This is a genomic window from Lysinibacillus sp. FW12, assembly GCF_050817245.1.
Classification (GTDB): Bacteria; Bacillota; Bacilli; order Bacillales_A; family Planococcaceae; genus Lysinibacillus; species Lysinibacillus irui.
The window spans coordinates 516,200-631,542 of record NZ_CP139094.1 but is presented as its reverse complement, the minus strand read 5'-3'; the positions used below and the strand labels follow the sequence as shown (position 1 = coordinate 631,542).

General features: G+C 37.2%; 100 protein-coding genes, 9 tRNA genes, 3 rRNA genes and 1 pseudogene (2 of these 113 running past the window's edge). 25 read left to right on the top strand and 88 right to left on the bottom strand.

Annotated features, from left to right (window positions below; translation table 11 throughout):
• Together SJW71_RS03290 and SJW71_RS03285 are read right to left on the bottom strand one after the other, a co-directional pair.
• Nucleotides 1-703, bottom strand: the beginning of a protein-coding gene (locus SJW71_RS03290; protein ID WP_431811745.1) for a YcdB/YcdC domain-containing protein. The gene continues 1,508 nt to the left of window position 1, outside the view; the window shows 703 of its 2,211 coding nt (coding positions 1-703); its start codon is at nucleotides 701-703; its stop codon lies beyond the left edge, outside the window.
• 117 nt (nucleotides 704-820) lie between these two features.
• Nucleotides 821-1,993, bottom strand: a complete 1,173-nt coding sequence (locus SJW71_RS03285) for a glycosyl hydrolase family 18 protein (protein WP_407136172.1) — start codon at nucleotides 1,991-1,993, stop codon at nucleotides 821-823.
• Nucleotides 1,994-2,643: 650 nt separating this feature from the next.
• On the opposite strand from SJW71_RS03285, the gene SJW71_RS03280 reads away from it, so the two are divergent.
• Nucleotides 2,644-3,063 carry a hypothetical protein gene (locus SJW71_RS03280; RefSeq protein ID WP_407136174.1) on the top strand — a complete coding sequence of 140 codons (420 nt, stop codon included), beginning with the start codon at nucleotides 2,644-2,646 and terminating at the stop codon, nucleotides 3,061-3,063.
• 13 nt (nucleotides 3,064-3,076) lie between these two features.
• Nucleotides 3,077-8,167 (top strand): DUF4132 domain-containing protein, encoded by a 5,091-nt coding sequence (locus SJW71_RS03275; RefSeq protein WP_431811744.1) that lies wholly within the window; start codon nucleotides 3,077-3,079, stop codon nucleotides 8,165-8,167.
• Between the two features lie 46 nt (nucleotides 8,168-8,213).
• Here the strand turns inward: SJW71_RS03275 and SJW71_RS03270 are convergent, their stop codons facing one another.
• Nucleotides 8,214-8,945 carry a hypothetical protein gene (locus SJW71_RS03270; protein WP_431811743.1) on the bottom strand — a complete coding sequence of 244 codons (732 nt, stop codon included), beginning with the start codon at nucleotides 8,943-8,945 and terminating at the stop codon, nucleotides 8,214-8,216.
• On the bottom strand, nucleotides 8,938-10,275 hold the full coding sequence (locus SJW71_RS03265; protein WP_274794654.1) for an AAA family ATPase: 1,338 nt from the start codon (nucleotides 10,273-10,275) through the stop codon (nucleotides 8,938-8,940). The genes SJW71_RS03270 and SJW71_RS03265 overlap by 8 nt, the downstream gene beginning before the upstream one ends.
• Before the next feature lie 149 nt (nucleotides 10,276-10,424).
• Here SJW71_RS03265 and SJW71_RS03260 point away from each other — a divergent pair, with 149 nt between their 5' ends.
• The 5 genes and pseudogenes from SJW71_RS03260 to SJW71_RS03240 all read left to right on the top strand — a co-directional run bounded on the left by SJW71_RS03260 (nucleotide 10,425) and on the right by SJW71_RS03240 (nucleotide 17,106).
• A complete protein-coding gene (locus tag SJW71_RS03260) occupies nucleotides 10,425-10,871 on the top strand; it encodes a hypothetical protein (RefSeq protein WP_274794655.1) in 447 nt (148 codons plus the stop codon).
• A 535-nt stretch (nucleotides 10,872-11,406) separates the two neighbouring features.
• Nucleotides 11,407-13,155, top strand: coding sequence for a methyl-accepting chemotaxis protein (locus tag SJW71_RS03255; protein WP_274794656.1), 1,749 nt, complete (start codon nucleotides 11,407-11,409; stop codon nucleotides 13,153-13,155).
• Between the two features lie 131 nt (nucleotides 13,156-13,286).
• Nucleotides 13,287-16,454 (top strand): amino acid adenylation domain-containing protein, encoded by a 3,168-nt coding sequence (locus tag SJW71_RS03250; RefSeq protein ID WP_431811742.1) that lies wholly within the window; start codon nucleotides 13,287-13,289, stop codon nucleotides 16,452-16,454.
• Nucleotides 16,455-16,608: 154 nt separating this feature from the next.
• Nucleotides 16,609-16,707: pseudogene (locus SJW71_RS03245) on the top strand (4'-phosphopantetheinyl transferase family protein); the annotation flags it as partial.
• A gap of 42 nt (nucleotides 16,708-16,749) precedes the next feature.
• Entirely contained in the window at nucleotides 16,750-17,106 is a 357-nt protein-coding gene (locus SJW71_RS03240; protein ID WP_431811741.1) for a 4'-phosphopantetheinyl transferase family protein, read from the top strand.
• Between the two features lie 57 nt (nucleotides 17,107-17,163).
• Here SJW71_RS03240 and SJW71_RS03235 read toward each other — a convergent pair whose 3' ends face one another.
• Genes SJW71_RS03235 through SJW71_RS03225 form a run of 3 tightly spaced genes read right to left on the bottom strand, consistent with a single transcriptional unit; the run spans nucleotide 17,164 to nucleotide 20,000 of the window.
• The gene (locus SJW71_RS03235; RefSeq protein WP_431811740.1) at nucleotides 17,164-18,174 is read right to left on the bottom strand and encodes an ABC transporter substrate-binding protein; all 1,011 of its coding nucleotides are present in this window, start codon (nucleotides 18,172-18,174) and stop codon (nucleotides 17,164-17,166) included.
• A gap of 10 nt (nucleotides 18,175-18,184) precedes the next feature.
• Nucleotides 18,185-18,946: an ABC transporter ATP-binding protein gene (locus SJW71_RS03230; RefSeq protein ID WP_312507132.1), complete on the bottom strand. Its 762-nt coding sequence runs from the start codon at nucleotides 18,944-18,946 to the stop codon at nucleotides 18,185-18,187.
• 4 nt (nucleotides 18,947-18,950) lie between these two features.
• The gene (locus SJW71_RS03225) at nucleotides 18,951-20,000 is read right to left on the bottom strand and encodes a FecCD family ABC transporter permease (RefSeq protein WP_396631771.1); all 1,050 of its coding nucleotides are present in this window, start codon (nucleotides 19,998-20,000) and stop codon (nucleotides 18,951-18,953) included.
• 541 nt (nucleotides 20,001-20,541) lie between these two features.
• On the opposite strand from SJW71_RS03225, the gene SJW71_RS03220 reads away from it, so the two are divergent.
• Nucleotides 20,542-22,401, top strand: coding sequence for a flagellin (locus SJW71_RS03220; protein ID WP_431811739.1), 1,860 nt, complete (start codon nucleotides 20,542-20,544; stop codon nucleotides 22,399-22,401).
• 360 nt (nucleotides 22,402-22,761) lie between these two features.
• Here the strand turns inward: SJW71_RS03220 and groL are convergent, their stop codons facing one another.
• A complete protein-coding gene (gene groL / locus SJW71_RS03215; RefSeq protein WP_322606721.1) occupies nucleotides 22,762-24,393 on the bottom strand; it encodes a chaperonin GroEL in 1,632 nt (543 codons plus the stop codon).
• Between the two features lie 128 nt (nucleotides 24,394-24,521).
• Complete coding sequence (gene groES, locus SJW71_RS03210; protein WP_054612084.1) at nucleotides 24,522-24,806, bottom strand: co-chaperone GroES; 285 nt, start codon at nucleotides 24,804-24,806, stop codon at nucleotides 24,522-24,524.
• A gap of 170 nt (nucleotides 24,807-24,976) precedes the next feature.
• Here groES and SJW71_RS03205 point away from each other — a divergent pair, with 170 nt between their 5' ends.
• The gene (locus SJW71_RS03205) at nucleotides 24,977-25,741 is read left to right on the top strand and encodes a CPBP family intramembrane glutamic endopeptidase (protein ID WP_312507129.1); all 765 of its coding nucleotides are present in this window, start codon (nucleotides 24,977-24,979) and stop codon (nucleotides 25,739-25,741) included.
• Between the two features lie 89 nt (nucleotides 25,742-25,830).
• On the opposite strand, the gene tatC is transcribed toward SJW71_RS03205, so the two are convergent.
• The 3 genes from tatC to SJW71_RS03190 form a co-directional block, all read right to left on the bottom strand.
• Entirely contained in the window at nucleotides 25,831-26,655 is an 825-nt protein-coding gene (tatC, locus tag SJW71_RS03200) for a twin-arginine translocase subunit TatC (protein ID WP_274794665.1), read from the bottom strand.
• Nucleotides 26,656-26,672: 17 nt separating this feature from the next.
• On the bottom strand, nucleotides 26,673-26,858 hold the full coding sequence (locus SJW71_RS03195; RefSeq protein WP_008176991.1) for a twin-arginine translocase TatA/TatE family subunit: 186 nt from the start codon (nucleotides 26,856-26,858) through the stop codon (nucleotides 26,673-26,675).
• 166 nt (nucleotides 26,859-27,024) lie between these two features.
• A complete protein-coding gene (locus SJW71_RS03190) occupies nucleotides 27,025-27,660 on the bottom strand; it encodes a redox-sensing transcriptional repressor Rex (protein WP_274794666.1) in 636 nt (211 codons plus the stop codon).
• A 251-nt stretch (nucleotides 27,661-27,911) separates the two neighbouring features.
• On the opposite strand from SJW71_RS03190, the gene SJW71_RS03185 reads away from it, so the two are divergent.
• Nucleotides 27,912-29,852 (top strand): ATP-binding cassette domain-containing protein, encoded by a 1,941-nt coding sequence (locus tag SJW71_RS03185; RefSeq protein ID WP_431811738.1) that lies wholly within the window; start codon nucleotides 27,912-27,914, stop codon nucleotides 29,850-29,852.
• A 432-nt stretch (nucleotides 29,853-30,284) separates the two neighbouring features.
• Here the strand turns inward: SJW71_RS03185 and tsaD are convergent, their stop codons facing one another.
• The 6 genes from tsaD to SJW71_RS03155 form a co-directional block, all read right to left on the bottom strand.
• Complete coding sequence (tsaD, locus tag SJW71_RS03180) at nucleotides 30,285-31,301, bottom strand: tRNA (adenosine(37)-N6)-threonylcarbamoyltransferase complex transferase subunit TsaD (RefSeq protein WP_274794668.1); 1,017 nt, start codon at nucleotides 31,299-31,301, stop codon at nucleotides 30,285-30,287.
• Entirely contained in the window at nucleotides 31,301-31,753 is a 453-nt protein-coding gene (gene rimI / locus SJW71_RS03175; RefSeq protein WP_274794669.1) for a ribosomal protein S18-alanine N-acetyltransferase, read from the bottom strand. Before rimI ends, tsaD begins: the two co-directional genes overlap by 1 nt.
• Nucleotides 31,746-32,453, bottom strand: a complete 708-nt coding sequence (gene tsaB, locus SJW71_RS03170) for a tRNA (adenosine(37)-N6)-threonylcarbamoyltransferase complex dimerization subunit type 1 TsaB (protein ID WP_274794670.1) — start codon at nucleotides 32,451-32,453, stop codon at nucleotides 31,746-31,748. The genes rimI and tsaB overlap by 8 nt, the downstream gene beginning before the upstream one ends.
• Entirely contained in the window at nucleotides 32,450-32,899 is a 450-nt protein-coding gene (tsaE, locus tag SJW71_RS03165; protein ID WP_274794671.1) for a tRNA (adenosine(37)-N6)-threonylcarbamoyltransferase complex ATPase subunit type 1 TsaE, read from the bottom strand. The genes tsaB and tsaE overlap by 4 nt, the downstream gene beginning before the upstream one ends.
• A gap of 201 nt (nucleotides 32,900-33,100) precedes the next feature.
• Nucleotides 33,101-33,439, bottom strand: coding sequence for a hypothetical protein (locus SJW71_RS03160; protein WP_274794672.1), 339 nt, complete (start codon nucleotides 33,437-33,439; stop codon nucleotides 33,101-33,103).
• 465 nt (nucleotides 33,440-33,904) lie between these two features.
• Nucleotides 33,905-33,980: transfer RNA gene (locus tag SJW71_RS03155), tRNA-Asp, on the bottom strand.
• A gap of 155 nt (nucleotides 33,981-34,135) precedes the next feature.
• On the opposite strand from SJW71_RS03155, the gene SJW71_RS03150 reads away from it, so the two are divergent.
• A complete protein-coding gene (locus tag SJW71_RS03150) occupies nucleotides 34,136-35,200 on the top strand; it encodes a M24 family metallopeptidase (RefSeq protein WP_341386986.1) in 1,065 nt (354 codons plus the stop codon).
• Between the two features lie 92 nt (nucleotides 35,201-35,292).
• Here the strand turns inward: SJW71_RS03150 and rrf are convergent.
• The 23 genes from rrf to acpS all read right to left on the bottom strand — a co-directional run bounded on the left by rrf (nucleotide 35,293) and on the right by acpS (nucleotide 51,580).
• Nucleotides 35,293-35,408, bottom strand: a 5S ribosomal RNA gene (rrf, locus tag SJW71_RS03145).
• A gap of 194 nt (nucleotides 35,409-35,602) precedes the next feature.
• Nucleotides 35,603-38,530, bottom strand: a 23S ribosomal RNA gene (locus SJW71_RS03140).
• 306 nt (nucleotides 38,531-38,836) lie between these two features.
• Nucleotides 38,837-40,387: ribosomal RNA gene (locus tag SJW71_RS03135) — 16S ribosomal RNA — on the bottom strand.
• The 16S, 23S and 5S rRNA genes sit together here with 8 tRNA genes alongside, the layout of an rRNA operon.
• Before the next feature lie 196 nt (nucleotides 40,388-40,583).
• Nucleotides 40,584-40,657 (bottom strand) — tRNA-Gly (locus SJW71_RS03130).
• Nucleotides 40,658-40,675: 18 nt separating this feature from the next.
• Nucleotides 40,676-40,752, bottom strand: a tRNA-Arg gene (locus SJW71_RS03125).
• A gap of 18 nt (nucleotides 40,753-40,770) precedes the next feature.
• Nucleotides 40,771-40,856 (bottom strand) — tRNA-Leu (locus SJW71_RS03120).
• Nucleotides 40,857-40,924: 68 nt separating this feature from the next.
• Nucleotides 40,925-40,997 (bottom strand) — tRNA-Lys (locus SJW71_RS03115).
• A 15-nt stretch (nucleotides 40,998-41,012) separates the two neighbouring features.
• A tRNA-Gln gene (locus SJW71_RS03110) sits at nucleotides 41,013-41,087 on the bottom strand.
• Nucleotides 41,088-41,092: 5 nt separating this feature from the next.
• A tRNA-Asp gene (locus SJW71_RS03105) sits at nucleotides 41,093-41,168 on the bottom strand.
• Between the two features lie 35 nt (nucleotides 41,169-41,203).
• Nucleotides 41,204-41,275: transfer RNA gene (locus SJW71_RS03100), tRNA-Glu, on the bottom strand.
• Nucleotide 41,276: 1 nt separating this feature from the next.
• Nucleotides 41,277-41,353: transfer RNA gene (locus SJW71_RS03095), tRNA-Asn, on the bottom strand.
• Between the two features lie 88 nt (nucleotides 41,354-41,441).
• Entirely contained in the window at nucleotides 41,442-41,903 is a 462-nt protein-coding gene (locus SJW71_RS03090) for a SprT family protein (RefSeq protein WP_274794674.1), read from the bottom strand.
• Nucleotides 41,904-41,970: 67 nt separating this feature from the next.
• Nucleotides 41,971-44,142, bottom strand: coding sequence for a Tex family protein (locus tag SJW71_RS03085; protein ID WP_274794675.1), 2,172 nt, complete (start codon nucleotides 44,140-44,142; stop codon nucleotides 41,971-41,973).
• A gap of 122 nt (nucleotides 44,143-44,264) precedes the next feature.
• The gene (gene sigB, locus SJW71_RS03080) at nucleotides 44,265-45,050 is read right to left on the bottom strand and encodes an RNA polymerase sigma factor SigB (protein ID WP_274794676.1); all 786 of its coding nucleotides are present in this window, start codon (nucleotides 45,048-45,050) and stop codon (nucleotides 44,265-44,267) included.
• Nucleotides 45,028-45,498: an anti-sigma B factor RsbW gene (rsbW, locus tag SJW71_RS03075; RefSeq protein WP_274794677.1), complete on the bottom strand. Its 471-nt coding sequence runs from the start codon at nucleotides 45,496-45,498 to the stop codon at nucleotides 45,028-45,030. The genes sigB and rsbW overlap by 23 nt, the downstream gene beginning before the upstream one ends.
• Entirely contained in the window at nucleotides 45,498-45,830 is a 333-nt protein-coding gene (locus SJW71_RS03070) for an STAS domain-containing protein (RefSeq protein ID WP_004232057.1), read from the bottom strand. Before SJW71_RS03070 ends, rsbW begins: the two co-directional genes overlap by 1 nt.
• Nucleotides 45,831-45,893: 63 nt before the next feature.
• A complete protein-coding gene (locus tag SJW71_RS03065; RefSeq protein ID WP_274797385.1) occupies nucleotides 45,894-46,844 on the bottom strand; it encodes a PP2C family protein-serine/threonine phosphatase in 951 nt (316 codons plus the stop codon).
• Nucleotides 46,845-46,901: 57 nt separating this feature from the next.
• The gene (locus SJW71_RS03060; protein WP_274794678.1) at nucleotides 46,902-47,303 is read right to left on the bottom strand and encodes an anti-sigma regulatory factor; all 402 of its coding nucleotides are present in this window, start codon (nucleotides 47,301-47,303) and stop codon (nucleotides 46,902-46,904) included.
• A 468-nt stretch (nucleotides 47,304-47,771) separates the two neighbouring features.
• A complete protein-coding gene (locus SJW71_RS03055; protein WP_004232054.1) occupies nucleotides 47,772-48,122 on the bottom strand; it encodes a type II toxin-antitoxin system PemK/MazF family toxin in 351 nt (116 codons plus the stop codon).
• A 4-nt stretch (nucleotides 48,123-48,126) separates the two neighbouring features.
• Nucleotides 48,127-48,390, bottom strand: coding sequence for a hypothetical protein (locus SJW71_RS03050; RefSeq protein ID WP_004232053.1), 264 nt, complete (start codon nucleotides 48,388-48,390; stop codon nucleotides 48,127-48,129).
• 333 nt (nucleotides 48,391-48,723) lie between these two features.
• The gene (gene alr / locus SJW71_RS03045; protein WP_431811737.1) at nucleotides 48,724-49,845 is read right to left on the bottom strand and encodes an alanine racemase; all 1,122 of its coding nucleotides are present in this window, start codon (nucleotides 49,843-49,845) and stop codon (nucleotides 48,724-48,726) included.
• Between the two features lie 198 nt (nucleotides 49,846-50,043).
• Nucleotides 50,044-51,102, bottom strand: coding sequence for a LolA family protein (locus SJW71_RS03040; protein ID WP_431811736.1), 1,059 nt, complete (start codon nucleotides 51,100-51,102; stop codon nucleotides 50,044-50,046).
• Nucleotides 51,103-51,226: 124 nt separating this feature from the next.
• Complete coding sequence (gene acpS / locus SJW71_RS03035; protein ID WP_274794682.1) at nucleotides 51,227-51,580, bottom strand: holo-ACP synthase; 354 nt, start codon at nucleotides 51,578-51,580, stop codon at nucleotides 51,227-51,229.
• Between the two features lie 64 nt (nucleotides 51,581-51,644).
• Here acpS and SJW71_RS03030 point away from each other — a divergent pair, with 64 nt between their 5' ends.
• The gene (locus tag SJW71_RS03030; protein WP_274794683.1) at nucleotides 51,645-52,268 is read left to right on the top strand and encodes a rhomboid family intramembrane serine protease; all 624 of its coding nucleotides are present in this window, start codon (nucleotides 51,645-51,647) and stop codon (nucleotides 52,266-52,268) included.
• Nucleotides 52,269-52,324: 56 nt separating this feature from the next.
• Here SJW71_RS03030 and SJW71_RS03025 read toward each other — a convergent pair whose 3' ends face one another.
• The 8 genes from SJW71_RS03025 to SJW71_RS02990 form a co-directional block, all read right to left on the bottom strand.
• Nucleotides 52,325-52,900, bottom strand: coding sequence for a GNAT family N-acetyltransferase (locus SJW71_RS03025; RefSeq protein ID WP_431811735.1), 576 nt, complete (start codon nucleotides 52,898-52,900; stop codon nucleotides 52,325-52,327).
• A 108-nt stretch (nucleotides 52,901-53,008) separates the two neighbouring features.
• Nucleotides 53,009-54,484, bottom strand: coding sequence for a PH domain-containing protein (locus SJW71_RS03020; RefSeq protein WP_322610599.1), 1,476 nt, complete (start codon nucleotides 54,482-54,484; stop codon nucleotides 53,009-53,011).
• Nucleotides 54,477-54,956, bottom strand: coding sequence for a PH domain-containing protein (locus SJW71_RS03015; protein ID WP_274794685.1), 480 nt, complete (start codon nucleotides 54,954-54,956; stop codon nucleotides 54,477-54,479). Before SJW71_RS03015 ends, SJW71_RS03020 begins: the two co-directional genes overlap by 8 nt.
• 132 nt (nucleotides 54,957-55,088) lie before the next feature.
• Nucleotides 55,089-56,603: a DEAD/DEAH box helicase gene (locus tag SJW71_RS03010; protein WP_274794686.1), complete on the bottom strand. Its 1,515-nt coding sequence runs from the start codon at nucleotides 56,601-56,603 to the stop codon at nucleotides 55,089-55,091.
• A gap of 353 nt (nucleotides 56,604-56,956) precedes the next feature.
• Nucleotides 56,957-57,649, bottom strand: a complete 693-nt coding sequence (locus tag SJW71_RS03005; RefSeq protein WP_274797387.1) for an alpha/beta hydrolase — start codon at nucleotides 57,647-57,649, stop codon at nucleotides 56,957-56,959.
• A gap of 73 nt (nucleotides 57,650-57,722) precedes the next feature.
• Nucleotides 57,723-59,090, bottom strand: a complete 1,368-nt coding sequence (locus SJW71_RS03000) for a UDP-N-acetylmuramoyl-tripeptide--D-alanyl-D-alanine ligase (protein WP_431811734.1) — start codon at nucleotides 59,088-59,090, stop codon at nucleotides 57,723-57,725.
• 11 nt (nucleotides 59,091-59,101) lie between these two features.
• Entirely contained in the window at nucleotides 59,102-60,181 is a 1,080-nt protein-coding gene (locus tag SJW71_RS02995) for a D-alanine--D-alanine ligase (RefSeq protein WP_274794688.1), read from the bottom strand.
• A 244-nt stretch (nucleotides 60,182-60,425) separates the two neighbouring features.
• Nucleotides 60,426-61,178, bottom strand: coding sequence for a hypothetical protein (locus SJW71_RS02990; protein ID WP_274794689.1), 753 nt, complete (start codon nucleotides 61,176-61,178; stop codon nucleotides 60,426-60,428).
• A 354-nt stretch (nucleotides 61,179-61,532) separates the two neighbouring features.
• On the opposite strand from SJW71_RS02990, the gene SJW71_RS02985 reads away from it, so the two are divergent.
• The gene (locus SJW71_RS02985; RefSeq protein WP_274794690.1) at nucleotides 61,533-62,720 is read left to right on the top strand and encodes an FtsW/RodA/SpoVE family cell cycle protein; all 1,188 of its coding nucleotides are present in this window, start codon (nucleotides 61,533-61,535) and stop codon (nucleotides 62,718-62,720) included.
• Between the two features lie 59 nt (nucleotides 62,721-62,779).
• Here the strand turns inward: SJW71_RS02985 and SJW71_RS02980 are convergent, their stop codons facing one another.
• Nucleotides 62,780-62,917 carry an Lmo0850 family protein gene (locus SJW71_RS02980; RefSeq protein WP_004232019.1) on the bottom strand — a complete coding sequence of 46 codons (138 nt, stop codon included), beginning with the start codon at nucleotides 62,915-62,917 and terminating at the stop codon, nucleotides 62,780-62,782.
• 356 nt (nucleotides 62,918-63,273) lie between these two features.
• Between SJW71_RS02980 and SJW71_RS02975 the strand changes: the two genes are divergently transcribed.
• Together SJW71_RS02975 and cls are read left to right on the top strand one after the other, a co-directional pair.
• Entirely contained in the window at nucleotides 63,274-64,434 is a 1,161-nt protein-coding gene (locus tag SJW71_RS02975) for an MFS transporter (RefSeq protein WP_274794691.1), read from the top strand.
• 361 nt (nucleotides 64,435-64,795) lie between these two features.
• Entirely contained in the window at nucleotides 64,796-66,253 is a 1,458-nt protein-coding gene (gene cls, locus SJW71_RS02970; protein ID WP_274797388.1) for a cardiolipin synthase, read from the top strand.
• Nucleotides 66,254-66,305: 52 nt separating this feature from the next.
• Here the strand turns inward: cls and SJW71_RS02965 are convergent, their stop codons facing one another.
• The 4 genes from SJW71_RS02965 to SJW71_RS02950 form a co-directional block, all read right to left on the bottom strand.
• Nucleotides 66,306-67,088, bottom strand: a complete 783-nt coding sequence (locus tag SJW71_RS02965) for a M15 family metallopeptidase (protein WP_431811733.1) — start codon at nucleotides 67,086-67,088, stop codon at nucleotides 66,306-66,308.
• Nucleotides 67,089-67,246: 158 nt separating this feature from the next.
• A complete protein-coding gene (locus SJW71_RS02960) occupies nucleotides 67,247-67,495 on the bottom strand; it encodes a hypothetical protein (RefSeq protein WP_274794693.1) in 249 nt (82 codons plus the stop codon).
• Nucleotides 67,496-67,550: 55 nt separating this feature from the next.
• Complete coding sequence (gene yidC, locus SJW71_RS02955) at nucleotides 67,551-68,312, bottom strand: membrane protein insertase YidC (RefSeq protein ID WP_274794694.1); 762 nt, start codon at nucleotides 68,310-68,312, stop codon at nucleotides 67,551-67,553.
• Nucleotides 68,313-68,488: 176 nt separating this feature from the next.
• Entirely contained in the window at nucleotides 68,489-69,283 is a 795-nt protein-coding gene (locus SJW71_RS02950) for a helix-turn-helix transcriptional regulator (protein WP_274794695.1), read from the bottom strand.
• 505 nt (nucleotides 69,284-69,788) lie between these two features.
• On the opposite strand from SJW71_RS02950, the gene SJW71_RS02945 reads away from it, so the two are divergent.
• The 3 genes from SJW71_RS02945 to SJW71_RS02935 all read left to right on the top strand — a co-directional run bounded on the left by SJW71_RS02945 (nucleotide 69,789) and on the right by SJW71_RS02935 (nucleotide 73,574).
• Nucleotides 69,789-70,439 (top strand): LytTR family DNA-binding domain-containing protein, encoded by a 651-nt coding sequence (locus SJW71_RS02945; RefSeq protein WP_274794696.1) that lies wholly within the window; start codon nucleotides 69,789-69,791, stop codon nucleotides 70,437-70,439.
• 350 nt (nucleotides 70,440-70,789) lie between these two features.
• Nucleotides 70,790-72,310, top strand: coding sequence for a succinate CoA transferase (locus SJW71_RS02940; protein ID WP_274794697.1), 1,521 nt, complete (start codon nucleotides 70,790-70,792; stop codon nucleotides 72,308-72,310).
• A 121-nt stretch (nucleotides 72,311-72,431) separates the two neighbouring features.
• A complete protein-coding gene (locus SJW71_RS02935) occupies nucleotides 72,432-73,574 on the top strand; it encodes an MFS transporter (RefSeq protein WP_274794698.1) in 1,143 nt (380 codons plus the stop codon).
• Between the two features lie 17 nt (nucleotides 73,575-73,591).
• On the opposite strand, the gene SJW71_RS02930 is transcribed toward SJW71_RS02935, so the two are convergent.
• The 12 genes from SJW71_RS02930 to SJW71_RS02875 form a co-directional block, all read right to left on the bottom strand.
• Nucleotides 73,592-73,900: a hypothetical protein gene (locus SJW71_RS02930; RefSeq protein WP_274794699.1), complete on the bottom strand. Its 309-nt coding sequence runs from the start codon at nucleotides 73,898-73,900 to the stop codon at nucleotides 73,592-73,594.
• A 497-nt stretch (nucleotides 73,901-74,397) separates the two neighbouring features.
• Nucleotides 74,398-74,679 carry a GNAT family N-acetyltransferase gene (locus tag SJW71_RS02925; protein ID WP_274794700.1) on the bottom strand — a complete coding sequence of 94 codons (282 nt, stop codon included), beginning with the start codon at nucleotides 74,677-74,679 and terminating at the stop codon, nucleotides 74,398-74,400.
• Nucleotides 74,680-74,814: 135 nt separating this feature from the next.
• Entirely contained in the window at nucleotides 74,815-75,729 is a 915-nt protein-coding gene (locus SJW71_RS02920) for a DUF1002 domain-containing protein (protein WP_274794701.1), read from the bottom strand.
• 129 nt (nucleotides 75,730-75,858) lie between these two features.
• On the bottom strand, nucleotides 75,859-76,716 hold the full coding sequence (locus SJW71_RS02915; protein ID WP_274794702.1) for a CvfB family protein: 858 nt from the start codon (nucleotides 76,714-76,716) through the stop codon (nucleotides 75,859-75,861).
• 29 nt (nucleotides 76,717-76,745) lie between these two features.
• Nucleotides 76,746-77,165: a transcriptional regulator MntR gene (gene mntR / locus SJW71_RS02910; protein ID WP_274794703.1), complete on the bottom strand. Its 420-nt coding sequence runs from the start codon at nucleotides 77,163-77,165 to the stop codon at nucleotides 76,746-76,748.
• A 121-nt stretch (nucleotides 77,166-77,286) separates the two neighbouring features.
• Nucleotides 77,287-77,583, bottom strand: coding sequence for a late competence development ComFB family protein (locus tag SJW71_RS02905; protein ID WP_396631763.1), 297 nt, complete (start codon nucleotides 77,581-77,583; stop codon nucleotides 77,287-77,289).
• Between the two features lie 170 nt (nucleotides 77,584-77,753).
• On the bottom strand, nucleotides 77,754-79,877 hold the full coding sequence (locus tag SJW71_RS02900) for a heavy metal translocating P-type ATPase (protein WP_322610595.1): 2,124 nt from the start codon (nucleotides 79,875-79,877) through the stop codon (nucleotides 77,754-77,756).
• Entirely contained in the window at nucleotides 79,858-80,229 is a 372-nt protein-coding gene (locus SJW71_RS02895) for an ArsR/SmtB family transcription factor (protein ID WP_274794706.1), read from the bottom strand. Before SJW71_RS02895 ends, SJW71_RS02900 begins: the two co-directional genes overlap by 20 nt.
• Before the next feature lie 177 nt (nucleotides 80,230-80,406).
• The gene (locus tag SJW71_RS02890; protein ID WP_431811732.1) at nucleotides 80,407-82,776 is read right to left on the bottom strand and encodes a penicillin acylase family protein; all 2,370 of its coding nucleotides are present in this window, start codon (nucleotides 82,774-82,776) and stop codon (nucleotides 80,407-80,409) included.
• Between the two features lie 888 nt (nucleotides 82,777-83,664).
• Nucleotides 83,665-84,420 carry an exodeoxyribonuclease III gene (locus SJW71_RS02885; RefSeq protein ID WP_322610593.1) on the bottom strand — a complete coding sequence of 252 codons (756 nt, stop codon included), beginning with the start codon at nucleotides 84,418-84,420 and terminating at the stop codon, nucleotides 83,665-83,667.
• Nucleotides 84,421-84,473: 53 nt separating this feature from the next.
• Complete coding sequence (gene murB, locus SJW71_RS02880) at nucleotides 84,474-85,388, bottom strand: UDP-N-acetylmuramate dehydrogenase (RefSeq protein WP_312506969.1); 915 nt, start codon at nucleotides 85,386-85,388, stop codon at nucleotides 84,474-84,476.
• A 196-nt stretch (nucleotides 85,389-85,584) separates the two neighbouring features.
• Nucleotides 85,585-85,890 (bottom strand): winged helix-turn-helix transcriptional regulator, encoded by a 306-nt coding sequence (locus SJW71_RS02875; RefSeq protein WP_036119224.1) that lies wholly within the window; start codon nucleotides 85,888-85,890, stop codon nucleotides 85,585-85,587.
• A 343-nt stretch (nucleotides 85,891-86,233) separates the two neighbouring features.
• On the opposite strand from SJW71_RS02875, the gene SJW71_RS02870 reads away from it, so the two are divergent.
• Nucleotides 86,234-86,761, top strand: a complete 528-nt coding sequence (locus SJW71_RS02870) for a YceI family protein (protein ID WP_312506970.1) — start codon at nucleotides 86,234-86,236, stop codon at nucleotides 86,759-86,761.
• Between the two features lie 384 nt (nucleotides 86,762-87,145).
• Here the strand turns inward: SJW71_RS02870 and SJW71_RS02865 are convergent, their stop codons facing one another.
• From SJW71_RS02865 to SJW71_RS02855, 3 genes are all read right to left on the bottom strand, one after another.
• Nucleotides 87,146-89,506, bottom strand: a complete 2,361-nt coding sequence (locus tag SJW71_RS02865; protein ID WP_322610592.1) for a bifunctional 2',3'-cyclic-nucleotide 2'-phosphodiesterase/3'-nucleotidase — start codon at nucleotides 89,504-89,506, stop codon at nucleotides 87,146-87,148.
• Between the two features lie 303 nt (nucleotides 89,507-89,809).
• Nucleotides 89,810-90,436: an FMN-dependent NADH-azoreductase gene (locus tag SJW71_RS02860; protein ID WP_274794713.1), complete on the bottom strand. Its 627-nt coding sequence runs from the start codon at nucleotides 90,434-90,436 to the stop codon at nucleotides 89,810-89,812.
• Nucleotides 90,437-90,599: 163 nt separating this feature from the next.
• On the bottom strand, nucleotides 90,600-91,307 hold the full coding sequence (locus tag SJW71_RS02855; protein WP_274794714.1) for a DsbA family oxidoreductase: 708 nt from the start codon (nucleotides 91,305-91,307) through the stop codon (nucleotides 90,600-90,602).
• A gap of 123 nt (nucleotides 91,308-91,430) precedes the next feature.
• Here SJW71_RS02855 and SJW71_RS02850 point away from each other — a divergent pair, with 123 nt between their 5' ends.
• Nucleotides 91,431-92,810, top strand: coding sequence for an FAD-dependent oxidoreductase (locus SJW71_RS02850; protein WP_431811731.1), 1,380 nt, complete (start codon nucleotides 91,431-91,433; stop codon nucleotides 92,808-92,810).
• 40 nt (nucleotides 92,811-92,850) lie between these two features.
• On the opposite strand, the gene SJW71_RS02845 is transcribed toward SJW71_RS02850, so the two are convergent.
• On the bottom strand, nucleotides 92,851-93,777 hold the full coding sequence (locus SJW71_RS02845) for a manganese-dependent inorganic pyrophosphatase (protein ID WP_274794716.1): 927 nt from the start codon (nucleotides 93,775-93,777) through the stop codon (nucleotides 92,851-92,853).
• A gap of 521 nt (nucleotides 93,778-94,298) precedes the next feature.
• Here SJW71_RS02845 and SJW71_RS02840 point away from each other — a divergent pair.
• Nucleotides 94,299-95,102, top strand: coding sequence for an N-acetyltransferase family protein (locus tag SJW71_RS02840; protein ID WP_431811730.1), 804 nt, complete (start codon nucleotides 94,299-94,301; stop codon nucleotides 95,100-95,102).
• 108 nt (nucleotides 95,103-95,210) lie between these two features.
• Here the strand turns inward: SJW71_RS02840 and SJW71_RS02835 are convergent, their stop codons facing one another.
• Nucleotides 95,211-96,077 carry a MurR/RpiR family transcriptional regulator gene (locus SJW71_RS02835; RefSeq protein WP_431811729.1) on the bottom strand — a complete coding sequence of 289 codons (867 nt, stop codon included), beginning with the start codon at nucleotides 96,075-96,077 and terminating at the stop codon, nucleotides 95,211-95,213.
• Nucleotides 96,078-96,393: 316 nt separating this feature from the next.
• Nucleotides 96,394-97,623: an MFS transporter gene (locus SJW71_RS02830; protein ID WP_274794719.1), complete on the bottom strand. Its 1,230-nt coding sequence runs from the start codon at nucleotides 97,621-97,623 to the stop codon at nucleotides 96,394-96,396.
• 204 nt (nucleotides 97,624-97,827) lie between these two features.
• Here SJW71_RS02830 and thrC point away from each other — a divergent pair, with 204 nt between their 5' ends.
• The 3 genes from thrC (at nucleotide 97,828) to SJW71_RS02815 (ending at nucleotide 100,592) form a co-directional block, all read left to right on the top strand.
• Nucleotides 97,828-98,880, top strand: a complete 1,053-nt coding sequence (gene thrC, locus SJW71_RS02825) for a threonine synthase (RefSeq protein WP_274794720.1) — start codon at nucleotides 97,828-97,830, stop codon at nucleotides 98,878-98,880.
• A complete protein-coding gene (thrB, locus tag SJW71_RS02820; protein WP_274794721.1) occupies nucleotides 98,877-99,773 on the top strand; it encodes a homoserine kinase in 897 nt (298 codons plus the stop codon). Before thrC ends, thrB begins: the two co-directional genes overlap by 4 nt.
• Nucleotides 99,774-99,905: 132 nt before the next feature.
• Nucleotides 99,906-100,592 carry a 2-hydroxy-3-keto-5-methylthiopentenyl-1-phosphate phosphatase gene (locus SJW71_RS02815; protein ID WP_274794722.1) on the top strand — a complete coding sequence of 229 codons (687 nt, stop codon included), beginning with the start codon at nucleotides 99,906-99,908 and terminating at the stop codon, nucleotides 100,590-100,592.
• A 57-nt stretch (nucleotides 100,593-100,649) separates the two neighbouring features.
• Here the strand turns inward: SJW71_RS02815 and zupT are convergent, their stop codons facing one another.
• From zupT to SJW71_RS02775, 8 genes are all read right to left on the bottom strand, one after another.
• Entirely contained in the window at nucleotides 100,650-101,459 is an 810-nt protein-coding gene (gene zupT / locus SJW71_RS02810; RefSeq protein WP_274794723.1) for a zinc transporter ZupT, read from the bottom strand.
• 164 nt (nucleotides 101,460-101,623) lie between these two features.
• Complete coding sequence (locus tag SJW71_RS02805) at nucleotides 101,624-102,232, bottom strand: phosphatase PAP2 family protein (RefSeq protein ID WP_431811728.1); 609 nt, start codon at nucleotides 102,230-102,232, stop codon at nucleotides 101,624-101,626.
• Between the two features lie 85 nt (nucleotides 102,233-102,317).
• Nucleotides 102,318-102,449, bottom strand: a complete 132-nt coding sequence (locus SJW71_RS02800) for a hypothetical protein (RefSeq protein WP_312506977.1) — start codon at nucleotides 102,447-102,449, stop codon at nucleotides 102,318-102,320.
• Between the two features lie 39 nt (nucleotides 102,450-102,488).
• Nucleotides 102,489-103,388, bottom strand: coding sequence for a hypothetical protein (locus SJW71_RS02795; protein ID WP_312506978.1), 900 nt, complete (start codon nucleotides 103,386-103,388; stop codon nucleotides 102,489-102,491).
• A 420-nt stretch (nucleotides 103,389-103,808) separates the two neighbouring features.
• Nucleotides 103,809-104,429, bottom strand: a complete 621-nt coding sequence (locus tag SJW71_RS02790) for a response regulator transcription factor (RefSeq protein ID WP_274794728.1) — start codon at nucleotides 104,427-104,429, stop codon at nucleotides 103,809-103,811.
• The gene (locus SJW71_RS02785) at nucleotides 104,404-106,707 is read right to left on the bottom strand and encodes a sensor histidine kinase (RefSeq protein ID WP_274794729.1); all 2,304 of its coding nucleotides are present in this window, start codon (nucleotides 106,705-106,707) and stop codon (nucleotides 104,404-104,406) included. Before SJW71_RS02785 ends, SJW71_RS02790 begins: the two co-directional genes overlap by 26 nt.
• Nucleotides 106,698-106,856 (bottom strand): competence pheromone ComX, encoded by a 159-nt coding sequence (gene comX, locus SJW71_RS02780; RefSeq protein WP_274794730.1) that lies wholly within the window; start codon nucleotides 106,854-106,856, stop codon nucleotides 106,698-106,700. The genes SJW71_RS02785 and comX overlap by 10 nt, the downstream gene beginning before the upstream one ends.
• A gap of 12 nt (nucleotides 106,857-106,868) precedes the next feature.
• Complete coding sequence (locus SJW71_RS02775; RefSeq protein WP_312506980.1) at nucleotides 106,869-107,771, bottom strand: polyprenyl synthetase family protein; 903 nt, start codon at nucleotides 107,769-107,771, stop codon at nucleotides 106,869-106,871.
• Between the two features lie 350 nt (nucleotides 107,772-108,121).
• Here SJW71_RS02775 and SJW71_RS02770 point away from each other — a divergent pair, with 350 nt between their 5' ends.
• On the top strand, nucleotides 108,122-108,658 hold the full coding sequence (locus SJW71_RS02770) for a hypothetical protein (RefSeq protein WP_274794733.1): 537 nt from the start codon (nucleotides 108,122-108,124) through the stop codon (nucleotides 108,656-108,658).
• A 93-nt stretch (nucleotides 108,659-108,751) separates the two neighbouring features.
• Here the strand turns inward: SJW71_RS02770 and SJW71_RS02765 are convergent, their stop codons facing one another.
• The 8 genes from SJW71_RS02765 to SJW71_RS02730 form a co-directional block, all read right to left on the bottom strand.
• Nucleotides 108,752-109,066 (bottom strand): antibiotic biosynthesis monooxygenase family protein, encoded by a 315-nt coding sequence (locus SJW71_RS02765; RefSeq protein ID WP_274794734.1) that lies wholly within the window; start codon nucleotides 109,064-109,066, stop codon nucleotides 108,752-108,754.
• Between the two features lies 1 nt (nucleotide 109,067).
• On the bottom strand, nucleotides 109,068-110,087 hold the full coding sequence (locus SJW71_RS02760) for a siderophore ABC transporter substrate-binding protein (RefSeq protein ID WP_312506981.1): 1,020 nt from the start codon (nucleotides 110,085-110,087) through the stop codon (nucleotides 109,068-109,070).
• 67 nt (nucleotides 110,088-110,154) lie between these two features.
• Complete coding sequence (locus tag SJW71_RS02755) at nucleotides 110,155-110,916, bottom strand: iron ABC transporter ATP-binding protein (protein ID WP_312506982.1); 762 nt, start codon at nucleotides 110,914-110,916, stop codon at nucleotides 110,155-110,157.
• Nucleotides 110,913-111,866, bottom strand: coding sequence for an iron chelate uptake ABC transporter family permease subunit (locus SJW71_RS02750; RefSeq protein ID WP_274794738.1), 954 nt, complete (start codon nucleotides 111,864-111,866; stop codon nucleotides 110,913-110,915). The genes SJW71_RS02755 and SJW71_RS02750 overlap by 4 nt, the downstream gene beginning before the upstream one ends.
• A complete protein-coding gene (locus SJW71_RS02745) occupies nucleotides 111,859-112,809 on the bottom strand; it encodes an ABC transporter permease (RefSeq protein WP_274794739.1) in 951 nt (316 codons plus the stop codon). The genes SJW71_RS02750 and SJW71_RS02745 overlap by 8 nt, the downstream gene beginning before the upstream one ends.
• A 268-nt stretch (nucleotides 112,810-113,077) precedes the next feature.
• The gene (locus tag SJW71_RS02740; protein ID WP_431812188.1) at nucleotides 113,078-114,151 is read right to left on the bottom strand and encodes a YkvI family membrane protein; all 1,074 of its coding nucleotides are present in this window, start codon (nucleotides 114,149-114,151) and stop codon (nucleotides 113,078-113,080) included.
• A gap of 48 nt (nucleotides 114,152-114,199) precedes the next feature.
• Complete coding sequence (menC, locus tag SJW71_RS02735) at nucleotides 114,200-115,306, bottom strand: o-succinylbenzoate synthase (protein ID WP_429978458.1); 1,107 nt, start codon at nucleotides 115,304-115,306, stop codon at nucleotides 114,200-114,202.
• Between the two features lie 21 nt (nucleotides 115,307-115,327).
• Nucleotides 115,328-115,343: the 3' end of a GNAT family N-acetyltransferase gene (locus tag SJW71_RS02730; RefSeq protein ID WP_431811727.1), read on the bottom strand. 809 nt of this gene lie beyond the right edge of the window; 16 of the gene's 825 nt are visible here — the last part of the coding sequence; the start codon falls outside the window, past its right edge — the gene reads right to left on this strand; the stop codon is at nucleotides 115,328-115,330.

Genomic DNA, 115,343 nt, shown 5'->3' with positions numbered 1-115,343 from the left:
CTTCCTCATTCTTTTTCTCACTTACATTATCAAAGGATGCTTTATTTATAGATTCTGTATTACGATACATTCCTGTTATTTCTCCATTAGCAAGAACATCAATAGTAATACTTTGATCACCAATCAGCACATCATTATAAGTTGGTGAATAAGAGAATGAATACGTAATTGGTTGGGATAATGGTCGATTGAATCCCATGTTAATATAGTTTAATCCATCATTACGGAGTTTATAGTTCTCTGTATTTGCAAATTTTTTCAGGAAATCTTCTGCAATTTTTTTTGCTTCATTCTCTGAATATTTTGCGGGATACATTGCTTCTGTAATATTAGCTGGCTGGTAATAGAAATGCTCTAACTCTAAATCTTCTCCTTTAAATGTAAAGCCACCATAAATATCTTTACCATTCACTGTTTTATGGAAGTTTAAATCATAACGGACAGTTGTATCATCTCTATAGAAATGACCTCCCCCAGAATTAAAGTCGTTATCCGTTACAAAACTGAACTCATTAGGGAATAGTGCACGTAATTTTTTAATCAGCATGCTTTTTGTAACCTTTGTCTCTGATGCTGCAAGCTGAATTTCAATGCGCTCTGATGGTTCCTTCACATTTGCAGATGCTTGGGAAATTGGTGTAAGAACACCAACTGAAAATGCTGTAGCCGTTAAAATAATACCTAACTTTTTAAATTTACCCAAAATATCCCTCCTAAAATACTATTTACCATAATTATAATATACTTTACTATAATTAGAAATGCATTTGACAGTAAATTTCCACAAAGGAAACATATATTGGGTAATCCTTTGACTGTATCATTTCTTCACCACGTCAAAATTAGCACCTATTAATACCCAATTTTGTGGGAATGGTAATCCCAATTTCCAATAGCCAATACCACGAAGATTATACTGTTTGACAAGATTAAATTTAGCTTGAATAGATCTAGCATCCTCAAACCACACCACATGAGCTCTGCCTTGTTCATCATAGTATTCAAAAAATGGTGCTTGGGCACGCCAATCATACTGAATCGCAGCATTGTAACGTTTGGCAATTTCAATAGCTCTTTGCGGACTAAGCGCCTCTGCATTTGGTCCTCCCTGGACAAATGGTAATGTCCAGTCATAGCCATATAAATTTTGCCCTAGCATAATTTTATTTGCAGGCATTTCACTAATTGCATATTTTACAACTTCTTCTACTTCTGGGAGAGGTGAAACAGCCATTGGTGGGCCTGCCGAATATCCCCATTCATAGGTCATTAGTAAAACAAAGTCCACGATTTCTCCATGTGCCTTATAATCATGCGCCTCCGTCCATGGATTGCGCTCACCTGCACTTATTTTTGGTGCTAAGGCTGTAGATACTGTATATCCTTGTGCATGGAATTTTTCTACTGCCCTTCTTAAAAAATCGTTATAGGCTTGTCGTTGGTCACCTGGTAAATTTTCGAAATCAAAGTGAATGTCTTTAACGTCTCCAAGTTGTCTAGCTTCCGCAAGAATATTCTCAAAGAGTAAATCCTGAACAGCAGTACTTTGAAAAATATCTCTTGCTAATTCTCCGCTAAAACTAAAATTTTCCAGATTCGAAACGACCATAGCAAGAGATGCCCCAGTATCATTTGCAATTTGTGTCACACCTTGACTTGGTGGACTTTGTAGAGTACCGTCCCGTCTTGCCTCATAACTAAATAAAGCTAAATATGTTAAATAGGGACCCGCTTCTCTAGCTTGATTCAAGAGTGTTTCACTAACAGACGTTCCTCTTGGCTCTAAGTACGCTAATGTTTCTGCCCTTGTTTTTGGAGGTTGTGGAATATACAATCTCATTCCAACAGTTAATGGCTGATTCGGATTAATACCATTTACTTGAGCTAGTGTTACATAATTAATACCGAAGCGTTGTCCGATTGACCACAAACTATCCCCGGGCTGTACATAATAAAAGCTCCCGATAATCGGTATTACAAGAGCTTGCCCCACAACTAAACGATTTGGCTCTGGAATTTGATTGGCATCTACAATACTCTGTACCGTTGTCCCATATGCTTGCGCTATACCCCATATAGACTCACCAGCTCGTACAACATGTATTTGAATGGTTTTGCCTCCTTCTAGCTTGATAAAATCATACCTATAAAGCTTATGAATTCCGAAAAGAAAAGATGCCTTTCAACGATTTCACAAAAAACCATTGCTTCTTATACAAATGATTTTTAGGAAAATACATTTTGAATGTATATAACTTTAATGACTTTGCTTTATGTATTTCTGATAGTGTATTGGTAAGCTATCGGTTAGTTCGTATTTTATTTCATCATTCATTTTTTAAATTAGCCCATTGTTTCATATATTGAAAATTTCTTTTATGTCATATCTTCTACTTTTTCTTTGTTATTTTTAGAATAAAGCGCAAAATGCTACATTCCACCATGTCATTAATCGTACAAATGTTCTATTTTCGATACTTCTTTGACAAAACTTCACCCCACTTTCTACCTTATCAGTACGTCTCTCCCTACTACTTTTCGTTACACTTTTCCCAAAATAATTTATACAACTAGCATCATATGCCTTATTCTTTTCAAGGTTATCACTCTTGTATAATGAAATTATTGTAAGGAGGTGTTAGATTGCGCTTATTTTACCAACAAAAAGTAATCGGTAAGAAATCTCGTAAGCTTCAAAAAATCCCATTCTCCATTGAGGAACCTGTTACAACTTTACAAGAATTACTCGTCCAGCTTGTGACACAGCAGGTACAACAGTATAACGATAAAAAGATAGATACCCCGCTTCATCTTTATTTAACAGATCAACAAATAGAAGACGCAGCCCAGCATGGAAAAGTACATTTTGGAGAGAAAAAAAATGACACCTTACAGTCAGTTGACCAAGCTATCTCTACAATGCTACTAGCCTTTCAAGATGAGCTTTTCTTAGTCCTTCATAATGAGGAGTCACTCGATTCACTTACAACACCATTAACCTTACAGGAAGATGATGTTTTTACATTTATTAAACTAACAATGCTTGCAGGACGCATTTGGTAAGGAGAGGTTTTTCATGACACTTTCACATGAACAAAAAATGCATTTTCAAAATTTAATCGATTTCGCACCTGCCAGTTTACAGCCACTAGCAGCAGCATTACTAAAGTATATGGATAATAGAGATTATGACATTGAACAGCTTATCGCTACTCAGCAAAATCATACACTTGAAGAGCTATTTAGTGGACCTTTTTTTGAGGTACTTTCGCTATTATCTTCACCGGAACGTGCACTGAAAATGAAGCAATTAGCTTTACGTTTTGATACTACGATGTTCCAAACTGGTATTTTACGTCGATCTTTCCGTTCTGCTCAACCAGTCCAAGATCATCTTTTTCAATGTTTACAATTAATAGAAGAAATGCTGACATTCGAGGAAATAAGTCTACAGGAGTTATTGGCAAACCATAGTCAATATGAGCATGGTTCCTATCCGAACTATAGCTCCTATGTCTTGAAAAATGACAATGTAAAAGTAATGGGCTTTCTTGTATTTGAGCAATTGCTTGCTGAAGAACTGTCATTAAATAATCCTTTGATTGAAGAGGCAGTCGAGAGTATTTTATTCGATGAGCATCATAGTACCTTTTTTGGCCATCCATTAATCCGTGGCATTTTCAAATCAAGCAATTGTCGTATGCATGAAGCAGTCGGTAAATTATTAGTAGCAGCTGCGCGTCAGGAAGGGCTACGACAAGTGATTGTGGAAAACATAGATCACGGAAACTTGGAAGCACAAGTAGCGATGATGAAACTTATTCAGGAACATCAATTAACTCGTTTCTCCTCAGTAATACGAGCAATCGATACATGGATGGGTCTTGGCTATAATAGCTTTGAAAATCAAAAAATAACAGAGGAAGTTTTGGCCTTAGCCATCCAAGCAATGGAAGAGGACAATTTCGTCGAGCAACTACTAAAAAGTGAACGAACAATCGATATTTATGTCGGGCTATGGGCCATCTCCACAAAGGATTATACAAAGCTAGATAGTATACTAACAGAACTTTTAAAACGCGATAAACATATCCAACTGACAACACTTGCATTCTTGAAAAACTTATCTAAAATCTCCTTTACTGCACCGTATGTTAAGGATTTAATGTTAACAACAAAGGATATTGAGTTATTTGCCTTTGCATGGGGTAATTTCCTTTATGCCAACCATTATATTAATAGCGAGTATGCAAGCGATAATGAATGGGATCAAATCCTTCAAGACTTTATGAATGAAAATACTCAACTACAAGGCATTGAATATCCCTTATTTGAGCAACTCGAATGGGCTAAAAATGAGATCACGAGAGATGGACTAACTATTACAGGTAAACCTTTATCCTTTGTGCAAGTCCATCTGTCCTTAGAGGATTTAATTTCAACACAAATTATTTTAGCCTATCATATCCAAGACGAGGCATTATTCCAGCGAATTATTGCACACGCAGATTCGTACTCGCCATCAAGTAGAATTGGCTTACTGAATATTTATTGCCTTGACCCTATCACACTAGGTCAACGTGAATTTTTATTTAACTCTTTACGAGATCGAAGCTCCATCAATCGTTCCCTTGCGTTAAAGAAAATACATGCTTTAACACCAACTGAAGATGAAATTATCAGAATCGAAGATCTTTTAGCTAATAAATCAGGGGCTCTTCGCAAAGAGGCTATCTCTCTCTTGAAAGTTCAGCCACAGGACCATTTACTGCAAAGTGCTGAAAGACTAATAAAAGACAGCAAACAATTGAAAAGACTTGGAGGACTTGAATTATTATTAGAAGCCTCTAAGGAATATGACTTAGCAAGCGAACAAATTAGCGCTTTATGCACCTTATTACCAAAAGTAACCAAAAACGAACAAGTGCTATTAGAACAATTAATTACAAAGAATGTACCGGAGTATAACGAGAGCAATGGTTTTGGCTTATATACACCCCATCATCCTATTCAATACGATCGTATTACCGATGGTGCTATTCAGATGAGTGATGAAGAACCTTGGCAGCAGCTAGTTCCTTTCTATGTACAGACACCTAAACCATTTGAAAAGTTCTTACAATATGATATTGAAAACTTATTAACAAAGCTTGAAGAACTTATTGAAATACTTGATGATTACGCTGAATTGGAGTATGAAACATACCAATGGAATGACACGCCAATTGCTACTACATTAGGTCAAAGATATAGTGTCCTAGCATCTAAAACAGATAATAAACGACATGCTAGTCTTGATGTTTACCCTATTCCTGAGAACATTGTTCAATGGATAAAGACATCTATGTTTAGTAAAGAAGACTTAGCCTATTTTAATTTTTACAATGGTCTATCAGTGTATCCTGCTGCTCGTGATCTTTCCAATGCAGCTCAAACTCTTATCAAACCTTTCTTCGATTATAAAGAAATCAAAAAACGTGTTGCACAATTTAATTCCTTGAAATATAACTATACACTGCAACAAATTTTTTCAGTTTTGTCACAGGACATTGACACTATTTCAGGAGAGATGGCGCTGCATAAGGAAGCACTCGCATTGCTAGAAAAGCATGCACCTGAATTTAACAGCTTTGAGCAGGCAATAGGTATCATGCTACAGCTATTCAACGAAATTCCTGCAGATCAGTGGCAACTTGATGTTAGAGATAAAGGTTATTATTACTATCGTTCTACATCAACCATTATTGATTTAGATGTTATAGAAGTATTTGTTGATCGATGCTGGTCTGATTACTCAACGTATGGCGAATTTGTCAAAATGTTAGCTATCAATGAAGAGCTAACAAAACGCATGAACAAAGAGAGCTATAGCCCAAATTTATACAATTTATCTATATTCCAATATTTAGAAGCTATGAAGACTGGCTTGTTAACTCGCGACCATTTATTCGAAGCAATCTTTACCAACACGCTCGCATCAGAAATTTTTAATGAACCAACTAAATTACTTGAACGTTATCAACCGTTATTTGAAGACTTAAACGATTTCCTTGCCATTCGTGAACAAGCAATCGATCGTATTTTAGCCATTGAGCTCAAACGTGGTGATACACCTACTGCTGTTACAAAGCTAGCGAGTAGTATTTCGTATTTTGAAGGAATCGATTATTTCTTCAAAATTCTCCAGGCCTTAGATGGAGAAAAACTTGCACGAGGCTATATTTGGCAAGCTGAAACAAAAAAGGATGTATTCTCGCGATTGTTAACTAGCTGCTACCCTAAAAAAGAAGAAACAGCACAGCAATTAAAAGAAGCATGGGAAAAAACAGAAATTTCTATAGAACGTTTAATTGAAGCCATGATGTATAACCAGCATTGGATTGACCTGGTTAGTGAAGTAATTGGTTGGAAAGGACTAAAGGAATCAGCTTGGTATTTTATCGCGCATACAACCGATTCTTTATCGGACTTTGCTAAAGATCAGATTGCCCTCTTCTCCAGCATAACAGCTGAAGATTTTCGTGATGGTGCATTCGATTTAGCCTGGTTCCAAAGTGCCTACCAAACACTCGGTGCAAAAAATTTCAAACTTGTCTATGATGCAGCAAAATATGCTTCAGAAGGAGCTAATCATCGTAGGGCACAGCTTTATGCAGATACTGCCATTGGTAAGCTTAGTTCAAAACCATTAATGCAAGAAATCCAAGACAAGCGTAATAAAGATAAACTACGTGCATTAGGCCTTATCCCACTAAAAAAATCAGATGATAAAGATGCCTTAACACGCTACCAATTTATTCAACAGTTTTTAAAGGAAAGTAAGCAATTTGGCGCTCAACGTCGCGCAAGTGAGGCACGGGCTGCAAGTATAGCAATGGAAAATTTAGCACGTAATGCAGGTGATGGAGAAGCTACTCGCTTCACATGGCGTATGGAGTTATCAGCCTTTGACGATATCAAGCATTTATTTAAAGCACAACAGATTGAGCAAATAACAGCTCATTTGCAAATTGAAGAAGATGCATCTGTTAGCATTATCGTTGAAAAAGATGGCAAACGTCTAAAAAGCATTCCTGCTGCATTAAAGAAGCATGCCGACATTGTAACCTTGCAAGAAGCTCGAAAAAGTTTACAAGAGCAGTATAAACGGGCAAGGCCAGCACTTGAGCAAGCAATGGAATTAGAAACAGTATTTTCAGCTAAGGAGCTCATCAATTTATTAGCCCATCCAATACTGGCTCCATTATTACAAAAGCTAATCTTTATCAGTGATGAGCATGTTGGAATGCTTACAGCTGACGGTTTACGTTTAGTATCGAATGATACGATGTCGCTTGCCCCAACATCTACTATCAAGATTGCTCACCCACATCATCTTCTTGAAAGTGGTCAATGGAGACAGTGGCAAGCTCATATGTTCGAACACAAAATACAGCAACCATTTAAGCAAGTGTTCCGTGAGTTGTACCTTATCAATGCAGATGAAAAAGCACAAAAACAATCATTGCGTTATGCTGGACATCAAGTAAATCCATCCCAAACTGTAGCCTTGTTGAAAACAAGAGGCTGGCAAATTAGTTATGAAACAGGGCCAAGAAAAGTTTATTACAAGGAAAATATTGTAGCATCCTTGTATGCTCAAGCAGATTGGTTTACCCCAGCAGAAATTGAAGCACCTGCAATTGAAGGGATATATTTCTATGATCGTTTAACTGGTAAAGATATCGTCTTAGATGACATTCCTGCAACGATATTCTCGGAAATCATGCGGGATCTTGACCTCGTTGTTAGCGTCGCTCATGTTGGTAGTGTGGACCCAGAAGCTAGCCATTCTACCGTTGAAATGCGCAGTATCATCGTAGAAGAATTGGCCAAATTATTAAAGCTAAACAACGTGGATGTGAAAAAACAGCATGCCCTAATCGAAGGTAAACTAGCAAGCTATTCCTTGCATTTAGGTAGTGGCGTGGTACATCAAATAGGTGGATCAATGATACCGATAATTGCAGTACCATCGCAACATCGTGGTCGAATCTTCTTACCAATGGTGGATGACGATCCACGCACAGCTGAAATTATGTCAAAACTATTACTGTTAAGTGAAGATACAAAAATTAAAGATCCTTCCATATTAGCCCATATTCGGAGTTATGAACAAATGCTTTAACAAACATTAATTAAAACAGGTGACGATCTATATCAGTCACCTGTTTTTATTGTCCATTCGTTTTAATCATTTCAAATAGTAACGGTACATTCGTCCCTCGTTGTAATGAATGGCAGCCTTCCATCAAAAATGACCAACTTTTTTTTATTTTTTCCCTATAAGGAAGCTCTGCACTAACCGGGAGGTGAGCACTTAAATAGTCCTCAATTGTGCCAGATAGATTGTCGATAAACTCGTCTGCTTTTTGTATTTTTTCTGTTGGAATTTCATTGCGTTCATCCCATAGGACATGCTCTAAATTCGTAGAAAAATAAAATAATTGATAAGGTACTTTCATTCGATTAATGCTAAAGTGGTCATTGGCTATTAAAATTTTAGCATTCTTTGCTTTCATATCATTGCGTTGTTCAATTTGCTCTTTACGCTTTGCCGTTTTTACTAAAATAGCGTCCTCCGTATAAAACAGACTGTGCTCAATATTCTCATCCACTTTGACACATTCTGGTGCAATAAAGCAGCCATCTGCATCTGTAATATGAACGACAGCAGTTAAGTCATTTGCTAAAAACTTATATTTTTCAAGATAGCTCTGAATCACCCTTACAACACTGTTTTTAATATTCGGTATACGTTTATGAGCATCCCACTTTGTCAAAATATCTTCGCGTTGCACATCAAAACGTATGGTTGAATTAGCAAAATGAGCATCTAAATAATCCTCTAAAATGATTTGCTCTGTCTGTCCTTCCACAATGATCAACAATACCTTTTTAGTCATGCTGAACCCCCGCTTTACGAAAGGCACGTTTTATTTTAAATGTTTTAGTTTCTTTATAAACCTCTTCATCCTGTCCGCCAAGTTGGATAGCACGCAGATAGACGTCTCTAGCATTATTCACTTCTTTAATACCTTTAAGCTGGATATAGCGGTGATGTTCATTTGTCGTTGTGAACCATAAATTTTTAATAGCTAACACCTCTAACACACGTAGATTATGGGATGTAAAAATAAGTTGTCCTTTTCCACCCTCATCTATCACTGTTAACAACTCACCCAACAAATATTCAAAAACACCTGAATCTAACTCATCAATAACGACACAAGCATTCGGATTATTGTATACGGCAATCAAGACACTAAGAACAGAAATGATCTTTAATATCCCCTCTGATTCTGTTCGTAGTGGTAATTCCCGTTCCCCGCGCTGTGATAAAAACTCAAACCGTATTCCCGGCTCTCCATTATCCATCATTTGTTTTGTAATCACATTAATTTTAATGGTCAGTCCAGGAATAATAGCTGTTAAAACACGATTACTTTGCTCAATTACTTCACACAAGGCATAGAATGCATCCTCTGGCAATATAGCTGGTCCATTTAAATCATAAGGAATTAGACCCCTCGTTTTCTCTAAATGTATACTAAATGGCATGATACGTTCTTCAAATAATGGTGCAATATTATGATTATTAACAACATGTAAATCTCTACTAAAATCAACAGCAATATTTTGCATGAGCTCCATTTCTTGCTCTGAAAGTCGTTCCTGTAATAAAGGCTTTAAATCTTTATGGAATAAAAAAGACGTATAACGCTTTCTTGCTATCTGTTGAATAACGAGTAACTGAATACGTGCCTGTTCACTCAAATCTGTTAGTCTTAATTTACGGATTTGTACATCCTTCTCTTTCGCAGCAAATAAAACTTTTGAACGCTTCCCTTTAGCATTTTCTCGATAAGAGAGTCGTTCCAGCGTCGTATATAGTCGATGCTGATCCTCCTGTAGCTCTACATAATAATCCACAAAAAAAGTACCGTATTGGTTTTCAACTAAAAACTCAACATGAATGCTGGCTGTATGCTCCCCTGCCAAAATGAGTCGCTTCTCTTGTGAAGGTAACTTCCCTTCAGTAAACCAACCTGATAACAGTGTTTTCAATATACCGAATGCATCCACAATGGTTGTCTTTCCTGAGCCATTTTGTCCATAAAGCCCTACAACAGTTGCTTGAAAAAATGTCTCAAAATTTACTGCGAGTTTAATTTCACCCTGTCGTACATTACGAAGATTTTGTATGTTCATTTTTTTTATTTTAATGATTGCCATTTGCTAAACATCCTTTTAGCTTTTTTCCCTATTATAATGAAAATTGTTATATTTTATAACAAATTTGATTTAAACAACTTCTGGCCAAAAGCCTATAATAAAAATCGCACTAGGCATATGTTAGAAAAAATGAAGAAAGGTGTGTTTAATTGGTTTATCCTAGATTAGCTCCAGAAGATTTCAACAGTCAATTTCGCCCTGGTATGAAAATATGGGTGACTCTCCCTACAGGCACTTACTCTGGTACATTAATTCGAACATTTGGAACTGGAGGAAGAACTGCAGAAATCCAACTTGATAATGGTCAAATAGTGACTGTTGATGTTAGTCAAATAACTGCAGCAGGTACAGGAACACCACCTGGAGGCTCCTACCCTCCACCATACCCTTATCCATACCCATCACCTTATCCACCACAACCTTACCCACCACGTCCGTATCCACAGCCATACCCATCACAACCTTATCCACCAATGCCATATCCACCGCAACCATATCCGCCACGTCCAGGGGGCCAATATCCTGGTTTTCCACCACCATTAATACCAGGACTTCCGAATATACTACCAGGTAACTTTGGTAATCCACGACCATAATAACAACTAGAAAGGCTATTTCTTTGTTCGCTGAATAAAGAAATAGCCTATTTTCATTTTATCCCGATAATAAAAAAATATGGAAAACTATAATATTTCCAAGCACAAGCAATAATCAAATAAGTACAAAAGACCTATAACAAAATTAAAAAAAGGGATTACAGCCAATGTTTTTTATTCAAGTGAAATTGGCTCAGTTTTGAGCATACTTCTTTTTTGTACTAGAAATCACCCTACTTTTCGTAAAAATACATCCTACGATATGAAATAAATAGACAATTGAACTAAAAATTTATATTTATCTTTATTAAACCAACCTTTAAATAGGAAGTTTTCTGGGTTGTGAATCAATTTTTTTGGCAGTATAGTAGTTTAATGTTGGGGGATAAATAGATTATTTTGCATTTATACATATTTTGAGCGTACTTTAGCTTCTACGAATAACATCAGGCTCTAAGTATACAACACATTTACTGAATTATCCATTTATAGTTTTTGCATGAAATATTTGTTATACCATACTAGGAGGAAAAACATGAAAAAACGCAAGAAGCAACATATGTCCATAAGTAAAAAATTAACTGCGATAATGGTAAGTATTTTATTATTATTTGGATTAGTTACTTTAGGTCTTTCTTATTATATAGTACGAAACAGTAATTTAACAGACATGGATCAATCACTATCTGACAAAGGTATGATATTAGCAAAAACCATTGATATCGATACATTACGATCCATACTAGATAATCCATCAAAAAATAACTCTGATGCCCTTCGTTTAACAAGTGAAATGGATGCGATCAATGAAAACTCTGATAGTATTACCAATCTATATTTAATTACAGTTAATGGGGAAAATATTAATGCTCCTGTTCTTTCATCTAGTATATTGGAATTAGGAGCTGAGTATAATCAAGATATGATTGCCATGGGGCTATCTCCAGATTTCCTAGCAAGAATCAAAGAAATTTTTAATACAAAAAAAGCAACGGCTACTGACATTTATAGCGATGAATTTGGTAGTTACAAAACTGGTCTTACACCTATATTAGATGAGGATGGTAACATTTTAGCTGCTTATGCCATTGACTATGATGTATCCAGGGTAACTGCAAAAGCAATGTCTGAAGCACTCTGGACATTATTAGTAACTGTTATTTTCTTAATTGGTTCATCCATTGCTGTATACAGTCTTTTAAGAAAAAAATTAACACCTATTCAACAACTGTCCCTACAGTCTAAAAAAGTAGCAGAAGGTAATTTAGAGCTTGACCCACTACCAGTTACATCAGCGGATGAAATCGGAACACTTACACAAAACTTTAACTCTATGATTGAAACTTTAAAGAATGTTATTAAAAGCACAACAAATGTTTCTGCACGTGTTTCAAACACTGCTAATGTATTATCTGCCAATATGCAGGAAGCAACTGATTCTTACAATAATGTAGCTTCTTCTATGCAAGAAATTGCAAGTGGTGCTGACCTCCAAGTTCAAAAGGCAAAAGAAAGTACGATTACAATTGAAGAAATGAGTATAGGAATTCAACGTATTGCAATGACTTCCAACGAAATTTCGGAGTCCTCGATCTTAGCATCAGAGGAAGCTGAAAGAGGCAATGAATCGACAAATAAATCCGTCTCACAAATGAATGCTATTAGTAAAGCGGTTAATCAGTCTGCTGCTTCTGTCAAATTGCTTGGTGAGCATTCTAATAAGATCGAAGAAATTGTTGGGATTATTACAGGTATTGCTTCTCAGACCAATTTACTTGCATTGAATGCAGCTATTGAAGCAGCACGTGCTGGAGAAGCTGGTAGCGGCTTTGCAGTGGTAGCAGACGAAGTCCGTAAGCTTGCCGAACAATCTGAGGCATCTGCAAGAGAGATTTCTACCCTTATTTCTCATATCCAGCACGATACAAATGAATCGGTCAACATCATGATTCATGCTGTGGAAGAAGTAGATCATGGAATTGTCATGATCAATGATTCAGAAAAATCATTTAGTCAAATATTAACTTCCATTCATCATGTGACAGGTCAAATTCAAGAACTCTCTGCCACAATTGAGGAAATGGCAGCTGGTATGGAAGAAGTGACGTCTGCTGTAAAAGATATGGAAGAGTTCTCAATCAATTCTAAAGATAATACAAGAGCTGTAGCAGCAACGTCTGCTTCTCAGCTGAACACGGTACAGCGAGTTTCTGAAGAAGCTCAAGTCTTATCCGAGTTATCTGACGAATTATTAAATGTTGTTCATACTTTTGTAGTGAAATAAAAAACGAAAGGGCTGCTCTTATAAGGAGGTTGATGTCCATTAGCTCCCGCAGAGAATTCATTCTGTGGAACTAATACATCAAACACTCCTTCATAAGTGTCTGCCCTTTTCTAAAATAGGAGTTGTCATAATTGAATACTAAACATAATTTTGATGTACACCCATCGCATAATCATACGTACTCTTTTGAGCCACAAAGTTTTCCATCCGATCGTATTCAACTTTTAAATGAAGAAGATTTACGGGCATACAAAAAATTGAATCAAACAATAGCTGACTACGATAAAGATGCAACAATACCTGACGTATTTTATCAGGCTGCACAACAGTTTGCTGAACGAATTGCATTATCATATGAGGGTGGCAAATTGACATACCGTCAGCTAAATGAACAATCCAACCAAGTCGCTCATATGTTAGTTGCAAACGGTCTTCAAAAAGGAAATCATGTGGCAATTTTTATGGAGCGTAGTAAAGAAACTGTCATTAGCTTACTCGGTGTCCTAAAAGCAGGTGGAGTGTATGTTCCTATAGATCCAAGCTATCCAAAAGAACGTTGTCAATATCTATTAAACGATACAGGTGCTCCATATATCTTAACGAAAAGCGAATATAGAGCTTTATTGAACGATTTCATACATAGTGATTCTCAAAAACATACCGTGTTAACTGTAAGCCAATCAGAGAACGGCTATTCACAGGAAAATATTCATTGTGAATTACATCCATCTGATTTAGCTTATATCATTTATACATCTGGCTCAACAGGCAAACCAAAAGGTGTTTTGCTTAAGCATGGAGCTGTTATTAATTTAATTACAGATAATCAAAGAATCTACCATTCAACGGAAGATGATGTTTTTTCTCAATTTATCTCTTATAGTTTTGACCCTTCTGTCACAGAAACTTTTACTGCTTTCTTTTCAGGAGCAAGACTTCATATGCTAACAAGTGTAGAGCGTCTATCGATTGAAGCTTTTGCTGAAATGATTAGTCGTGAGCAAGTAACAACTGCCACTATACCAAATGCTTTCTTTACACAACTAGCGACACATTTACCTAAAGAATACCGAACAAAGCTAACTACTCTAAATTATTTATCTGTTGGTGGGGAAGCCCTACTGCCTGCTATTGTTCAAAAATGGCAGGAAAAATTCGGGCTATCTACAGAGATTATTAATGTGTATGGGCCAACTGAATGTACAGTACTGTCTTCCTATTTTAAAGTAAAGAGTCAGATAACAGACATGCAATCTAGCATCCCTATTGGTAGACCTGTCGCTAATTATGAGATGTATGTTGTAAATGCAGAGGAACAGCTTTGCCCTGTTCATGTAACAGGAGAGTTATGTATTGCAGGTGTTGGTTTAGCAGCAGGTTATTTACATCAGCCTGAGAAAACGGCTGAGGTCTTTGTTCCACATCTATTGAAACCAAACAAAAAAATGTATCGAACAGGTGATTTAGTTCGCCTATTGCCTAGCGGTAATATCGAATTTGTCGGACGTAAGGATTCACAAATCAAAGTAAGGGGCTTCCGTATTGAGCTTGGAGAAATTGAAACCGTATTAAGTAACCATCCAAGCATTCAAGAAGTCGTCATTATTGCAAAGAAAATGTCTGATGGTAATAATCATTTATTTGCCTACTATACGGTAGCAAGTGGTATGCAGCTTGACGAAGATATGTTAAGAGATTACTTAGCGAATCTTTTACCTGATTACATGGTGCCTGAGCGTTTTATGGAATTACCTGAAATGCCTCTATCTCCTACAGGAAAAATTGATCGAAAACAATTAGCCTCACTGGAAGTAACCTTATCAAGAAGCACTACATATATTGCACCAGAAAATGATACACAGCGTATGCTAGCTGCCGCATGGGAGTATGTGCTAGGTATCGAACCAATAGGTATTCACGATAATTTCTTCCACATTGGGGGACATTCTTTAAAAGTATTGGAAATTCTTGTACAAGTGAAAAAGCATATACCATTCTTAAAAATCCAGGACTTTTTCCAGTATCAAACAATTGCGGAGCTCGATCAATATATTCTTAGCTATCAGCCTGAAGCTGTTGATGTTCAGGAAAATGCAGCTCCAATTATTTTCAAGGATCTTATGGAACCAAGCCCGTTAGAAGTCTCACAAACTGCGAAACCATTGCCAATGACTTCCGTATTATTAACAGGGGCCACAGGTTATTTAGGTAGCCATGTATTATACGAGCTGTTAACTACAACTGCTGCACATATTTATTGTCTTATTCGACCAAGTGCTCATGTAACAATTGAAGAAAAGCTAATAGACAGTATGCAATTTTATTTTGGCAGTGCTTTTGCTGATCAGATAAAAGGCCGTATTACTGTTATCCAAGGCGACTTAGGAAAGCAACGCCTTCAATTATCTGATGCCGATGAACAAAAGATAATGGAAGAAATCACTACCATCATTCACTGTGGTGCAGATGTACGTCATTTCGGTGCGACTGACCACTTTAATAATGTGAATGTTAACGGTACTCGCTATTTGCTGGAAATAGCCAAAAAGAAACCAGGTGTACATTTCCATTACGTATCAACAATTGGTATTCCAGAGGAGTTAGCTGCCATTCAATGGGGACCAAATGAAGAAAAAGGGAATTTTAATTACGACGTGAAATTGGATAATGTTTATACACAAAGTAAGCTAGAGGCAGAAAATCTTGTTCGAAATGCGGTTCAAGATGCAATTCCTGTTTCCATCTATCGTGTAGGTAATTTAAGCTGTCATTCTGAAACGGGAAAATTCCAACGTAATATCGATGATAACGCCTTTTACCGTATGATTAAATCAATGCTTTATTTAGGTAAGACACCTACGGCACAATGGCATGTTGACTTTACCCCAATTAATTATGCAAGTCAGGCCCTCGTTTCTCTGGCAGCACAATCAGCGGTGAATGGTCATGTCTTCCACTTATGTAACCCTGTGTCGATTACTTATTTAGAATTAATCGACACTATTAAGGAACTCGGTTATGACTTAACAATTGTGTCTACTCAGGAATATACAAATTGGTTATTAAATGGTGAGCATTCGAAAGATGTACAGGAATTTTTATCATTAGCTATTGCACAGCTTGAAGGTGATGGAGCAAGTGACTCACCGTTTATCTTCAATTGCAAAAAAACTCTAGAATTTTTAGCTAATACGAAAATTGAATGTGCAGTACCAAATACAGCTTTTATTCAAAGAATGCTTCAATACGGCATTGATACAGGCTACTTCCCTGAACCACAACAAGTCAACATAAGATGATTCAACAGGATATACAACTATTTGCCACGCCTCTAGGGCCTCAGTTAACACCATCAGAATGGGATACTTTCAGCAAAGTACTCCCTTCTGATGTAAAAAAAAGCTTAATCAATACAAGCATTGGCAGGACCGTCAAAGAGCATTACTAGGTAAGACTCTCATCAGATGGGCTCTTCTTCCATATTTAGATGATGCCTTATTACACACGGCACAGGATGAACATGGTCGCCCTTATATTGCAGGCCATCCCCATTGGCAAGGTGATTTTAATCTTTCTCATTCTGGTGATTGGATTGTGTTAGCCGTAACACCTAGTGGGCGAGTAGGCATCGACGTTGAAGAAATAAAGCCTGTGAGTAAAGAGCTCATGCACTATGCACTTTCCAAGGCAGAGCAACAATTAGTCTCTCATCAGTCTCACCATGTTTTTTATGAGCTTTGGACTTTAAAAGAAGCATTCTTTAAAACAGGCCTATTGCCGAGTCGTTCACCCCATTTGCTGGATACGGTTGATATTAAAAGAACAAGAAAAGACCTTTCAACACAGTTATTTTATCTCGATCCACTACACCCTGTATCTATATGCTGGAACAACGTATCCTCCACTATAAAAACCACAAAGTTAAATAGAGAGCAGCTTCTACAGAGATAACAAAAAAGCTATCCCATCATGTCCTTTATTCGACTCTCAGGGATAGCTCTTTCAATATTATTTAAATAAGTCAGGATACATTTCCTTAGCTAAGGCTTCCATTCCATCAATTGTGTTATAGCCATAACCGAACATATAATTATAATCTACAATGTACATTTGTTTATTTTTAATAGCCTTCATGCTTGAAAGTTTAGGATTAGCATAAATTTCTTCACATACTTTTGTTAAATCAGAGCCATCCCAGTTAGGAAGAATTAATACATCTGGATCTGCTGCTATTAGTGTTTCGACACTTACATCACCTGTTTCATCTTTAAAAATATTCTCTAGCTTAACCATTTTGAATGCATCATTAAAGAATGTTTCATCGTGTGCTGGAAAGACAAAAAGCTCTTTTGGATCATTTGTATGCAAATAAGCAAATGTTTTCTCTTCTTTAATGCTTTCTAATTTTGAAGAAATATTTTGTTGTCTCCCTTTTAGTTCTTTAATAAAGCTATCCGCCTTATCTTGCACATTAAAAATTTCACCAATATTTTTGATATCATTGTAAATAGAATCATATGTACCACCTGTTACCGACGACTCTAAAACAAATGTTTTAATGCCCATTTCATTAAGTGAATCTACTGTACCTACTCCCCATTCAGCATTATCAAATAAGCCTCCGCGGCCAAATACTAAATCAGGGTCTGTTCCTAATGTAACCTCTTTGCCAACATATTCATCGCTTAAAATAGTCAGTTTAGCGTATTCCCCTTCCACAGATTTATCTACTGCACCAAAGTTTGCTCCAACACCAACAATTTTATCGCCCAATCCTAAATGTAATAATAATTCTGCAGCTGGACGTGTATTTGCCATAATTCTTTCAGGTGCTTTATCGAATACTTGATCTTTCTTTTCCCATGTTGATCCACCCTCTGTTTTTGAAAAGTTTTCAACTGTCAGCGGATAATGATCTCTAGCCTGTGTTTCCTCAGCTATATTTTTGGATGTGTTACCGCAAGCTGTTAATGTTAATAGCGCCGCTAGTCCGATTCCTATTAGTAGTTTTTTCTTCATCTTGCTCCTCCTATAGTCCATAAGCAAAACCTAATCCATTCGTCACTGGATTCGTAAACGTTTTACACTTTATATGATATAAAGCTTCTATTGTTTCTGGTGTTAAAACATCCTCTGGTACGCCATGTGCATAAACTTCGCCATCTTTAACTGCATAAAGATAATCACAGTAATGTGCTGCCATCTCTAAATCATGGAGCGCCGCTAATACACCAATGTTTAAACTTTTCACGCAGGATAGTATTTCAATTTGATAGCGAATATCTAAATGGTTTGTCGGTTCATCTAAAATCATAAATTGAGGCTGCTGAGCAATTGTTCTGGCTAAAATAACACGTTGTTTTTCACCTCCAGATAATGAAAGAAAACTACGTCCCTTATATGCTTGTAAATTCGTGCGTGTTAATGCCTCTTCCACAATGTCAAAATCCTTTTGATTATCTGACTCTAGCATTTTTTTATGAGGTGTTCTGCCTAACATCACCATTTGCTGTACCGTTAAATCAAAGTGCATTTCATTGAATTGCCCAACAACACCCAAGTGCTGTGATATCTTTTTTTCGGGACTTTTCAAAACATCTAAATCATCTAAAAAGACCATTCCTTTTTGTGGCACAAGGCTTTTATAAATACTTTTTAATAAAGTTGACTTTCCACATCCATTTGGTCCGATTAAACCCACAAATTGCTGCTTATTCACGTGAATCGATATGTTTTTTACAATTTCCTTTTTGCCAATCTTTACTTCTATTTCTTTTGCTACTAATTCCATTGCTCTACCCTCCGAAGTTGTAACCTTTTTTTACAATCATATAGATAAATAATGGTGACCCAATGACAGAAGTAATGATGCCAATCGGTAATTCAACATTTTGGATTAATGTACGAGACAGAATATCTGCCCAAATCATGAAAAGGCCTCCTAAGAGTAATGTCCCTAACATTAATCGTTTATGATCTGCTCCGAAAATACCTCTCGTAATATGGGGAATAATTAAGCCGACGAAGCCAATCATACCTGCATAAGCGACCATTGTTCCTGTAATTAAAGAAGTTAGAATCATATATAATTTACGATAAACACTTAAATTGATACCTAATGTAATAGCTGATTCATCCCCAAGTAGCATCGTATTAAGCACTCGATGCTGGAACAAAAATAAGGTAGCCCCGAGTACAATCACAATGGTTAAAATCGGTGTTTTGTCCCAACTGGCAGAAGCTAAACTCCCCATCGACCAAAATGTAACTGTTTTAATGCCCTCAGCATTATTCGCAAAAAAGATGATAAGACTCGAAAATGAACTACATAAGGCACCGATGACAACACCTGATAAAACGAGTTTTACAGATGTGGCTTTACCCCCTATGCTAGATAAGATAAGCACAGCCATAGAAGTTATCATCGCCCCAGCAAACGCACCAAAGGCCACACCAAACTGCGCTAACAATGCACTACTACCAAATCCAACCAAAATGGCAAAAGTTGCTCCCAGCGAAGCGCCTGAAGAAATACCAAGTATGTATGGATCAGCCAGAGGATTTTGCACAACTGCCTGCATAACAGTCCCACATAATGCAAGTCCAATCCCAATCAATAAGGCAAAAATTACTCGTGGCATTCTGACTTGTAAAATAATATTCAAGTAGGATTCACTATCCACATTGTCAAGCGAGCCTAGCCTTCCATTGGTTATAGCATGAAGCAAAATATCCATTGATTGCTTAAAAGGAATACTAACCTGTCCTATTGATACAGAATAAACTGCAGAGACTATAATGGAGCCGATTAAAAGTAAAATAATAACATAATAAATAGTACCCATCCCTATTCTGTTAGCTTCCTGTTTATCCAAAATTTCACCTCTACCTATAAAATTAATCATCACTGATAACGATTATCATTATCAATATGTATTGTAAGTGATAATCTATTGAAAAACAACAGGAAAATTATTTTATTAGATTTTGCTTTAAAAGTACAAAAACCAGCTCTCAATTTTTATACTGAGAACTGGTTTTTTATATTTTAGTTAATCAAGTCGCTCTATGAGATAGATTACATCAATACTTTCATTTCTGGTGCTATTTCCGTTGTTAAGAATAGCGCATATACAGATATTACGCTTTGTAGAGCTAGGCAAATAGCTTTTGCAAATCTATCAAGCTTTTAAGCCTATTATTCTTTCCATAATTATTTACTACTTACAAATTCAATTTCATTGTCAAACAATTGAATATAATGGTCTGTAGGTAAACCTATATTAATAATGTTCCTTATAGTCAAAAAGTTAAATAAAATGTAAAATATATCTATAATTATTAACAATTATAATATAATCACAATTTAAAGGATGGGTTATATTTATGAGAATTAAACATAATAGTCCGGCACTGATTACTAACAACAAACTTAAAATTAATAAAGACAAAGCTACCAAAAGTTTAGAAAAATTATCATCAGGCTACAAAATTAACCGTGCTGGTGATGATGCTGCTGGTTTAGCAATTTCGGAAAAAATGAGAGGTCAAATCCGTGGGCTCGATATGGCAGCAAAGAATATACAAGATGGTATTTCGGTAGTTCAAACAGCGGATGGTGGACTTCAAGAAATAACAGAAATTATACAAAGACAAAGGGAACTAATAGTTCAAGGTACTAACGAGACAAATACAGATAAGGATAAACAAATAATTGAAAATGAAATAAACCAACTTACTGAAGAACTTAATAGAATCGCCAATCAAACCGAATTTAATACAATTAATTTATTGGCACGAACTGATTATCAAGTATTAGCAGACCGTTCTGGACAAACAGTCAATGTAACTACAACAGGTCCATTTCCTTACAAAGTTATCAATAACGAGACTTATACTTACTTTCTGCCAAAAGGTACTACTGAAATACCTATATCAGTTCAATCTAATACGATTACTACAATTGATGATCACACTAATAATGATACTAGCATGTCGATTATTACACTTCCAGATGGAAGTCAAGGATTTAATGATTATGAAAAAAATGAACATATTCATACAAAAACAACTACGATATATGATAAAACTACTGGTAGGACACTTTTTCATGACCCTAGATTTACAGAGCTTGATATCACCAAGAATAGCAAGATAGACAGTGTATCTTTCGGAACAAATCTAACTCCTACTGGAATACTAAATGGAGAGTATCCAGATTTCGGGATGATTGATGACCGTACTATTTACATCGAAATTAATGGCGTTCAGCAAACACTAAAGGATTTTACCTTAATAAGTTCTAGTATTAATGGAAACTCAATTTCTGCAGTTTATAGTAAGGATGGTATTGAAGTTGAAAAGCTTATATCAACAGATGGCGTATCTTTTAAAGCAGAATTTAAAGTTAAAAATAATTCGGGGAATAATGATTCACAAATAAATGTTAGTACAAATTACTCCTCTAAATTCCAGTCATTTTATTCCATTTATTCAAATTCAGGAGTTCCAATTGGACAAACAGCTTCAAATACTGAAATACCTGACTCAGGAACGGTTTTTGAATTATCAAATGGTTTAGTTGATTATAATTTTTCATTTCTAAGCGGCGGAAGTTATGTAAAACCTAATTCATTAACAACAGGAGATACATTGTTAACATCGTTAAATCCCATAATACCTTCTTGGGGAAGTAATGATTTTGATAACGGGGATACTCTAGAATTTGGCATCGAGTTAAATAGCTTTAATTTTAAAAAGGACGTATATTTACTTACAGATAAAGAAACGAGTACAATTGATTCTGTCGTTAAAACAGTTACAACTACTATTAAGGATATTGACTATATACCTCGAAAACTAGTCATACAAATGGGAGCTAATGAAAATCAGCATAGCTCTATTCCATTATTTAATGTAAGGCCTGACGAATTGGGGATAAATAACATAGGACTTCTTCCACCAAATACTCCTGATGACTCCCTATCTAAATTAGACAAAGGTTTAGAAAAAGTCACGAATTACAGATCTACATATGGTGCGATACAAAATCGACTAGAGAATGCCTATAATTTTGTAGTTAATACATCTGAGAATTTTCAAGCTGCTGAATCCCGTGTCCGTGACACTGATATGGCGAAAGAAATGATGAATTTTACAAAAGATAATATACTAATACAAGCTGCTCAAATAATGTTAGCACAATCAAATAAACAACCTGAAGTCGTTTTACAATTACTTCAATAAAGAGAAGGCTAGTACTTAGCAGCTTTTTTTATTTATAAAGTTCCAATAAAAGATGAATTTTCTTGTTAATAGCTTCTTTTAATGAGGAAGAAGCTATTGCTTGTAGTTTTAAATGTTCACTTCCTTTATATTCTTAAACCATCTGTCTACAATAAAGTCATCGTTCACAAACTTTAAAAACGTAAAAAAAAACCACCTCTCATCAAATGTCCAGAAATGATGAGAAGTGGTATTTATTTTGCATATTAATTGTGAGTAATACTATTCATAAAAAGAAGTGTTGAAATGTGTATTTTAAGACTATCTATTGCTCGTAATTGTCTACTTTCAAAAGTCGTATAAACCCTTATCACTAAAGGATTACATCATTCCAGGCATACCGCCCATACCGCTCATATCTGGCATCGCTGGTGCTGCTTCAGGGATATCAGCAACAACTGCTTCTGTTGTTAAGAATAATGCTGCAACAGATGCTGCGTTTTGTAGCGCTGAGCGAGTTACTTTCGCTGGGTCTACTACGCCTGCCTCTACCATGTTTACCCATTCGCCAGTAGCTGCATTGAAACCAATGCCCACTTCTTCACGTTTTAGGCGATCCACGATGATAGAGCCCTCTAGACCAGCGTTATTAGCAATTTGGCGAACTGGTTCTTCTAAAGCACGTAGAACAATTTTCACACCTGTAGCTACATCGCCTTCTACAGCTTCAGCTGCTTTTTCCACAGCACCATAGACGTTAAGAAGAGCTGTACCACCACCTGATACGATACCTTCTTCAACAGCAGCACGAGTAGAGTTAAGCGCATCTTCAATACGAAGTTTACGTTCTTTTAGCTCTGTTTCAGTTGCAGCACCAACTTTAATGACTGCTACACCACCTGCTAATTTTGCAAGACGTTCTTGTAATTTTTCTTTATCGAATTCTGAAGTTGTTTCAGCAAGTTGTGAACGGATTTGAGTAATACGTGCTTCAATTGCGTCTGCACCGCCTACACCTTCAACAATTGTTGTGTTATCTTTTGTCACAACAACTTTTGCTGCACGACCAAGTGAAGAAATATCAGCTGATTTTAGGTCTAAGCCTAATTCTTCTGTAATCACTTGCCCACCAGTTAAGATAGCGATATCTTCTAGCATTGCTTTACGACGATCACCGAAGCCAGGTGCTTTTACTGCTACAGCATTAAATGTACCACGAAGCTTGTTCACTACAAGTGTTGCAAGAGCTTCACCTTCAACATCTTCAGCAATAATTAACAGTGGACGACCTTGTTGTACCACTTGTTCTAATAATGGTAATACTTCTTGGATGTTTGTGATTTTTTTATCAGTAATTAAAATGTATGGGTTATCAAGAACCGCTTCCATTTTATCTGTGTCTGTTACCATATAGTGTGAAGCATAGCCACGGTCAAATTGCATACCTTCTACTACATCTAATTCTGTTGTGAAGCCTTTAGACTCCTCGATTGTAATAACACCATCGTTACCAACTCGCTCCATTGCTTCAGCAATAAGTTGTCCAACTTCATCATCAGCAGCCGAAATAGCAGCGACTTGTGCAATTTCTTCTTTATTGCTTACAGGACGAGAAATCGCGTGTAATTCTGTAAGTGCAGCAGCAACTGCTTTATCAATACCTTTACGGATACCTACAGGATTTGCACCAGCTGTTACATTTTTCAAGCCTTCACGAATAATTGCTTGTGCTAATACTGTTGCTGTAGTTGTACCATCACCCGCAATTTCGTTTGTTTTAGAAGCAACTTCTGCTACTAATTTTGCTCCCATGTTTTCATATGGGTTTTCTAGCTCGATTTCTTTTGCAATTGTAACACCATCATTTGTAATTAGTGGTGAACCGAATTTTTTTTCTAATACAACATTACGTCCTTTTGGTCCTAATGTTACTTTCACTGCATTCGCTAATTTATCTACACCTTGTAACATTAATGAACGAGCGTCTTCTGAGAATTTAATATCTTTTGCCATGTGAATTTACCCTCCTGAAATGGAATATTCGTTAAGCTTCTTCAATATATTTATATCAATTTCACCTTATTGTCACTTATGTTAAGAAACAATAGGCAATCACCTTACTTAAGGTGCTTTACATGTTCTTATTCAATAATTGCAAGGATATCGCTTTCGCGTAAAATTAGGTATTCATTACCTTCAAATTTAACTTCTGTACCAGAGTACTTAGAGAAAATAATGTGGTCGTCAACTTTAACGTCAAGCTCTACACGTTGTCCGTTCTCTAATACACGACCTGTCCCAACTGCTACTACTTTACCCTCTTGTGGTTTTTCTTTTGCAGAGTCAGGTAGTACAATACCGAATGCAGATTTTTCTTCTACCTCGATTAGTTCAATTACAATACGATCTCCTAGTGGTCTTAACAAGTGAAACAACCTCCTAATAATAAATAATTGTTTAAATTTATTAGCACTCTATCTCAATGAGTGCTAACACAATTATTATGATAATCAATCGCTCTTTTTTTTGCAAGTCAGAACTTCGAAAAATTTTGTTTTCTTTCCATATTCCTCTACAATAGAAAGGAAGCATATAAATGGAAAGGATTTTGATTGTGACTAATTCTCAAAAAATAACGAAACATAAAAAAACAGCGCTGTATGTTTTGCTGATTTATATTCTTATGCAGATTTCAAGCAGATGGCTGCTCTTACCGTTCCATAAGCTCGTTATGAAGATAACTGGTCTAGCTTCTGAACAAGCGGCCCCCATTACGCAAGGCTGGTATATTGCCCTTAGTTTTGCTGTTGCACTCATTTTGAGCTTAATCCTTACATCTCGTGATAAAGCCTTTTGGAACATTTATCAAGGAAAAAAGGAAACGATACCTCTCACGATTGTTTGGGGGATCATCGGCTTCTTCCTGGTGTTCTTTGGTCAAATGATTGGTGCCGCCATTGAAATGGCTGTTTTTGGTATCGAAGGAGGCTCCCAAAATACCGCAGATATCGTTGCTATAGCAAAAGGAGCTCCTATTGCTATATTAGCAATTGTAGTATTTGGGCCCATATTAGAAGAGTTTGTTTTCCGAAGAGTTATATTCGGTTCGCTTGTCCAAACAACAAATTTCTGGGTGGCCGCAATCGTAAGTGCTATATTCTTTGCGATTATCCATTTCGACTTCTCTCATATCTTGCTTTATACTATTTGTGGTTTAATCTTTGCCTTTTTGTATCACAAAACAAAACGTATTTGGACTTCTATTATTGCACACGTCATGCTCAATGGTTTTGTAACACTTGTACAATTCTATGCAGAACCATTGCAAAAGTTTCTTCAAGAACTAGAAAAAATGCAATAATTTTTTGTAAAGCTATGTAAATTTATTGAAAAAAGGAATTGTAACAAAAAAAAGCTCGATGCCTTTATTTTGGCATCGAGCTTTATTTATTACTGTTGATTGAATTCTTCTATTTGTCTTCTTTGCTGTTCAAGTGCCTCTTCAATCTGACGCTTTTGCTCAGCTTCCTGCTCTTCTTTTAATCGGATCTCCTCAGATTTAAGGTATTTTTTATAACCAATCCGAGAAATCATAATACTAATTTCATACAAAATAAACAAAGGTACCGAAACCATTAAATGTGACGCCAGCTCAGGCGGTGCAATGATAGCAGCACAGACGAATAAAGCAAAGTATGAATATTTACGGATACGTATTAACAAGTCAGGATTTAAAAGCCCAATTCGAGAAAAGAATAATACAACAATTGGTAACTGGAAAAGGAAACCAAACGGTATTGTGAGCTTAAACAAAAATGTAAAATACTCATGTATACCAATGGTTTGCTGTATGTCTAAATCATTTGATAAATTCATCATGAATTTTATGACATACGGGAATAGCAAAAAGTATGAAAAGGATAACCCTGCGATAAACAATAAAAATGAATACGGTATATAGCTTAAGGTTGCTCTTCGTTCTACCTCCCTTAGTCCAGGGCTAATAAACGACCATAATTGATACATTAACACAGGCGATGAAAGAATAAATGCTATTAAAAATACAATTTGGATATAAATTGCAAGCGGTGTTACTACGTCAAATGCATGGAGCTCTATATTATATTTTGCTCCAGTAGCTTGAAGGTATTTTACAAGCGGCTTTGCGACGAAAAAACCGCCAGCCATAGCTAGAACAAAGAAAACGGCAACAATGAACAGCCGTTTTCTTAATTCTTCTATATGCTCAATAACAGTTAGATCTTTTGGATTCATTCCTCAAACATCCTAACTTACTTATCTAGTTCTTTCTTTTTCTTATCATCATCATCTTCGTCTGCTAAACCTTTAGTAGCATTTTTGAATTCACGTAGTGTTGAACCAAATGCCTTACCAAGCTCTGGTAACTTTTTAGGACCAAAAATTAGTAACGCGACAACTCCGATAATAATGAGGCTCATAGGACCAATACCACCCATTACAGCCACCTCCTCTTTATATCCATCATTTTAACGCATAATTCGCCATTTTGCTAACTAATTATATGTGAAAGTTTTTCGTCACTCTCACAGTTTTTACCGCCTTTTATTTACAATTTCTATTTGACAGAAACGGTGAACTACACTTAAAAAATATGTATAATTTTCACTCTTCCTGATTACGAATTAAATAAATAAGCGCTTGCAATTCTACCGATAAATCAATAGTTAAGAGTTGCATTCTATCAGGTACTGTTAACCGCTCTGGTGTAAAGTTCAAAATGCCCTTTGCATCCATTGCCGCTAAGCGATCTGCCATTTTTTGTGCAGAGCGTGGCGAAACGGTTAAAATGGCAAGCTCTGCGCCATACTCCGCATATTTCTCCTCCAATAAATCTGGATGAAAAACAGGAATATTGCTAATCATTTTGCCATCCTTAGGCGCTTTTGAATCAAAAGCTACGACAATATGGGTATTATGGTTTTTTTGAAAATTATATTTTAATAATGCACTGCCCAAATTCCCCACGCCAATTAACGCTACTTTTGTTGTTTCATGCTGATCAAGCGTCTGGCTAAAAAATTGTAATAGATGCTGCACATCGTAGCCATAGCCTTTCTTCCCTAGAGCACCAAAGTAAGAAAAATCACGGCGAATGGTTGCAGAATCTATTTTCATCGCTTCACTCAGTTCCTTTGACGATATACGTTCCATACCTTCTTGTGCAAAGTTTTGAATAAATCGATAGTACAGAGGAAGTCTTTTTGTAGTGGCTTGTGGAATTTTTAATTCTTGTTTCAAACTTTTTCCTCCTTACAATGTACCTCAGTCCATTTTACTTTATATAACTAATAATTTTAATACATTCATCCTGAACTATATACTAAATTTTTGCTTACCCTCTAGTATTTCTCTTTAGTTAACGGCGCTTTTACGCAGCTAACTAAAAAGAAATCGTTTCAATCTTACATGACTGCTAGGAATAAGTAAAGCACCGACATTGCACGTAGATCGTTCATCCATTAAACTAAGGTAGAATTGAGGTGTCAAGAATGATTGTTTTACAGGTCAATCAACTAACAAAATCCTTTCTTGCAGATGAAATTTTAAGTGGCGTTAAATTAGAAGTTCAACACCGTGATCGCGTTGCCTTAGTAGGGCGAAATGGTGCAGGTAAATCGACATTATTAAAAATAATCGCTGGTCAAATGTCCTATGATTCAGGCGATATCATTATTCCAAAGGATATTCAGATTGGTTATTTAGAGCAGCATGCTGGATTAAATTCTACACTAACTATTTGGGATGAAATGATGACAATTTTCGAATCACTTTTAGCCCAAGAGCAAACACTACGCTCGCTCGAACAGCGAATGGCTGATCCTGCAGTATACGAAAATCCAACTGTCTATGCGAAAGTTATGTCTGAATACGATCAATTACAACATAATTTTAAGGATGCTGGTGGTTATCAATATGAGTCAGACATTCGCTCAGTACTTCATGGAATGCAGTTCTATCCAGAAGACTATGATAAACCAATTAGCTCACTATCCGGCGGACAGCGCACACGTTTAGCACTTGCTAAGCTCTTGCTTAGTAAACCTGATCTGTTAATTCTCGATGAGCCTACAAACCATTTAGATATCGAAACATTATCATGGTTGGAATCCTACTTAAAGAGCTATGAAGGCGCTATTTTAATTGTTTCCCATGACCGCTATTTCTTAGACCAAGTTGTTTCTATTGTCTATGAAGTATCCCGCCATCGTGTCACTAAATACACAGGTAATTATAGTGCTTATTTAGATGAAAAGGCTAAAAACTACGAACGAGATGTTAAGCTCTATGAACGTCAGCAAGACGAAAAGGCCAAGCTAGAGGATTTTATTCAAAAGAATATTGCTCGTGCCTCCACAACAAAAATGGCACAGAGTCGACGTAAAATGCTTGAACGAACTGAGTGGATGGATTCACCAGACGGTGATGAAAAATCTGCTAGTTTCGGTTTTACTATTGAAAGACAAAGTGGTAATGATGTTTTATCAGTTGATGATTTAATAATCGGCTATAATCTTCCTATTTCTAATGGCATCAACCTCCGAACTTTTCGCGAAGACCGGATAGCGCTTGTAGGTCCTAACGGGGTTGGTAAATCGACATTATTAAAAACAATTGTGAAAGACTTACCACCTATTTCAGGCGATATTCGCTATGGTACAAATGTACAAATTGGTTATTATGATCAAGAGCAAGCCAAGCTCTCAAGCAATAAAAGTGTCTTGAAAGAGCTATGGGATGAATGGCCGCTCATGAATGAAAAAGATGTTCGCACCGTATTGGGGCGTTTCCTTTTTAGTGGAGAAGATGTAGACAAAGTCGTATCCTCTTTATCTGGTGGAGAAAAAGCACGACTTGCTCTCGCTAAATTAATGTTGCAAAAGGCAAATTTTTTAATCTTGGATGAGCCTACAAACCACCTAGACTTAGATAGTAAAGAAGTGCTGGAAAATGCGTTAATCGATTATCCTGGCACGCTTCTATTTGTCTCACATGACCGCTACTTCATTAATCGGATTGCGACAAAAGTTGTTGAATTATCTGGAACTGGGTCATTTGAATATTTAGGTGACTATGATTATTATGTGGAGAAAAAACAGGAACTATTGGAGCTAGCTCAAATGAAGGCAGCTTCTCAACCACAAGTACAGCAAGACCTTCCTGATAAAACTTCCACCTCTAAAATTGATAAAGAAGCAAAAAAACGTGAACGTCAAATTAAACGTTCTATCGAAGATTTAGAAGGTAAAATGCAAGAAACAACAGCTATTGTTGAAAATCTAGAGGAAGCCCTTTGCAACCCTGCTATATTCACTGACCATGAAAAAATTTCACAGCTACAAAATGAATTAGCCACTGCTAAAGAACAGCATGAGCTATTGGAATTAGAATGGCTTGAGTTGAATGAGGAATTAGAAAATATTAATATGTAATTTGATTTAAGCCATATGACTTCACATATGGCTTTTTTCTTTACTCCTCTTTATTTTTCATATATATTGGTCAAGTGCTATTTTTCGACAAAAAATGCCCACAGTTTTATACACACTAAAAATCTAGTAATACCAACATATCAACAGAGTTTTCCACATTGTCCACAACCAAAATTTATTTTATCCACATATATTCACGTAAAAAGAGCTACTATATATTGAATAATCACAAGTTATACACAAGTTATCAACATTTTGTGCATAAGTACGCGTGTTCGCTATTTAGTTCAGTACTTTACCTGTGGATAATTTTCTGAAAAATTTGTCAATTAAACTTAAATAGTACCTATTCTCTTAGCATCATTCTTATATTATCTACATATTTTCGACAATCAAAAAGAGATATCTAAAAAATAGATACCTCTTTCATCTCTACACCCAGGATTTTAATTCCATTCCTGGACGTCCATTCATCGTTAAATTTCCTCTAACGCCCGCTTCCAACATTGGCATAGCTGCAGCACCGATCATCGCCGCATTATCAGTACACAATTTAAGTGGTGGTACAAAAAACGGAATACCTTCCTTTGAAAATACAGCCTCTAATGAAGCACGCAAGCCTTTATTCGCGGCTACACCGCCTGCTGCAATGACCTGTTTCACTCGATATTGTCGAGCAGCTCGCAACGTTTTAGCAGTTAATACTTCTACAACACTTTCCTGGAAGCCTTTTGCAACAGCTGCAGGTGAAATGTCTTCACCTCTTTGATCCATATTATGTTTATAATTAATGACGGCTGATTTTAAGCCACTAAAACTAAAATCGTAAGAATCCTCTTCTAGCCATACCCTTGGAAATGGAACAGCCTCTTCGCCCTCATGAGCAAGCTGATCAATACGTGGGCCACCTGGGTAAGGTAAATTTAATACACGTGCCACTTTATCATAGGCTTCTCCAGCTGCATCATCTCGCGTTTCACCAATGACCTCGAAAGAACCATGTTCCTTCATATAGACAAGCTCTGTATGACCACCTGATACGACAAGTGCTAATAAGGGAAATTCCATTGGCTGAACGAGTGCATTTGCATAAATATGACCCGCAATATGATGTACACCAACAATCGGCAAGTTGTTTGCAAAAGCAAAAGCCTTAGCCGCATTAATGCCAATCAACAAGGCCCCTACTAGACCAGGACCCTCTGTAACAGCAACCGCATCTAAATCTTCTGGCTTTAACTTAGCTTGTGCTAATGCCTCTTCTATCACCATTGTAATTTGTTCGACATGATGACGTGAGGCAATTTCAGGTACAACGCCACCAAATCGCTTATGACTTTCTATTTGAGAAGCAACCACATTCGATACGATTTCATGTCCATTTCGAATGATTGCTGCTGCTGTTTCATCACAGCTCGATTCTATTGCTAATATCAATCCATTTTTCATTATAAATTCACCCACATGACAAGGGCATCCTCCCCGTTATCAGTATAATAGCCTTTACGTATGCCACCATCTTGGAACTGTAGCTTGCGATAAAGGTTTTGCGCAATGCTATTTGTCACACGTACCTCTAAAGTCATAACTTCCATTCCGTGTAAACGAGCTATTTGCATCGCCTCACGCATTAGCCCCTCGCCTATCCCTCGGCCACGTGCTGCTTCTATAACAGCTACATTTGTAATTTGGGCTGCATCTATAACCATCCACATGCCACAAAAACCAATAATAGTGTCATCTGCATCGATGGCTAATACATAGTGTGCATACTGATTTTCATGTACCTCATAGTAAAATGAATCTAGTGTCCATGGCACAGGAAAAGAAGCCACTTCAATTTCATAGACTGCAGGTACATCATCAGAGACCATTTTACGATAAGTTACAGTACTACTCATGTTCCTTCTCCTTCTGTTCTTTCAGCCAATTTGCCTCTGCTTCCGCAATACGTTTATATTGTGGGACAAAGTGATGGGTAGCTTCAACACTTGGAAGTTCCATTTTAGTCGCAACACGAATTACTTCCGCCGCTCGTGGCAAGTCAAGACTAAATGGTGCACGTACTGCTGTATCACCAAGAACTTCTACAATATTGTCCCAAAAAATATCTACATCTGTTCCCACAAACAAAATAGGTGCCTCTAATGCCTTCAAACGCTCTAATAAATCAGTGATATGTGTATGATAATCCTCGACAATAGCCTCTAATGCTTGGCCTTGATAAACGGCCGTATAGACATTGCCTCTTCTTGCGTCAAAAATTGGGCAAACCAACCCATTATATAAGGCGGCATTTGCAGCTAATGCCTTTAAACTAGATATCCCCACTAAAGGCTTCTGCAATGTCCATGCAAGGGTTTTGGCTAGCGTCACTCCTATACGGACACCTGTATAAGAACCTGGCCCTTCAGATACGGCAATTGCATCCAATTCGTTTGGTTTAATACCTACTCGAGCTAGTATCTCCTCAATAGCTGGCATCGCACCTGCTGAATGGGTTAATTTTATATTTTGTATCATTTCGGCCACCACTTTGCCATCCTTCACAACTGCAACAGAAAGCGGTGTATTCGCTGTTTCTATTCCTAACCAAATCATTTCATTAGCTCCTCACATAGTGCCTCATAGCGTTCCCCACGAGGTAATAACACAAAGCGTCGTTCATTTTCTCCGATTCGGTAAATCTCTATCGCCAAGCGATCCTGTGGCAAATCTTGTTCAATTAAATGTGCCCATTCGATCACTGATACCGCATCTCCATAAAACAATTCATCCCAACCAAGATCCTCATCACTTTCTGCTAACCGATAGACATCTAAATGATTAAAGGGTAACCTTCCCTCATACTGCTTAACAATCGTAAAAGTTGGGCTGTTGACTGTTCTTTTGACTCCAAGTCCCTTCGCTAAAGCTTTTGTAAATGTTGTCTTACCAGCGCCTAGATCCCCCTCTAATGTTATGGTGTCTTGCGCTTCTAGTAAATTTGCTAGCTTCACGGCAAAGCGTTCTGTATCATCAACTGAATTCATGATTATTTCATACATACTCTTTTTCCTCTCATCACTACATTACCTCTAGTTTACCTAAACTAGCGGAAATGTTCAAAGCATCCAATATGAATTATATCTTGCTGAAATGGTTCTAACTAAAGAAGCAATGTGTCTTGGCTTTGATATTGTGCTTGTAAGAAGGGTAACCATTGAATTAAAAAAACACGCCTTCTATTGTGAAGACGTGTCAACTATCTATCTATTGGAATGGCCTTTAACAGCAATAATCTCTTTATCAATTAGTTTATCATTCTTAAATTTCAATAAATAAGCCTGTGTCATCAGGATTTCATCATTCCACCGATATTCATTATTTTTGATCTTTTTACCTGCGCCGCCTACTGTTTCTACTACTTCAATATATGACATATCATTTTTTAATTTCTCAAATTCTGCTTCATTCATATTTTTTTGCCAGTGATACGCATTTGATTCTTCTATCTCTATAATAGGATCTCCACAGCCTACCATCAATATCATGGAACCAATAAGCAAAGGTAAATAAAGACGTTTAAAAGAATAGTCTTTGCTCATATTAACACCTCCGTAGCCAATCCGATTACTTCTAATGTTTACCCCTAATTTTTATTTTAGAAACATATCTAATTTTACCTTATAGAAACGCCATCATTTATCGGTAATTTTTACTATCTTTAGATAATATTAAATATATGCAATAAGTTTTATTTATTACGCTTATAAAAAGCTTTTACAGCGATTAGACGTCTTTCTAAGAGAATTTGATGAGCTATTTAGGACGTTAGATGTTATTTTTTATAAAATAACGGTAGGTTCGTCATGAGTCCTTCGCCGACTATAAAGCTTTAAGCCCCAATGTTGATACGCTATGAACTAGGTCCTCATGAAGTTTAACATTGACGCTTCCAGCATATTTGAAAAAGTTCACTTTGGAGGTGTATAACTGAATGAATATCCGATTGAACACAAAAAAGCCCTTATGACTTTAACAATCATAAGGGCTATATATTTAATTATAAATGGCGGTCCCGACCGGGATCGAACCGGCGATCTCCTGCGTGACAGGCAGGCATGTTAACCGCTACACCACGGGACCTCTTTAAGACATTTATAAATATATCATAAAAAAATTAGATATGCAACAAATATTTTCATATTTTTTATTCAAAAATTATCTACGTATCTATTTTTTGTAGACTCTAAACATGATGCAAAATTTGCAGTATAGTTAACGTAAAGGGGGAAAATTATATGTCAAAATTAAACGAATTACGACAATCTTTACAAGGACAAGATACGGACGCAATTATTATTACAAACGCTCAGAATCGCCGTTATTTAACAGGGTTTACAGGCAGTGCAGGAACAGTTATCGTAACAAACACTCGCGCTCTCTTATTAGTAGACTTCCGCTATACACAACAGGCAAAGGATCAATGTAAAGCTTTTGAGGTTCTAGAAATTGATCGCAACCGTTTATATGAAACCATTCAGGAAATTTTTGAACAGGATTCAATTAAAACAGCAGGTTTTGAGCAACATCATGTTACATATCATAGTTATCAATTAATGAATAATAAATTGACAGCCACATTGAAGCCATTGTCTACTATTGTAGAAGATTTACGAAAGATTAAAACACCCGAAGAAATTGAAATAATAAAAAAAGCAGCATGGATTTCGGATGAGGCATTTAAATATATTTTAACTATCATTGAACCAGGCATTTCTGAACTTGATATTGCCCATGCATTAGAATCTCATATGCGAAAAAATGGTGCCACTGGGGCAGCCTTTGACATGATTATCGCTTCAGGTTATCGTTCAGCATTACCGCATGGTGTAGCGTCCTCTAAAGTAGTTGAGCAAGGTGATATGCTGATAATGGATTTTGGCGCTTATTTTCAAGGCTATCGTTCGGATATGACTAGAACGATTGCAATTGGGGAGCCATCAGACCACTTAAAGGAAGTATACCAAATCGTTTATGACTCTCTCCAACATGCCCTTTCCAAAATGAGAGCAGGTATTACAGGACGAGAGGCAGATAGCTATACTCGTGACTATATTACAGCAAAAGGTTATGGTCATAATTATGGACATGGTGCAGGACATGGTATAGGATTAGATATCCATGAAAATATATTTATGTCTACGGTCTGTGAAGATATTCTAGAAGAGAATATGGTATTAACAGTTGAACCAGGTATTTATATACCAAATATAGGCGGCGTACGTATCGAGGATGACGTTATCATTAAGAAAGACGGTGTGGAAGTACTTACCCACTCTCCAAAGGAACTCATTATTTTATAAATAAACAATAACATCAAAGAATAATTACAAATGTAATTATTCTTTGATTTTTTAAATAAAAAAACAGCCAGCTCACAGCTGACTGCTTTCTTGCCTAGCGACGTCCTACTCTCACAGGGGGAAGCCCCCAACTACCATCGGCGCTAAAGAGCTTAACTTCCGTGTTCGGTATGGGAACGGGTGTGACCTCTTTGCCATCATCACTAGACTATATTCGACCTTCAATACACGGCGTATTACTGCGTCAGCTGCTCTCGCTCAATCAGTCACGTACAGAAGTACGCTCCCTCAATCACTCGGTTGCTTCCTTGTTCTACTTGTGTCTTGAAGCTCTCATTTTTATTGTTGAAAGTATTGTTCTTTCAAAACTGGATAAACGGTGCATTGAATGCTTCAAACAATTTGGTTAAGTCCTCGATCGATTAGTATTCGTCAGCTCCATGTGTCACCACACTTCCACCTCGAACCTATCTACCTCATCGTCTTTGAGGGATCTTACTTACTTGCGTAATGGGAAATCTCATCTTGAGGGGGGCTTCATGCTTAGATGCTTTCAGCACTTATCCCGTCCACACATAGCTACCCAGCGATGCCTTTGGCAAGACAACTGGTACACCAGCGGTGTGTCCATCCCGGTCCTCTCGTACTAAGGACAGCTCCTCTCAAATTTCCTACGCCCACGACGGATAGGGACCGAACTGTCTCACGACGTTCTGAACCCAGCTCGCGTACCGCTTTAATGGGCGAACAGCCCAACCCTTGGGACCGACTACAGCCCCAGGATGCGATGAGCCGACATCGAGGTGCCAAACCTCCCCGTCGATGTGGACTCTTGGGGGAGATAAGCCTGTTATCCCCGGGGTAGCTTTTATCCGTTGAGCGATGGCCCTTCCATGCGGAACCACCGGATCACTAAGCCCGTCTTTCGACCCTGCTCGACTTGTAGGTCTCGCAGTCAAGCTCCCTTGTGCCTTTACACTCTACGAATGATTTCCAACCATTCTGAGGGAACCTTTGGGCGCCTCCGTTACCTTTTAGGAGGCGACCGCCCCAGTCAAACTGTCCGCCTGACACTGTCTCCTGTCCCGCTAAGGGGCATGGGTTAGAATTTCAATACAACCAGGGTAGTATCCCACCGACGCCTCCTTCGAAGCTGGCGCTCCGAGATCTCTGGCTCCTACCTATCCTGTACAAGTTGTACCAAAATTCAATATCAGGCTACAGTAAAGCTCCACGGGGTCTTTCCGTCCTGTCGCGGGTAACCTGCATCTTCACAGGTACTATAATTTCACCGAGTCTCTCGTTGAGACAGTGCCCAGATCGTTACGCCTTTCGTGCGGGTCGGAACTTACCCGACAAGGAATTTCGCTACCTTAGGACCGTTATAGTTACGGCCGCCGTTTACTGGGGCTTCAATTCGCAGCTTCGCTTGCGCTAACCACTCCTCTTAACCTTCCAGCACCGGGCAGGCGTCAGCCCCTATACGTCACCTTACGGTTTTGCAGAGACCTGTGTTTTTGCTAAACAGTCGCCTGGGCCTATTCACTGCGGCTCTCATGCGCTTGCACGCTCAAGAGCACCCCTTCTCCCGAAGTTACGGGGTCATTTTGCCGAGTTCCTTAACGAGAGTTCTCTCGCACACCTTAGGATTCTCTCCTCGACTACCTGTGTCGGTTTGCGGTACGGGCACCTCTCACCTCGATAGAGGCTTTTCTTGGCAGTGTGAAATCAGGAACTTCGTCCATACGGACTCGCCATCACAGCTCAACGTTACAGTGTGCGGATTTGCCTACACACACGCCTTACTGCTTGGACGCGCATAACCAACAGCGCGCTTACCCTATCCTACTGCGTCCCCCCATTTCTCAAACGGTGAGGAGGTGGTACAGGAATATCAACCTGTTGTCCATCGCCTACGCCTGTCGGCCTCGGCTTAGGTCCCGACTAACCCTGAGCGGACGAGCCTTCCTCAGGAAACCTTAGTCATACGGTGGACGGGATTCTCACCCGTCTTTCGCTACTCATACCGGCATTCTCACTTCTAAGCGCTCCACCAGTCCTTCCGGTCTGACTTCAACGCACTTAGAACGCTCTCCTACCACTGACATCGTAGATGTCAATCCACAGCTTCGGTGAATCGTTTAGCCCCGATACATTTTCGGCGCAGCGTCACTCGACCAGTGAGCTATTACGCACTCTTTAAATGATGGCTGCTTCTAAGCCAACATCCTGGTTGTCTGTGCAACGCCACATCCTTTTCCACTTAACGATTACTTTGGGACCTTAGCTGGTGGTCTGGGCTGTTTCCCTTTTGACTACGGATCTTATCACTCGCAGTCTGACTCCCGTGTATAAATATCTGGCATTCGGAGTTTGTCTGAATTCGGTAAACCGGGATGGCCCCCTAGTCCAAACAGTGCTCTACCTCCAGTATTCTCATCACGAGGCTAGCCCTAAAGCTATTTCGGAGAGAACCAGCTATCTCCAAGTTCGATTGGAATTTCTCCGCTACCCACACCTCATCCCCGCACTTTTCAACGTGCGTGGGTTCGGGCCTCCAGTAAGTGTTACCTTACCTTCACCCTGGACATGGGTAGATCACCTGGTTTCGGGTCTACGACCACGTACTATTTCGCCCTATTCAGACTCGCTTTCGCTGCGGCTCCGCCTTCTAAAGCTTAACCTTGCACGTAATCGTAACTCGCCGGTTCATTCTACAAAAGGCACGCTATCACCCATTAACGGGCTCTAACTACTTGTAGGCACACGGTTTCAGGATCTCTTTCACTCCCCTTCCGGGGTGCTTTTCACCTTTCCCTCACGGTACTGGTTCACTATCGGTCACTAGGTAGTATTTAGCCTTGGGAGATGGTCCTCCCGGATTCCGACGGAATTTCACGTGTTCCGCCGTACTCAGGATCCACTCAGGAGAGAACGAACTTTCGACTACAGGGCTTTTACCTGCTCTGGCGGACCTTTCCAAGTCGCTTCATCTAACTCGCTCTTTTGTAACTCCGTATAGAGTGTCCTACAACCCCAAGAGGCAAGCCTCTTGGTTTGGGCTCTTCCCGTTTCGCTCGCCGCTACTCAGGGAATCGATTTTTCTTTCTCTTCCTCCAGGTACTTAGATGTTTCAGTTCCCTGGGTCTGCCTTCAAGACGCTATGTATTCACGTCAAGATACTACGCGATTAAACGTAGTGGGTTCCCCCATTCGGAAATCTCCGGATCAAAGCTCACTTACAGCTCCCCGAAGCATATCGGTGTTAGTGCCGTCCTTCTTCGGCTCCTAGTGCCAAGGCATTCGCCGTGCGCCCTTAATAACTTAACCTACAGCTTTCAATACACATCGCATTTCGTTGTCAGCTTCACTCGTTCAATCAGTCCCGTACTGAAGTACGCTCCTTCATTTACTCGATTGCTTCCTAGAACTGCTTGTGTCTTGAAACCTTACTAATGTTATTAAGCCTATAAAAAAACTTAAAAAATAAATGTGTTTGTTACAATTTCAATGTCGTTTTATCCAGTTTTCAAAGAACAAGTTTTGAAGTATTTCATTCGGAAGAATGAACCTTCAAAACTGAACGCAAAACGTAATCTTACAAACCCTAGGTTTGTATTCCGAAATAATCCTTAGAAAGGAGGTGATCCAGCCGCACCTTCCGATACGGCTACCTTGTTACGACTTCACCCCAATCATCTATCCCACCTTCGGCGGCTGGCTCCAAAAGGTTACCTCACCGACTTCGGGTGTTACAAACTCTCGTGGTGTGACGGGCGGTGTGTACAAGGCCCGGGAACGTATTCACCGCGGCATGCTGATCCGCGATTACTAGCGATTCCGGCTTCATGTAGGCGAGTTGCAGCCTACAATCCGAACTGAGAACGACTTTATCGGATTAGCTCCCTCTCGCGAGTTGGCAACCGTTTGTATCGTCCATTGTAGCACGTGTGTAGCCCAGGTCATAAGGGGCATGATGATTTGACGTCATCCCCACCTTCCTCCGGTTTGTCACCGGCAGTCACCTTAGAGTGCCCAACTAAATGATGGCAACTAAGATCAAGGGTTGCGCTCGTTGCGGGACTTAACCCAACATCTCACGACACGAGCTGACGACAACCATGCACCACCTGTCACCGTTGCCCCGAAGGGGAAACTATATCTCTACAGTGGTCAACGGGATGTCAAGACCTGGTAAGGTTCTTCGCGTTGCTTCGAATTAAACCACATGCTCCACCGCTTGTGCGGGCCCCCGTCAATTCCTTTGAGTTTCAGTCTTGCGACCGTACTCCCCAGGCGGAGTGCTTAATGCGTTAGCTGCAGCACTAAGGGGCGGAAACCCCCTAACACTTAGCACTCATCGTTTACGGCGTGGACTACCAGGGTATCTAATCCTGTTTGCTCCCCACGCTTTCGCGCCTCAGCGTCAGTTACAGACCAGAAAGTCGCCTTCGCCACTGGTGTTCCTCCAAATCTCTACGCATTTCACCGCTACACTTGGAATTCCACTTTCCTCTTCTGCACTCAAGTCCCCCAGTTTCCAATGACCCTCCACGGTTGAGCCGTGGGCTTTCACATCAGACTTAAAGGACCGCCTGCGCGCGCTTTACGCCCAATAATTCCGGACAACGCTTGCCACCTACGTATTACCGCGGCTGCTGGCACGTAGTTAGCCGTGGCTTTCTAATAAGGTACCGTCAAGGTACAGCCAGTTACTACTGTACTTGTTCTTCCCTTACAACAGAGTTTTACGATCCGAAAACCTTCTTCACTCACGCGGCGTTGCTCCATCAGGCTTTCGCCCATTGTGGAAGATTCCCTACTGCTGCCTCCCGTAGGAGTCTGGGCCGTGTCTCAGTCCCAGTGTGGCCGATCACCCTCTCAGGTCGGCTACGCATCGTCGCCTTGGTGAGCCGTTACCTCACCAACTAGCTAATGCGCCGCGGGCCCATCTTATAGCGACAGCCGAAACCGTCTTTCAGTGTTCCACCATGAGGTGGAACAGATTATTCGGTATTAGCCCCGGTTTCCCGGAGTTATCCCAAACTATAAGGTAGGTTGCCCACGTGTTACTCACCCGTCCGCCGCTAACGTCAAAGGAGCAAGCTCCTTCTCTGTTCGCTCGACTTGCATGTATTAGGCACGCCGCCAGCGTTCGTCCTGAGCCAGGATCAAACTCTCCATAAAAGAAATTTGATTAGCTCAAATTGTTTTGCTGGCATCAATTTTGATGTCCAAAATTTTGTTTTGTTCACTAGCCGAAACTAGTTACTTAAAACTTTATTGATTACGTTTTGCTTGTTCAGTTTTCAAGGTTCATAACGTCGTCTTTCAGACAACTTCTTTATGTTATCACACAACCATTTGGTTGTCAACACTTTTTTGGAGCGGGTGATGAGAATCGAACTCACGACATCAGCTTGGAAGGCTGAGGTTTTACCATTAAACTACACCCGCGTATTTATTGTTTAAAATTGGCGCGCCCGGCAGGAGTCGAACCCACAACCTTCTGATCCGTAGTCAGACGCTCTATCCAATTGAGCTACGGGCGCATATAAAATTAAATGACTTGGTGCGGCCGAGAGGACTTGAACCTCCACGGGGTTGCCCCCACTAGGCCCTCAACCTAGCGCGTCTGCCGTTCCGCCACGACCGCATTCGATTAGTAACTTTCTCATTATACTACGATAACCAAAAAAGTCAACCTTTTTTCTTAAAATAAGATGAGCCATGAAGGACTCGAACCTTCGACCCTCTGATTAAAAGTCAGATGCTCTACCAACTGAGCTAATGGCTCATATTAAGAAATGAATGGCTGGGGTACTAGGATTCGAACCTAGGCATGACGGAATCAAAATCCGTTGCCTTACCGCTTGGCTATACCCCAATAAGTGGCGGTCCCGACCGGGATCGAACCGGCGATCTCCTGCGTGACAGGCAGGCATGTTAACCGCTACACCACGGGACCAAATTATTGTAATTTAAAATATAATATAAAGAAAATGACCCCTACGGGATTCGAACCCGTGTTACCGCCGTGAAAGGGCGGTGTCTTAACCACTTGACCAAGGGGCCATGGCTCCGAAGGCAGGACTCGAACCTGCGACAACCTGATTAACAGTCAGGTGCTACTACCAACTGAGCTACTTCGGAATAATCATGTAATGTTGTCGTCGTTATCTTGTCGACTTTTACTATTATAGGGACAACTTAATAAAACGTCAACTGTTTTTTTATTTTTTTACTCTAATAGTTTTAATCTCCCCAAACACTTGCTACAACAATACTTTTCAACATTCATTTTTATTTTTCGAACATATAATTGTTGGCAATTGACACAAGTATAAGTATAACGACGACTATATTTGGTAGTTGATGCTTTAGGAGGTTGTAAAACTGAGCAAAATCGAGGTGCATTTACTTTTTTTAATAATGCCCGAAAGTCTTGATCTCGATGTTGATACCCTTTACCTTCTATATGTAAATGATAATGACATAGTTCATGCAGGACTATACCTTCAATTTCCTTAACGCCATATAGCTCAAAGGCTTTAGGATTAATTTCTATATTATGGGATTGTAAAAGATACCGCCCTCCTGTTGAACGTAATCTAGCGTTAAAGTAGGCTTGATGTTGAAATGGCTTTTGAAAACTTTCCAAGGATAAGCGACGAACAAGCTGTTGTAATTCCTCATTGTTCATAATGATCACCTCTAACAACAAGAATACCACACTGCGTAGTATAGACAGTGTGGTAAAAATTTATTACTTATTCTAATGTTTGATTTTTAGGCGGAAGCATTGTTAAAGAAATACGCCCTTTATTTACGTCTATTTGTTCAACCCAAACAGTGACAATATCACCTAAAGCTACAACTTCTAATGGATGTTTAATGCGCTTAGTTTGTAGTTTAGAAATATGCACAAGTCCGTCTTGTTTCACTCCAATATCAACAAATGCACCGAAATCTACTACATTTCGAACTGTCCCCTGGAGCTCCATCCCTATTTTTAAATCTTCCATTTTCAACACATCGGTTTTCAGCAATGGTTGTGGGAAGGCGTCACGGGGGTCTCGGCTTGGTTTCATTAAAGTATCCACGATATCTTGAATGGTCACAACGCCTATGCCAAGAACTTCACTTAACTTGTCAATATCTAAAGCTGCAATTGCTGCTTCTGCCTTGGATGTTCCGAGCTCTTTTTTATCTATTTGTGCCTCAGCTAAAATTTGCTCAGCAAGTTTGTAGCTCTCAGGGTGAATTCCCGTCGCATCAAATGGATTTTTTGCTTCAGGAACACGCAAGAATCCAATAGCTTGTTCATAAGTTTTAGCACCAAGCCTTGGAATCTTCTTTAATTGTGCTCGTGTAGTAAATTGACCATTTTCCTCTCGCATCTTCACGATATTCTCAGCAACTGTTTTCGATAAACCAGAAACATATTGTAAGAGTGATGAGGAAGCTGTGTTAACATCAACCCCCACTTGGTTAACAGCTGTTTCTACTATAAATGTTAGCGATTCATTTAATTTTTTTTGAGAAACATCGTGTTGATATTGACCTACCCCTACTGCTTTTGGTTCAATTTTCACCAACTCTGATAAAGGATCCTGCAAACGGCGTGCAATGGAAACAGCACTGCGTTGCTCAACCTGTAAATCAGGAAATTCTGCACGTGCAATATCAGACGCCGAGTAGACAGACGCTCCCGCTTCATTGACAATAACATAAGCCACATCGGTCGTAATTTCACTTAATACGTCCGCAATAAATTGTTCCGTTTCTCTGGATGCTGTTCCGTTACCGATTGCAATTATACTTATTGGATACTTAGCTAAAATACCTTTCACCGTAGCTTTAGATTTTGCCACATCGGGCTTAGGGGGATGTGGATAAATAGCTGTTACCTCTAGCATTTTCCCAGTTTCATCTACAACCGCTAGCTTACAGCCTGTGCGGTAAGCCGGGTCAACTCCCAATACATATTTCCCTTTCATTGGTGGTTGCAGTAATAAATTTCGTAAATTTTCAGAGAAGATGTGAATAGCTTGAGCCTCCGCTTTTTCTGTAAGCTCATTTCGTAATTCCCTTTCAATAGAAGGCTGAATTAAACGCTTGTATGAATCTTCTATAGCTAGTTTAACTTCTGCAATAGCAGGAGATGAACCAGTGGCAGGTATCCATTCCTTCCACATAATCATTAACACTCGATCCACTGGTACATGGATTGAAACCTTTAAAACTTCTTCTTTCTCTCCTCTGTTGATGGCTAAAATACGGTGTGGAACGATACGACTAACAGGCTCTTCGTACTCGTAATACATTTCAAAAACATTTTTTTCATCGATTTCAGCATTTTTTACAGTTGTTACAAGGACTCCATCTTTCCATGAGTACGCACGGATTTTCTCACGAATTGCAGCATCATCAGCAAAACGTTCTGCTAAAATATCTCGAGCTCCCATTAGAGCTTCCTCTGTATTGGCAACTTGTTCATTATCTACAAAATCAACAGCTAATTGCTCTAATGTATCATTACTAAATGCTAATAGAAGGTCTGCCAGTGGTTCTAAGCCTTTTTCTTTCGCAACAGTTGCCTTTGTACGTCGTTTTTGCTTATACGGTCTGTATAAATCCTCCACGCGCTGTAAGACTGTTGCTGAAAGAATCGCCTTTTCTAATTCGGGCGTAAGTTTATCCTGTTCCTGAATTAAACGGATAACCTCCTCTTTCCGTTGTTCAAGTTGCTGTATGTAGTGATAACGATCCTCTACAGCTTTAATCTGCACTTCATCGAGAGATCCTGTTACTTCTTTACGATAACGCGCAATAAATGGTACCGTGTTTCCCTCTTCTAATAATTTTATAACAGCATCTACTTGCCCTGGTTTGACCGCTACATCTTTTGCAATGAGCTGTAACATTTGTTTTTGTTCCACATCATCACTACCCTTTTTCTTTTCATTTTACCATTACACTTTACTAAAAATGCAAAAAAATAGTCTACTCATATCTGTTTGAGTAGACTATTTTTTTGCATATTAACAAACCGATAGATAGATTAGAGCGAAACACTGCCACTCGCTAGAATAGCCTCTTGTAATTTCTTTATTGCTTTTCTTTGTATTCTTGATACATGCATTTGAGAAATTCCTAATCGTTCTCCAGCTTCTTTTTGACTAAGTTGCTCTAAATATGTAAGCTGAATAATCTGTTTTTCTCTCTCATTCAACACAACTAGCGCATCAGCAACGATCATTCGTTTATCAGTTATTTCGTAGCCGTCATCTTCTCTACCCAAAATATCGAATAACGTGACTGTACTACCATCTGAATCTGACTCTATCGAATGATCCATAGAAAGAGCTTGATAACTACGGCTCATTTCCATAGCTTCTAAAACTTCTTCTTCAGCAACCTCTAAGCGTTCTGCAATATCTTTAATAGAAGGAGAGCGCTGTAGTTCAATTGTCAGCGCCTCCACCGTTGATTTGATTCTCGGTCCTAGTTCTTTTATTCGTCTAGGCACGTGAACATCCCATGTTTTATCACGTAAAAATCGCTTAATTTCTCCAACTATCGTTGGCACCGCAAATGCCTCAAAACTACGACCAACATTCGGATCAAAACGTCTGATTGCACCTAATAAACCCAGCATCCCTACTTGAACAATATCATCATAGTAAGATTTACCATTCGAATATTTACGTGCTATTGATTCAACTAGATATCGATAATGAATCACTAAGTTTGTTTGTGCTTCATCATCCTCCGTTGACTGGTACAATTCAATCCACTTTAGTACATCTTCCTTGGATGAAGATTTATGTAGTGATTCTTTCGACATTTTTTTCCACCTGCTCCCTAGTGACATACTTTGTCATAAAGACAGTTACGCCACCATCGTTATTGATCATCACCTCATCCATCAAAGTTTCCATTAAATAAAGTCCTAAACCACCTTCTCTAAGCCCCGCAATACTTTCTTCAGGATGATATGGTCCAATCTTAGACTTGATCTCTTCGAAATTAAAGCTATTGCCATAATCCGCAATCATCATTTCCATTTTATTGTCGTATAGCGCACATCCAATGACAATTTCGCCTTCTTCATCTTCTTTATAAGCATGGTGAACAACATTCGTTACAGCTTCACTTGCTGCAATTTTTAAGTCTTCGATATCATCATAATTAAAACCGATCCTACTAGCTAAGCCCGAGACAGTTAATCGAATGACACTGACAAATTGCGGTTTAGCAGGAACTCTAATTTCAATATAGTCAAATTCCTTCATTATCTTAATTCCACCTTTTTATCAGTTTCGATATCCATCAAATCACTTAGTCCTGTAATTTCAAACAATCTTTGTAATCTATTTGATAAACCAACCAGCTTTACTTTGCCATTTTCACGTAACGCTCTTTTATAAAAGGCAACAAAAATCCCAAGACCTGTACTATCCATGTAATTTACCTTTGATAAATCAAGTTCAATCTCTAACCCTTCAGTTATCTTTACAGCTTCTAATTCCTCTCGTAATCCAGAAGCAGTAAATGTATCAATTTCACCTTCAACAAAACCAAATAATTTATGATCAATTTCTTTAAAATGTATTGTCACGTCCATATAGCACACCTCCACCATATTTGTTAGACTATTTTCTCTTCCCTGTTCAATTAAAACGTAAACCTATTTTTTTAAAATAACTACAGTAAAATCATCAGTTAGTTTAAAATTCTGCACTTTCTCTATTTCCTTATAAAGAATTTGGCACAATTGCTGAGCTGTTAAATGCTTATTCTCCTTAATTAAAGCAGTAATAACCTCTCGTGAATTTAAGCTTTCCTGTGCTCTAAATTCTGTTACTCCATCCGTCATCATAATTACTAAATCATTTTCTTCTAAAACGATTTCATGAAACGAATATGTTGTTTCTGGCAATACACCAAGTAATAAACCTTTAGCATCTAAGGAAATAAATTGATCTTCCTTAGCACTGTAATGCAACGCTGGCTCGTGACCTGCTGAGGCGTAGGCAAAGATATTTTGTTGTACATCTAAGCACCCATAAAACATGGAAACAAACATACTATCATCTACACCTTTTTCTATTACCCTATTAATAACTTCTAAAACATAGGAGGGATCTTTATATGCATATACCAATGTTTCAAGACCATACTTCACCATCGACATACATAAAGCCGCCGGCACTCCCTTTCCAACAACATCTGTTACAGCTACACTTAAATATTCGTCACCGTCATGAAAAAAATGGACATAGTCTCCATTCATTTTACGTATCGGAACCGAAATCATTCCTATATCAAAACTTTGTAGCTGTGGTACATGTGTTTTCAATTGAGTATTTTGAATGTTTGTTGCTATTTTCATTTCCATCTCATATTCTGCTTGTTTTTGCAGTAAGCTTTGGTGCTCTCTATGGGCCATGCCATAATGCACCATTACTTCAATAAGAAAATCATAGGCTGGTTGTGTTTCATTCATTTGATTAGGGAATATTTGTTCAACAGCATTTTTGTGAATACTAACAACATCCTCTGGAGATATATTTTTTTGAATTAACTGACGTGTGAAATTTTGAGCGATATATAAATTTCTTTCAGTTTGATTAACAATAAAATCTGATAATATTTTTCTATACTGTGCTTCTAATTGTTTCAATTTCTTCACGTCCTAACGCAACCATTTTTCCGCCCTTATTGTTGTACCTACCCCAACTACAGATTGAATATCTAAACTGTCCATCAATCGCTTAACGCCTGGTAAACCAGCACCTAGCCCTCCAGAAGTAGAATAGCCTTCTCCCATTACTTTTCGAACATCTTCAATACCTGGTCCTTGATCAGTTGCAATAACCACTATTTTCTTTTCAGTTTCCGTCTCAATTCTTTCAATCTCAATTCTACCAATACTCGCATATAAATATATATTTCTTGCTAATTCACTTACTGCTGTGGTGATGCGAGCCTGATCAACAGTGCCAAATCCAAGTGCTTTTGCTTCCTTGCGCCCCAGTTGTCTTGCTGCAACAATATCCCATTCTGTAATAATTTCAACCGAAGACTTACATGTCACTGCTGTCCCTCCATTTCCTTACGGAGTAATACTCTTACACTTTAGTTCGACCTGACTTCATATAAATTTAATAACCTCTATAGAATGGAATATTCTATGTAAAATTTCATATACCTTTTAAGAATTTTTTCAAAAATCTATTTTTATTACAAATCTTGAATATATCTTAAAACTTTTTGTATTATTTATCAATTACACCTTAGCGCTATTACTTCCGGATTTTTTCGAGCTTGATTGAAAAGTCCTACTACAAAATTCGTACCTTTAGCTGGAGTATTTTTTAACCTTAGCAGTTCTATTGTTCTGAAAATGAACCATCAGGCACAATTAACTTTCATGTCTGTAGAGAGATAAAAGCAAATTTAAGTAAATTAGTAAGTTGAAATTATGGTAAAAAGGTACTGAGGATGTCGAACAAAAAAAGCATCGAGATTTAATTATCTCGATGCTTCTATACACATATGTATATCAAAATTTAACCAGACCTAAACTAATCATCAACGCCCCATCTACTTTTTCCATCACAGCATGATCAAGTTGCGTAATACGATCCGTCAATCTTGACTTATCAATTGTCCGCACTTGTTCTAGCAAAATAACCGAATCACGTTCAAAACCATACTTTTCAGCATTGATTTCAACGTGTGTCGGTAACTTTGCCTTTTGAATCTGTGCAGTGATAGCTGCGATGATGACAGTCGGACTAAATCGATTGCCAATATCATTTTGAATAATCAGCACCGGTCTAGTGCCTCCTTGCTCAGAACCTATTACCGGTGATAAGTCTGCAAAAAAAACGTCACCACGTTTTACATTCAAAGTGTCATCCCCCGCTAACGAGACGCTCCACCATATGCTGTGCTTCATATTCTGCATGCAAGCATTCACTCGCAATCATTAAATTAATATGAGACATTTCAACATATCCTTTTATCATAGCTTCCCGTATTTGATTTGGTTGCTCCTGCATTAAATTTTTGCGCGCCAAAATACGCACAAAAGATTCACCTTCAATTACTTCCTTTGTTTGTAGAAATAGTCTGTCTTGAACAGCAATTGTAGCTTCTCTTAACTTTTTCTCGTACACAGCAAGCACCTCCAACGGAACCATACACTTTTCATTACTTCCCATTCTATCATTGAAAGATATTGTTGAAAAGACATGAAATGACAAAATATCTGACAATTTGAAGTACAAATTGTAAAAATATGTTGGTTGTCGAAGGTATATGCTGAATAATTATCATTGCAATACGTTTCCAAATATGAGTCACTTAAAGTTTGAAATGAAACAAAGTTCTCCAGTTTGTTTGCTTGCTAAATTCAACTTTTTATGTCGGAACGTTACTCTTTACACTACATTGAAACTATTCAAGAGAATGATTACTATCTATAAGAGACTATTTCTTATGAAGATTAATTAAAAGTATATTCTAGGAACTCTTGCAGTTATAATGCATGGTACTTCATAATTAATTGTATCAAGTTTAGTTGCCCATTCATCAACAGAAATTTCATTCTGCCCTTGTTGGCCAATGAGTGTTACCTTCTCACCTATAGCATATGCTTTTGGTAGTGCAACCATACATTGGTCCATACAAATTCGTCCGATAATCGGCATTCTTTGGCCATCAATTAATACCTCTTGTCCGCCCAACTTGCGAATAACACCATCCGCGTAGCCAATCGGAATCGTTCCTATCCACATATCTGTTGGAGCAACATATGTAGCTCCATATCCAACCGAATCACCTGATTTGATTTGCTTCACATGAACAAGTTCACTTTCAAGCGCAAATGCAGGATGTAATGGAAATGGTAAATTGCTTTCCACGTAAGATGAAGGTGCTAATCCATACATAGAAATTCCATATCTAACAGCGTCATATTGTAAGTTTGAATCCTTTATAAAGGAGGCTGCTGTATTGGCTGCATGAACAAGTCTAGGCTTAAAAGGCATTTCGGATAAACATCTCTCAAATAACTGTACTTGCTGATTAAAGTAAGTTGTTTCTTCTTCATCTGCTGTTGCAAAGTGTGTAAAAATTCCATCAATTTCCACGTTATCTATAGACTGTATTGTTTGATATAGGGCTAATAATTCTTGCTCTGAGCGAATGCCTATTCTCCCCATCCCGCTATCTACTTTTATATGTAGTCGTAAAGGAAGTGATTCGTTTGCTAACAGAGGAGCAGCTTGCTGAATCCAATCTTCTGCAAAGACTGTAAGAATTATACGCTGCTGTGCAGCATATGGCGCAAATGAAACTGGAGATGCTCCTAATACTAGTATGTCTGGTTCTTCAAAATGTGCTCGAATATGTAATGCCTCATCGGGCGTAGCAACCGCAAGAATTGTGGCACCAGCCTCAAGAGCTGCCCTTGCAACAGCTACATCTCCGTGACCGTATGCATTTGCCTTTACTACAGCAATTATTTGAACATTAGGTTGTAAAAACTCTTTTAAATTTTTAACGTTTTGTTGGATTGCTTTCAAATTTATCATTGCTTTGGTTGGTCGAAAATATTGCTGTGTCTTCATAAGAATACCCTCTTTATTTTTAATTAAAACATTATGTATTACATACATTTCATTTTTAGCTTGTCCAATAGTAAGAGAAATTATTTTATTATTTTCACTTTAAACAATGTGACTTAACAATTTCTAAACGGTGAAAACTACTTTCATATTGGCAATAAGCTACAGCCTTCATTTTTGAAAGCTGTAGCTAGAAAGTTACTACTTCATACTACTTATCGTCATGGATGTAGCAACTTCAATCATTTCTTCTCGTGTTAATTTGCTTGAAGCTACAAAGAATTCAACACCATCTTTTTCCCAACTAATCGATGTATCTGTAATAGCACCAATTGTAAAGCCTAGGTCAACAGGATCACCAGGTGATGCAACTGGCAACATTGCGCTTTCCTTCGTAACTGGTTGTTGCATAACTGTAAATGCCTTTTCACCATCGAATGTTAAGATAACTCTTTCCATTCCACCTTCCTGCACAACTTTCTCATTAGCCAACTGTGCCCAACTTAAGACAGGATAATGTGTTTGGAATTCTTGATATTCAACCTCTGCACCAACAGCTTCTTTGTCGTCTTGTTCTTCTTGCCCCTCTTTGTCAGTAGGTGTAGCTTGTTCACCTTTCGAGTTATCTTTATCTGTAAATTGCTCAACTGCATACTCTTTTGCAGCATGTTGTACACCTAGCTTAATTTTCTTAAAGTTAATGCGAATTTGTTCTTCTTTTACATCATTCATAATGACAACAGAAGTTGGCAATAGCGTTTTCTTATCTACTGTAATCACTTGATGAGGCATACTATTCTTATAGCTGTTTCTAGTAGCCGCTTCAAATATATATGCTTTTTCTTCCTCTTTCATGACAAGATTTTTATCTTCCGCTAAATCTTCTGCTAGAGCTCCAATTAAATAGGCTTGACTATTTTTCTTCGGCCAATCGCTTTGGAACTTATACATTTTGTTTAATGTCGGTGTTACAACAAAAACGCCATCAGCATTACGCACAATCATTTGTGAAACATCTTTCCCACTTTCCATTACCTCTACTCGATAGAAATCTGGTTTTGTATGCCATACTGTAACATCATAATTTCTTGGCTCTCCTCCAGATTTAATCTCCATCGTTGCATTTAACTCATAGCCATTAGTCTCTGCCCATTTACCATTCACTTTCTTCAACACTTTTTCCTGTGAGGCTGCACCACATGCCGACAGAAGTAATATCGTACAAAGTAAGACGAGCCATTTAACTATACGGTTGCCCACGCTTTCACCCTTTCTTCTTTCAAATCCACTACGACAATATATGAACCGTATTTGTCAGTTATGTCATTTGAAGAAAGAGCAATATATTTAAATTTCTAAGCCAACCTTTTAGACAAGTTAAACATTATTCTAATAAGATTACTTGAGCGGCTGCATATTGCTTGGAATGTGTAATACTAACAAATCCATTGACAAGCTCCCCCTTAAAATATAAAATCGGATTCCCTGCCTCCCCCTTTAATATCTCCATATCATGGAGCTTACATTGTTCCCCAAGGCCAGTTCCCACCGCTTTCGAAAATGCTTCTTTAGCAGCAAATCGTCCTGCCAAAAATTCTATTTTACGAGTTTCTGAATAGGCTTCAAATAAACTTTTTTCCTTATCGGTTAGAATACGGTCTTTAAATTTATTTGTACGTTTCATCGCTTTTGCAATACGGTCTATTTCTACAATGTCGAGACCAATTCCCTTAATCATATGACCTTCTCCTTTACCAATTTCCAACAAGGCATGTATAATAAATGTAAATTGAGGTGGAGCCATGTTTAGTAGAACAGAAAATTTTAAGCAATACACAAAGTATTACCCTATTGTTTCAACGTTAATAGCAATTAATCTAATTCTCTATGTATTGTCTCTTTTACCCGGCATAGGAACACTTTTGTGGAATTTCGGAATCCAAGCAAATTTCCTGATTCAAAGTGGTGAATGGTGGCGTGTATTTTCTGCAATGTTTTTACATGCAGGATTTATGCATACGTTTTTTAATATGTTTTCATTATATCTCTTTGGACCAGAGCTAGAAAAAATCGCAGGCAAAGCACGCTTCATTACAATTTATTTAGTTTCAGGCATTGTAGGCAACATGGCAACCTATGTATTCTATGATAGTAGTTATACGAGTCTTGGTGCAAGTGGGGCTATTTTTGGTATTTTTGGTGCTTTTGGGGCATTGGTTTACTATACGCGTCGTACAATGCCAATGCTTCGTAAGCTCATTTTACCAATCATCGTCATCAGTGTCATTATGACTTTTCTTCAACCAAATGTGAATGTCTATGCACATTTAGGCGGTTTAGTAACAGGGTTCATTCTAGGACTTGTCTATTTACATCCGAAAAGAATCTTAAGCTGGCGTAAACAGAAAATGGCGGGTAGACCATAACATCTAAAAAGGAGCAGCTCATAACAGGCAGCTCCTTTTTTGTTACATAACTTCAGCTACAAAACTACTGTAGCTTCATTTGCCATCTTTATTTTTTTCCATTCCGCTGCTGTTATACCATAAACTACTTGATCCACATGATGATCATAAAGCCATTCCGCATCCCTTAGGCGCCCTTCCTCATGGAAGCCTAGCACCTTTGGAATTGTACGACTACGAATATTTCCTACAGCTACACGTACCTCAATACGATTTAACTTTAAATAGTAAAAAGCATAATCAATCAATGCTTTCATGGAATTCGTTACAAGTCCCTTACCCACAAATTCATTCCCTAACCAGTAGCCAATGCTTGTCCATTTATGCTGCCAGTTGATTTGATGATACCCTATCACACCCGCTAACTTTCCATCATAGTATATCCCCGCCTGTATACCATTGTGATCAGCATATTGTTGCATAGCCCTTTTTACAAATCGCTCGGTATCTGTTACTGTTTTGACATCATCTACAAAAGGTAACCATTCACGTAATGTATCCCTTGAACGGTCAGTTAAGGCAAATAATTCTTCTACATCACTTAAATCCAATAGCTTCAGATAAGCACTTTCATTAATAACATATTTAAACAAAGTCCCACCCCTTTTGTTTTATTTATTTTATTATAAACGCAGAAATAGTTTTTTGTATCTAAAAAAGCCAATCCTACCATAAAATTGTAAGAATTGGCTTTTTGTTAATTAATGTTCATACCACGTTAAGATCTTTTCCGCATCTTGTTGCTCAAGGCTTGATACACTTCCTTTTGTACCTGTTGCCCCTGACATTACTGTTGCTTTAATAGACATAACATTCTTTCGTTTTTGAAAGAACGATTGTGTACTTTCAATAGACTGTATTCGTTTTTTCTCCATGATCAATGTAATTCGACTAAATACTCGATACTGCATAGCTAGTTGTTTTCCATTAATTTGGAAACCCGCTGTTTTATGTTGCCATATACCAAGTAGTATCGTTAATGGGATTAATAGCAACGACAATAGTCCATATGGATAAAAGAAATAACTACATGCACCTATAACAGGGACTAACCAAATAAAATCAATACGATAAAAGAATGGTCTCGCATTTTTTGGTGATCGAATAAATGTTGGATTCCAATCCATATCTGGGAAAAGCTGATCTAATGTTTGCAAACAATCATGCTTCTTAATAAGTGGAAACAACGTAATTTTTTTATCATTTCCATCTTCACCGTTACCTCCAGCACTTTCTACAACCACCGTAGCAAATCCTGTTAATTGACGTAATGGATTTTCAACAATACGAATGGCTTGAATTCGATTCAATGGCAGCGTTATACGCTTTTTCTCTAAAAGACCTTTTGTGATAATCAGTTTATTATCTTCAATACGAACCGTGTAATCATAATAGTTAATCAATGTTATGACCACCGATACAACCCAAGCTACAATTAAAACCAACATTACCGTTAACGCTATTAAAAATGCACCGACTTTCACAAAGTCAGCTAACTCATGAAAAACTGTTTCATACGGTATAATATCGGAAAACTGTGAGGCAACAGCTGCAAGACCTGACAGTACCACGCCAATTCCACCAGATGTTGTTGCTAATACGAGTAAATCACGCATGGACATATGGTAAATCGTTGGAGTTGATCTAGCTTCCTCCATGATCTGTACTTGCTCTTGATCATCCCGTTGTAGAACTGTTTCATTTTTAGCGCGACGCATTTCTAATTCAATAACATCTGCTGCGGCTTTGCGAATGGCTGTTAGCTCGACCTCAGGTTTACCTCCCTTACTACCAGCCGTTTCTACTTGAACTTTCACTAAACCAAAAAGACGATGAAAAATACCCTCGTTGTAATTTAAGCTTTGAATGCGTTCAAATGGAATATAACGCTTCTTTTTAACAAATAACCCATATGTTACACGTAACTCCCCGTCTTCAAACCAGTAAACAAATGTCCGCCATTTTATAATTCCCCCAATGAGCGCAAGAAGGGCCGCGACTCCCCACACTCCGAAAAGTAAAATCGTATCAAAAAAATGGTCACTACGGAAGTTTAAAGAAAAATTAAAGCCGTTACTTACGATAATAATCACAATTGGTAATATCATACTTTTTAATGCTTTGACGCTCGTAATCACAGCAGATATTGGATGTAAACGATTAATCTCCTTAGACATCATCTTCAGCCACCCTTGCTAAATCAGAGATACGAGCACGAAGTAAATCTGCTTCACCCATTACAAGTGCTGGAATCGTATGTACAGTTGCTGCTGTTGAGATAGAAATATTACCTAAGTCGTATTTTTTTAAAATCGGCCCTTGTGTCGTATCAACATGTTGAACCCGAACCATTGGGATTAAAGTCCGTTTCACTACAAATAAACCATGTTGTACTTCAATTTCATGTTCTCGGACCTCATAACGCCATCGTTCCCATCTTATTTTTGGGAATAAAAATATGGATAATATGGCGCTTAGTATTACTACTGCACCAGCAACGAAATAAATAAATGATGGCCAATCAAAATAATAAGTACCGTAGCTTACTAGCCCCGCTATAATGAATAGCACCAATGTTTGTATGACTCCATATAAACGCCACACAGTTAGCCCTTTTCTGGATATTTGATGAATCGGTTGTGATCTCATAATCGTTCCCCTCGCTTTCTTCATTAGGTATACGGATTTAGTTGCCTTTTTGTTTCAACTATAGCCGAAAAAAACCTTACAGCCAATAAGACTGTAAGGTTTAACATAAAGATTACGTATATTTGATTAAGATTAGTCTTCGTGACGGCGTGGAGAACGAGAACGACCTTGTCCACCTTCACGACGTCCGCCTTCACGGCGACCACCTTCGCGACGGCTATTGCGGCGATCTCCACTGCGAGCATTGTCACGACGTCCGCCATAGCTACGGTTACTGCGGCCACGGTCACCACCACCACGATTATTGCTAGAACGTTCACGTCGCATTGGTAATGGACGTTCTTCTGTGATTGTTACCGGTGTATCATCTGGCTCTTTCGTTAACGAGCGAAGAGCAGCTGCCACAACATCAATTGCTTCATGATTTTCAAGTAATTCCGCTGCAAATGTGCGGTAATCACCTAAATTATTATTAGCAATAAGACCTTCAAGTGTTTCTACAGCTAAACGTTGTTGACCTTCTAATGCTTCATCAGATGTTGGTGGACGAAGTGGTGTCATACGTTTTTTCGTTGTTTCTTCTACAATACGTAAGTAACCCATTTCACGTGGAGTAACAAATGTTACAGCAAGACCTGATTTACCCGCACGGCCAGTACGTCCGATTCGGTGAACATAAGATTCTGGATCTTGAGGGATATCAAAGTTGTAAACATGTGTTACACCAGAAATATCAAGTCCACGAGCTGCTACATCTGTCGCAACAAGAATATCAATTTTATTTTCTTTAAATTGACGTAATACAGAGATACGCTTCGCCTGACTTAAATCACCATGAATACCTTCAGCTAAATATCCACGAATTGATAGGGCCTGTGCAAGCTCATCTACACGACGTTTTGTACGACCAAAAATAATCGCAAGCTCTGGCTGGTGAACATTTAAAAGACGAGATAAAATATCGAACTTTTCACGTTCAGCTGACTTAACAAAATATTGATCAATATTGTCTACAGTCAATTCTTTCGCTTTAATTTTCACAATTTCTGGATCGCGCATAAATGTTTCTGCAATTTTACGGATTGCTGGTGGCATTGTTGCTGAGAACAATAATGTTTGACGCTCAGCAGGCACGTTTTCTAAGATCGAATTAATATCATCGATAAAGCCCATGTTTAACATTTCATCTGCTTCATCTAATACTAATGTTTGAACATCTTCTAATTTTAACGTACGACGATTAATATGATCAATAATACGTCCTGGCGTACCAACAATGATTTGAGGTCTATTTTTCAGTGCACGAATTTGACGGCCAATTTCTTGACCTCCGTAAACTGATAATAATTTTACGCGTTTGTCATAACCAATTTTATATAGCTCTTCAGAAACTTGAATAGCTAACTCACGAGTTGGTGCGATGACTAACGCTTGAATATTAGGGTTTTTTGGATCGATTTTTTCAATTAGTGGAATCCCGAAAGCGGCAGTTTTACCAGTACCAGTTTGTGCTTGACCTAATACGTCACGGCCTTCAATCGCAAAACGAATAGTACCTTCTTGGATTGGTGTTGCTTCTTCAAATCCCATACGCTTTACTGAGCGTAATGTAGATTCGCTAATATTTAATTCTGAAAAATTTGTCAAACTTCTCAATCTCCTTTTTTTCCTTTTAAGTTGACAAATGGTTACATTTTCAGATGAAGTTGTCGGCAAATTCGAGCCTGTGTAGTGGAACGTTTCCGTTACTTAAAAATTTTCTCTACATGATAGTTCATATAGAGCTCTCTTATATGAAAAGGAAAGCCCGGTCTTTACCGAGCGGTTCGATTCTGTCGTAATTATTCACTTTAGAATAAAACCGTTATGTTTCAAAAAAAAGTACTCTTCAACCAAATATGAAGAGTCTTCGCACAAAATGTATCCATTGCTTACACTAGTCTAACATGGCTTTAAATCGTATGCAACGATAACGCATGAGTCGTAATAATCTGACTACTTTACTCACCCTTTAAAAACATTAAAACTTGAGGAAACCATTCAGAACAATCTTCCTCAAAACATATATGATGCTTACCTTTATCAGAAAAATACAAGTTTTTTTCTTTAGAGGATAATTCATCAAAGAGAAATTGTGCCGTCTGGTAGGGTACTATTCCATCCATTTTCCCTTGCACGATATAAACTGGAATTTGAATATGCTGATAATAAGGTTCCACCATTTTAACCAATTTCATAAATTCTATTGTTGACGCTAATGGTACATTGTTAAACTTATGTTGATAGCGTAAAAAAAGTTCATTATTCGTTAAATTATGATGATAGGCTTCAGAAGCTAACATTTTGAAATCCTTTACCAATTGTTTAGGGCTTACATATTTAGCAGCGGCACTCAGCAATACGAGCTTTTTTACTCTATAGCGCTTGGCCAAATATAACGCGATAATCCCTCCCATCGAAAAACCAACAATTATGACCTCATCAACTTTTTTTGCTAATGACCGGAAGGCGAGTTCAGCATCCATTAACCAATGCCTTGCAGTAAACCCACTCATATGTAATTCTTCTCCATGGCCTGATAATGTAGGCTCTTCAACTAACCAATCTGTATGTGCCCGTAAGTATGCTGTGAATGGCTCCACCTCATAAGGACCACCTGAAAAACCATGTATACTTAGTACACCTACTGACAACATCCTCACCTCGTTTAACAAAGATAAACTATATGAATAAATCGGTGGGTTTGATCCCACCGATTCATTAATACTATAATGCAAATGCTTTTAAAACTGTCTCCAATTTCATACCACGTGAGCCTTTCAGTAAAACGATAGAGGATTCATTTGCTTGCTTTAGCTTTTCAATAATAGCCGAATAATCATCTTCTACATACAGTAACCGTTGTGCATCAAAGCGCTCTTTTAATACTTTATAAAGATGTGCCATACGAGGACCAAATAAACAGATATAATCTATTTCCTGCTCATTTATATGCTCCGCTAGTTCTTCATGAAAACTTTGTTCATTTGGCCCTAGCTCTAACATGTCTCCTAATACAAGCCATTTTTCAGGACGAATAGTTGAAGTAGCCATAAATTGAATAGCGGCTTTCACCGAGGTTGGAGCTGCATTATAGGCATCGTTTATAAAGAGAGCACCATTCGATCCCTGTACTTGTTGCATTCTCATGTCTGTTAACACTACATGCTCTAAGGATGTACGAATTTGTTCATTGCTTAAACCAAGCTTATGAGAAATTAGCATCGCCACTAGTGTATTTTTCACTTGATGCTTGCCAAGAACTGAAATAAAGAAATCACCCTCAATTATACCGTGCGTTGTGAAGTTACTTCCATCTGCATTGGCATGAATATTCTCAGCATATAAAAGATTACTTTGGTCTAATCCAAATGGCACTGACTGTAAGTGTGACTCCTTAGCTACTAACTCCTGTAACAGTGGTTCGTCTCCATCATAGAATAAAAGGCCATCTTGCTGCATTCCTTGAATAATTTCAAACTTCGCTTTCGCAATACCTGCTCGTGATCCTAAATCTTGCATATGGGCTTCACCGATATTTGTTATAACTGTCATATGAGGACGAGCAAGCTTAGATAAAAATTCAATTTCCCCAAAACCACTCATACCCATTTCAAGGACAGCTACATCAGTATCTTCATCGAGCTGTAAAACTGTAATTGGTAAACCTAATTGATTATTAAAGTTCCCAATAGTCTTTTGTACTTTAAAAAATGGAGCAAGTGTCCCTGCTAAAATATCCTTTGTTGATGTTTTACCATTTGACCCTGTTATGCCTATAAATGTTGCTTTATGTTCGTTACGATACGCACGTGCCATTTCCTGCAAAGCTAACTCTGGGTCATCCACAAATAATAAAGGGACCCCTTCTGGTGGATTTGGCTCGTCTTTTTGCCATAGAGAAGCTCCAGCACCTTTCTCAAATGCTTGATTCACAAACTGATGCCCATTTGAATGCTCTCCACGGAATGGTACAAATAAATCGCCCTGTTGAATTGTTCTTGTATCAATGGATATACCTGATACAACTGTGTCACCAAAAACTGACACATCCTCATTTAACCATGCAGCTAATTGTTTTAATGTTTTTTTCACAATAATCCCACTCAGTCTTTTTTATAGTGAAGCTGTTGTTTTTCTTCAAAACGTTCAATCGCTAAGGTAATTAGACGATCAATCAGCTCTGGATAACTCACATTTGTATGTTGCCATAATAAAGGATACATACTGACAGGTGTAAAACCTGGCATTGTATTTACTTCATTGATAAAAATGCTATTATCTGCTGTTACAAAAAAGTCAGCACGAACTAATCCACTACCATCTATTGCTTTAAATGCACGTTTCGCCAGTTCCTTTAAGCTAGATACTGTTTCCATCGGAAGCTCAGCAGGAATAATTAATGCTGTGGAGCCGTCCTTATATTTCGAATCATAATCATAAAATTCAGTAACTGGTTTAATCTCACCTGGAACAGAAACTTCAGGATAATCATTTCCTAACACGGCTAATTCAACCTCTCGAGCAGTGATTCCTTGCTCAACTACAATTTTACGATCATATTGTAAGGCAACGTCAATTGCTTTTACTAATTCTTCACGGTTTATTGCTTTGCTAATTCCAACACTTGATCCTAAGTTTGCTGGCTTTACAAACATCGGCCAATTTAATTTTTCTTCACAGCGTTCAATAATTACCTGTTGCTCATTCTTCCATTCGCTACGAATAAAATACGTATAGGGCACCTGCGGTAACCCAGCAATTTCAAATAATTGCTTCATTACCACTTTATCCATACCAGCAGAAGATGCTAAAACACCATTCCCTACATACGGTAGATTTAGAACCTCAAGTAAACCTTGCACCGTTCCATCTTCACCATTTGTACCGTGTAGTAATGGGAAAATAACATCAAACTGCACCATCTTGCCATGCTTATCAATTAAAAAATCAGTAATATTATTCTCTAAAATTGTGGTTTCATCACCAAATTGTAATTCTTCAATTGTACTAACAGGTTTTTCTAAACGTTCACCACGTCGCCATTCCCCATCAGATGTAATGAAAATCGGATATACTTCATACTCCTCGAAATTCAAAGCTCCTGTAACTGCACGAGCTGTCGATAAGGACACCTCATGCTCCGCTGACTTTCCGCCGTATAATAAACCGATTCTTTTTTTCATTTTTGTGCCCTCCACATACTTCTTGAGTACTATTAGTTTATCATGAAACGTCTTGACAAATGACATAAAAATCTCACCGTAATTTTGACGGTGAGATTTGAGTGTACTTTTCAACGTTTATACCTTGGCCTCATTGCGTCTGGATTTTGTCCTGTCTAGATCCACACTTCAAAATCTATCACATCTGCCAACAGTTTATCTTCATTTGATTCAGATATAAAAACATCTGCCTTTATTATGAAGATTAAATAATATAAATCAATTCATCATGCTCCGTTTTCAATATGGTATTTAAGTCATCCCAAACTTCATCGGGAAAGGAATATTCTGATAGGTTACGAACTTCTATCCCGTAAGCTGCTTTTGGTTTTTCAATCCTATACAAAGATAATAACGCTCCATCTTTAGCAAAGGATCGATAAGAACGTAAAAAGTCGGGCGATATGGATGGAATACTCGATTTGACCTTTCGACGCCAAAAACCAGTACTCCGCTCCTTTTCACGAATTAAACTATTAAAAACATTTGCAACTAGTAAATCCGAATCACTTAAGTGCCGGAAATAGATTTTAGTCATTTTTTCTAAATCTGAAGAATAATAAACGAATCTATTTTGTAATTTGTTAAAAAATGCAGACGTAATCGGTTCTTTTTTATGACTTATGTAGAGCAGTTCTCCTTGTTCCATCGGTGTTAGATGATCTAGCCTCTTTTCGTCCATAAAATCAACCCAACACAATTCCTTCGATTCTGCTGATTTTTTCACAAAACGAGGAACCTCTTCTTCCAGTACATACTCAAACTGTGTATGCATATTAAAAGAACCGTCTTCATAGGAATGTTTTAATAACAGTAAGTGATGCAGTGGTTCAAGCGCAGCCACAAATTGCGAGAATTTTAACCCGCTAAAAATGACAAATTTATCGACATCGTTCATGTGAACATAAATATGATACATAAAATCATCAGCTGACTTTAATTTTTTAGCCACAACCATCACCCCATTCTTCAATACATTATAAGACTAAACATCATTTTTTTGAAACATTTTATGTTAATTGTCGTCACAACTATATACGCAGGCATAAAAGTGTTTTTTGCGTTATAATAGGAATGTTAAACATGCATTTGCATACAAATTTAAGACTACTCATTGAGTACAAGTATTTGCTTAAAATTCCATTGACAATATTCAAAGCAAATTGCAAGCTTATCAGTAGATGAAGGTTATTTTTTCACCAATACCTAACTCCTATAAATTGCTCTCTTCTTTGAACAATTATAAACGAAATAGGAAGAAACGCATCACATTTACTCATACTGAGATACTATTTTAATTTAGGTGGCTTTTATGGAAAATAAACGAAATTTCGCAAATCGTTTTGACTGGACCCTTGCTTTTATTCTTTTCACTTTTCTAGTCATTAGTTTGTTAGCTATTGCATCTGCACAAACATCAGGTCAGTATGGCATTAACTACGTACCAAAACAAATGCAATGGTATATAATTGGTGCCGTAATTATTGGCATTGTGATGTTTTTTGAACCAGATCAATACAAAAAAATGTCATGGTATATGTATGGAGCAGGGATTGCCTTATTGGTACTGCTTATTTTTATGCCTGAAGGAGAAGGCCAAATCGGTGCACCCGTTAATGGTGCTAAAAGCTGGTATCACACACCGATTGGAAATATTCAGCCTTCTGAGTTTATGAAAACCTTTTACATTTTAGCACTAGCACGATTGATAAGTAAGCATCATGAAGTTTATTCATTAAGATCTTTAAAAACTGATTTTTTACTACTTGGTAAAATCGGTATCACATTAATCGTACCTTTAGGGATTATTTTAAAACAGCCTGACCTTGGTTCAGCTCTTGTATTCTTAGCGATTACTGCAGCTCTCATCATTGTAGCGGGTATCTCTTGGAAAATCATTCTTCCTACATTTTTAGGTGGCGTGCTAGCAGGTGGTTCACTATTGTGGATGGCACTTTACATGCAGGATTTCCTTGAGAAAACATTTGGCTTTAAAGCTTACCAGTTTGCTCGAATTTACTCCTGGCTAGATCCCTATTCCTATTCATCTAGTGATGGCTATCATTTAATTACATCGTTAAATGCCATTGGGTCAGGTGAAATTTTTGGTAAAGGTTTTCGAAATCGAGAAGTATATGTAGCAGAAAACCATACCGATTTTATTTTCACAGTAATTGGTGAGGAATGGGGTTTTATTGGAGCTAGTATTGTTATTTGTATTTTCTTCTTATTAATTTATCACTTAACAAAAACAACACTCTTATTAAAAGATCCATTTTCAACATATGTTTGTGCTGGTATTATTGCTATGATTACCTTCCACGTTTTCGAAAATATAGGAATGACAATCCAATTATTACCTATTACAGGTATTCCGCTTCCGTTTATTAGCTACGGAGGAAGTTCTTTAATGGGAAATGCTTTAGCTATTGGTCTTGTCTTTAGTATGCGGTTCCACTATCGCACATACATGTTTACAACACATGATGAAGATGAATAAACATATAGAAAAAGGGAAGTCTCTTACATGGAGACTTCCCTTTTTCTATTGTAAACGAGTTAAGCTTGAACTTGCGGTGTCTGCGTTGGTGGTGTGAGCACTTTTAAAAGTTCTAGTCGAGACTTTGTTACAGTGGCTGTTACACCCAACTTAGATAAATTCGAAACAATCTTTTTCAAATCTACTTCTTTCGTCATACATTCCACCTCAATCTTTCCTCGATTTTATATAACGTTTTATTTACAAAAAAGTTTCATTTTTCTAAGAGTAGATGTCTGACAAATTTATCATAGCACTTAACTTACATAAAATTTTTTTCAATTTTGTTACATTGTAAATTTTTTATACCCATCACTCTTTACTATCAAACATATTTAAACTGCCCGAAGTGGCTTTATTTTATTCACTGACTTGCTCTTTTGTTTTAAGCGGCACCTCTTTCCTACCGATTCATTACTCATTATCCAAAGATCTCCCTCCACATTCTTGTAATCGCAAGATTAAGAAGGTTAGAATATACATATTGAAATATCGTATGAAAGCAGGGAACTGTATGAAGAAGGCAATTTTATTATTGATGTCTGTTCAATTCCTCGTCTATCTTGGATTTGGCATTATTATTCCTGTCTTACCAGAGGTGATTGTACAGCAAAATTGGCATGATCTCCACGTTGGTGGATTATTAACTGTCTACTCACTTGCAAGTTTTTTCACAGCACCATTTTGGGGCATGCTATCCGATAAGGTAGGGCGTAAACATTTAATTTTAACAGGTCTTGTTGGATTTAGCCTTAGCTTTGTTATTTTTTCATTATTTATTGATAACCTGACTATTTTGTATGTCTCTCGTATTATTGGTGGTTTATTTTCAGGAGCATTATATACAGCAGTAACAGGATTTATCGCAGATATGTCCAGTGAAGAGGATCGTAATAAATATATGGGCTTTATGGGCATGTCCATTGGTCTTGGTTTTATTTTCGGTCCAGCAATCGGTGGTATGCTAGGACATTATAGCTTGCAATTACCGTTTATCGCTTCCGCAATATTAATTGCACTATTATTTATTTATGCAAGTTTCGTCTTAAAAGAACCAGAAAAACGAAAAGATTCGAATAAACGTGCTATTGTGCCAAAAGGCGCTGGTAAAATGCTACAATACCGAGTGCGTTACCTCTTTCTGTTTTCATTTTTAGTAACCTTTATGCTAGCTGGTGTTGAGGCTACATTCCAATTATTCCAAATCGAAAAAATTCACATTACACCATTGCAAATTGGGTATTTATTTATGTTTAGTGGCTTTGTTGATGCTGCAATTCAAGGTGGCGTCGTTCGGCGTATAAAAAACGGTAGCGAGACAACCTGGTTAATCGGCGCACAAATTGTAACAGCTATAGGAATGCTTTTATTCACACTAACTACTAACCTTTTTATGGCTGGCCTAGCCCTTTGTGTCTTTACAGCTGGTAATGCACTTGCTAGAACATGTGTGGTATCGCTCTCCTCTAAAGAATCTGGAGGACAATATGGTACTGCCGCAGGGCTCTCCTATTCAATGGATAACTTAGGTCGTATTCTCGGCCCACTCTTTTTCACTTGGCTATTTACAGTACAAGCTAGTCTTGGTTATTATACTTCGGCAGTGATTGCTATTTTGTCGATAAGTCTTATTTATATATATAAGGCATCAAAAAAATCATTGCGTTATGAATAGTTTTGACTTCTACAGCACATTTCGTATTGCTAAGTCATGATTACAATTCTATGCAAGTGCTTATGTTTAAACAAGATTATCATGCACAATGCTTTCTCCCCTCTCCTGTTCTGATAGGATGAAGAAAATAGCTAGCCATGCTCTTATTTTTTAAATGGAGATATCAAGCTACTTCAAGCTGAAATGTGTTATCATTGGAGATTGGTTTTGGATTAGGACTTGATTAAGGTGTTGGAGTATCTTTGATCAGTTTCCGAGCTACGCCATTTCCATATGATCTAGCCATTTCGTATCTTCTTTCCTCTTTTGAAGTAGGCTATACTAAAGTATGTTGTTAACAATAGTAAAGGCAGGTGTAGGAATGAGCATTTTTACAGATATACAATATTTAGTCCCTTTAACTTTATTTTTTAATATTTTATTAGCTATGACCATCATTTTTTTAGAACGTAAAGATGCTACCTCTACTTGGGCGTGGATTCTCGTACTATTTTTCCTGCCATTAGCTGGATTTATTTTGTACCTATTACTCGGAAGACAGTTACGAAGAAAACATTTATTCCGTTGGGAAGGACGTAAGGATATTGGGATAGACAACCTTATTACTTACCAAATGGAAGCCATTCGTGATGAAACATTTGAATTTCGCATTGCAAATGCCGAAAACTATCAAGAGATGATTTACATGCACCTCAGAACAAATAATGCGGTATTAACCCAGGACAACCATCTAGATATTTTTGACGATGGTGCCGATAAATTTGAACAACTCCTTAAAGATATTGAAGCAGCAAAAGATCATATTCACATTCAATATTATATCTTCCGCCTAGATAACTTAGGTACTCGTATCGTCAATGCACTAACTAAAAAAGCAAAGCAAGGTGTCAAGGTACGTCTTCTCTACGATGAGATGGGGTCACGTAATGTGAAAAAGCGCAATTTTAAGGAATTGCTTAATGCTGGTGGTGAAGTAGAAGTTTTCTTCCCCTCTATTTTGCCACTCCTTAATCCCCGCCTAAATTTTAGAAATCACCGAAAAATAGTTGTCATTGATGGCCGAATTGGCTATATTGGAGGCTTTAATGTCGGTGATGAATACCTAGGGTTACAGAAAAAGTTTGGTTACTGGAGAGACACTCACTTACGCATTGAGGGAAGTGCCGTACATCCTTTGCAAACACGTTTTTTACTTGATTGGAACCAAGCAAGTGCACAACAAAAAATGGGTTACTCTGATCGTTACTTCCCTGCGATTCCTAAAAAAGGAGACGTTGGCTTACAAATTGTTTCAAGCGGACCAGATTCGGACTGGGAACAAATTAAGATCGGTTATTTAAAACTCATTAACATGGCTCAAAAATATATATACATTCAGACACCTTATTTTATTCCCGATGTAAGTTTTTTAGATGCCATTAAAATTGCTACGTTATCTGGCATTGATGTACGTATTATGATTCCTAATAAACCTGACCACATGTTTGTTTATTGGGCGACTTATTCCTATGTAGGACAGTTATTACGTGCTGGAGCGAAAGTATACATTTATGAAAAAGGCTTTATCCATGCAAAAGCCATCATTATTGATGACGAGGCATCCTCTGTCGGAACAGCTAATATCGATGTACGAAGCTTCAGTCTTAATTTTGAAGTCAATGCCTTTATTTATGATGCCAATATATCGCACCAACTTGCAGAGCTGTTTGAAAAGGATATTTTTGATTGTACGGAATTAACATGGGAAATGTACAAAAACCGCTCAGCACTTATTAAATTTAAAGAATCCATTTCTCGTTTATTAACACCTATTTTATAAAATAGAAAAAGGAAGAGAGCTAGTTCTTATAGAACCACTCCTCTTCCTTTTTTTATTTAACGCCCAAATATTCTTCTAACGTAATATTTTGTTTTGCAATCTCTTTTGCAATATCTTTGCCCACATAGCGATAATGCCACGACTCATACATATAACCTGTGATGTTTTCTTTATTTTGCGGGAATCGAAGAATAAAACCATAGTCTTGGGCATGAGCAAATAGCCATTGTCCTGCCGGTGTTTCTCCAAATTCTTCTGTCAGCCATAAATCTTCTTTTCCGCGCTCGCCTATATCGAACGCTAAACCTGTTTGGTGCTCCGAATAGCCTGGACGGGCACTATATCGATCTGCAGCTGCTTGTCCATCACGTTTAACATAGTTTTCATAAAGCGTTGTTTGATATTCAAATGATCGGTAACCACTAAATGCGACTAAATCAAACCCTTGTTGCTTGGCAGCAGCTAACATCTGATTTAGCGCTTGTTGTGCTTCTGGATTTTCCTCAGGTGCAAAAGTTGAAGGAAGCGGATAAATTTTATTCGCTAGCAGAACGCCCTTTATATAAGTTGGTTCAGTAGGTAATGTTTGATTTGGTAGATAGCCATTTTCATCAGGTTGTTGCTCTGGCTTTGCAGGTGTTTCTGGTTTTTCTTTAACTGGCTTCTCTGTTGCAGTAGAATCTTTCTCTGAATTATTTGTTTCTGTTGTTTTTGGTTGCTCATCCGCTGCATTATTAACTTGATTATTTTTATAGTTATAAACTACAAAAATAGCAACAATTAAAGCGATAGAAATGCAAGCACCAAGGATAAGCGGAAGACGATTGTTTTTCACTATTTATGCCCCTTTAATAATTATCAGGTATCCCAACGGATGATTTTTAAAAGGTTCATCCTGAAATACCGATTTTATTATATTACCTGTTTGATATAATCTCATTTTAGCACTGTTCACATTTTTAAGTGCAATTTTCCCACGCAAATCTTTACAGTTTAGTCTGTTAGAATAATGACAAATACTATTATAGAAGCTATGGCGAAAAAAATTGCCATATACTTCATCCATTTCGACTCTTTTACATAGCCCTGCTCTTCAAAACTCTTTGCTCTAAACCCGTTCGATAAGGTAAACATAATTGTCATTGCCAATACCGCAAAATTAAATTTCCCCATTATTATAAATACTAGTGCCGCAATACTAAAAATTGCAACAAAAATTGATGATAGCCACTTTCTGTTCATCTTGCTGTCCTCCTAAAAAAATCGAGGCAACAGAAGCGCCTCGACAACAATGAATTTATGATTTTGCTTTTTCGGGATGCTCCGAATAATATTTACGTCCAATATATGTTTGAATAATCAACAATGCACCACTGACAGACCAATATAGTGGTAGGGCCGCCATTGAAGACATCGAGATAAAGACAATCATAATTGGTGAAATATAAATAAACATTTTCATTTGAGCCTTTTGTTGTTCAGGTACAGTCCATAATGATACACGAGCTTGAACTAGATAAACAATCCCTGCAATAATGGTCATAACAATATCAGGTGAACCTAAGCTAAACCATAAAAACTCATGTGATTTTACATCTGTAGAATACAAAATCGAGAAATAAAGACCCATAATAATTGGCATTTGAATCAACATCGGTAAGCAACCCATATTGAGCGGATTAATGCCATGCTTTTGATACAGAGCCATCATTTCTTGTTGATATTGTGTTTGCTCTTCTTTCGTTTTAGCTTCTTTCATTTTTTTCTGAACAGCTTCCATTTCAGGTTTAAACGCATCCATTTTCGTTTTCATCAATTGTTGTTGACGATAGTTTTTCAACATAATCGGCATTAAGATTAAACGAATAAGAACTGTTATCGCAATGATTGCTAAACCATAGCTTCCTGAAAAAATATCATTCCCGAAAAATTCCAGTAAAAACTCCATAGGTTTTACAAAGATACTGTAGAAAAAACCTTCTTTGTTTTGCACAGCTTGACAGCCACTAAGAACAAAAACAGCCAGTCCAAGCATTGAAAATAGCTTCCAATTTTTCATTTTTCCACCTACTATTATTTATCAACTACTGTGAAGTATACCTTATAGGGTCTATCTTTATCAAATAGCAAGTGCTACTAATTCTCGTCACCATTCCATAAATTAATTCATAAAAAAGATGCGAGTTTTAGCTATGCTAATACGTTCGCACCTTTTCTTGTTCTATGCTCAATGTTTTAAACATTTAGTAATTCAGTCTCTGCCATTTCAAAACGGTAAAATTCATGATGTAGTTCATCTCTAAAATGCTTAGGCGTTACCCCAGTATATTTTTTGAAAATACGAGTAAAATAACTTTGATTACAAAAATGGAATTGATCGGAGATAGAAGTAATACTCTTGTTGGTATGTCGTAAGTAGTATTGTGATTCTTCTACACGTCGCACGTTTAAATACTCTACTAATGTAATGCCAACGTGTTCTCTAAAAATACGTGATAAGTGACTCGTACTTATATGAAAATTGTTAGCGATACTTTCCACTGTTAAATCATTTTCAAGCTCGTCATTTATATACATGATCACTTTGTTGACAGTTTGATGTCGGAAAGTCGGTTGTTTGCGATCTGCAATAAAGTAGACAAAGAAATCAATTAAATCATCAGCAAATTGTAAAAACTCTGCATCTTTCATTTGATTTTCTATCATATCGTTACAAGCAATATTAAAAGCAAAAGCTTTTTTCGAAGGCACTTGATTGTCCAGCAATTTACGGGCCACAATGGAGGACAAAACGGAAAAATAACTTCGAACAATTTTTATGACCTGCTTGCCAAAACGTATTGAAAGAATATCAATTAATTCATGCAAAGATTTTTTAGCTTTGGCAGATTCTAAATGGTAAATTTCAAAAATTAATTTCGACTCAATATTAAAAAATTCTTCGACACCGATATATTGATTAATATTATCGATTTCTTGGAAGTATCTTTTTGAAATCGTTTCTGACATAGAATGTTGATGTAGTTGCATAATCTTCCCCATCTTTCCTCAGAGTACACGAATTGCATGACAAAATTTGACACCAATCCTTACAAATTAAAAATAAGAAAATAGTATTTGTTAATTCAATATAAGAATTGAGTCCTATTTCACAATTTTTTATAAAAAATAACTCAAATATAACCCAACTAAAACACCAGATCTTAAAAAAATAGACTATACAGTGAATTTTACCATATTCTGCGAGTTCCTTTCAACCACATTTTAATTGCTACTCTAGTGCTAATTAATCACATAGGCATAGTAGAAACCTCGTAAACTTATCTCTAACAATTAAATTTTACCATATACCTATCAAAAAAAATTAGTCATTAAATAAATTAATTTACAAATTATACAAAACTTCTGACGTCATTCTAATGTGTCAATCGACATTTTTCTATTTTATTCCTAAATCTTCTCTATATAATTTATATGAATATGTAGTAAAATAGATGATAATACTATTTTTAAAAGTTTAGACGAGGTGTTTATAGTGGATCCAAAACAAATAGAAGAAATAATGGAGATTATTAAGGAATTCTTCCCTGAGAATACTTCCATTGCTATTTCTGATACCAATGAATATTTATATTACCAGCCAAGCAAAAAAGTTGATTTAAAAATTAAACCTGGTGACCCTATTAAAGAAGGTTCAGCCGCACACAAAGCACTAAGCTATGGTCAAAAAATTAGCTCTTACATCGAACCCGATGTATTCGGTGTCGCTTACTACGGAATGAGTATTCCATTAATGGAGGAAGGCGAAACAAAAGGAGCAATCACTGCTATCTTCCCGCAAAAACCATCAGCATTCTTAACAAACTACATTACAATCAAAATCGATGATTGCTGGTACCCAATTCAACATGATCAAGTTATTTATTTAGAAACACAACTCCGTAAAACATTTGTTAAAACAATGACTCGTGAAGGTTATCACCGTTTAAACCTAAGTGATTTAGAGCTATTTTTAGCACCTGATTCATTTATTCGTTGTCACCGCTCATATATCGTTAATATTGACTACATCGATGAAATTCAACCAGATTCACACTCAACGTTTTTATTAATTATGAAGGACGGTACTCGTATTCCTGTAAGCCAACGCTATGCAAGCTACTTCCGTCGTTCTTTAGGTTTCTAATTTCTATGTACAGCGAACAATTTGTAAATTGTTCGCTGTACTTTTTTACGAAAAAATTTAATTCCTTTTCTTTCCCCCTCTTCCCTTTTTTACATCGTTTTTATGTTGATATCCTCTAAATTTATACAGCTCTACAATAAAACGTTTTCTCTGTCGAAAAATCATCTTAATGCTCGATTTTCCTTTTTTTACTCAATTTAATGCTAATTCTAAAGTTTTTGTGACAATTTGGTGATAGTATTATTCAAATGGTTGGAGTCATACTACAACTGAATAAACAGAAAATTCATAAAGGTTTTTTCTAGTTTTGTAATCGGTTTCCATCAAAATTATTTAGGGGAGGATTTTTTATGGATGCAAATGTTCAAAAACGCCTAGGTTTAAAAGAACTTGAGAGTAAAATTGTTACTGCAGAAGAAGCAGCAGCACTTATTTCTAACGGTGATGTAGTTGGTATGAGTGGTTTTACTCGTGCTGGGGACGCAAAAGTTGTGCCAATGGCATTAGTTGAGCGCGCAAAAAATGAAGAATTCAAAATTGATGTATATACAGGTGCATCATTAGGACCAGAAGTAGACAAGTACTTAGCAGAAGCTGGTGCAATTCGTAAACGTGGACCATTCCAAGGTGACGCGGGTATCCGTAATTTAATTAACTCAGGAGATGTGCTTTATGTAGATGCTCATCTTTCACACAATGCTGAGCTAGTGCGACAAGGAATTATTGGACCAATTAAATATCTAATTCTTGAAGCAGTTGCTATTACTGAAGATGGATTTATCATTCCAACAAACTCTGTAGGTAACTCACCAATCTTCGCAGAATATGCTGAAAATATTATTATCGAGTTAAACATTTCTCATCCAGAAGCGTTAATCGGTATCCACGATATTTATGTACCTGGTGAACAAGGTAACCGTGAAGCTATCCCAATGACAGATGCTATGCAGCGCCTTGGTGATATTGGTATCAAAGTTGATCCAGCAAAAATTAAAGCAATTGTTATTTCTGAAGAGCCAGATGCGCCTTCATTAATCGTACCACCAGATGAAGAAACACAAACAATGGCAAACATTCTATTAGACTTCTTCCGTGATGAAATTAAAGCGGGTCGTTTAACAAAACAATTAATGCCACTACAATCTGGTGTAGGTTCTGTAGCAAATGCCGTATTAGACGGTTTTGCAGATTCAGAATTCGAAGATTTAGTTGTTGCATCTGAAGTACTACAAGATGCTGTATTTAACTTGATTGACGCAGGTAAAGTTAAATTTGCCGCTGCTACTTCAATTACACTTACTGAAGAATTGCAGAAAAAAGTATACGGCAATTTAGAAAAATATGCTGACAAAATCTGCTTACGTCCACAAGAAATTTCTAACCACCCAGAGCTTATCCGTCGTTTGGGATTAATCTCAATCAATACTGCTCTTGAGTTAGATATCTATGGTAACGTAAACTCAACACATGTATCTGGTACTCGTATGATGAACGGTATCGGTGGTTCAGGTGACTTCGCACGTAATGCACGTCTAGGTATTTTTGTCACAAAATCATATGCAAAAGGTGGAGCAATCTCTTCTATCGTGCCTATGGTTTCTCACGTTGACCACACTGAGCATGATGTAGATGTAATCGTAACTGAGCAAGGTATTGCTGACTTACGTGGTCTAGCTCCAAAAGAGCGTGTACCTTTAATTATCGAAAACTGTGCACACCCAGATTACAAAGAACAATTATGGGATTACTACAACCGTGCAGTTGAAGCAACTGGTAACCACCAAACACCTCATATTTTAGAAGAAGCACTTTCTTGGCATGTAAACCTTGCTAAAAACAAAACAATGAAAAAAGAAGTTGCAAAAGCTTAATCACTACTTTTTAGGACGTCTAATAAGTCAAACTTATTGGACGTTCTTTTTTATTGGAAAATGCTATAATAGGACCATATGAAACTACCTTGCTAAACTGCTCGATTTCATTGGAGGAACTATGAAAAAATTTATCTATGTCATTATTTTCTTTTCATTTTTCGATCTTTTTACCCAGTTGCCTGTTATGAGTACATACGCTGAATCTCTAGGTGCCTCTGCATTCCTAACAGGTCTTGCTGTAGGTATGTATTCGCTGTCCAACACTTTTGGTAATATCATTTCCGGATTTTTAACAGATCGTAAAGGACCTTTTATCATCCTTATAACAGGTCTTCTGACAACAGGTTTATCGCTAACACTATATAATTTAATAGAAGAACCAATTGCTCTTTTAATTGTACGTTTTATCCATGGACTTGTTGCAGGCTTTATAGTTCCAGCTGCCTTTACCTTTTTAGCAAACGCTACTGAACAAGAAAAAAGGGGAAAGGGCAGTGCTATTTCCGGCGCATTTGTAGGGATTGCAGCAATTATCGGCCCTGCATTTAGTGGTATATTAGCAAGTCGAACAAGCGTCCCATTCGTTTTCAATATCACGGCAAGCTCTATGCTTATGCTAGGTATTCTAGCGTTCTTTATGTTGAAAACAAAGCAGGTACAAAGAGAAAAAGCAGAACCCAGTACATATATTTCGATCAGTGTATTTTTTAATAACACGGGTACATTAAAAGCCTTTTTAGGCGCATTCTTCTTAATGTTTTCTCAAGGTGTTATTGCCTACCTACTCCCACTTAAAGTTCAATCTTTAGGATTTGACTCGCGTTTAAGTGGAACTTTAATGAGCACCTTTGGTATTATTGCTGTCCTAGTTTTTCTATTACCAACTAACCGTATATTTGATAAGGTCTCACCACTCAAAACATTGTCCTTTGGTATAGGTTTAATGGGAATAAGCCAATTATTAATTAGTCAGGCTGATTCTAGCTCTTTACTATATATGGCGATGGCTTGCTATGGAATCGGATTCGGTTTCCTATTCCCTTCAGTAAATTCCCTACTAATTGACTCCACAACTGCTGAAGTACGTGGAAAAGCATACGGCTATTTCTATGCATTTTTCTCCCTTGGCGTAGTGCTTGGCTCCTCTTTACTAGGTTGGCTGTCACTGGGCATTATTAGCGGCTTTATCTTTACGGGAATAGTATTACTAATCTTCGCGGGAGTCATCCTACTTCCACACAAAAGACCTTCTCACGCATAGATGAGAAGGTTTTTTCGTTATTTTTCTTTTTCTTGAATTTCTTCATTATAGAAATGGACACCTGTATGTCCTCCGCCTTCAGCTACCATTTCATTTGAGGCAATCTTTGTTGGTGAGGTGCCTGCCTCTGTTGCAACCTCTGTTGAAACACGCTCCGCAATATTGTCATGCATTTCAGGACCTGCTGTAAGAAATGACTCTAACTTGGCTTTCAAACCATTAAACATTGTTAAAGCTTTATCACGATTCTCTTTTTTACTAAAATAAGATGCTGCTAACCCTGCTAATCCTGCAATGACAACACCTGTTCCTTTTCGTTTTGCCATGATTTATTACCTCCTAAAAATATAGAAACTAGCTCTGTAGTATAGTTTTTCCCTATTCTTAAAAGAATAAACATTATTTTTTTATAACCTCTAGCATATATATCAATGTACAGCTAAACCTTGCCTTGTTATCTAGTAACCATTTCACTATTTCTATACTCTTCGTCTTGCCATGATGGGAGACAATTACACTTAGATTCTATTTAAATCGAGTCTCTTACCATCATTTTTTTCATTCATCATAATTTTGTAACTACTTATGATTATAAAAGGCAAGTAAAGGGAATTAATGAATTAATACTAAAACAGGAGAGTGATTAGGATGAAAGATTTCGACTTAGCGTATGATTGGGTAGATATGGCGTCATTAATAGGTGGAGCTGGCTTCTTAACTGTATTAATCTATAGTGTCATCTTACTGTAAGGAGCTGCTAAAATGATTTGCTCAAAAAATTAAAAGGCAATCCGCTTATCTCATAAGCAGATTGCCTTATTTTTTATTGTTTCACATCATTATATGCATCTGATTTTTCAAATGCTGCAACAACATAGGAACAAACAGCTTCCATTTTATAGCCTTTATCACGTGCATAGGATGCAGCCTGATCGAGTAATTGTTTAGCCACACCTTGTCCTCGGAGTTTATCTGATACATATGTGTGATCCATTACCATTACTTGACCATTTTGCTGCCATGTAATTTCTGCTAGTCTTTCCCCATCTTGCTCATTTAAAAATGCAAACTTATTTTCCGCTAGTTGTTGTAATTGGAATTCCATTTCTCACCACTCCTTTTATTCATAGTACCATAGCTTTTTATATTTTCACAAAACTTCCTAACTCTCCTAAACAAAAAAGAATCTGTGCACTCATTCTAGTATGTGAGTATCACAGATTCTTTTACTATTAAATCGTTAGTTAAACCAAGAAGAAATAGTATCTTTTAAATTAGCAAAGAAACTTTTCACACTTTCCCAGAATCCTTTATCTTCCATAAGGGAACCGAATTTTTCTTGAATGGTGTTACTAATATCATTTAATTGTTCGGACCATTTACTAAAATCAATATCTAGCTTACTGATTTTATCCATTAAATCCACTAGCAATTGACGATCCTTTTCACTTAAGTTGATTTCTAGCTTATTTAATTGCTCCTGGACGATTTTTTCAACGTCCTCTCGTGTTGCTGGCTTTAATTCAGCAATTTGCTTTTTAATTTCTGTCAATAATTCTGCAACTTTTGCATCATCTACCCCAGCCGATTCTGCAATGGATGTTGCTACTGATAATTCTTCATTTGCTACATCTGTACGATCAATATCAAGTGTTTCACCTGTTGTAACCTCATAAGCCTTGTAGATACCTACTAACGCTGAATGACCTGTAACAGCTTTCGGTGCAGCTACTTGTACTGTTGCATCTTGAATCCCTGCTGTTAGCATGGCATTCGCGTACATTTCTGAAGTAACTTGCGTTATATTGGATGGTGTTACAATCTCGATCACTAGACCTTTTCCTGCATCCCTACGTGTAATTTTAGCAGAAGAATACATACGAGAACTTGAATTACTATCTTTAATGTATTTAACCAGATCCTGACCTGACACAGTAATTTCTTCGATTTCAGGTTCTTCACTTACTTTTAATGATTTCTTTACTGACTCTTTTTCATCCTCAGATAAATTGGCTCCATACACAACAATAGGTACGCCTAGTTTTTCATCAATTGCTTTCGGAGGCGTATTATCAGATGCAAACCCCGTTGCTGGTGCCATCACTCCGAATACCAACATTGTAGCTGTTAGTATTTTAATCCATGTATTTTTCAAATCGTGTGACCCCTTTCGTTAAAACCTCGTAATTAGCCTGTATAATGTATGTCATTATACAATAATTAGTACGAAAAAAAGACGAGAAGGTTTCAAAGATGTTTCTCGTCGCTTTTCCACTTATATTCACTAAACTTCTTCTGTCCAGCCGTTTTCTTGCTTTACTTTACCTGCCTTCATGAGTGTTCCTAAGGCACGTTTGAATGCACCTTTACTCATGTTAAACATGTCTTGAATCTCTTCAGGAGATGATTTATCACCAAATGGCATTTTACCTCCCACACCTTGTAGATAATTCAATATTTGTTGTGCGTCATTTGAAAGACGCTCATGTTTTCTCGGTAAAAGAGATGCATTCATTGAACCATCTTCTTTTACATCGATAATACGAACAACGACATCTTGTCCTAGTCGAGGCTCTGCATTGCGCTCCGATTCATGAACAAAGATACGGTAAGGAATTTCTACACCTAGCAAAAATGAGCCCACTGGTAACAAGCGGTACGGACGTGCTAGGATATTTTTATTGTGCATATCTTCAAATGCACCTTCGTAAAGCTCCGAAATTTTTTCTTCCGTTGCTAAACGTCCAAATAACTCACCATTACGATCTGTACGCAATGTCATAAATAAATGATCGCCTGGTTCTGGCCATAACTCTTTTATAGCAGGTAGATCCTCTGCCTTTACTAAAACCTCACGTGATGTACCAATATCTACAAATGCGCCTTCACGCTCCACCACTTTCAAGACGCGCGCCCAGCCATATTCACCTTGTGTAAAAGACGGAATAGCAGTAGTAGCAGCTAAATCGCCACGGCGATCCACAAATAAAAATACTTCAAGGCGGTCACCTACAGTAAGTGGCTCTGTTACCTCTGAAGCATTTAAAGGTAGTTCTTCAACTCCATTTGTTAAAATCCATTTCGATGTTTGTTGCTCTAATACCGTTAACGTAACGACTTCACCCGATTTTAATTCGTTCATATTGACTTCCTTTCCTTCACACCATCATTTTAAAGATGGTGCTGTGTCTTAGATGCTTCCAATTTTTTCACGATGTCTGGATTCTCTTCCATTACTTGCACAAGATCTGCAATACGATCGATTGAATTCCAGCTTAAGTGATGCTCAATTCCCTCAACATCATCATAAATACGCTCTTCATCCACACCAATCATCCGTAAAAACTGCTCGAGCAATTCATGGCGCTGCACAAGACGCTTTCCAAGCTTTTCTCCTTTAGGCGTCAATGTCAGTCCACGGTACTTTTCATAAACTAAATAACCATCTTTATCTAATTTTTGAACCATTTTTGTAACAGAAGAAGGAAGAACAGATAATGCTTCAGCGATGTCAGACACACGTGCATATCCTTTGTTGGCAATTAATAAATATATTTGTTCGATATGGTCCTCCATACTTGGTGTTGGCATATCCTTTTCCCTCTCTTTCCTTTTCTTATCTCTAGTTTACTACAAGCTTGGCTTAAAAGTTAACTGAAAATACATATGCCAGAAAAACACTCGCTGTAAAACTTAAATAGAGCCCCTTCTATTAAGAAGTAGGCTCTACTTTGTGTCGAGGATACTTATTTACCACATGTAACGCATGAATAATCTCTTTGTTGATGCGCTCAATACTTTCAGGAGTATTCATTTCTTTAAATGCCTCATCTCTAGCTTCCATAGATGTAACATACTTACTTGGCAATGCGTTGAGTGTAAGTGCCACCGTGTCGAATTCACAGATTGTGCATTTACAAAATGTTTGATATTCTGGTCCTCGTAGTAAAAAGCTTACTAAACCACGCACAATTTCTTCTGTAACATTTACTAAAATAGGATCTGACATATTCAAACTTTCGCCTCATTTATATTTAATTGTTACATTACTCCTGAAACTATAATAGCCTTAATAAAAGTCTTTTTCAAGAATCACTAGTAGCATCTATTTACATATAATGTATAGTGTCAAAGTAAGGTTAATATCCTACTTATTTCTATTGATACATACCTTAATTACTACTTTTTTGCTCTTATTAGTCTTAATGAATTAAAGACCACTAATAACGTAGCACCCATATCAGCAAAAATGGCTATCCATAATGTTAACCATCCTGGGATGACAAGTAGTAACGCTATTAATTTTAAAGCTAGGGCAAATATAATATTCTCTTTAATGATCCGTAATGTTTTTCTGCTTAAGCCAATTGTGTAAGGCAGCTTTGTTAAATCGTCACCCATTAGGGCAATATCAGCTGTCTCAAGGGCAGCATCCGTTCCTGCGCCTCCCATGGCAATTCCTACATTCGCTGTGGCCAATGCTGGTGCATCGTTTACACCATCCCCGACCATTGCTACTGCACCAAACTGTGCACGTAAATCCTTAATCGCCATTAATTTTTCTTCTGGTAATAAACTAGCGCGCACATCTGTCATTTTTAATGTTGTAGCAATAGCTTGTGCAGTAGGCTCTGCATCACCTGTTAACATCACCATATGCTTTACTTTTAAGGCATTTAATTTATGCAAGACATCCTTACTTTCTTGACGCAATTGATCAGCAATTCCAATCAAGCCAATAAGTTGATCATTGGAAACAACTGCTACTACTGTTTTACCCTGATCTTGAAGTTTCTTAACCTTGTTTTCAATATTTTTATCAACAGAAGCTAATGTAGCCACCCATTTCAGGCTACCTACATATATTCTCTGGCTGTCTACAGTAGCATAGGCACCTTTGCCAGTTACTGATTGAAAATCTGTTGGTACTAGCTCTTGTAAGTTTTTATTATGCAAAGTATTTAAAATAGCTTTTGCTAAAGGATGCTGTGATTGTTTTTCTACCGCAGCCACTAATTGCAAAAGATAATCCTCGGACCGTTCATCCGTTGTCAAAATGTCTGTTACTGCAGGCTGCCCTTTAGTTAACGTCCCCGTTTTATCAAAGGCTACCGCTTCAATATGACCTAATTGTTCTAAATAAACACCGCCTTTAATAAGAACACCTTGCCTTGCAGCGTTTCCAATAGCAGTGACAATCGCAACCGGAGTAGAAACAACAAGTGCACATGGACATCCTACAACTAGCACGGCTAATCCTTGGTAAATCCAGTGTTGCCAATCCCCTACAAATAAAGGTGGAATTATAGCTACTAGAAAAGCAATGATCATAATGGCAGGTGTGTAATATTTAGCAAACCGATCAACAAATTGCTGTGAAGGAGCTTTTTCGGCCTGTGCTTCTTCAACAAGATGAATAATTTTAGCAATGGTTGTGTCCTCAACACGCTTTGTTACACGGACTTCTAGTGCACCTTCCTCATTCAATGTACCTGCAAAAACTTCATCATTTACCGTTTTATTAACTGGAATCGATTCGCCTGTAATGGCTGCTTGATTTACTGCCGATAAACCGCTAATGACAATGCCGTCCATCGCAATTTTTTGGCCTGGCTTAACAATTAGAATATCCCCTATTTGAATTTCTTCAGTAGGCAGTTCAATCTCATGGAAATGCTCACCGTGGGCTCTTTTAATAATCGCTGTTGGCGGAGCAATATCCATTAACTGACGGATTGATTGACGTGCTTTATCCATTGAATACGCCTCTAATGCTTCACTGACAGCAAATAAAAACACGACTACTGCCGCTTCTTCCCACTCACCAATAATGGCAGCTCCAATGATAGCGATGGTCATCAGAGTCTTCATATCAAATTCAAAACGTGCTAGATTTCGAAAGCCCGTTTTAAAAATACCCACACCGCCCACAAGGATAGCTAGGATAAACATTGTAATTGGAAGTGGGTTTGTTTCCCCACGCATATTAACTAATAAGTAGCCTAGAATAACAAAGAACAAAGAAATCCCTGCTAATACATTTTCCTTTTTACGGTAAAATGGTGTGGATTTTTCGAGTGTTCTTGCCACTGACTGAGTAACCTTAATGCCATCAAATGCGCCGGCTTCTTCAATTTGATTCACACTAATAGAGCCAACTACAGTTATTTTAGAAGCACCAAAATTGACTTGTGCATCTTGTACCTCAGGAATAGCCTTTACATTTTTCTCAAACTTTGCAGCACAACTCGCGCACGATAAATTTTGTAGCCTGTATTCTTGTTTAGTTGGTGTCGCTGCCATTCGCAATCCCCTCTTTCGCATGTTCATAGGCAATTGTTACGATTTGGTATACATGCTCATCCGCTAAAGAGTAATACACTTGCTTTCCTTTGCGGTGTGATTTTGCTAAATTATTGTCTTTTAGATAACGTAAATGATGTGATGCTGTTGCAACTGATGAACCAATAATAGAAGCAACATCACACACACATAACTCCTCTTCTACCTTTAAAGCATAGGCAATTTTAAGTCTAGTTTCATCAGATAAGGCTTTCAAAAACTTTGCTACACCCGATAAATCTGGCATTTGTTGCTGTACCCTTGTAACCGCTTCTTCGTTTACATGTGTCGTTTCACATATTTCCTTTGGCATTTTATCACCTCATTCAAATATTCGTTTGATTGTATTCAATGTAACATATTAATCCATCATATTCAAATGTGCATTTGAATGATAATGATTTATATCATTGTATTTTCTAGTCAATATAGAAAATTACAGAATCAAGAAAAAAAGATTAGCGCACTTAATAAGTACGCTAATCTTTTATTACTGTGCCTTTAATTGCAATGTTTTACCTTTTATCTCTTCTTGTTTCACAAATGTTTGATGATATTCCCCTTTCGCCCAATCAAGTACCTGGTCTTGATACCAATCAGACTTTACATGTCCACTTTGACCTGGACCGACAATATGATAGGCGGAGCTTAGATCACCGACATCCACGACAAAGCGCCAAGATGCACCGTGATCCACATTACCAGCTAAATCATTGTCTGCTGCCTGCACCGTAACCTTGGAGCCGCCAATCGGTACCTTTTTAGCATTAAAATAGGCTGCAAGAATTGGGGACGCGCTCCCTAATGTGTGATCAAAAGTAAGCTGATGGAAATCCCCCCACTGCCACTTCGAAGCGTTTTTACCGAATTGATCCTCTAATTGGGCAACTGTGAGCTCGAGTGCCTTGAAAACTGCTTTATCCACGCCACCCTGTTCCTCTATCCAAATGCTTTTCTCCCCTGCATACGCTGTTCGTAAAAGCTGGTCTGTAATATTAAATTTCCCATACATAATGTTGTACATATCTTCTGGCATTTGATCTTTAAACAATACTTCTTGTAGCTTTATCATAAGTGTATGGAAGACGAGAGGTGCACCTGATTCTTTTGCATCCACCATGTCCCAATCCTCTAACATAGCAATAATCTCTGCATAATTACCATCCTGATCTTGAGCTTTTATAGAAGTTAATAAATTGGGTAAGAACTCTCTTGCATAAAGGTTATGTTGATCCATTTGTAAAGCCATCATATCCTCTACGGTGATAGAATCATTTGCCTCTAGCACTTCCTTAATTCTCTCGAAACGATAAGGTTGAGCCCAGAAATCTGTGATGTGATATGGATAGTCTTCTCCTATTACTTGGTTATTTGCTGTTGCAATAAAGCCTTCTTTTGGATTCACCACAGTTGGTAGCTCCTCCCAAGGAATAAAGCCCTCCCAACCATATTCGCTAGAATCACCTGGAACAGGTAATTGACCATCCCCTTGCTTACGAATTGGTATTTGACCATTGGCTTTATAGGCTATAGTGCCATCCTTTGATGCAAAAACAAAGTTTTGAGCTGGCGCCTTAAAATCCTCTAGTGCTTTTTCAAAGTCACCCCAAGATTTCGCCTTATTAAAGCCAAGCACCGCTCTCAGTTCTGCTGTAGATTGAAGTGCCGTCCATTGCATTGAGAATTGTGCTGTTGGCTCTGTATCCTTGAATGCTAAATCTGTCATAATGGGCCCGTGACGAGTCACAACGACTTCAAAGTCTACCGTTTCTCCATCCTTCACCTTGATAGATTCATCACGTACCTCTGCTTGCTCCCACTTACCATCATATCGGAACTGTGTTGGATCATCCGGATTTGGTATTTCAATGTATAAGTCCTGAACATCAGGACCCACATTCGTAACACCCCATGCAATTTCATCATTATGGCCTAAAATAATACCTGGAATCCCTGCAAAAATAACACCACTAACATTTTGTTCCGGCGATTGGAGATGCATTTGATACCAAATAGATGGCGTGCTTAATCCTAGATGTGGATCATCTGCTAAAATCGGTGTTCCTGATTTTGTTTTATCACCAGCTACAACCCAGTTATTACTACCGTTAAACTCATTTGGTAACAAGTCTGCATTGAATTGCCCTGCCACTGCAACAGGATTTTTTATGTTAGCCTCGATGATAGATGAGGCATTTTTAGGATATTTGATAAATAATTCTTTCGCCTTTTCCTCTTCAAAGTTTTGTAAAGCCCAATGACGGAAGGCTAATGTATTCCAATTTCCTCCTAAGTCATAAGCCATATACTTACCAATTGTTAAGGAATCAACGACGGTCCACTCCTCTGGCTCATAACCCAACAAAGCAAATTCATAACTTAATGTATTTTTTTCCTTTGCCTGTGCAATAAATGCATTTACCCCTTCAGCATACCATTCGAGTACTTGCTTACTTTCTTCATCATAAGCTGCCAATGATTTTTCAGCTGCATCACGTAAACTAAATGTACGGAAATGTTTGTCCGAATTAACTGTTGCTTCCCCAATAATTTCAGACAATCGACCACTTGCCTGCCTTCTAGCTAAGTCCATTTGAAAAAGTCGATCTTGTGCTTGAACATAGCCTTGCGCACGATATAAGTCAGCATCTGTTTTTGCAAAGATATGCGGAACTCCCTTGTCATCCCTTGTAACTGTCACATCCTGATAAAGAATCTCCACAGCCAACTCACCATCAATTACAGGCTTAGATTTATTCATAAACCATGTAAATCCAATAAAAGCTACAATCACTACAGCTGCCAGTATGCCAGCCATAACAAGCAGCCACTTTTTCCATTTAAACTTTCTCTTCCCCATCTAATACCCCCTCTTTGCACTATATTCTTGTACTACCTTCCCAACCCCTTAAAACATAGCTTAATCAACAATTTTTTTACAAATTTCCGTATGTTATGTATGTAAAATAGTCCATAAATACAAAATTTTATATTTATTCGCTATTAGAATAGTATAAACAATAAGAATTATGAAGGCTACCGTGCAATGATATTTTCATATAGAAGCTATTTTGGGCGAGGGATTCTATTGATGGGGCGTTGCCATGATCTTTGAGCGGTTTTTCTACCAATTGAAGTGCTTTCCCTCATTCTTTGAGCGGAGTCTCCCCCGATTGAGCGCTTTCCCTCATTCTTTGAGCGGTTTCTCCTTTGATTGGAGCGCCTTCCAACCATCATTGAGCGGTTTCTCTCCTGGTTGGAGCGCCTTCCCTCATTCTTTGAGCGGTTTCTCCTCTGATTGGAGCGCCTTCCAACCACCTTTGAGCGGTTTCTCCTCTGATTGGAGCGCCTTCCAACCATCTTTGAGCGGTTTCTCTCCTGGTTGGAGCGCCTTCCCTCATTCTTTGAGCGGTTTCTCCTCTGATTGGAGCGCCTTCCAACCACCTTTGAGCGGTTTCTCCCCCGATTGGAGTGCTTTCCCTCATTCTTTGAGCGGTTTCCCCCGATTGGAGCACCTTCCCTCATTCTTTGACCAGAAGGTTATCCTCATTGGAGTGCTTTTCCATCTTCTTTTGAGCGATTTCCTCTGCATGTGGACCGAACTCTCTCCCTGATGGTAAGCCCCCAGCATATTAAGTCCCATTCTTGAGCGAATTCTTCATTCGAGTGTATGCAATCAAACACTCTTATGGCTTTCTAAAACGGCAAAAAAAAATCGTATTTTCTATAGAAAATACGATTTTTAAAACTAGAAATGTAATTGCAATTCAATTGGACAATGATCACTGCCCATAACATGAGGGTGAATCGTTGCTACGTCGATTTGTTCCTTCAGCTGATCAGACACAATAAAATAATCAATACGCCATCCAATATTACGTTCGCGTACTTTATTCATATAGGACCACCATGTGTAATGGTCAGTTTCTTCAGGATGCTTATATCGGAAGGAGTCGACAAAGCCACTAGCTAATAGCTCTGAGAATTTTTCACGTTCTTCATATGTAAATCCTGAGTTTCCTATGTTCGACTTTGCATTTTTTAAATCAATTTCCGTATGTGCTACATTGAGGTCACCACAATAGACTACGGGCTTCTTGCTATTGAGCTCCTGTAAATAGCAGGCTAAACGTTCTTCCCATTCTAACCGCAGTGGTAATCTTGCTAAGTCTCGTTGTGCATTAGGCGTATAAACATTTACTAAATAGAACGCTTCATATTCCAAGGTAATGATTCTACCTTCATCCTGAGAATCTTCATCTCCTACTCCATACTTAACAGACAATGGTGTGTGCTTGGTGAATATAGCTGTTCCAGAATAGCCTTTTTTCTGTGCATAATTCCAATACTGTTCATAGCCATCGAGAGGCAGTTCCACTTGTCCAGCTTGACATTTAGTTTCTTGAATACAAAAGAAATCCGCTTCTACCTGATTAAAAAACTCCAAAAAGCCTTTTCCTAAGCAAGCTCGTATTCCATTAACATTCCACGATATTAATTTCAATTCATCCTCACTCCTAAGAAAAACGCCCTCCGACTTCAGCGAAGGGCGTCATATTATAGATCATCACCAACAATTTTAACCTCTGTTTCTAACTCAATACCAAATTTCTCTTTCACGACACGTTGCACCATTTGGATTGTCTCAATATAGTCAGAAGCAGTGGCATTCCCTTTATTGACAATAAAGCCGGCATGCTTGGTAGAGACTTCTGCTCCACCTATCCCTTTACCTTGCAAGCCACTATCTTGTATAAGCTTACCTGCAAAATGACCAGGTGGGCGTTTGAAAACACTTCCAGCTGACGGATATTCTAAAGGCTGCTTTGATTCACGCTGGAATGTTAAATCAGCAATCTTCGCATCAATTTCCTCCTGCACTCCTACGGCTAATTGAAATTCAGAGGACAATACATAGTAGCCCTTTTTGGCAATGATGCTTTGACGATAACCAAGCTCTAGCTCATCTTTAGATAATATTAAAATGTCTCCTTCTTTCGTTAACACCTTAGACGAAATAATAATATCTTTAATTTCTCCGCCATATGCACCTGCGTTCATAGCCATTGCTCCTCCAATTGATCCAGGAATACCGCAGGCAAATTCAAAACCTGTTAAAGAAGCTTTTGCAGATAGCTTTGATACATCCTTGATCAGCGCGCCACTTTGTGCATAAACATGCTCACCGTTAATTCGAATTTCATCTAAGCGTGAAAACGTTACAACGATACCTCTATGACCGCCATCGCGAACAACCATATTAGATCCGTTACCTAACATTAATAAAGGAATATTATTTATATATGCATAGCGAATAACTGATGCTGCTTCTTCTTCTGATTCCGGAAGAACAAAAACATCTGCTTTGCCACCTAATTTTGTCATTGTGTATTGCTGTAATGATTCATCTAACTTAATATTGGCAGGATTAATGCTCTTTGCTAAATCCATCGCCCATTGTTCTTTTGACATGAGAGCTAATTCCTTTCTAACGTCCTTCTTACTCTACACCAGTATGGATTTAGAACCCCAATTTGACAAGTAAAATGAAGGGTATTTTTATCTCACATTACAAGACAGGTAAGACCTGTGCAGAGATGATGAATATTATAAAGAAAATTGACCATCATTCCAAGTGTCGTTTTTGGCACAAATATTACATTTCATGTTAAAGCCAACTACTTGCCCATGTTTCTATATTGCGAATCGCACCTTCTAGTGCACGACCTTTATCTGTTAATGAATACTCAACACGAACTGGCACCTCAGAATATACTTTTCGTTCAACAAGCCCCTCTTTTTCAAGCTCCTTTAAACGTTCTGATAACAAGCGTCCACTGACAGGTAATGCAGACTCAATTTCATTAAAACGCTGTGGCCCGTCTAGTAATTGATATAATATTAAACCCGTCCATCGTTTTCCAATTAAATCCATCGCTTTTGCTAAACGAGGACATAAAGTAGTCTCATTCATATTTTTCACCTCTATGTAACTATTGTAACGATTATTGCAGTAAATGTAAATTTGGAGTAACTTATTTACGTAAAATAATTAATTAACTTTTATATATTTAATTACAAAAAGTAACTTTATACATCAATATTGTCATTAATAGGGCAAAAGCGTAATAACACTGCTATTAATAAAATGCACACGTTGACAATTTTATGACTACCTCATATAAATTCATTTCGTATTATGTTCACAGATTACACTTTTTTCAAAGATAACACTTCCACAATTATGAAAAATTTATTGAATAAACCAATTACTTACTTTATCATCGTTGTAGAATGCTGTTTTAGGGGGTTTTTAAATGAAAAAATACACTATTGATTTCAGTCATTCAACAATTAGCTTTTCAGTGCGACATATGATGATTTCCCGAATTCATGGTACGTTTGAATCGTACAACGCTGACATAGTTGCCACCAATATTGAGCAAATGCAAGATACAAACATTTCTTTTACGATTGCTGTGGCTAGTGTCTCTACCAAAAATTATGACCGTGATGTCCATCTCGTGTCTCCTGACTTTTTTGATGCAGACGTCTATCCAAAAATAGTATTTACCTCTACATATATTGATAAACTAAGTGAAAAAAATTTTGCGATTCACGGAGATTTAACAATCAAAAACATAACGAAGCCTATCGTATTTACAACAGTATATACAGGGAAAGGTGTCAATCCATGGGCACAAGAAGTATTTGGCTTCCAAGCAAAAGCACAAATCGATCGTCGTGATTTTAATTTAGTCTACAATACGTTTTTAGAAACTGGCGGAGTATTAATCAGTGACGAAATAGACATTGTCATAGACCTTGAGCTAAACCCTCTTTAATGCTAGTTTCTACCTTAAATGAAAGGAAGAACACATTTGCTATGGTTTGAGCATGGTTTACCATTTGAGTCTGTTTATATTTCTATCATCTTTTTAATTGTTTTTGGCAGTATCGTTGGTCTAAAAATAACCATTCGCTGATTTTAACAGTACCTGCCAAGGTTGTTTCAAAACGTACTAATATACGCGGTGGCTCAAATAATACTGGGGCATATACCTCCTATTACGAATGGAGAGGTCTTGAACTAAAAGTGAATGGCTACGACTATGGTTAACTAGTTGAAGGCGATAGCGGAATGTTAACCTATCAAGGCACACGGTATCAAACTTTATTAGACATAAAAAGGAGAGTAACGAATAATTCGTACTCTCCTTTGCTTTACATTATTTAATTAAATATTTAGCAAAGCCTGATTCTGTATCTCCTAAAAATTCAATACCACTATCTGCAGGAATAAACTTTTGTGCGTCTTTTGCAGTTTGGTATATCACCTTTGTATTTGCCGGGAACGGTACAAATGACCAGTTATTATCCGCAGCAGGATTAATTGTTTTATTAGTCATAATATAATCAACAACAGCTTGACGATTTTCATAAGCATAGTTTGTTACATTGGAGCCGTCAGCATTTTTGAAAGTCGCCCCATATGAGCCACCAACACGGTAATTGTTTGTGATAATAATAAATTCTTGTTTTAAATCAATTGGCTTACCATTATATTGTACATTCTTAATACGATTTGCCTTTTCATCAGTAAGATTACCACGGCGATCATATTTAGCTGGTGATGTCACATCAATTTGATATGTTAAACCATCTAACACATCAAAATTATAAGAGCGTGCTTCTGAATCAATAATATTTTGTTCTTCTGTTTTATTCGGGTCAATTGTTGCAAAAATACCTGCAGCCATCTCTAGCCATTCAATCGCTTGAGCGCCTGTCACTTTAATAGTAGCAACAGTATTGTCATAGTGATAAATGTCGGCCATATTTTTAATAGCAAGTGGCCCTACAGGAATGTTTGTATAATCCAATGGGTTATTTCGAGATCCTGCTTTGAAAGGTGCACCAGCTGAAAGAATTGGTGTCTTTTCATCAGCAGTGCCCTTTAACTCTTGTTCAATAAACCATTTTTGAGCTTGTGTTACGATTTGAATAGAAGGATCATCTTGTACCATTGAGAAATAACTATGGATTGGCGCAGTTGTTTCTCCAACAGGCTGACGGATGTATGTTAATGTGCCTTCATGTGCTTCTTTTATAGCATCCAACACGGTTGTCGATGGTTGTAAGCCTTCTTGCTTGATCGATTGTAATGAACCTTTGCCATCTACCACAACCCACTCTGAGCCTTTTTGTTCCAATTTTAGATCAATGACACCAAGATGGCTACCATAGCTACCTGCCATTACAGTAGGAACACCATGAATTGTACCCTTTTCTTGATTGACATCTTTCAAATCCTTATAGTCACCAGGGAATGTTAAATGAGAGTGCCCTGTAATTAAAGCGTCGATGCCTTCGATTTCTGCAAGTTGGTAACCAACATTTTCAGCACCTTTTACATAAGTGTCCTCTCCAATACCTGAATGTGAAAGAACAACAATGATATCTGCTCCAGCCTTTTGCATTTCTGGTACTACCTCTTTAACTGCTTCGACTGGTTCTTGCATTTCAACTTTACCTGCTAAATGAATGGCATCCCATTCAACAATTTTGGTTGGGACAATGCCTGTTACACCAACTTTAAGCGTATGCTTCTTGCCTGTACTATCAACCACTTCTTTATCTAGAATAACATAAGGTGTATACATGCGTTCTTTTGTTTTTGCATCATAAGTATTAGCATTCACTACAGGATATTTTGCATCATTTAATACTTCATCTAAAAAGTCTAGACCATAGTTAAATTCATGGTTTCCTAATGTTCCACCATCATATTTCAATGCGTTAAGTGCTGCTATAGCTGGATGAATTTCACCCGGCTTTAAGACACTTTCTAATGCTTTATAAGAGCCAAGTGGTGTACCTTGAATTAAATCTCCATTATCGAATAGTAATGTGTTTGGATTTTTAGCGCGTGCTTGTTCAATTAATGTAGCTGTATTCGCTAAACCAACCTCAGATGACGGTGCATCAAGATAGTAATTGTAATTAGCTAAATTGGTATGGATATCTGTCGTTCCTAAAATTTGAAGGTCTACTGACACGCCAGTTGAAGGTGCTTTGTATTCTGCTACAAAGCGCTCTACAATACTCTCCATTTGCTCTTTCGTTACAAAATCGCGAGGGCGAATAGTATTATCCTCAAATGCTTGCAAAATATTTGCAGCGACAGCATTAGCTAAGTCTTGTTTATATGCCTCTGCTATTTGATCTGCATCCTTAAATTGCTCTAAAACAGAGAGGGAAGCGTTTTCACTAACTAGTCCACGAGCGGATATAACAAATGCTTGTTGACGAGTTAATTGATCGTCTGGACCAAATGTAGTAGCTGTTTTACCTTTAATAAGCTTTAATTGTACGGCCTTTTCTACATAGGGTGCTAAATCTTTAGAGACATCGGTAAATGGAAGAGAAGATCCATCTCCTAGCTCTACATCTAAACTTTTTACTAATTCTTTTACATAATCTGCACGTGTTACATCATTGGAAGCAGCATCAGCAGAGAGCCCAAATGGTATAAACGCGAATAGAACTAGTAACATCGCAAAGAAATTAGCTATTAATTTCTTGTTCATACAACAACCTCCTTAATAATCAAGTATTTTCCTACAAATCCTATTATATTAAACTAACTCTATTTTTTACTGAATAAAAAGTCCTAAATATATGTATTTTTAAAAGAATGGGTATTTACTTTTCTCCGAAATAATAGATTACTATCATTTTTATTTTTATAGTCACAATAGGATGTTAGTAAATGTAAATTCTAAATAATGAATTAATATCAATATGTCCGACCTCCATACCACACCATACATCTATTCACAAAATAAAAAAGTCCTCTCTAAAATGAGAGGACTTTTATTAAAAAATATTTTTTATGCATTTACAGTTTGTAGTGATTGCGCTACTTTTTTCACTTCTTCTAGGCCATTTGCAATAATTTCTTGTGCTTTATCTGGTGAAGCATTGTGACCTTCAATTATTACTTCTTCGATAATTTCCATACCGAATACGCCACCAACAACATTTTTAATGTAGTTTACTGACATTTCCATTGGTTGTGCTTCTGGTAATGAATAGTAGCCACCACGAGCGTTTAAAACAATCGCTTTTTTATCAGTCATTAAGCTAATTAATTCACCATTTTCGCCATATTTGAATGTGTATCCAGCTTGATATACATAATCGATAAATGTTTGTAATGGTGCTGGAATTGTTAAGTTCCAAAGTGGGAATGCAAATACAACTAAATCAGCAGCAGTTAATGCATCCATTGCTTTTTGTTTAGCAGCTAAAAGACGCGATTCGATGTCTGTTAACTCTCCACCATTTTGTACTTTACCGAATGCATTGAAAAGGTCTTGTCCAAAATAAGGCATATCCTCTGCAAATACGTCAAAAGTTGTAACGTTTACACCTTGTACATTTTCCATGAATGTATCATACATTTTTGTTGAAATACCGTCTGGACGGTTATTAGCTTTTACTACTAAAACGTTCATTATATAAATTCTCCCCTAAATTTCATGTTTTGATATCTCGAATTCAAGATATGTGTTTATCTTAAAAAATTTCACCTAAAAAGTCAATGTTCCTTCCCTCAGACTTTAGACTGAAATATTATGTTACGATTTTTTCGGTATTATAAGAGGTATTTAAACCCTCTTAAAAATTACAGCTATCATCTGTACATACACCAGTATCCCCTGAACCAGCCATCTTTAGCTTTGGTTGTAAGCCCTCTTCCTCGGCTACTTTACGCAAGGTTTCTTCGAATACCTCCTGTGGCTGTGCCCCTGAAATACCATATTTGCGGTTTAAAACAAAGAATGGTACCCCGCGAACGCCAAGCTGTAGACCCTCTTGAATATCCGCTTCCACTTCATTTTTATAATCATCATTTGCAATAACCTTAGCAACCTCATCACGTTGTAATCCAACCTGCTCAGCAATTTCTAATAAAACAGCTTCTTGACCTATGCGCTTTCCTTCAATAAAGTGACTGTGTAAAAGCGTCTCCACTAGTGCCGTAACATCTCCCTGTTGCTCAGCCCATTTTACAAGTCGATGTGCTTTTAGCGTATTCTCTTCCATCAAATTGCTAAAATCATAGTTTAAGCCTACTTCTTTCGCTCGTTCCGTTACGCCAAGTGTCATTTCTTTAGCCTTCTCTATAGACATTCCGTATTTCTTCGCTAAGGATTCATAAACAGTAGTATTCGAATCCACTGGAGTAGTAGGGTCTAGTTGATAACTTTTATAGACTAGTTCCACTTGCCCGCCATAGCCAGTATCTTCAATTGCCTTTTCTAATTGCTTTTTACCTATATAACAAAATGGACATACATAATCAGACCAAATTTCAATTTTCATTAAACTCACTCCTTTTGCTACATTGTAGCGGCAGAGCAAATCCCAAGGCAATATTTATGCTTCATTGCATAAATTTTCAAGCCTATCTACATACTGAAGTTAAAAACAATGTGAGGTTTATCTATGACACAATCTCTTTGGCTCGCTACTGCCGAGTCAGTATCACTCTCTTCACTTACTTCCTCTGTAACTTGTGATGTCTGTATTATCGGAGGAGGATTGACTGGTTTATATACAGCCTACACCTTAGCAAAAGCTGGTGTCGATGTGGTTCTACTTGAGGCAAATACCCATTTTGGACACGGTACAACTGGCCATTCCACAGGGAAATTAACAGCGCAGCACAGCATCGTGTATGCTAATCTTTTAGAAAAACTATCGGTCGAAGAAGCACAGCTCTACTATCAGCTTAATCAACAAGCCATCGATCAAGCCAGACAAATACTTCCGGAAAATAGTGTGCGGCAAGTAGATTCGCTATTATATTGTCAATCGAAAGAAGGGTATGCACAATTATTAAAAGAGTGGAATGCTTATAAGGTTTTAAATATTAAGTCAAAAATTACTTCTGACACTGAGCTACCCTTCCCTATTACAAAAGCCTTATGTATGTCACAACAGGCACAAATAAATCCTTTAGAGGTTAGTAATTTTCTTGCAAAAGAGGCACAGGCTATGGGCGCAAGACTATATTCAAATACCCGTGTACAGCAATTAAACATACCACAAAATAACTTACATACCGAAAAAAACATCTCGGTTCAATATAACAAGCTTATTTTGTGCTCGCATTATCCAATTGAGGCATTTAGAGGACTACACCTTTTCAAATTGTCTAATAGTCGTTCATACATGGTTGCTAGTAAGGTTTCAGAGACGATGCAAGGACAATATTTATCAGTTGACTTCCCTTCTCGTTCTATCCGAACAGCTACTATTAACAACGAACATTACTTAGTACTTGGCGGAGCGAATCATATTGCTGGGGAGACCGTAAATACAGAGCCTTATTATGAAGCAATATCCAATGAAATGAAGGAGCATTTTGAGCAGCAACCACTCTATCGATGGTCTGCTCAGGATATTGAAACACCAGATATTGTACCTTATGTAGGTAGAATAACAAACTCCTTGCCAAATGTGCTCATTGCCACTGGCTACCGAAAATGGGGTATATCAAATTCCTTTGTCGCTGGGGACATCCTATCCTCCCTTATTACCGGTGCAAGAAGTGAGGATGGAGCCATTGCCCTTTATTCACCATCACGTACAAAATTCGGTGCGCAATTCATGCAGTTGCTCAAAGTAGGTGGTTTTGTCGCAAAGGAATATATAGCTGGTTATATGAAGAATGTCACAGCTCCGACCTGCACACATTTAGGTTGTAAAACGAAATGGAATGAAGCGGATGAAACATGGGACTGCCCATGCCACGGTTCTCGTTTTAATGCAAAAGGAGAGGTGCTAGAGGGCCCAGCAGTACAACCATTAAAACTAGATTAAAAAAAGAGGCTGTCTTTATAGACAACCTCTTTTATATATATTATTTTAAAGCTTCTGTTAATACAGGTACAATTTGTTTTTTACGAGACACAACACCCGGTAATACAACACGATTGTTGATAAGCTCAGCACCGAATCCTTTTGCAGCCACTTCAGCTACTTGTCCAATGGCAACAGCTGTTGAATCGTTATTTAAAATGTCAGTAACAACGAAGAAGAATAGATCTAAGCCGTTTTCTGCAACATTTTTATTTAATAAGATTTCTAACTCCTCTTGGCGATTAAGGACATCGTTAATATCAACTGCATTGACTTGAGCCACAACAGATTTGTACTCGCCAAATTGGAATTCTTTCGCATCTAATGATAATAGGTCTTCTAAAGATTTATCAGATAAATCAGCACCTGCTTTCAGCATCGCTAATCCATATTCTGCAGCATCCACCCCTGCAATTTGAGCTAGTTCCTCACCAGCTTTAACATCTTGTTCTGTGCAAGTTGGTGATTTAAAAAGTAATGTATCAGAAACGATTGCTGATAACATTAAACCAGCGATGTTTGCAGGTATTGCAACACCGTTTTCTTTGAAAATTTTGTTTAGAATTGTAGCCGTACAGCCGACAGGTTCAGCGCGATAATATAATGGATCAGCTGTTTGGAAGTTGGCAATACGGTGGTGGTCGATTACTTCTGTAATTTGTACTTCTTCGATACCGTCTGCAGATTGCTGGAACTCATTGTGGTCAACAAGAATTACTTTGTCCGCTTCCCCTACTACAGATGTGATTAAACGAGGTGCCTCAAAACCAAATTTGTCTAATGCAAACTGAGTTTCATTATTAACATCTCCAAGACGCACTGCCTCAGCTTCCTCACCAATTTGTTGTTTTAAATAGGCATATACAATTGCAGATGTGATTGTGTCTGTATCTGGATTTTTATGTCCAAAAACTAATACTTTACTCATTGAATCAATTCCTCCTAAAATAGCACTTACATTTGTATTTTATTTTATCATACTTTATAGCCTTATAAGCGATAAAGTCAAACTTTGAATCCATTAATGACTCTGCAAAATAAGGGTCCAAATTCCCCAAAGCCGGTGTCCTATCTTGGACAGTTGTTTACTATCTGATCTCTCAAAAACTCTCTCAAAACCGGTACAATTTGTCTCAGATTACAATCGTTCTGTCTAAAATTTACTATAGAAAAATAATCCTAAACGTTTAAAAACTTACTTTTCGAATAGGATAGATAGATTATAACCCCCTTGACCTGTAATGTACAATTCAAAGGCGATTAAATCCTCTTATACTATTATCTATTTTTACCAGCCTTTTTTTAACATTCAATAGTAAAAATATATCTTTTTTTTAAAATATATAGTTTACATAGATATTTAGTTGTGTTTTCATATTTAAGTCATCATAATTTTATGCTATCATCAGATAGTCTATATTATTGGATATTCAGGAAATGGGGATTACGATGACAAAGAAGATGGAAAAAAAGTACATTCCTTTAGCAAACTATTTTGAAGTAGCTTTACAACAAGAAATCACTTTATCCTTTAGTGAGTTAGAAAACATTATGGGACAAGCACTACCAAACGCCGCCTACTTAAATAAAAGCTGGTGGAAAAAAACGAAGCCCCCTCTCTCACATTATTTATCATGGACAAATGCAGGTTATTATGTCATTGATGTTAAATTAGGTACTAGTGTCACTTTCTCTCGCACTCAAATGAAGACTACTGAAAACAATACTGCTAACAATGAGGAAAACCCTTCAGCATACATAATTAGAGGGATTGAAGCATCCGATGCTCGTTCATTCATTCATTTACAAGAGGAGATTTTCCAACAAACTGACTTCATGTATAATGTTCAAAATGAGCTAGACCTAACTGTTCAACAACTTCGTAAAAATTTAGCCTATTGGAAGCAACTAAAAAATCGTACAATTCTACTTTGTGTTTTAAATGGGATATTTGCAGGCTATGCTGTCGTACATGGGTATAAACAATCAAAAGTGAGACATGTTGCCTCTATTCGTTTAGCTGTGAAGGAAGAACATCAACAAAAGGGCATTGGCTCAGCACTAATGAAGGCTGTTGAAAATTGGTCTAAACAACGTGATATTTCTCGTTTAGAATTAACGGTTATGGAGCATAACAATGTGGCTCTACATCTTTTTACAAAGCTAGGATTCCAACAAGAAGGCATTCGACAAAATGCTATTAAATTAAATAATAATTATGTTAACGAATATTGCTTAAGTAAAATTCTATAATTCACTTTTCCTAGATGTCTAAATCATATTTGGACATCTTTTTTTAGTTTCTCAAAAAAATACGCATAGACTTGTGTGTTGTTACACACCATCTATGCGTTGTCTCCCTTAAAAAACCTGTTTCTCTCTAACAGTATCTAAAAACAGTACATTATTTTCCACTTGCTCATAGGATTGCTGATATTTTTCATACTGCCCCTTGTCCTGACTTATCATTTCCTCTATCAGTGCATGCAAGAAAGAAAATAACACAGGAGCGATGTCTAGCGAAGAATGATTTTTTGTGCCAAGAGCAAATAATGCACTAGCATATTCCCGTATAGGCGAAAATGCAGAACCTGTAATGGCAATAATCTTCACCTTTTTTATCTTGGCAATTTCAATAATTGTCTTAATATCTTTCATTTGTTTATCAAAAGATAGCACAATTAAAGTCGTATGTTCGCCCATGCTATTCATTTGATTAACTAGCTCCTCCGAGTCCAAACGAAGTTGCTTAATATTTGTACGTAACGTTTTTAATGTGTTTGAAAGCCAATTCGCCACAGATGCATGATGACAGGTACCTAGAATATAGATATTATCTGCTTCATGCATCCATTTTGAACTTTTTTGAATTTGTTGCTCGTTAATTAGCTGAATTGTTTCTTGAATATGTTGGCTATCTCGATGCATAATCTTACCAAAGTTAGAATTGGTCAGCTTTTTAGCAGTATATGTAGGCTGTAGGTTAGTTCCTACACTTTGAGACATGATATCATTTCTTATTTCCTCTTGAAGTTCTACATACCCTGATAATTCCATGGCATAACAAAAACGAATCACTGTAGATTCACTTACATTAGCAAGTCTGCCAACCTCTGCAGCCCCATTAGCAATAACAGTAGTGGGATTATCCATTACAAATTGCGCTACTTTGCGTTGACCCTTTGACAGCCTTACAAACCTTTTCTTTATATCCTCATGAATACTCATTCCTAACAACCTTTCTTTCAATGACCTTATCACGAATGGGAGATTGTTTCCTACTGGCTCAAAATTCGATTAAAAATACAGTATCACGATTACAATTTGAATACAATGACTTTTCTGAAAAATCTTTATCGCATTAACCTGCTAATATAGCAATTTAGTTTATAATTTAACTTTTTTATTGATTTGTCATTTTAACAAATAATTTAGTCAAATTAAATAAAAATTAATAAATACTCATTTTTACTTCTTAAACTAGCGAATAAAGACAAAAATGTCCTGGATCCATTATTCAGATCCAGAACATTCAATTTCATGTCTATTCTAATTCAAGTTGCTTCGTTTCTTTCCCAAGGAAGATAACACCCACAACGCCAATAATGATTGCTCCACAGAAGATGGCAAAGATGAAACCTATGTCATACCCTGCTGTTAATAGAAAACCAACAAGCAATGGACCAAAAATACCACCTATTCTCCCTACAGCTGCCGCCATTCCCGCACCTGTTCCACGAATGATAGAAGGATACTGCTCCGGTGTATAAGCGTATAATGCTCCCCAAGCTCCTAAGTTAAAGAAAGATAAAAACATACCCGAAGTTAACAGCATGGCAAGAGTATCTGCATTCCCAAAAATTAATGCACTCACAGCGGTACCAATTAGATAAGAAACAAGGACAAATTTGCGTCCAAATTTTTCTATAAACCAAGCTGCTGTAAAGTATCCTGGTAATTGAGCTAATGTCATGATCAAAACATATTTAAAGCTTGTAATCATATCAAAGCCCTTTCCAACCATTACACTTGGAAGCCATAAAAACATACCATAATAGGAGAATACAACTGTAAACCATAAAATCCACAGCATCAATGTCGATTTAGCATACTTCTTCGACCAAACTTCTTTCATATTTTGGCTAATGCTTCTTTTTTTAGATTCTTCCTTCACAGTAAATTGAGGTGAATCAGGCAGATGCCAACGAAGATAAATAGCATAAAATGCTGGAAGCGCTGTTAGTATCAATGCCACTCGCCACCCCCATGTAGGAATGACAAAATACGAAATAAGCGCTGCAATTAACCATCCTGCTGCCCAAAAACTTTCTAGTAAAACAACTACTCGCCCTCTTTCTTTTGCTGCTACACTTTCAGATACTAATGTAGAGGCAACGGGCAATTCTCCACCTAGACCCATCCCAACTAAAAAGCGCAAAATTAAAAATGCAGTTAATGACGTAGTAAATGCAGACAAACCACTTGCAACAGAAAAGAGAACAAGTGTCCACATAAAAATTTGTTTCCGTCCTACTTTATCAGCAAATACCCCAAAAAAGAGAGCCCCTACTGCCATCCCGATTGAATTAATACTACCAATCCAGCCAGATTGACTTGGTGTAAGTCCCCAATCTGCTGCTAACGCTGCAATGACGAAAGATAATATACCAACGTCCATTGCATCGAAGAGCCACCCTACCCCTGCAACACCCAAAAGCTTATTTCTTGAGATGGGTTGTTGAGGTCTATTTGTTACGGCTGTATTTATTGTCATCCTAATCACCTGTCTTTACACTTGACTTTACATTACAAGATTACTATACAGTTGTTTCAAGAAAGTGACAAGTAAAATTCAAATTACCGAATTGTTTCGACAATTAACGAAATGCTATTGAAATAATAGTGCAATTTGCGTTAAAATGTCTTTTATACAAAAACAACTGTTCTTTCTATAAGAACAAAAGGAGATCGTAACGTTATGTGGAAAGGCCTTATTGAAGAATATAAACAATTTTTACCCGTAACTGAAAATACACCCGCTTTAACTTTAAACGAAGGCAATACGCCTCTTATACATTTAGTGAATTTATCAAAGAAACTAGGTATTGAGCTTTATGGAAAAATTGAAGGTGCAAACCCGACTGGATCATTTAAAGACCGAGGAATGGTGTTTGCAGTTGCAAAAGCTATTGAGGACGGAAGTCAATGTGTTATTTGCGCTTCTACAGGAAACACTTCGGCTGCTGCCGCTGCATATGCAACACGTGCTGGTATTCAATCAATCGTTGTCATCCCTAAAGGGAAAGTTGCTCTTGGTAAACTAGCACAAGCTACCATGTATGGTGCAAAAATCATTGAAATAGATGGTAACTTTGATGATGCTCTTAATATCGTTCGCCAGGTGAGTGAAACAACTCCTGTTGCACTTGTAAATTCGGTAAATCCATATCGTATTGAAGGTCAAAAAACAGCATCCTTTGAAATTGTAGATGCCTTAGGTTCAGCACCAGATTATTTGTGTATTCCAGTTGGGAACGCAGGGAATATTACAGCATACTGGAAAGGCTTTAAAGAATATCATGCTGCAAAAGATTGCGGTCTACCAAAAATGTATGGCTTTGAGGCTGAAGGTGCCGCAGCAATCGTCAAAGGCGAACCGATTGCAAACCCAGAGACAGTAGCAACAGCCATTCGAATAGGTAATCCGGCTAGTTGGAAATTGGCAGAAGCAGCTCGCGATGAATCTGGTGGTATGATTGATTCGGTTACAGATGAAGAAATTGTTGCTGCCTATAAATTAATTGCAAGTACAGAAGGTATTTTTGTTGAGCCAGGTTCAGCTGCTTCTTTAGCAGGTGTTATTAAGTCCGTAGAAAGTGGAAAAATTCCACTGGGCGCTAAAGTTGTAACGATCTTTACAGGTAACGGGCTAAAAGATCCTGATACTGCAATGAATGTTTCTTCTGTCGAAGTTGTATCCCTCAAAAATGATGAAGAAGAAATTCGTGCATATATTGAGGGTGTACTATGAGTAAAACGTGGCAAATCTCAGTTCCTGGAAGCACAGCCAACTTAGGTCCCGGCTTTGATTCAATAGGACTCGGCTTGTCTCTTTACTTAAAACTTACCGTGACTTTACAAGATCATTGGGATATTATTCATCTTGATGATAATGGTCCTAAAGAGTTTGAGCTAGAAGAACACTTACTATACGTCATTGCTAAAAAAATCGCCCAACAATACGGTCAACAACTACCTGCTTGTCGTGTTGAAATGGCTAGTGAACTCCCGTTAGCACGTGGTCTCGGAAGTAGTGCAGCTGTTATTGTTGCGGGTATTGAGCTTGCTAACCAAGTATGTGAGCTAGATTTAACTACTCAAGATAAACTCAATCTATCCTCACAAATTGAGGGGCATCCAGATAACGCAACCGCTTCTGTTTTAGGGGGATTAACCATATCCTCTATGGACGATAACGGCCTAGTCGATACATTTCATATTAATGATATCGATGCATCCTTTGTTGTATATGTACCAGATGTTGAACTAAAAACGAGTGAGTCCCGTTCTGTTTTACCAGAACAATTGAATCGATCCTATACAGTGCGTGCTTCTGCAAATGCGAATATGTTAGCAGCTTCCTTAATGGCACGGGACTTCGAGCGTGCTGGTCGTTATATGGAGGCAGACTTATTCCATGAACCGTTTCGCGCAAAGCTTATTCCTGCGTATGCAGAAATTCGTACAGCTGCAAAAGCTAATGGTGCCTATGGAACAGCATTAAGCGGAGCGGGTCCAACAATGATTTCAATCATTCCCTCGGCTATTGCCTCTGACTTCGTTCATTTAATGAAAGAGCAATTCCCTGAACATCAGGTTATTTTGACAAAAGCCGATGAACATGGTGTACAAGTTAATAGATAATTGGAAGAAACGTCTACTATAATAGTAGGCGTTTTTTCTTGAAAGGAAGTATGGTTAAAACTAATATTATAGAAGTATAAGGTTAGACATTTATAGATTACTAGGAACTTATGTTTCTAAGGAGGAACTATCTTGCAACCAATAATATTCTGTGATTTCGATGGCACGATAACAGAAACTGATAATATCTTTTCACTTATGACTGAATTTGTACCCGAGGAATCTGAGAAAATTGCCAAAGCTATGATGGAGCAAACAATTTCCTTTAAAGATGGGCTTTCAGCTATGTTTCGTTTACTTTCTACTCAACAAAAGGATGATGTAATACAGTACCTTATGAATTCTGCGGTCATCCGTGAAGGCTTTGGCGAATTTGTTCACTATGCCCAAGACAACAATATTCCATTTTATATTGTAAGTGGTGGGGTTGATTTTTTCATTAAACCTTTAGTTGAGAAATATGGGCCGTTTTCAGGTATTTACTGTAATAAAGCAGATTTTTCTGGTGATCAGATAGAGCTGATTTATCCAAATAGCTGTGACGAAGCATGTACTAAATTTAGCACGCAAGGTTGCGGCTGCTGCAAGCCTAGCGTTATGCGGAAGGTTGCTACAGAAGATCATTATAAAATTGTGATTGGTGATTCTTTATCTGATTTCGAGGCAGCCAAACTAGCCGATATAGTCCTTGCTAGAGACCACCTTATCCAGCGCTGTGAGGAGCTTCATGTTCCTTATAAACCTTTTACTACTTTCCATGATTGTTTACACATTGTCCAAGAACTTCTGGATTCAACAAACACTGTTCCCACTATTTAATGTGAGAATAAACAAGAGAGCCACTTTTACTAAGATGGCTCTCTTGTTTTCTACTTATTATGCTAATAACACTAAGCTAATGGCCATGACCGCCATTCCCCCTACTAAACCATACATCGACAAATGTGTTTCATCGTATCTTTGCGCTGCGGGTAATAATTCATCTAATGAAATAAAGACCATTATTCCAGCAACACCTGCAAAGACGATACCAAACATTACATCCGTTAAAAATGGCATAAGAAGCAAAAATGCTACTAATGCACCGACAGGCTCTGCTAATCCTGATAAAAAGGATAATTTAAAAGCCTTTCGACGATTACCCGTTGCAAAGAAAATTGGAACGGATACAGCAATGCCCTCTGGAATATTATGAATGGCTACCGCAATGGCAATGGCAATCCCAACATTCGGGTCATTAATAGCTGACATAAATGTGGCGATCCCCTCTGGGAAATTATGAATGCCAATAGCGAGAGCAGTAAATATCCCCATCTTCATCAAATGATCTTCATTGACCTTTGGTTTAATCGCATTCACATCTTCAACTAGCTTTACTTCATGAGGATTAGTCGCTTTAGGAATAAATTTATCGATCAAAGCAATAAATAACATCCCCCCAAAAAAACCGAGGATTGTCATCCAATAGCCATTTGTTGTGCCTAATGCATTGGTTAAAGCATCTTTAGCTTTAACAAAAATCTCTACTAGGGAAACATAGATCATGACCCCTGCTGAAAAACCTAATGCTAATGATAAAAATTTTGTATTTGTACGTGATGTAAAAAATGCTATTAAACTACCTACACCCGTTGCAAGCCCGGCAAAAAGAGTCAATCCCAATGCCAGTAAAACATTTCCGTCCATTCCCTTCTTCCTTTTCTCTTTTTCTTATTGTACTCATCTTAACGTAGAAGTTTCCTATACGCAATTCTTTTTTATAAGGTGAATATCATTCTTTACTAAGGCCCAATAGAACATAAAAAAGCAGTATCAATTCACACAAATATTGAATGATACTGCTTACATGTTTATTTATGATTCAATTGAAAGTTTCGTTTACGACGTTCATACCAAATGACACAGATGACAAACCATGTATAGCCCATACACCACCCAGCAAGCACATCTGTAGCAAAATGCCGAGCTCCAGCAATACGTGATAGTCCGATAAGTATCATAAGTATAATTGCTGCAAGCCATAAAAGGATTTTCCGGCTCTTACTATTATTTTCAGCTAAAAGATAAGCAGTTGTGAACAAGTACAAAATACCTGTCATAGCATGTCCAGATGGAAAGCTAAAGGATGTCAGTTGATCCTCCAGTTCTGGTCGTGGTCGTTGAACCCATTTCTTTAGTAATTGATTTAATACGTTGCCCGCAGCAAACGTTAACACAACAAATAGCATACCTCGATAATTTTTTACCTTCCATGCTAAATAAACGATTAACACTACTGCCACAATCACAACAAATTTGGGCTCCCCTATATAATGAAAGAACTCGATTAACCGATTACCTAAAAAAATATCTGCCACTTTCGCATCAAATGTATTCATAAACGGTTTTTGATAAGTTACTCTTAAAACAATAAAGATAACTAATGTTAAAATTGCTAATGGATAAGCCCATTTTTTCATACTTTCACCTCTAAAACATTTATGCTATGTTCTTCACATCATAACACAAATACGTTCTTCCTAAGTGAAAATATAGGCTTTCGCATTAAGAAAGGTTTATATTCTTGTATTCTTGATAAATCATGATTGATTCTTCATCTTGTCTGTGAAAATAATCGGAAACTGCTAAGGCAACAATAAATAAAATGGCTACTATAGGTAGTATTTTTCTAAACATCCTAAACACTCCCTTATCCTTTTATTGTTCCAACTTTGGTTACTTGATTAATACCGGATCAAACAGCCAATCTGTAGGACCAAAGTTTGGATCTTTCTCTCCTCTTACTTCTCGAGAAATACCATTTTTTATAATAGCTTCTCTAAATCTTTTACTAAACAATGTCTTTCTATAAAGATATAATCCATCATGACTAAACTCAGCTGAGTAGAACACATCACCTTTTAAATCCTTTAAATCCTCATGATGATAAGTATCAGGGCCAGTGATTACTCCATTTAAACCACAGCTACATGGAGGCTGTTCAGTGGCAAAGTATAATTTCACTCTGTCCTTGCTACTTTCAGGTAGCATTTGTCTAGGAATGATTTGATAAGCTGGTTGTTTTCCTTCTTCAGGTCCTTGATGGATAACTTCCAAAAGCTCGTAGCCTTCTAGATTTTCCTTTTTCATTAATGATACCAGTTCCTCAGAGGCTACCCAATAACCATTTACATGGACCAAATGTCTATCCTTCATCTGCGTTGTATCAATTACTATTGGTGATAACTGCTCTTTATCCATAAGACCGCAACATTTACAATGGGTACTTAAAGAGAAGAGTGTCCCTTTGTCTTCTAAAAACATTTCTGGAGAATTCCCTGTTGAATTTAAAGTAAATAAAGGTGCCCTTTCATATTCGATATCTGAAAATTCAAAATAAAAACGTTCTCCTATTGACACAATACCAAATTCACGTTCTAAAGATTCGTACAACGCTGTAACCTTCTCGTATGTTACATCTTCGTTGAGTGTAAAAATGGGATTAAATTTTGTTTTTAAATTTCTTTTTCTAATTTCAGGCGCACCAATAGCAATACCATGACGATTATAAACGTTAATAACTTGATCTTCACTAGTTTCATCTATGGAAAACAAATTTTCAAGTTCTACTTTCACAATACACGCCTACCTTTATAAAGTTTTATGGTGAAGTATATTGACTAGCTAGTAACATTCTACAATCTACTAACGTTACTTTATTCATAGATAGTCAGGCTGCTTTATTAATAAAATCATTTGTATATTACTTACTATAGCAAATCTACTTAACCACGGTTAAATTAAGCGTACCAGTTGTTATACCGTATTTTCAACTTCGGGTTTACGCCAATTTTTTGGCGTGATTCAGGTCAATTTTTGGCGTGATTTGGCGGACATAGAAAAACACCGCCACTTTTTTGGCGGTGTTTTCCTTATACTATAGGCTATTTTACATAAAATTTTGGATTTATTTTACTAAGTTAAGAGTTGGTTATTTATTTTCAATAAGTACCCTCTTAATTGAAAAATATACCAACAGTATAGCATAGTACGAAATTAGAGTAAATTCATTCTTTCAGCAAGATTCACAGCTTCTGTTCGTGAATCTACATTTAACAAAGAAAAAAGTTGAGTTAAATATCTCTCTGTTGTGCGCTGTGGAATATTGAGTTCAATAGCAATGGCTTTATTCGTATGCCCCTCCGCTATTAGTCTTAATATTTTCTTTTCTTTTTCATTTAAATGAATATCTTTAGCATCCTGCAGTTTAAATTTATCATCCAGAAAATCTAAGAAGTTTTTAGGTAAAACAATTTCACCATTTGCAATCGCTCTTACTGTTCTTAAAATTTGCTCCTTAGAGGCAGTTTTAGCTAAAATTCCTTCTATTTTTCTTTCTAAAATGAGTGGATAATAATCCGTGATATCATCTCCTGTATAGAGAATAACGGAAGCATTTGACTGAATGGCTTTAATATTACGAGCTAAGTTAATTCCATTTTCTAAAGGCATATTGATATCGATTAAATAGATATCATATGGCTTATTATTTATTCTTTGAATGACACAGGTAGCATCACTTTCAGTATCAATAATAATATCTTCATTGTCTTGAAATAAATTTTTAGTTCCTTCTAACACTATAGGGTGATCATCCACTATGAGCATCGTAATCATGTGTTTCACTCCCTTCTATCACAATTATTCTAATAGCCATTCCTCTGTTGACGTTTGAGTCAATATAAAATTGTCCATTAAATGCTTTCACACGCTCCTGCATACCTCGAATACCCATCGACTCTGCTACAATTATATCCTCCACGTTACATCCTACACCATCATCTATATATACAATTTCAAAGCCATCATTCTTTTCTTTTAAATGAATCTCAACTGAAGTTGCATAAGAGTGTTTTAAAGCATTATTCAGTAGCTCTTGAAACAATCGATAGATCATTAAATTCATACGCTCATCCTCTAAATAGAGACGATCAATCGTATAAATTAACAAAAAGTTAGCCCTCTCCTGAACTTTTCTTATTAATTTTTCTAATGCTGCGTTTAAACCTAGTGTGTCTAGTAACGGCGGCTTTAGATTTTCACAATAGGTACGTAATTCATGTAGAGAGGTAATCATTTGTTTATGAATCTCTGCCAGCTTTTCTTGCATATTCGTTGTATCTTTTGCATTAACTAGGACATCCACCTCTCGGGCTATATGGAGTTGTTCCTGTAAATTGGTGTCATGCAACTCTTGGGCTAGCAAATACTTTTCTTCTTCGAATCTCATCCATAATAGCTTATTCAGCCATGGTAATTGACCATCGTCAGCTTGCTTCATATGCTTTAGTTCCTCTAATAGTTCTTCTACCATCTTTGTATTTTCAATAAAATTATTTACATACAATAGGAGTAACTCAAGCCATAAAAGCTCTTCATCTTTTAAATGAATCGTATTATTATGCCCTAGCACTAAAGCTCTCTTATATCGTGCATCCTGATGAAGAAAGGCTACATAAACCTTGTCAACCTTTCTTATTTCTCCTAACCTTATTTCTTCCATTGTATCAGGATGGATCGTGAAATTTTCCTCAGCAACTGTCATGAATTCATTTGTTTCATAGTTATATGTTAGGACAAAAACATCTTCCAGCTCAAGGTGCATAGAAACCTCATAAGCAAATTTTTCTAAGAGCTCGTCAATTTTAATGGTCTTACCGATTTTATCCACAGCAGTATATAGTTGATGAATATAATCGCCCTTCGTCGAAAATAGTATCTTCCGTTTTCGATAATCGACCTTTTCTTTTATATAAAAAAGGATAACTAATGAGGAAAATGTAAAGAAAGCAACCCCTGATACAGCAGTCATTGTTAAATACTGACCAGCAATAAAATAAAGTCCCACAGTAAACCATACTGTAAAGATTAAAGAAAAAATAACGTAATAACGTAATCTTGTAATATGGTACTCAATATCAAATAACCTTTCTGCTAATTGTGTAAAGATAAAGCTAAAAGGGATAAGCAATAGAAATAATGAGCTAATCTCAGATGAAAGAATGTACGTATGAAAAAGTACTTTTGGGAGTGCATATAAAAATAGGAACGGTAGAAACGGTATTAAAATACTATTTAAGAAAATTTTCAACTGAGGTGAGCTATATTTGAAATAGCTTATTAATAAAATACTAAGGATAATCACAAGGAGAATTAGAAACATAGCTAATACAATATTTGAAAGAATATCGTTAGCAGTAGGGTAAATAGTGCCCATTAACCCTAGTATAAAAGCGAATATAGGAAGTATATAAAAGAGCCTGATATTATTGGTAAACATCCAATTTGTTTTCACAAATGAATAATAATTTCTTAAAAAATGTAATAAGACGACTAAACATAACAGCATACTACTACGATTTACAATAATTCCAATAGCATCTAACCTGCCAGAGACACCGCTACTTACATATGCTAATGAAACAGATAATACAAAAAGAATAAGTAAGTCTACTAACTTTGAATTCCTTTGTTTAAAATGTAAGTAGAACGCAACAAATAACGTTAGTAAATAATAACAAGCTGGTATGATTAATACATAGATAAACTGCTGAGGGATGTCCAAATGCTTAATATGTATATTAATTAAATCTCCATTGGGCTTCATTATGGTTAAATCATTGGCAGATAGTATTCTAGATTTATACCTTAGCTGATCAAAAGAGTCAATTGGACGCTTATCTACAGTTAAAATGGCATCGCCAATGGATAAATTTTGCCTATTAGCCCAGTCTTTATAATACAGTCTTGTTACTAGCCACTTTCCATCTTCTTTTTCTACCTCTATTTCAATATACGGCGCGCTATAATTCACATAATTTAAATACAGACCTATAATTAAATAGAGAATTATAGCAGGCCAAAACAATTTATTACGCAATGTTTTTAGTTCCAAATTTCACTTTCTGCATTCATATCACCGTTAAACGATTCTAAAATTGCTTTTTGTTCTGTAGATGAGACACCAATTAATGCGGCTTTTTGTTCCTTTAATAGTGCAACTAGGCTAGGATTTTGCTCTAAATACTGGATTACATTAATCATTTTAATCTCTCCTCATCTCAATAGTTTTTCTAGATACTCTCTACCTAGGTTATTTAAAGCTACATTTTCTAGATAATTCAGCGCTTTAAACTTGTAAATATTCTTTATCGTAATGGCATAACGTATTGCCCCACCATTTGTCAACTCGTTTTCTGTTGCTTTATTATCCAAAACTGTAACTATATCATCATTATAATAGCTGGCAACAGAATTTGAAACATCATTTTTCTTTGATAAGAGATAAATAATAGGCAAGGAGTATCTTTTATTTAGCAGGTCATTTTTAGGGCCCCATACTTTCAAACTTTGAATGTCATTTTTAATTTGTTGGATAATACCTATGTATTTCCCGTATTCCTCTACTTCTTTCGTAACTTCCCCCTTTGCAAGCACCTCGCCTATTAAACAACCCATCGCTGTTAAAGAGCCCGATTTCTGAGTAATCATTTGGACATAAGATTCCTCATCACGACAAATATTAAGTAAGTCTAATTGTTGACCACTAATGCTCATTAAGGCGTATTTCTCAAGTAGTCTTATAGCAGCGCTTTTATGCTCAAATGACGTTTCATTTATTGCTTTAGAGGCCATGATCAGCATTGCTAGGGCAACATTTAATGATAGCTCAGGTGTATTGTTCCAAATATAGTCTGAATCCTTATCTTGCAGATCATCGATAATATCAAAAGACAATATTAGAAGTTCAATTGCTGCAGCTACTTTATAGATATCTTCATTTATGCCATCCGAAAATGCTTCATAATGCAAAAAACATAACTTACCAAAAGAAAAACCTACGGCAGTTTTCTCTTCTAGAAAACTTTTTAACAGCAATTTAAGCTCATCACCAAGTAATGTTTCGTTTTCTATAAGAATGTCCAATGATTCATGAATACGTTCATCAAAACCGTTCAATAGTCCTCTCTCCCCTCCCGTTTATTACTAGATATTATATATATTAGTGGCAAATAATACTAGACAAAACAATTTTAAATACATTTAATACCATCAAATCCCACAAAAAGGTTATGTCCGCCAAAAAGTGGCGTTATTTACATAAAGCACGCCATTTTTTTGTTAATTAATGCTAAAAAAATGGCGGTGGAGAACCATGTCCCGCCATTAAAGTGGCGTAAACTCACCATTGAAATGGCGTTCTGATAGATGTTACGCTTATATTAATAAGATTTTGATAGATATAAAGTCAGAATCGATGTGAATAAATTGATACATATAAATTCTTTTGCACTGGGAGTGATTTAAAAATGAAAAATGGATTAAACGAATCGCTTTTAATACTTACGGCTACTTTTTCATGTAATATCTCTGTCTCAGCTGAAGAAATTACAATTAAACAGCCTACAACTGATCAACTACAGATTGAGCAAATAATTATTCAATCTGAGTTAAAAGCTTATCAAGAAACGTTAGCAACCTATAAAAACATTTCAACCTTTTCATGCCTTATTAGTGACACCCCTGGATTTGAGGATTGTTTCCAACAAAAAAGAGATCAGTATATGGAGCAGTACGGCATTATAAGAATATCGGATGAGAGCTTATCTAGTATGCCATCCATTCATCCATTTCCTTTTGGATTAAATATTGAATCTCCTTCTATTTATGTAACGCCACAATACACCATCATTAATGCTAGAGGACTAGAAACGAAGAAGACTATTCAAGAGTTGGATGGGCTCAATAATGCCAACATCTCAGGATTATCCATTAACGAAAGCTCTATTTCCTTTAATTTGGATTCAACATTTAGCGGATGGAGAAAAACATCGATCAAACATTAAAGTACAATTAACTAAGCAGTCATAATAATTGTGCTGACTGCTTTATATATAACAAAAAAGGTGTCTCAATTTACTTGAGACACCTTTAACGTATTAACCTTTTACGTAATAAACTTCTTGTCCGCTTTCAATGACGTATTCAGGTTTCGGTTTACCTGCGTTTGCCTTATGACCCGCAATGTGCTCGGGACTCTTTTCCCAGTTTTTCCATGCTTCTTCTGATTCCCAGCGAACCATAATTAGCACTTCTTCATCACCACGGCGAACTTTTTTTACAAGCACCTGCTTATCAATATAACCAGGTTGTTGTTCAAGTAATGACGGACCATCAGGTTTAGCGCCAAAACGTTCCACAACCTTATCCGAATTCCCTTCCGTTACAACGATACGTTTAATTTGTACAAACATATTAGTTAAACGCCTTTAATACATCATCAATTTTTTGTGTTTCAGATTGTAAGCCGCCACCTGATAGATACCAAATTTCTGGGTCTAGGTAGAATACTTTGCCGTTTTTCACAGCGTTTGTTGCACTAACGATTTCGTTTTCAATCGCAGCTTTTGTACCTGATTCACCATTTTCATTTACAACAGCGTCACGGTCAACTACAAATAAAATATCAGGATTTGTATCACGCACATATTCAAATGATGCGTTTGCACCATGTGTAGAAGCTTCAATTTTTTCATCAGCAGCTTTCACACCAAATACATCATGAATCACACCGAAACGTGAACCAGAGCCATAGGCTGATAAAGCACCTTCACTACCTAAAACAATTAATGCTTTCTCTTCTGAGGCAGTTGCTTTAGCTTTTACTTCTTCTACTTTTGCTTCATATGCAGCAATCGCATCTGCTGCTTCTTTTTCTTTACCAAAGATTTTACCAGCTAATTCTGTATTAGCTTCAAATGATTCTAAGAATTTTTTGTTATCTACACCAATATAGACTGTAGGCGCAATTTTAGATAATTCAGCGTAAGCAGCTGATGCACGACCAGAGATGAAAATAATATCTGGGTTAATTTCAGATAGTTTTTCATAGTCAGGCTCAAATAAAGTACCAGCATTTACATAAGTGCTATCTTTAAATTTGCTTAAATATGATGGTAATGAATCTTGTACCACCGCAGTAGGCTTAACACCTAAAGCATCTAATGTATCTAGGAAACCATTATCAAAAACAACTACTTTTTCCGGCATCTTATCAAGTGTTACATCTTCAAATGTAGTCTTACCATCTTTTCCTTCAATTGTGCTACCTGGAATTGTTAATGGATATGCAGAAGAATCACTATTTTGCTCCTCTGCTGGTTTATCAGTTGAAGTACCTTTATCTTCTTCTTTTGCTTCGTCTTTTGAACCGCAAGCAGCTAATACTAATAACATCATTGCCATTAATACCGTAAGTAATTTCCATTTTTTCATTATGATATTTCTCCTTTAATTAATTTATTTGATAGTATTTTGATGGTTCGTCCATCTGTAACTATTTTCACGAATTAAAATAAACACAAATTCGACAGCCATTCTGTTCTTGAACAGGGATATCCATATCATAGATTTCCTTTAAAGCATGGGAGTTAATAATATCGTTTGTAGGACCATTTTTAACTACGCGTCCATCTTTTAATGCAACAATATGATCAGAGTATACAGAGGCAAAATTTATATCATGTAAAACAATAACCACCGTTTTCCCTAACTCATCAACAAGCTTTCGTAAAATCTTCATAATCTGTACGGAATGCTTCATATCTAAATTATTTAATGGTTCGTCAAGTAATATATATTCTGTATCCTGTGCAATTACCATTGCGATAAAAGCACGCTGACGTTGACCACCCGAAAGCTCATCTAAATAATTATGTTGAATCTCCTCTAAATTCATATAACGAATAGCTTCGTCAACTTTTTCCTCGTCTTCTGGTTTTAAGTTCCCTTTCGAATAAGGAAAACGGCCAAACGATACAAGTTCACGAATTGTTAGACGAACATTCATAAAGTTTGATTGCTTTAGGATCGATACCCGCTTCGCAAAATCATCTGATTTCCAGCGTCGTACATCTGCTTTATCGAGTAGTACTTCACCAGTATCTGCATTTAGTAAACGGCTCACCATTGAAAGTAGTGTAGACTTCCCTGCGCCATTCGGTCCAATAAATGAAGTGATTTTTCCTGAAACAATATCAACACTTACATCTTGAACGACAGGCTTTTTCCCAAAAAACTTTGTAATTTCTTTGACTTGAATCATCCTGCTGACCTACTTTCTTTTAATAATAAGTAGATGAAGTAGACCCCACCCACAAAATTAATAATGACGCTAAGTGTAGTACTGAAAGTAAATAGTCTTTCAACCATCCACTGTCCACCGACTAAAGCAATAATACTCATCACACAAGAACCAGCAATTAAGATGGAGTGCTTGTATGTTTTGAAATACTGATAAGATAAATTTGCTACGATTAAACCAAAGAATGTAATTGGCCCAACGAGTGCCGTTGATACAGCAATCAGGATGGAAGCTAAGATTAACATACGTTGAACCAACTTATCATAAGGTACGCCTAAGTTAATGGCTGTATCCCTTCCTAATGACATGACATCTAATTGGTTCATATGGCGCCAACCGTAAATAAACGTTAGTAAAATCACGACACCTGCTAGCCAAACTAAATCTGAGTTGACATTATTAAAGCTTGCAAACATTTTACTTTGTAAGCCTAAAAACTCATTTGGATCTATTAATACTTGGAAGAACGTTGTAATACTACCTAAAAACGTTCCGACAATCATACCCACAAGCAGTAAGAAATAAATTGGTCGCTTGCCTTCTTTAAACAATACTCTGTAAAAAATTAAAGCGAATATAATCATTGCTACAATAGCAAGTGAAAAATTGTAGTAAATATTAATTACCAATATCGACGTAGAGCCAAAGAAAAAGTAGATGAATGTTTGAATTAGCATGTATAGTGCATCTAATCCCATGACACTTGGCGTTAAAATACGGTTGTGTGTAATTGTTTGAAAAACGACAGTTGAATAGGCAATAGCTATACCTGTTAACGCCATCGCTACTACTTTTATGACACGACGTGGAAATGCATAATGGTAATTACCGTTTAACTCCCAAAATAAATATAGCAAAACAGCTATGACGGCAATACCTATTAAAATGAACATTCTTGTACGATTACGCATATGCTCTCCCCCTAAACAACATAAATAGGAAGATTGCACTTCCGATGACACCAACAGTCATACTAATTGGTATTTCATAAGGGAAAATCAAGACGCGTCCTAAAATATCGCAGAATAATAAGAATGACATACCAAGTAATGCTGTATGCGGCAATGTCTTTGCCAAATTATCACCTTTAAACAGTGAAATAATATTCGGAATGATCAAACCTAGGAATGGAATGACACCGACTGTTAACACCACTGTTGTAGAGATAAGAGCTACCAATACTAAGCCTAAGTTCACTACAAATTTGTAGGATAGACCAAGATTTTTAGCAAAATCCTCTCCCATTCCAGCCACTGTAAAACGGTTTGCGTAAATGTAAGCTAAAATCAGTACTGGTATACTTATGTATAACAGTTCATAACGGCCTTTCATGATTAATGAGAAATCTCCTTGTAACCATGCAGAAATGTTTTGGATAATATTCGCCTTGTACGCAAAGAACGTTGTAACAGAGGACAAAATATTTCCGTACATTAAGCCAATAAGCGGTATAAAAATCGCATCTTTAAACTTTATTCGATTTAATATTTGCATAAATAGTAATGTGCCGGCTAAAGCAAATATGAAAGCGAAGGAAATTTTTTGAAAATACGTGACGTTCGTAAAGAACATCATGGAAATCAAGACACCCAACCGAGTGGCATCTAACGTACCAGCTGTAGTTGGTGATACGAACTTATTCCTACTTAAGCTTTGCATAATTAAACCAGCAATACTCATACCTGCACCTGCTAGCAAAATTGCAACAAGTCTAGGTACTCGACTAATTAAAAATAGTCTTGTTTCTTCTGATTGGAAGTCTAATAGGTCACTAGGCTTTATATCAACTACTCCTATAAATAGCGACACAATAGACAACACAACAGTTGCTGTTAAAAGATATCTTATTTTCATAGTAATCCCCGGTAGATTTCATTTTTGTGTGTAACGCATTTATTCAATGAAAATGATTATCATTACTCACGATTCCCATTATAAGCATGATTTTATTATCAGTCAACCAACAATTGAGAATTATTCTCGTTTTATTGAGTATTAACTAAAAAACGTGTCTATTTAACGAAATATCAGTTATTTCGCTAATCTTTTCAACTAAAGCATTTCTCTATTTCTACATATTTTTTCTCCAAGCAAAAAAGGTAATTGAGAACAAATTTATATCTCAATTACCCTTTTTATAGTAAACAATTTTCTTTGTTCCGCTTTTGAACCATGCTGAAATAATGAAAATAATTAATATTAAACCTACATAACCCATAACTGCATATAGTTTTGCTACCAATGTTGTGAATCCCACAAGACTCGCTAAAAACCCCAAGCCTCCAATAATAATAACGGCTACCCTAAAGCTACCTCTATTGGGCTTGATAAACCTTACCATGAAAGAATATAGCATTCCCACAGCAGTATTATAGATCATGCCTAAAAGAGAGAAAGTCATAAGCAAGCCCACAATAGGATGTATTTCATTAGCCAATGCAAGCATTGGAATATCTAATCCAACAATAATATTCATTTTTGCAAGAAGAGAGAAATTAATAAGTAATATTAAGGCTCCTAACAAGATACCACCTATTATACCTCCCATACCCGCTACCTTATCATTGCGTATAGAGCCACACATCACGGTTAACAATGAAAAACTAACCCCTACGTTAAATGACATATAAAGTAGGGCTGTGACCCACCAACTGTTCCCGCTTATTTGAGCTTGTTGAGCAATAACTGCCTGCTCTACAAAGGTGAGATCCATAGTTGCGATAGCATAAATAGCGATGACGGACACAATTGTTAATAGGTAAGGGGTGGCAAGAGCAATAATATTAATGATGTTTTTCACATCCAGCATAACGGTAGCTACTGTAAGGATAACCATGCAAATACTACCTAACCAAATAGGTAGTCCAAACATTTGCTGAAAGGTTGCACCCGCTCCTGCAAACATAATGACAGCAACTCCAAATAAAAAGAGCGATAATATTAAATCCAATAAAAAGCCAACAAAATTCCCTGAAATTTGATAAATCAAATCCTTATGAGAGGTTGTGTGCAGTCTTGAACTAACTTGTGCCACACACATTCCGACTATAGAGAAGCCAATCATCGCTAACAATGCACCATATATTCCTTTAAAGCCATAACTTGTAAAGTAGAGGACAATTTCCTGCCCTGACGCAAATCCTGCACCAACGATAATTCCTACATAGGCACCGCCGATTTGCAAGCTTTTTTCAATCAGTTCTCTCCTCGTTTTTTCTTCTATTAGAGCATTGACAATCAAGGTTTACTGATAGACTTCCGTACATATTGTTAACTTATCAATGACAGCCATATTAGGCGCATAACCAATGCCAACTGATTGGGGTACCTCAATATAGCCATCTTTAACTATAACTTCAGGTTCAATTATATCTTCGAACCAATAATGACTAGATCCCGCCGTATCTCCAGGTAATATAAAATGACTTAGTGATGTTAAGGCAATATTGTGTGCTCGTCCGATACCTGCTTCCAACATGCCACCACACCAGACAGGAATGCCGTTTTCCTTACATAAATCATGGATTCGCTTCGCTTCCGTTAAACCACCTACTCGTCCAATTTTGATGTTGATTACACCACAGCTCCCAAGAGTAATCGCCCTTCTTGCATCTTCAAAAGAAGTAATACTTTCATCTAGACAAATAGGCGTTTTTATTTTTCGCTGTAATGTTGCATGATCGACAATATCATCAGGGGCTAGTGGTTGTTCAATCATTAATAATTGATAATCATCTAGCTGCTGCAACATGTTGATATCGTCTAATGTATAGGCAGAATTCGCATCTACCATCAAAGGTAGATCTGGTAGTTCAGCACGGATTGCTTGTACTACCTCGATATCATAACCAGGCTTAATTTTCACCTTCACTCTTTTGTAGCCTTTTTCAATATGGCCTTTTATCAACTTTATTAATTGAGCGGTAGAAGGTTGGATACCTACACTGACACCGACCTCGATTCGTTGCTTATGACCGCCTAATGCCTGTGCAAGTGATTGCTTTGTTTGTTGGGCATAAATGTCCCATACAGCCCCTTCTATCGAAGCCTTAGCCATACAATTACGACGAATAGTGGCAAACAACGACGTTACCTCATCAGGATGCCCAATCTCTTTATTTAACAAGATAGGTATTAAATAATCCTTGAGCATATGCCATGTCGTCTTTAAAGTCTCCTCTGTATACCAAGGTGCTACAAATGCTACCGTTTCTCCCCAACCTGTTATTCCTGATGCATCTTTTGCCTCTATTAATAACAGTTCTTTTTCATCCACTGTTCCAAAACTCGTTGTAAACGGAGCTTTCATTGGCATTTTAATGTGCCTTAAAATAATCTTTTCTAATCTCACAACATTCACTCCTCAGCCTTATTATAAGGCTAATAAG

Coding starts and splice junctions, on each gene's coding strand:
- tsaD (WP_274794668.1), bottom strand. CDS start 31,301: ATGAAAAATGGATTGATATTAGCAATAGAATCGAGCTGTGATGAAACA.
- SJW71_RS02890 (WP_431811732.1), bottom strand. CDS start 82,776: ATGGGGAAGAGAAAGTTTAAATGGAAAAAGTGGCTGCTTGTTATGGCT.
- SJW71_RS02875 (WP_036119224.1), bottom strand. CDS start 85,890: ATGAATGAGACTACTTTATGTCCTCGTTTAGCAAAAGCGATGGATTTA.
- SJW71_RS03235 (WP_431811740.1), bottom strand. CDS start 18,174: ATGAAGAAAAAACTACTAATAGGAATCGGACTAGCGGCGCTATTAACA.
- sigB (WP_274794676.1), bottom strand. CDS start 45,050: ATGTCGAAAGAATCACTACATAAATCTTCATCCAAGGAAGATGTACTA.
- SJW71_RS03150 (WP_341386986.1), top strand. CDS start 34,136: ATGTCAAAATTAAACGAATTACGACAATCTTTACAAGGACAAGATACG.
- SJW71_RS03225 (WP_396631771.1), bottom strand. CDS start 20,000: ATGGGTACTATTTATTATGTTATTATTTTACTTTTAATCGGCTCCATT.
- SJW71_RS02805 (WP_431811728.1), bottom strand. CDS start 102,232: ATGAAAAAATGGGCTTATCCATTAGCAATTTTAACATTAGTTATCTTT.
- SJW71_RS02935 (WP_274794698.1), top strand. CDS start 72,432: ATGAAAAAATTTATCTATGTCATTATTTTCTTTTCATTTTTCGATCTT.
- SJW71_RS02975 (WP_274794691.1), top strand. CDS start 63,274: ATGAAGAAGGCAATTTTATTATTGATGTCTGTTCAATTCCTCGTCTAT.
- SJW71_RS03090 (WP_274794674.1), bottom strand. CDS start 41,903: ATGAACAATGAGGAATTACAACAGCTTGTTCGTCGCTTATCCTTGGAA.
- SJW71_RS02915 (WP_274794702.1), bottom strand. CDS start 76,716: ATGAACGAATTAAAATCGGGTGAAGTCGTTACGTTAACGGTATTAGAG.
- SJW71_RS02995 (WP_274794688.1), bottom strand. CDS start 60,181: ATGAAAAAAAGAATCGGTTTATTATACGGCGGAAAGTCAGCGGAGCAT.
- SJW71_RS02800 (WP_312506977.1), bottom strand. CDS start 102,449: ATGTTTAGAAAAATACTACCTATAGTAGCCATTTTATTTATTGTTGCC.
- SJW71_RS02745 (WP_274794739.1), bottom strand. CDS start 112,809: ATGAAAATAAGATATCTTTTAACAGCAACTGTTGTGTTGTCTATTGTG.
- SJW71_RS02990 (WP_274794689.1), bottom strand. CDS start 61,178: ATGGTTGTGGCTAAAAAATTAAAGTCAGCTGATGATTTTATGTATCAT.
- SJW71_RS03030 (WP_274794683.1), top strand. CDS start 51,645: ATGTTTAGTAGAACAGAAAATTTTAAGCAATACACAAAGTATTACCCT.
- tatC (WP_274794665.1), bottom strand. CDS start 26,655: ATGAATCCAAAAGATCTAACTGTTATTGAGCATATAGAAGAATTAAGA.
- SJW71_RS03185 (WP_431811738.1), top strand. CDS start 27,912: ATGATTGTTTTACAGGTCAATCAACTAACAAAATCCTTTCTTGCAGAT.
- SJW71_RS03270 (WP_431811743.1), bottom strand. CDS start 8,945: ATGACTAAAAAGGTATTGTTGATCATTGTGGAAGGACAGACAGAGCAA.
- SJW71_RS02980 (WP_004232019.1), bottom strand. CDS start 62,917: ATGACGAAAGAAGTAGATTTGAAAAAGATTGTTTCGAATTTATCTAAG.
- SJW71_RS02755 (WP_312506982.1), bottom strand. CDS start 110,916: ATGATTCAAGTCAAAGAAATTACAAAGTTTTTTGGGAAAAAGCCTGTC.
- SJW71_RS02930 (WP_274794699.1), bottom strand. CDS start 73,900: ATGGCAAAACGAAAAGGAACAGGTGTTGTCATTGCAGGATTAGCAGGG.
- SJW71_RS03265 (WP_274794654.1), bottom strand. CDS start 10,275: ATGGCAATCATTAAAATAAAAAAAATGAACATACAAAATCTTCGTAAT.
- tsaB (WP_274794670.1), bottom strand. CDS start 32,453: ATGATTTGGTTAGGAATAGAAACAGCGAATACACCGCTTTCTGTTGCA.
- SJW71_RS02985 (WP_274794690.1), top strand. CDS start 61,533: ATGGAAAATAAACGAAATTTCGCAAATCGTTTTGACTGGACCCTTGCT.
- rsbW (WP_274794677.1), bottom strand. CDS start 45,498: ATGAAGGAATTTGACTATATTGAAATTAGAGTTCCTGCTAAACCGCAA.
- SJW71_RS03160 (WP_274794672.1), bottom strand. CDS start 33,439: ATGAGCAAAGACTATTCTTTTAAACGTCTTTATTTACCTTTGCTTATT.
- SJW71_RS02905 (WP_396631763.1), bottom strand. CDS start 77,583: ATGTCAGATCCTATTTTAGTAAATGTTACAGAAGAAATTGTGCGTGGT.
- SJW71_RS02830 (WP_274794719.1), bottom strand. CDS start 97,623: ATGACAATAAATACAGCCGTAACAAATAGACCTCAACAACCCATCTCA.
- SJW71_RS02835 (WP_431811729.1), bottom strand. CDS start 96,077: ATGAGTATTCATGAGGATATAAAGAAAAGGTTTGTAAGGCTGTCAAAG.
- acpS (WP_274794682.1), bottom strand. CDS start 51,580: ATGATTAAGGGAATTGGTCTCGACATTGTAGAAATAGACCGTATTGCA.
- SJW71_RS02950 (WP_274794695.1), bottom strand. CDS start 69,283: ATGCAACTACATCAACATTCTATGTCAGAAACGATTTCAAAAAGATAC.
- SJW71_RS03015 (WP_274794685.1), bottom strand. CDS start 54,956: ATGAGATCACAACCGATTCATCAAATATCCAGAAAAGGGCTAACTGTG.
- SJW71_RS02840 (WP_431811730.1), top strand. CDS start 94,299: ATGACAAAGAAGATGGAAAAAAAGTACATTCCTTTAGCAAACTATTTT.
- SJW71_RS02855 (WP_274794714.1), bottom strand. CDS start 91,307: ATGAAAATTGAAATTTGGTCTGATTATGTATGTCCATTTTGTTATATA.
- SJW71_RS03230 (WP_312507132.1), bottom strand. CDS start 18,946: ATGGAATTAGTAGCAAAAGAAATAGAAGTAAAGATTGGCAAAAAGGAA.
- comX (WP_274794730.1), bottom strand. CDS start 106,856: ATGATTAATGTAATCCAGTATTTAGAGCAAAATCCTAGCCTAGTTGCA.
- SJW71_RS02870 (WP_312506970.1), top strand. CDS start 86,234: ATGAAAAAATACACTATTGATTTCAGTCATTCAACAATTAGCTTTTCA.
- SJW71_RS02845 (WP_274794716.1), bottom strand. CDS start 93,777: ATGAGTAAAGTATTAGTTTTTGGACATAAAAATCCAGATACAGACACA.
- SJW71_RS02895 (WP_274794706.1), bottom strand. CDS start 80,229: ATGCCAAAGGAAATATGTGAAACGACACATGTAAACGAAGAAGCGGTT.
- SJW71_RS02765 (WP_274794734.1), bottom strand. CDS start 109,066: ATGTTTGTACAAATTAAACGTATCGTTGTAACGGAAGGGAATTCGGAT.
- SJW71_RS02790 (WP_274794728.1), bottom strand. CDS start 104,429: ATGATTACGATGCTCATAGTGGATGATCACCCTATAGTGTTAGAAGGA.
- SJW71_RS02760 (WP_312506981.1), bottom strand. CDS start 110,087: ATGAAAAAATGGAAATTACTTACGGTATTAATGGCAATGATGTTATTA.
- yidC (WP_274794694.1), bottom strand. CDS start 68,312: ATGAAAAATTGGAAGCTATTTTCAATGCTTGGACTGGCTGTTTTTGTT.
- SJW71_RS02860 (WP_274794713.1), bottom strand. CDS start 90,436: ATGAACGTTTTAGTAGTAAAAGCTAATAACCGTCCAGACGGTATTTCA.
- SJW71_RS02960 (WP_274794693.1), bottom strand. CDS start 67,495: ATGAACAGAAAGTGGCTATCATCAATTTTTGTTGCAATTTTTAGTATT.
- zupT (WP_274794723.1), bottom strand. CDS start 101,459: ATGGACGGAAATGTTTTACTGGCATTGGGATTGACTCTTTTTGCCGGG.
- SJW71_RS03220 (WP_431811739.1), top strand. CDS start 20,542: ATGAGAATTAAACATAATAGTCCGGCACTGATTACTAACAACAAACTT.
- thrC (WP_274794720.1), top strand. CDS start 97,828: ATGTGGAAAGGCCTTATTGAAGAATATAAACAATTTTTACCCGTAACT.
- SJW71_RS02900 (WP_322610595.1), bottom strand. CDS start 79,877: ATGGCAGCGACACCAACTAAACAAGAATACAGGCTACAAAATTTATCG.
- SJW71_RS02865 (WP_322610592.1), bottom strand. CDS start 89,506: ATGAACAAGAAATTAATAGCTAATTTCTTTGCGATGTTACTAGTTCTA.
- rimI (WP_274794669.1), bottom strand. CDS start 31,753: ATGAGTAGTACTGTAACTTATCGTAAAATGGTCTCTGATGATGTACCT.
- alr (WP_431811737.1), bottom strand. CDS start 49,845: ATGAAGACACAGCAATATTTTCGACCAACCAAAGCAATGATAAATTTG.
- SJW71_RS02750 (WP_274794738.1), bottom strand. CDS start 111,866: ATGCGTAATCGTACAAGAATGTTCATTTTAATAGGTATTGCCGTCATA.
- SJW71_RS03070 (WP_004232057.1), bottom strand. CDS start 45,830: ATGGACGTGACAATACATTTTAAAGAAATTGATCATAAATTATTTGGT.
- tsaE (WP_274794671.1), bottom strand. CDS start 32,899: ATGTATGAAATAATCATGAATTCAGTTGATGATACAGAACGCTTTGCC.
- SJW71_RS02925 (WP_274794700.1), bottom strand. CDS start 74,679: ATGGAATTCCAATTACAACAACTAGCGGAAAATAAGTTTGCATTTTTA.
- SJW71_RS03195 (WP_008176991.1), bottom strand. CDS start 26,858: ATGGGTGGTATTGGTCCTATGAGCCTCATTATTATCGGAGTTGTCGCG.
- groL (WP_322606721.1), bottom strand. CDS start 24,393: ATGGCAAAAGATATTAAATTCTCAGAAGACGCTCGTTCATTAATGTTA.
- SJW71_RS03275 (WP_431811744.1), top strand. CDS start 3,077: ATGACACTTTCACATGAACAAAAAATGCATTTTCAAAATTTAATCGAT.
- murB (WP_312506969.1), bottom strand. CDS start 85,388: ATGTCAAAAGAACAATGGGCGATGGATTTAGCAAAGAGCATTAATCCT.
- SJW71_RS03205 (WP_312507129.1), top strand. CDS start 24,977: ATGGAAAGGATTTTGATTGTGACTAATTCTCAAAAAATAACGAAACAT.
- SJW71_RS03255 (WP_274794656.1), top strand. CDS start 11,407: ATGAAAAAACGCAAGAAGCAACATATGTCCATAAGTAAAAAATTAACT.
- SJW71_RS02770 (WP_274794733.1), top strand. CDS start 108,122: ATGAAAAATGGATTAAACGAATCGCTTTTAATACTTACGGCTACTTTT.
- SJW71_RS02940 (WP_274794697.1), top strand. CDS start 70,790: ATGGATGCAAATGTTCAAAAACGCCTAGGTTTAAAAGAACTTGAGAGT.
- thrB (WP_274794721.1), top strand. CDS start 98,877: ATGAGTAAAACGTGGCAAATCTCAGTTCCTGGAAGCACAGCCAACTTA.
- cls (WP_274797388.1), top strand. CDS start 64,796: ATGAGCATTTTTACAGATATACAATATTTAGTCCCTTTAACTTTATTT.
- mntR (WP_274794703.1), bottom strand. CDS start 77,165: ATGCCAACACCAAGTATGGAGGACCATATCGAACAAATATATTTATTA.
- SJW71_RS02850 (WP_431811731.1), top strand. CDS start 91,431: ATGACACAATCTCTTTGGCTCGCTACTGCCGAGTCAGTATCACTCTCT.
- SJW71_RS03020 (WP_322610599.1), bottom strand. CDS start 54,484: ATGTCTAAGGAGATTAATCGTTTACATCCAATATCTGCTGTGATTACG.